A 115,343-nucleotide genomic window follows, 5' to 3' on the forward strand; every position below is an offset into this window, starting at 1 on the left:
CAGGCACATGAAGGTGCCTACGCTTTGACAGACAATCAATCGTTTTAGAGAGCTTAGTGTTTGATTGGATCGTTCTCCATCGCCATCGACGCCGCAATCTCGGTGATACCGGCAACCAGAAGAGCGATGCCGGAGATGATCGTCACCACGTGGATGAACGCGAATGGCGCGATTGCCATCAGCACGCCCAGGATCATGTCACAGACGCCGCAGAAGACGTCGCGGGTGCTCGACTTCTCTTTGCCCTCATCGAAGGCGGTGATGCCGATACCGAGGACAACGAGACCGAGGATAATGAAGACGATGTTGATGAAGGCATCCGGAGCAAGCATCAGGACCAAGCCGACAATGAGCGTGACGATACCGACACCGACTTGGGTCTTGTCGCGGTCGCTACCGACAATCGCATCGGTGATGCGGCAGATACCGAGGATGATCGCAATGATACCGGCAAGGCGAACCAGCCCCAAAACAGTCTCCTCACCGTAGGCGAAGGAGATGATGCCCAGAAGCGCCAGCAGCACGCCGCTTACCATCGTGCTTGTCTTCGTGTGTCTAAAAACACGTTCCAGAAAATTCATCGTATGTCCCTCCCTGTGAAAAGGGTTTTAGCTTCAAACTCTAAGAATTCTTTCTACCCAACACAAATGGGCGGTATAACCCGCAAAGGTTAAGTCCACCACACTCACATTTTTCATCATACTATCCCCCATGCCGTATCTGTCCGACGAAACCCTGCCCGAATGCCTTTTATCGCGCGTTTTATGGGATACCTTGGGTAAAGTGGGTAGGTAAAACGTTATATATGCAAGCGACCGTAAAGGAAGCGAGAAAACTACATGCCTGCCTTGATAGTTCATTACCTCTATGCAAAGGACGTGGAGTCTACCCTACCCCCGGATACCCTCTCAAGTGAGGAAGAGACTCTCGCCTTTCGCCTCGGTGCCCAAGGCCCTGATCCCTACTTTGTCCGCTACCGTGGCATCATCCAAAATGACCGCACCTGCCACAAGTTCGCGCACAACATGCATGCGGAATACATGACGAAAGCGCTGACCTGCCTGAGGGACAATATCAAAACGCTCCCCCAGGATGAACAGCGCATTGGGAGAGCCTTTGCGCTCGGGATGCTCGCCCACTACCTCACCGATTCCGCCACACATCCCTTCATCTATGCGGAGGAATACGCGCTGCAGCACGCGGATCCGTCACTTGTCGACACCGGCAGCGAAATCCATGCGGTGATCGAGGCAGATCTCGATTCCTGGCTGCTCTGGGAGAAGGAGCAGGAGGACGCCTCCTCAGGGGATGCATCGCTCAGGGCCCTCGAGCACACCCGCCGTATCACCGATGCCGCCGGAGCACTCCTTTCACAGGTTGCCATTGAGGTCTTCGACCTCAATGTGGAGCCTACACAGTATGCCTCTGCAATCAAGGACTACCACCACATCTACAACACGCTCGAGCCGAGCGGCAACATGGTCGAACAGGCCTATTCCGGCATTGAGGGCGTCTTCAGGGATCATTCAATGCTGCAGGCGCTGTGCCACCCGAGTATCAAGACTCAAGAGTGCACTTCTGCCAACACCGCGCACCATACCTGGAAGGACCCGAACACCGGCAAGGAGTCAACCGATAGCTTTGGTCAGGTCTATCAGACCGCGGTCGATATGTTCCCTGAGGCAGCTCAGGCCTTCCTGGCCGGCGAAGACCTCACAGAGGTTACGCACCATATCAACTACAACGGCATCCATCTCAATGACGAGGAGACCGAGCCTGCACGCCAATAGCCTGAGGACAGGCAGTAGACCTGCAGATATGGCTGCACCATATACAGAAACCGCAACTGCAAAGAGGAGCACACTCACCCCTCTCCGCATCTTTTAATCCATAGGTACAGTCAGCTACACACAGTTACACCTGAGTGGTCCCCTCGGGCATCCGTCCAGTTGCAATGATCGTCTCCAGATCCTGTTCATTCAAAATCGGAATGCCTAAATTCTGCGCTTTGGTGAGCTTGGAGCCTACCGCGACACCGGCGATCACGTAGCTCGTACGCTTCGACACCGATCCGGAAACCTTGGCGCCCAAAGCCCTGAGCTGTGCTCCAGCTTGGTCACGCGTGTAGTTCTGCAGGCTACCTGTCAGAACAAAAGTAAGTCCGGTCAGGGTCTGCGGCTTCTCAGATTCTTCACCGAAACCAGGCTGCGTGAGCATGACCCCCGCTTTACGCAGCCGCTCCAATACTGCGACATTCTCTGGGATGGTGAAGAACTCGTGAATGCTCTTCGCGATCTTCGGGCCGATGCCCTCGATCTGGGCGATATCCTCTTCGCCTGCAAGCATTACCTTCTCCAGTGAACCGAAGTGCTCTGCTATCAGCGTCGCGACGTTGACGCCGACGCGGCGGATACCGAGGCCGAAGAGCACACGGGCAAGGCCCCGTTTCTTTGAGTCCTCAATCTGTTCCATGATCTTGTGCGCTACGGTCTTGCCGACGACGATGTGATCACCTGCTGCATGGTGCTTGTCGGAGGTCTCATACACTCTGCCCGTATCGACGTTTGCGAGCGCCCCCTCGGTCAGGTGGTCGTAGTAGTCCGCGACATCCTTCACAATGTCTCGGTCAACGAGTTTTGAGACGATCTCTTCCCCGAGACCGTCAATATCCATCGCAGTGCGGCTTGCCCAGTGGATCAGGCGCTCCACTGCCTGCGCTCCACAGTCAATTGAGACGCAGCGGTAAGCGACCTCTCCTTCTTCCTGCACCACGGGGCTACCGCAGCTCGGGCAGACCTTCGGCATCTCCCAGACCGGGCGCGCTGCATGCTCGGCAGCCAGCTCCCCTTCCAGGACCGGTCCCACGACTTCTGGAATCACATCACCAGCCTTGTGGACCAGGATCGTATCCCCTTCACGCACGTCTCTTCTGTGTACCTCGTCGATATTGTGCAGGGTCGCACGCGCGATCGTGGAGCCTGCCACGCGTACCGGATCGAACTCCGCAACCGGGGTCAAGACACCGGTTCTGCCGACCTGGGCCCGGATCTTTCTTAAAACCGTGCGCTTCTGCTCCGGCGGGAACTTGAAGGCGATTGACCAGCGCGGAGCACGGGCGGTGAAGCCCAGTTGCTCCTGCTGTGCAAAGTCATCAACTTTTACGACCACCCCGTCGATATCGTAATCGAGTCTGTCGCGCTGGTCGAGCGCACGCTTGCAGTACTCGCGCACCGCGTGTGAATCCGTGACGCGCTTCGCGTTGGGGTTGACGGAGAATCCGCAATCAGAGAGCCAGCACAGGAACTCACGCTGCGTGGTGATAGTGAGCGGAGTTCTGTCCGCTACCGCATAGATAAAGGTCTCGAGATCGCGGGCGCCGGTCACCTTCGGATCCTTTTGGCGCAGGGAACCTGCCGCCGCATTACGGGGGTTCGCGAAGGTCTTACGGCCCGCTTCATCGTTCTCCTCATTGAGCCGACTGAAGCTGTGGCGGGGCATATAGACCTCACCGCGGATCTCGATTGACTGTCCGAATCCGCCGTTTCTGATCTTAGAGAGCCCCGGTTTCGCTAAGACCCGTGGAACATCGTGGATCGTAAGGACGTTTTGGGTCACGTCTTCACCGGTGGTACCGTCACCGCGGGTGGCAGCCCGGATCAGCTGTCCATCACGGTAGGTAAGCGCCACACCGAGGCCATCGATCTTGAGCTCGCAGGTGTAGGCGATCGGATGGCCTTTAGTCGCGCCTAACGCCTCATCGGTATGCTGTAACCACTCATCCAACTCCCCGAAGCCCATCGCATCGTCGATGGAGTACATGCGCCGGGCGTGGCGGACGGGCGCAAATTGGGAGGAGATAAAGCCACCGATCCGCTGGGTGTAGGAGTCAGGGGTCACGAGCCCCGGATGTGCCGCCTCAAGCGCCTGCAGTTCACGCAGGTAGGTATCGAACTGGGCGTCGGTCATCTCCGGCTCATCGAGCGCGTAGTAGGCATAGGCCGCATGGTTCAGGATCTGATTGAGCTCACGGGCACGCTGCGCAGGTGTCTCATGGCTCGTCGGCTGCGGTCCTCGGTCTCCAAAAAGAGAAGTCTGTTCACCCATGTAAGGAACTCCTTCGGATGATTCTTCAGAACATGCTTATCTTAGCGCAACGCAGGGAGCGTCTGGCATGGAGGAACCCGACAAAGTCCAAAGACACGCTACAACGAGGGAGGCCCCACCTCCCACAAGCGATGAAGCCTCCTCAAATCATGGGGTACCAAGGGTCCTATCTGATGCTGGTAACCTCGTAGCCTGCATCTTTCACAGCCTTCTTGAGCTTGTCGTCTGAAGCAAACATGCCTGCATCAAGCGTGGCAGAGTTGGTGTCAAGTGAGACGTGTACGTTCTTGACGCCGTGGACACCCTCGAGGGCCTGGGTCACATGCTGCACGCAGTGATCGCACATCATGCCTTTAATTGCCAATGTCTTGTGAGCCATAGTGGAATCCCCTTTCGTAGCAGACGGTTCTGTATTCTCTCCACTGAGTGTAACGGTTGTTGCTTTCTTGGCTCCAGTGGACTTTGCCTCACTCGGCTTCCAAGCGAACAGACGCAGCGCGTTAGAAACCACAAACACGGAGGAGAAGCCCATTGCAGCCGCACCGATCATGGGGTTCAGCGTGATCCCGAACGGACTCAACACGCCCATTGCGATCGGGATGCAGATCGCGTTGTAGAACAGCGCCCAGAACAGGTTCTGACGGATATCCCTCATTGTCGCCTTGGAGAGCTCGATGGCGGTTGCGACATCCTTCGGATCGGAGTGCATCAATACGATATCTGCAGAGCTGATTGCCACGTCAGTGCCGGCGCCGATTGCGATACCGACATCCGCTCGCGCCAAGGCAGGAGCATCGTTGATACCGTCACCGACCATTGCGACCTTACGGCCCCGGCTTTGGAGTTGTGCGATCTTCTCCTCCTTCTGATCGGGCAGCACGCCTGCGACAACCTCATCCACGCCGACCTGGTTCGCGATGACCTGTGCGGTCTTCGGCTGGTCGCCAGTGAGCATGATTGTCTGGATACCCATATCACGCAGGCGGTTGATCGCCTCAGGTGAGCTTTCCTTGATAACGTCGGCGATAGCTGCCAGCGCCACTGCTTCCCTATCAACGGCGACAAAGAGCGGGGTCTTTGCCTGTGCCGCGAGGCTATCAGATAGCTCAGCCAGCTTATCGATCGCGACGCCGTGCTCTTTCATCAAGCGGGCATTGCCGATCAACACTGAGCTGCCAGATACCGTAGCGGAGAGGCCGCCGCCCGGGATCTGCTCGAAGTCGTCAACCTCGTCGGTATAGTGCACGCCGTCCTTCTTTGCATAGGCCACGATTGCCTGTGCCAGCGGGTGCTCAGAGCGGCTCTCAACCGCAGCAGCGAGGCTTTCCACAGTGCGCTTCCGTGCCTCGCTTACCACTACAAAGTCAGTCACTTCAGGCTTGCCACGGGTGATGGTGCCAGTCTTGTCAAGGACAACCGTATTGAGGTCGCCAGCGGTCTCAAGGGACTCGGCAGACTTGATCAGAATACCGACCTTAGCGCCGCGCTCGGTGCCGACCATGATTGCGGTCGGAGTTGCAAGGCCGAGTGCGCAGGGGCAGGAGATAACGAGGACAGAGACTGCGAAGTTAAAGGCACGGGAGAACTGACCTGGCTCGAGGAAGATCACCCACACTGCGAAGGTTGCCAGCGCCGCAGCGATCACGACCGGGACAAAGACGCCCGCGATCTTATCAGCGATACGCTCAATCGGGGCCTTAGAGTTTGTGGCCTCATCGACCAGGTGAATGATGTGGGACAGGGTGGTGTCGTTGCCGACGGCGGTGGCCTTCATCTTGAACCAGCCGCTCTGGGTAACGGTAGCACCCGTCACCTTGTCGCCCCTCTTCTTCTCATTGGGGACCGGCTCACCGGTGATTGCGGACTCGTCGACCGAGGCTTGGCCTTCGGTCACGATGCCGTCAACCGGGACGGACTCACCGGAGCGAACTACCAGGATGTCGCCGGTGACAACCTGGTCAGCCGGAATCTGTATCTCTTGGCCGTCGCGCTCAACGGTTGCGTTTTTAGGAGCTAGGTCAATCAGTGCAGAGATGGCACTCGTAGTCTTACCTCTGGCGCGGGCCTCAAAGAATTTGCCCAGGGTGATCAGCACCAGGATGGTGCCCGCAGAGTCAAAGTAGAGGTTGTTCATCATGATTTGATGGGCAGCCTCGACGTCTGCTACACCGAGTGCCGATGCCATCTGGTAGACTCCGACCATACTGTAGGCAAAGGAGGCCGAAGAGCCCAGAGCGATCAACGAGTCCATATTCGGTGCGCCGTGGAAGAGCGACTTGAAGCCCATCGAGAAATAGGAGCGGTTGATAAAGATCAGGCACATCGCGAGCATCAGCTGCGTGATCGCCGATGCCATCATCCCCTGCATTCCGGCAAGGCCCGGGATCTCAGGCCAGCTGAACATCGGACCCATGGCAAGGTAGAACAGCGGCACGCCGAAGATGATCGACCCGATCAGCTGCCTGCGCTTGGCGTCCACGGCCTTCTGCGCAGCGATTGCGGGATCGACGAATGCCAAAGCCTTGGTGTTGACCTTTGCCTGGCGCATCTTCGCCCCGTAGCCCGCCTTATCGATCGCCTCTACGACCTTCTGTGCGGTCTTGGGCTTTCCGTCGTACACGAGCTCCATCGAATTCTTTAAGAGGTTCACGTTCGCTTCCTGCACACCCGCAACGGACTGCGCCGCCTTGTGGACATGCGCCTCGCAGGCCGCACAGGTCATGCCGGTGATATCGAACATGTCCTTGTGAAGTGTTTTGGTAGCCATACTTCCTTCTTTCAATATACCCTTATGGGGTATATACCGACCATACCAATCCCCTGCAGTCATTAAAACAGCAGGAATGGAGTGCTCTGATCCACTCAATAAAACTTCTTGAAGAGGTCCATGACCTCATCGACGATCTCAGTGTTGCCTTCCTGCACCTGTTCGACCACACAGGTCTCAAGGTGGTCGCGCATCACTTCGCGCGAGATCGCCTTCACGGCGCTCTCCACCGCTGCGAGCTGCGTCAGCACCTCGCCGCAGTAGCGGTCGCTGTCAACCATGTTCTTGATGCCATTCAGCTGGCCGATTACACGGTTGACGCGGCGCTCAACGTCCTTTTTCAGGGCATCCGAACGGGGCGTCTGTTTATAGTGCTCTATCGCATGCGGAGCAGGTTTTGTAGCGGTCTGAGGAGCGCTCGTCGTTTTTGTTGCCATACTCATATCTCCTCATCTCTCGTTTTATTCTCACGCTCAGTATATACCCCTTAGGGGTAGTATTAATCGAGAATCTGAGATTCTATGAGCATGTGCCAACTATGTGGCGGACACTACCGTATGGTCACTCTCTAACGCTATTCGATTGAATCCGGCTCAACCGGTTCGTCGTTCCCCTCAAGCTGCGGATGCGCAGAGGTGTCCTGCTTCTGTGCCTCGCGCGCTTCCTTAAACTTCTCTTTCATCGTCGGATTCTTGTCGGTGAGTTTGCGAATTGTCAGTTCGTCTGCCTTATCGTTGGCTAACCTCAGCTGGCGTTCAGAGGAAGTGAGGTTCTTCTTCACCTTGTTCAGATGGTCGATCGTCTTATCGATCTCATCAATCGCGGCTTCAAACTTATTGGCTGCAGTCTGATAGTTCTTCGAGAACCTGTTCTTAAAGTCATCGAGTGAATTTTCAAAGTTGGTGATATCGATGTTCTGCTGGCGTATTTCGGAAAGCTCCTTGCGATCAGCGAGGGAGTTCAGGGCTGCGTTGCGCAGCAGCGTGATCATCGGGATAAAGAACTGGGGACGGATCACGTACATCTTCGGATAGGCGTAGGACACATCTACAATCCCCTGGTTGTAGAGCTCACTGTCCGGCTCCAACATGCTGCACAACACCGCGTACTCACACTTCTTATTGCGGCGATCCCGATCGAGCTTGCTGAAGAAGTCCTCATTCCTATGTTTGTTTTTCCGAGCGGATCCCTCGTCCTCATTCTTCATCTCAAACATGATGGAGACGATCTCGATGCCGCTTTCAGGATCCTTCTCACGGTAGACGAAGTCCCCTTTGCTGCCGTCAACGACGTCGTTGTCCTTGTGGAACTCCGCGTTTCTGAAGGCGGTCGCACGCCACTTGTTGAATTCGTTGAGGCAATGCTGCTCCAAGGTCTCCCCAATCAGCTTCGTAGAGAGATGTGCGCGCTGGTTGCGCAACCGCTCGATCTCATCGTCCTTGTCGCGGATGATAACGTCCTTGCCCTGCATCTTCTCTGCGAGTTGCTGCTTGAGGGAGGCCTCCATCCGCTCCCGTTCGAGCTTGGCGGCCTTCACTTCTCCCTCGAGGGAGGTGTTCTTCTGTGCCAACTCAAAGGTAGCTCTGTTGACTGCCAGCTCCTTTTGGTTCTGATAGTCTTTGTCACGGGCTGCGGCCTCAGCTTGAAGCTTTGCGATCTGCTCTTTGTAGTCTGCCACCGACTTCGTCAAGCGCGTCTCGCTCTCAGCGTTAGCCCGGGCGGCATCCTGTTTCGTCGAAGCTAGATCATTCTTCAGCTGCACGATCTGCGCTTGGAGATTGGCTTCACGGTTCTGGCGCTCAGCTTCCGCCCGCTGCTTTTGGCTCTCGAGCTGCTGTTTCAGAAGCTGGATCTGCTGGTCGTACTGGGAAGTCAACTTTTCCAGCTGCACCTTCGACTCGGCCTCCAGGGTCTCCTGCGCGCTCTTCTGGTTTTTCTCCATGAGCTCCTCGCGTTCCTTGAGCTCACGCGAGAATTCCTCGTCACGCACCTGTTGCGCAATATGGGCGTAGTCGTCCTTATCGACCTGAAAGACGTGCCCGCAGTAGGGGCATCTGATCTCTGGCATAGTGGCCTCCTCAAATAAGATTCTTATACCTCTAGCCTACCGTAGGGAGGCTAGAGAAATACCAAAAAGGCGTGTCTTGCAGGATACCCTGCAAGACACGCCTTCAATCAGTTATATGGCTGTTAGTTCTGGTAGTCGTAGCTATTGAGGCTGCCAAAGCCGTCAAACGGGTTTGAGCTGCTGCTGCCGTTGTCGCCACCCTGGCCGAAGCCGAAGATATCGTTTCCGGAGTTATTCTGGTTCTTCTGATTCTGGGTTGTCATCTTCCCCTCATCGGATCCCAACGTGACGGAAACCGTCTGCTCCCGTCCATTTCTCACGAGCGTGATCTGTACCGTGTCGCCCACATTGTGCGAGCGGATCGCGAGGATCAGGCCGTCGGCAGAGGTGATCTGCTGATCGTCTACGGCGGTGATAATGTCACCTCGCTGGATGCCTGCGGAATCCGCCGGGCTGCCGGAAGTGACGTTCACCACGTACGCACCGCTCGTGGTGCCAAGATTATAGCGCTGGGCTGCCGCAGAGGTCACAGTCTGCATCGTAAGGCCGATGTAGGGGTGCACCACGGTCTGGCCAGAGAGGATCGTGTTTGCCACTTGAATCGCGTAGTTAGCCGGGATTGCAAAGCCGATGCCGGCGTTAGAGCCGCTCTCGGACTCAATCAGGGTGTTGATACCGACAAGCTGCCCCTGGTCGTTGACGAGCGCACCGCCGGAGTTGCCCGGATTGATAGCCGCATCGGTCTGGATCAGGTTCGTGTAGATCGTGTTGCCGGAAGTGGATTGCATCATCGTTGAACGGTACAGTGCGGAGACGATACCAGTGGAGACGGACTGCTCAAGGCCGTACGGGCTGCCGATTGCCATGACCCACTGGCCCATAACGAGCTGAGAGGAGTCGCTGACCTCGATCGGGGTGACCGAGGCTCCCTGCAGGTCCGCACGGATCACGGCCAGATCAGAGGACTCATCGGAGCCCACCACAGAGGCGGTATAGCTCGTGCCCTCGATCGTCACCGAGATGGAGCTTGCTCCCTCAATCACATGATAGTTAGTCAAAATGTTGCCGTCGGTGTCCAGCATGACGCCGGAGCCTAAACCGGAGGCATTGTCGCTGGTCGCATAGATCGAGACGACCGACGGGACCGCCTTGGCCGCTACGGCCTCAGCCGTTGAGGTGTCTTCGGAATTCGGCGTGATCGTGATCGTCTGGTTGGGGCCGGAGTTTCCGCTGTTCACGCGGATCGTGCGGCCGACGAATCCGCCCAAGCGCAGAACTAGGAAGAGTGCCAGGGCGCCGACTATGCCGCCACAGATCGCAATCAGGACCGGGTGGTTACGGTGTTTCTTTGGCTCCTTTCCCGGTTTCGGATCTGGATTCTGGTTTGTGTCCACCACCGGGGATGGAGGTGTCACCGGGCTTTGACGCGTCGCGGCGTCGTTCCCGTCCACACCTGGGACAGGAGGCCGATCCCCATTGTCAATTTCCATCTGGATTCCTTTCTCATAGCGCACGGAACTTCCATGCGCACATCGTCGTGGCCGCCTTGCTTTGGTTCATCATGTGAATATTGTTACCCAATGAAGCTGAAAGAAGCCGGAATCTAAAAGTAAATCCTGTTTTAACACGTCGGTGATACAACACGTTAAGCTTCCTGAGGTACCGTGTTCCCCTCCTGCTACCTGCACGTTCAGGGAGATTTCAGTTCAGGGTAGTGCGGGTAACCGCAGACACCGTGCACACCTATCTCTATAAAAAGAGCATCCCTGCCGCCAGAGATGCCCGAACTCGCCTACATCTTAAACAGATAGCCGACGCCACGCACCGTCACGATATGGTTTGCGATCTGCGGTCCCACCTTCGAGCGCACACGACGGATGTGGACATCGACGGTACGGGTACCGCCACAGTACTCAAAGCCCCACACCCGATGCAGCAAGGTCTCCCTTGAGTACGCACGCGAGGGGTGCGTCACCAGGAAGGAGAGCAGGGAGTATTCCATCAGTGTCAGATCAACCGGCTTATCGTCGATATAGACCTGATACGTTGCGAGGTTGATCGTCATATTGTCAACCGACACAATATCCGCCGGTCCACTTTCCTCGTTGGGCCACAGCAGGCGGGAACATCTGAGCTCATACTCCGCTTCGTTGGCGGTTGCGAGGGTGAAGTCACACTTCCCCTGTACCGGGAGATGGAGGGAGTTAATCTTATCCGCATCGGTGACAAAGAGCTCAGGTATGAACCCATTGTCCACGACATAGGTGTCAATAGCGTTGAAATCGTCCTGTTTCAGGCCGACGACATCGATGATCAGCAGGTCAAACTCGTGGCCTGACTTAATCGCCTCATCAAACGTTTCAGGCGTTGCAAGCAATATGGAGACATCGAGCTCACGCTGCAGGGCACGCATGCGCTCGTGGGTACGAGGGGTCTGCGCTATGAGGAGTATGTTCTTGTGGTGCATAGAACTCCCCAATCCAAAAGAGAAATGAACTTTTAAAAATACTCTAGTTCAGATTAGCACACATCTTTCAAAGAAAAGAGACAAGATCCCCATTTGATTGAAGGTTACGCAGATCGTACCACACCCCCAGAGATACCCTCTGGGGGGTGTGACAGAGATGCCGACCAATTCTCTCTGTGGCCTGCTTAGATGACCTGACCGAACCACTTGGCCTCAAGGTCATCGTGTGTTCCGTCGTCCTGAATCTGCTGCAAGGCGTCGTTGAGCGCATTGAGGAGCGCCTGGTTATCCTTGGAGACCGCGATACCGTACTGGTCCCCCGTGGGGATCTGCAGGCTCACATACAGATCGTCGTAGGAGTTCGAGCACAGGTAGCTCACGACCGGCAGATCCGCAATCGCCGCGGTATAGAGGCCTGAGGAGACGCCGGTCAGGGCCTGCACCGGGTCATCGAGCGCCACGATCGACGCTTGGTTGAGGTTCTCCTGCACCCACGCTTCCCCGGTGGTGCCCGCCTGGGCTGCGATCTTGTTGTCAGCGACATTGAGCTGTTCGCGGGTTACCTCACCGGCGCTCTTGGGAGTCACGATCCCCAGGTTTGCATCGATATAGGGATCTGAGAAATTGATCAGCTGCTTGCGCTCATCGGTGATCGTGATGTTTGCGACGCCTACATCCGCTTTGCCACCCGCCTGAATCGCAGGAATGATCGTGTCGAATTTGGTCGGCGGGAGCCAGGTGGATTCCAGTCCCATCCTGTCCGCAATCGCCGCCATCAGATCCACCTCAAACCCTACGGGTTCGTTGGTGTCCGTAGAAAGTGAGCTGAAGGGTGGGTTGGCCATATCGGAGACGCAGGTCAGCTTCCCCTCTTCGACCAGATGCAGATCGGAAGGGTCACAGGATTGATCGGCGCCTTGGGGCTGGTTATTGTCGCTAGAACAAGCCGCAAGGGTAGCCACTGCTAGCCCTCCTGTGCCCATAAGAAAGCTTTTTCGGGAGATGTTTGGTGAAGCCATAGTTGCGCTTCCATTCTTGCCTAAGTGTGCCAGACATATCTATTTGATATTGCCGAGGAACGAGGCAGTCCGCTCGTTTTGAGGATGGTCGAAAACATTCTCGGGAAGCCCCTGCTCGACGACGACGCCACCTTCCATAAAGGCCACGCGGTCAGCGACCTCACGGGCAAAGCCCATCTCATGCGTCACCACGACCATCGTCATCTTCGAATTCTCAGCGAGGTCACGGATAACGTCGAGGACGCCGCGGACCAGCTCAGGGTCAAGGGCGCTCGTCGGCTCATCGAACAGCAGGACTTCTGGGTGCATCGCCACGGCGCGCGCGATTGCGACACGCTGCTGCTGTCCGCCGGAAAGCTGCGCCGGCTTGAAGTCAGCGCGGTCTGCCAGCCCTACAGCATCCAACTGTTTCAATGCCTCCTTTTCAGCCTCTTTCTTCGATTTCTTCAGCACTTTGACTGGCGCGAGCATCACGTTCTCTTTCGCGGTCAGATGGGGGAAGAGGTTGAAGTTCTGAAAGACCATCCCCAAGTGTTGCCGTAGTTTCACCACATCGGTCTCATCGGTGCCGGTGATCTCGTTGTCATTGATCAAGATGTGGCCCGCGGTCGGTACCTCCAAGAGGTTGATGCAACGCAGCATCGTGGATTTGCCGGAGCCGGAGGGTCCCAAGACCACGACCACTTCGCCTGGCCACACATTGAGATTCACGTCGCGCAAGACCGGAACCACGCCGTCGAAGGTCTTGTTGAGGTGCTCGATGCGGATGATCGGATGCTCACCTTCAGTGAACTCATGCCGGGTCAGAGACTTATCGTGCTCATAGCCCTCCTTGGCTGCCACATCGGCGGAAAGCGCATCAGGTACCGCCGCGATCGTCGCAGTTGCTGCTCTATGTCTAGACATAGATGCCACCTTCTTCGTGGATCGGGTGCGAGCGGAACGGGCCCGTCAGCGTAGCGAGAACATCTGCGCCTGAGAGCTTGCCCTCTGCGTGGGAAGCGACAAACTCCGGCTTGCTGTCCTTCTCAGCGGTTGCGGTACTCGCCGTAGCACCCTTCTTACCCGCATTCGGACGGGGACCGTCACCGTTCTCGGCGCGCGCCAAGTTGCGCTCGATGATACCGACAACCTTGATCAGTGGCAGCGTCACGATCAGGTAGTAGATTGCAGCCGCCATGTACGGCGTCATGTTGCCGGTCACAGTCGTCAGGTTCTTGGAGTACATCATGAGCTCCATCACGCCGACAGAGGACAGAAGCGAGGTGTCCTTGTAGGCGGTGATGAAGTCGGAAGTGACGGTCGGCAGCACTCTGCGGATCGTCTGCGGCAGAATGACGCTCATCATGGTCTGTGAATGGCTCATGCCGAGGGAGGCTGATGCCTCATACTGCCCCTTCGGGATGGACTGGATGCCGGCGCGGAAGATCTCTGCCAGGTAGGCGGAGGAGTTCACAGCCATTGCGATCCCGCCGAGCAGGTAGTTGTTCACGTTGATGCTCAGCATCGGCAGACCGAAGAAGAGGATGTAGATCTGAAGGAACAGCGGCGTACCACGCAGGATATTGATGTAGATGACTGCGATCGCACGCACGACCTTGTACTTTGAGAGCTTCATAAACGCGAAAAGCATGCCTAGAAGCAGCGCGAACGGGTAGCACAACACCGTCAACAGCAGGCAGACGATCCACCCATTGAACAGGGAGGAGAACGATGTCAGCAAGAGCTGGGGGCGCAGGAACATGTTCAGGAACGGCACGGAGTTCCAGGCCTGCACCCAAGCCTGTCCGTTCAGGAAGGTCACTGCAGACTGCAGCGGTGTATTCGCGATTGTCGAGATCGCCGGAGACGCCTGCAGGTCCTGGGTACCTTGATCGGTCTCGTAGGTACCGGTGACCTGGACGTCGCCACCGTCGCTCGGAAACTTCATACCCTCGATCTCGAGGCGCAGGAGTGATCCCGAAGGGATTGGATTATCAAAGCTGATGTTGATAGAGCTGCCCGAAGGCGTCGCGGTTGCACTGACCGGGATACGGGTCAGCCCATCCAACACGGTCACGCGTGTGGTGGAGCCCTCAAAGGTGCCATCACTCGGCAGCGTCAGGGTCACCTCGCAGACCTCTTCCCCGTCCTCTACGGTGCCTTCCCAGGTCAGGCGAGTTGCGATGCCGCCGATTATGGATGAGCCGCCATCCTCATTCGGGCGTGCAGTTGCGTTTGAGACTGTGATCGCCTCCGCCTGCGTTGGTGTAATGACCACCCTCAGACCTAGGAGTGCCACGCACACCGCCAGCAGCGCCATAAAAAACACAGGTCTCCTATGCGCTGGTGTTATACTCTTCGACTTCATCGTTGTCTTAAGTACTCCTCAATCGAAGAAGGCTCCGCATTCGGTGCCTTCCAAACACTATCGTGCAGTCTTGGTTTCATGAGATCGTGGTACCGAACCACTTGATCTGCAGGTCATCCATCGTGCCATCGTCTTTGACCTCCTGGAGCGCCTGGTTGAGGGCCTTGGTCAGGTTCGGATTGTCCTTGCTGACGCCGATGCCCATCTGCTCACCCGTGGGGATCTGCTGTGCGATCACGAGGCCAGTGTAGGAATTTGAGACCATGTTCGAGGCGACCGGCAGATCGATCACCGCCGCATCGTACTGTCCCGTCTGTACACCGGTCAGGCACTGGATGTAGTCATCGAGCGGCACATACTGCGCATTTGACAGGTTCTCCTGTGCCCAGTCACCGCCGGTGGTACCGGACTGTGCGCAGACGCGTTTGCCATCCACATTCAGATCGTCGATCGTCGTGCTGGATGCTGTGCCTGGCACCACGATCGCCTGGTTGGAATCGAGGTAGGGGTCCGTAAAGTCGATCTCCTGCTCACGCTGATCGGTGATCGTCATGCCCGTGATACAGCAGTCGGCTTTGCCGCCTGCCTTGATGAGCGGCACGATCGTATCGAACTGCTGGGACGGGAGCCACTCGGACTCGAGGCCCATCTTGTCAACCAGGGCAGAAGCTAAGTCAGGGTCAAAGCCCTGGATCTCACCGGTGTTTTTGTCCATGGATTCAAAGGGTGGGAATGTGGCGTTGCAGACGCAGGTCAGCTTGCCGTCATTGACCAGGGTATAGGAGCCATAGTCCGCAGCCTGCTGCTGGTCTGAGTTGGACTGCCCGCAGCCGGCGAGCGCAGAGGCGCCGACAACGCCAACGCCGAGCATACCTGAGACTTTGAGGAAATTTCTACGGGAAATATTGTAGATAGGAACCATCGTCTGACCTTCCTTTTATAGCGACGTGTACGTGGGAGAAAGCCTATCCCGAGCATATCTTTTGCTCGTTGTTTAGAGTGTTGTAACGCTAAATAGATAAAACAAAATGTTTGAGGCCCGTTCTTTAACCGTTTTGTCATGTTTTGAACTCAATATTTAGTCAAGCCATACTCTACATTATTGCGTGAAATATGCCTCAATAGTCATTTTTGCGCATATTAATACAGAAAAACAATGAAACGTTCGGGTAGCGGTATACCCGTTTTCGCCTCAAAGTTGTCACTCATACATCACTGTAAAACCATTGTTTACACATACGGGGCAGTTCTGTGTCCGCCCCGTTTCTGTCTCTCTGCGCGGTTAATCCCCGCTAAAAACCGGCGTAGTAGTGCTTGCGCTCCCAGTCGGTTACCGTGGTGTTGTAGTCGTCCCACTCTTTGCGCTTGCTGGAGACCAGGTAGTCGCAGATGTGGTCGCCGAGCACCTCGTGGCAGAACTCTGACTGCTCAAAGAACTCGATCGCCTCACGCAGATCATGCGGCAGGCGTCTGACACCCTTCTTCGCGAGTTCAGCCTCTGAGGCGTAGATATCCTCGGTCGTGGCTTCGCTTTGGAGCTTCATCTCCCCCTCGATGCCTTTGACGCCCGCAGCAAAGGTGAGTGCCAATACAAGATAGGGGTTGCAGGTGGGATCAGGTCCCCTGAGCTCAACTCGTGTGGACTGATGCTTGCCCGGCTTGTGCATCGGCACCCGTACGAGCGCGGAGCGGTTCCGGTGTCCCCAGGTGGTGTAGCAGGGCACCTCAGAGTTGGGGTGCAACCGCTTGTAGGAGTTGACCGTCGGGTTCGTAATCAGCGTGCACTCCGGCGCATAGTGTAGGATACCCGCGATAAAGTGGTTGGCAAGCTCGGAGAGGTGATCCGGATACTTGGAGCTCGGACCCCAGAAGAGGTTGTTCCCGCCCTTGTCCATCAGGGACTCGTAGAAGAACATCGCGGAGCCTTCAGTATCGGAGAACGGTTTCGGCATGAACGACGCAAAGAAGCCGTTGGCAAAAGCTTCCTGCTTGATGACAAGGCGGGCAGTCATGATGTTGTCCGCACAGCTCAAGGCCTCCGAGTAACGCAGCTCAATGCCGTTCTGTGAGGGAGCCTGGGCATGGAAGGAGTACTCCACGGGGATGGACATCCGCTCGAGCATGAGGGTGGTGTCGCGTCTCAGGTCATGGGCAGAGTCCCACGGTGTCAGATCGAAGTAGCTCGCCTGATCGGAGAGCACCGGATCCTGCGAATCCTTGAAATAGAAGTACTCGATACGGGGCGCGGCGAAAGGCACATAGCCTTTAGCGTCAAGACTGTTGACCACACGGTTCAGTACCTCACGCGGATCGCCCTCGAAGGACTTTCTATCTGGGGTCCTGACGGAACAGAACATCCTGGCAGCGCCGTTTTCTGACTGCCTCCATGGCAGCACCTGGAAGGTATCCGGCTCCGGAAAAGCGAGCATATCGGATTCCTCGAGCGCCGCAAACCCGTCGACGGCAGAGCCGTCAAAACCGACACCCTCCCCAAAGGCCTCCTCGAGGTCTTCCGGTGAGATCGCAAAGGACTTGAGGTTTCCCGACACATCGCAGAACCATAGGCGAACAAAGCGAATATTGCGCTCTTCGACGGTGCGCAAAACAAAGTCGATATCTTTCTGGCTCGGCATTTGTTTCCCTCTCGACACTTAGGCAGCCGCACGTGATACACGCGCGGCTGCCTTCTATACTTTTTTATCTGGTTTCACTTTTGCATACCCGTGTTTCATGCGTGTTTCAAAACATCGACGTCTTCGCGACTGAGAAAAACCGCAGGATTGCACACCATTCACACGCCGTTCACCTACCGTTCGCGGGTACGCTTTTGACCCAGCTTGTTGCAACTCGGTCGCGGTATCACATACGGAAACCCACCGGTCACGCGGACTTGTGCTGCGTGGTCTCACCGGCCCCCTTAGCCTTCAGTGCATCCTCGACGTCTGAAACCATGGTTTTAGCGACCGGACACTCACCGCCCGTATACGCAGCGGTGCAGGTACCTGACGCAGCGCAACCGTCACAGCCCTTTTTTGCGTTTTTTACAGAGGAACGGATGGCGAAAATAAATGCCAAACCAACTGCGGCTATGATTACAATATCTAGTGCGTTCATAGAGGAGACCTCCTCTGGTTCGACCTTGAAGTGTTATTGTTAACCTATGGTTACTATACCCTTCTTGGCTATCATGTAAGAGACGCTCCATGCGTCTTTTACAAAATTATATAGGTTAGTCACGGCAAACGAAACGGAAGGGAAAGCTATGGCAGACGATCAGAACATGCACCTCGTTATTATTCGTCACGGTGAGTCTGAGTGGAACAAGCTCAACCTCTTCACCGGGTGGACTGATGTCGACCTGACAGAGACAGGCCGTCAAGAGGCAGCTGCCGGAGGCAAAGCACTGAAGGACCAAGGCTATGATTTCGACGTATGCTACACGTCCTTACTGAAGCGCGCGATTCACACGCTGAACATCGTCCTCGATGAGATGGACCGCAACTGGTTGCCTGTCTACAAGACCTGGCGCCTCAACGAGCGTCACTACGGCGCACTCCAGGGCCTCAACAAGGCCAAGGCCGCTGAGGAGCACGGTGAGAAGCAGGTTTTGATTTGGCGCCGTTCCTTCGACGTCCAGCCGCCTGCACTGGAGCCGGGCGATGAGCGCGACCCGCACATCCAGCCGATGTTCCGCGACGTCCCGAAAGAGGACCTGCCCTACACCGAGTGCTTGAAGGACACCATCGCCCGTGCATGGCCGTACTTCGAGCAGACCATCAAGCCGCAACTTGAGACCGGCAAGCGCGTTCTGATCGCCGCACACGGCAACAGCCTGCGCGCCCTCGTAATGCAGCTCGAACACCTCACCCCGGATCAGATCCTTAAGGTCAACATCCCGACCGGCGTTCCGTGCTCCTATACCTTTGATAAGGACTGGAACATCACCGACAAGCACTACATCGGCGATCCTGAGACCATTGAGAAGAAGATCCAGGCTGTCGCGAACCAGGGCAAGGCCAAGAAATAAGGCTTAGTACCTGATAGGCCGGGGGCTCGCGTCTCCGGCCGCTTTATTGCCGCTAGTCGCGATCCTTCGCAGGCAGAATCTCGATGCGTTGCCCATCCGGCTCCACGATGAAGTACAGTCTCATCTTCGAATTCTCTTTCTGAGTGCACCCCATCTTCATATAGCGTTCGTGGTAAGCGTCAATATCATCCACCTCAAGGCGGCGTGGGTGTCATTGCCGCCGTTGTCATACGGCTCAGCCCTCCACAGTTCCAGGTCAGCTCCAGCTCACATGGGGAGATGCCGTTTTCCATAAAAGTATTGGTCCAGGGTCCATCGGCCGGACCGGATTCCCACACCACATGAAATCCCAGCGCTTCCTGATAAAATGCAGCCTAACAGTCTAGATACCAGGTGATAGTGTACCTATGTCGAGCTGCGGAGGCTTGCGTCGGCCATCATCATATGGCGAACCACTCTTGCAGTTTCAGGCCACCGGCCACGGGCTTGATTGACCCAAAAGAGCTCGGCCTACCAGTTGAGGTAGCTTTTGTATGCTGGCCATCGACATATCTGTGAAGCGCCAGATTCACCCGTTGTCTAGACTGTTAGAAAATGCAATCGTCTTCGCTTTGCCCAACACATGCGTGCAGCGATACACAAACTTTGCCTGCATAGACCCTCCTTAAGTCATATTTCGACCTTTCACGATACCAAACCGCCCAAGCTCACCGAGGGTGTATCGCAGGATGCTGCGTTTCGTCCTGAAGAACAAAAAATCGCCAGTGGGAAGGGAAACCCACCGGCGATGATAATGGCCAATCCTGTCAGGGAGAGGATCCGACAGGTGACCTCTGGTAAAAACAAGGTTGGTCTGTGCCGCATTTGTCAACCATATATAACTTATCACAAGACCCTAGCAAGTTAACCCACAGTTACTTGTGTACACACACCCTACACAAATGCGGTCCCACGATCATTTTTCACTCAGGAAGGTGCGAGGTAATCATCGAGAGCTCGCCTGAAAACTCCATAGTCCCTGCATCGGAGAGCGCCAGGAAGTGGCTTCCCTTCTTCAAGGGATATTCTTTGCCCAGCACTTTCACCAAGCCCTCGCCGCCATACACGCTGACGCACATGAAGGGCCACTTCTGGTCTACGGACTTGGCCTCTTTCACACGGATGCGGTCGACGACGAACTTGTCGCAGCGCATGAGCTCAGTGACCCCATCCACCTCAGGAGCCGTGACCTCACCGGAGGTTGGCGGCACCTGGCTGAAGTCCACCACATCGCAGGCCTGTTCGATATGAAGCTCGCGCTTTGTCCCATCCGGCTGCACGCGGTCGTAGTCATATACACGGTAGGTGATATCGGAGGACTGCTGAGTTTCGATTGCGAGGCAACCGCCACACAGCGCATGGATCGTCCCAGGGTTGACTGCAAAGAAGTCACCGGTTTTGACCGGGATCTTATTCAGCAGACGGTCCCAGTCCCCGGCTTCCACCATCTTCCGGAACTCGTCAGCGTTCTTTGCATGCTGGCCGATAATGATCTGGGATCCGGGGTCTGCGTGGACGATATACCAGCACTCTTTCTTTCCCAGGGATCCATTCTCGTGCTCCGCAGCATAGACATCGCCCGGGTGGACCTGCACCGACAGGCTCTCATGGGTGTCCAGGATCTTGATCAGCAGCGGGAACTTACCCCGATCTCCCAGGCAGTTACCAAAGAGGTCGCGCCGGGCAGCCCAGAGCTCGTCCAAGTGCAGTCCCTCAAAGGGGCCGCCTTCGATCGCGCAGTCTCCTGCGGGGTGGGCAGAGATCGCCCAGCACTCCCCGACGTTCCCATCCGGAATGGTATAGCCAAATTCCGTGGCAAGCTTTCTGCCACCCCAGATCTTCTTCACAAAGACCGGCTTCATAAACACGAGGCCGACGTTTTCCGCATCCAATTGAGCCATAGCAAGCTCCTTTTTCTTTCACAGGTATACCGATACGAACAAATTCATTGTTGCATTCAGTATATAAAAAGAAAACTTGCGCCATAGCAACCACGGTACAAGCTTTCGCGGCCTTATTGTTTTGCAGCGTTCTGCTTTTGGTGTTTGCTGCCTTACTTATGCTTCGCCCGCCACACACGCGGCGTCTCCCCCATCGTATCGACAAAGGCCTTAGTGAACTTGGAGGGGTTGACATACCCCACTGAAGAGGCTACTTCGGCAATCGTGAGATCCGTGTCCAGGAGGGTCTGCGCCGCCTGCTTGATGCGGTAGGTGCGGTACCACTGGTAGATGGAGGTCCCGAACGTCTCGCGGAAGGCTTCCTTGAGGACGGTGCCTGAGGTGTCGCAGCGCATCGCGAGCGTGTTGATTGTGATCGGTGTTGCAACATTGTCCATCAGGATCTGCTGCGCGCGGTAAGCGAGCTCCACGTGGCTCAGGTGCGTTGAGCGGCGGTGCTTCTCCTCGTTGGGGTTTGCGGGCTTGGCATCGGATTTCCCCAAGTGCTGCAGGATTTCCAGGACCTTCAGGCGATAGGTATTCTTCGAGGCGCTGGTGTGGCCGAAGCACAGGGCTTCACACGCCTCCTCAAGCTCCTCAGATCGGTTCAAGACCTGCATCTTCTCCGTTGCGGAACAGAGTGAGAGGATCTGCGTCGGATCCACCCCGAAGCTCGTGAGCAGCCGCCTCGTCGCGGCCTTGAGGTTTTTCTTGATCGTCAATCCCACACCGGCGACGTATCCGACCGGACAGCGGATCACGATTTTCTTTTCCGCAAGCGCGCCGAGGCCGATCTCATTTTCCTGCAGGACTGCAGAGAGCTCGTCGACACGGTCAAGCTCGACAGAGCCCTGCTTGCAGTAGCAGATATTCATAGAATTCCTGAGATTGATCTGCGGCGGGATATCATAGAACGCTCCCAACACCCGTGATTTGATCTCAAACTGCACCATCGTGATCCCCGGGAAGAGCTCGATGACCGAGGCGCGCCCCTTTGCGTTCTCACGCGATGAAAAAGTGAAATGTACGGACGTAGAAGCTTGATGGTGTTCGTCAGTTACTAAAAAATTTGAATATTGCTGCGCACTGTTCCAGGCGCGGGGCAACTCGGCAGACCCCATAGGCTCCTACTCCTTACAGCAAGCCGAGCACTGTCGGCAACATTTCCCGACAGTGCTCGGCACAGGTATTCACCAGTCCGTATTTAATTCTACGCTACCCCAGCGTCCAGTGAATTCAAAATCTTACTGTCTTCCTTCCACTTAGGAGTCGGTTTTGCAACCTGGTAGACGATCAGCACCAGGAACACGAAAGCGGCCACCGTCCAGAAGCTGAAGTTGCCGAGGGCGAAGAGCTCCCAGAACTGGTTGACCATCAGGCCGACGACCCAAGCGAAGCCACACTCGTAGCCGATTGCGAACCAGAACCACTTCGGGTCAGCCATCTGTGTGCGGATCGTACCGATTGCTGCAAAGCACGGTGCATCAAGCAGGTTGAAGGCAACGAACGCGCACATCGCACCGACGTGCAGAATGCCTGTAGCGTCTGTGAACATCGTCGCAAAGCCGTTCCACATCGTGACGGAGGATTCCGTTGCCTCACCGAGGCCGTAGAGGGAACCGAAGGTACCAACCAGGTTCTCCTTAGCGATAAGAGCGGAGAGGGTCGTTGCGGTTGCCTGCCAGGTACCGCAGCCGAGCGGTGCGAGGATGAAGGAGAGCGCGCCGCCGATGCCAGCGAGCAGGGAGTAGTCCATGTAGTCGTCCCCTGCACCTTCCATATCCTCGAGGAAGCCAAAGGCGCCGGAGCCGCCTTCCCAGCCTGCTACGCCGAAGCGTGAGAGGACCCAGATGCCGACCGCAGCCGCGAAGATGATCGTAGCGGCCTTCTTGATGTAGGCGCTCACGCGCTCCCAGATGTGCAGCCACCAGGATCTCGGTGATGGCATATGGTAGCTCGGAAGCTCCATTACGAACGGAGCTGGCTCACCCGCGAAGGGTTTGGTCTTCTTCAGCATGATTGCGGAGAGGATGATTGCGCCAAAGCCCATGAAGTAAAAGAGTGGAGCGACCCACCACATGCTGGAGCCACCGGCGAGGACACCCATAACCAGGGCGATGATCGGGGTCTTAGCGGAGCACGGGATCATAGTCGTAAGCATTGCGGTCATACGGCGGTCTTTTTCATTCTCGATCGTCTTGGTAGCCAGGACACCCGGGACGCCACAGCCGGAGGAAACGATCATCGGGATGAAGGACTTGCCGGAGAGCCCAAAGCGACGGAACACACGGTCCATAACGAAGGCGACACGGGACATGTAGCCGCAGTCCTCCAGGAAAGTCAAAAGTACGAAGAGCATGAACATCTGTGGGATGAAGCCGAGTACTGATCCCACACCACCGATCACGCCTTCGACCACGAGTGATTTGACCACATCGGACACGCCGATAGCTGTGAGGCCGTCTTCAGCTGCATCGGGGATGGACTGTACGAATCCGGAGTAATCCTCAGGGGCCGGCTCGTCTTCCAGCGTGTCAACCGCGTTGGTGAAGTCCGCGTAGGTGACCGTCGATATCGTATCGAGGGTCTGTCCCTCTGCCAGCACCGGATTTCCGTCGCTGTCGAGCTTGGTGATAACCTCACCGTCGGTGTCGACGAAGTTGCCGTCTTCATCGGTAATCGGCACATCGTAGGCGACCACACCCTCTTCAGAAGCTGCCGTCTCAAAGGTCTGAACCGTCTGCTCGTCTTCTGGCGTCGGATCCTCGGCCTCGATTGCGTCCTGCACGCCGGCGGTGTCGATACCGTCGTCAGCAGCAGCGGCCAGGTAACCGGAGATTTGATCCGCAGAGTGCTGAGAGAACCACTCGTCGTGGTCGTTGTTGTACTGCTCCTCGCTCTGGCCGTTGACAAAGAAACCATCGCCGAACAGGTTGTCGTTGACCCAGTCAGTGGCTGCCTTGCCGACCGTCGCGATTGACAGCCAGTACACAAAGGAGATCACCACGATGAAGATCGGGATACCGAGCCAGCGGTTCGTGACCACCTTATCGATCTTCTCGGAGGTGGTGAGCTTCTTCGGAGCCTTCTTCACGCACGCCGCCATGACCGTCGCGATCCAGTCATAGCGGTCAGAGGTGATGATGGACTCCGCGTCGTCGTCGCGGTCTTCCTCGACCTTCTTGATGATCTTCTCACACTGTTCAAGTTCTACCTTGGTAAGGCCGAGCGGCTTAATCGCCTCGGCGTCGCGCTCGAAGACCTTGATGGAATACCAAGTCACGAGCTCTGGCCTTGTCTTGTCAGCGATGATGGAGCTGATCTTGTCGAGGGCGTCGGAGACTTCCTTTGAGAAACAGTCGACTCCACCCGTGACCGTCTGATTCTTCGCAGCGGCGCAGGCCTGCTGAACGAGTTCTTTCAGGTTCTTGTTGTGCAGTGCGGATACCTCGACGACCGGAACCCCGAGCATCTTGGAGAGCTTGCGGGCGTCGACGACGTCTCCGCGCTCTTTCAGAAGGTCGCACATGTTGAGGCCCACCACAACCGGACGGCCGGTCTCGAGTACTTGGGTCGTCAGGTACAGGTTGCGCTCCAGGTTGGTTACATCGATCAGGTCGATGATTGCATCGGGCTGATCCTTCACCAGGTAGTCACGCGAGACGACCTCTTCCGGTGAATACGGGGACAGGGAGTAGATACCCGGAAGGTCTACGAACTCCACGTCCTTATCCTCGAGCCACGGTGCCTGTTTCTTCTCAACTGTGACACCCGGCCAGTTTCCCACGTACCCGTTTGAGCCCGTCAGCTGATTGAAAAGCGTTGTTTTGCCGCAGTTAGGGTTGCCTGCAAGAGCAATGAAGCTACTTTCTCCCATCACAAACCTTTCTTCTCTTGTCGTGACGTGCACGGAAATAATTGAACCTCAGTATTGTTAGATGAAGCTTACTTGCCGACCAAAGAAAACGAGGCTCTTCGCCTCTGTGATTACTCGCCCTCGTGGACGTTTTCAACTTCCACGCAGCTCGCTTCATCTTTACGCACTGATAGCTCGTAGCCACGAACCGTCAGCTCGACCGGATCGCCTAACGGGGCAACTTTGCGCACGTAGATATCGGTCCCTTTGGTTAAACCCATATCCATGATGCGGCGTTTGATCGCTCCGGTTCCGGCCAGTTTCTTGACCGTGCAGGATTGACCGACTTTGACATCTCTGAGTGTTGGCATTGCTCATTCCTCTCTAGTTCACCAGAATGTGTGAGGTCATCTGCCGATTTAAGGCAAAGGTCGCACCTTTGACCTTCACGATGCAGTCCCCGTTAACGTGCGAGACTACCCTGACTTCGGCGCCTTCGACGAATCCCATTGCTGCCATATGTTGGCGCAGCTCTTTGGATCCGCAGATTCGGCTGACCACCACAGCATCCCCCTCAGATACCATCATGAGCGGCAAATTCGCCGCCGAATGTGAACTCATACTGTTCGGCCTCATCTGGCTGCTCATTGTCTCTTCCACTATGCCCTCCTCACAGTACGGCTAGAAGTTAACTCATGCTTACCAATAAAGTATACTTCTTGTAACTTTTCAATCAACAACAAAGTAGCCTATCACTAACTTTTTACACTGTTCCAATTGTGGGTGTTAGAGCACTTTCCCCGACCTACCCTTTCCCCGCTATGGAAAAAGTGCCCCGCCTCCCTCGGGAGACGGGGCACTGAGACACACCCGATGTACAAGAACCTCAGCCCGTGTTCTGGAGGCCCGCAGAGACCCCAGAGACGGTGCACAGAATCAGGAACAGGAACCGTTCGCGCTCCTCAGGCGTAAGCTTATCGTCGCCGCGGATTGCGTCGAGGGCCTTGACCTGCATGATGGAAAGCGCATTCACGAAGGGCAGGCGTGCATGCACGACCGGTCCTAAGACCTTGGAGTGCTGCAGCGGCTCGTCCTCGTTCAGGATGTTAAGCACCCACTTGCGGGTGAGCTTCAGCTCGTTCATTACCATCTCGGAGAGATCCGGACGGTCGCCTAAGCCCAGATACATCCAACCGATACGCTCGTCGGTCTTCGCGAGGGACATCTCGATGTTATCGATGAAGGTTTTAAAGAGCGGCCACTCCGCATAGGCACGGCGCAGCATGCCCAGATCGTTGAGCTCCTCGCAGGCAGAGCCCAAGCCGTACCAAGCAGCGAGGTTGATGCGCGCCTGGCTCCAGCTGAAGATCCAGGGGATCGTGCGCAGATCGTCGAGGGACTTGGCCCCCAAGCCACGCTTTGCAGGGCGTGAGCCGATCGGCAGAAGGCCGATCTCAGCTAGCGGGGTCACCGTGGAGAACCACTCGGCGAAGCCATCCTGGTTCAGGAGCCTCATGTACGCCTCACGGGAGGATCGCTCGAGCTTTGCGGCTATCCCCTCGTACTTCTCGGTGTACTTGGTGTTGATCTCGCCGATCGAGGGGGCGCTGTGCAAGAGGGTTGCAGCTGCCACGGATTCGACGTGCCGGCGGGCCAGGACTTCATTGCCGTAGCGGGCAAAGATGATCTCGCCCTGCTCAGTCAGCTTGAAGCAGCAGTTGACCGAGCCCTTTGGCTGCGCCAACACCGCACGGTTTGCCGGGCCGCCGCCACGGCCGACCGCGCCACCGCGCCCGTGCATCAGCACGAGGTCGATATCGTTCTTCTTGGCCCACTCGGCGATGTTCTTCTGCGCCTCATGCAGCACCAAGGTTGCAGAGGTCGGGCCGGCATCCTTTGAAGAGTCAGAGTAGCCGAGCATGACCTCAAGCCGACGGTTCGTCGCCGCCAGGCGGCGCTTTACATCCGGCAGCTTGATCATCTGGTCAAGCGTGTTGACCGCATTCTTCAGGTCATCTACCTGCTCAAAGAGCGGAATCACATCGAGAGTCGGGACATCCCTCGGATGGGCGAAGGAGAGCCTTGCCAGCTCGTAGACGTCCGCGATGTTCTGGGCGCTCTGCGTGAAGGAGATGATGTAGCGGCGGGCGGCGTTGACGCCGTTGCGGCGCTGGATCGATCCGATCGCGCGGAAGGTGTCGATGACCTCTCTCGTCATCGGCTGCAGATCCCCATCACGGCCGTGCTCCTTGATGTCCTTGAGGGCACGCGTGTGCACGAGTGAGTGCTGACGGAACTCCATCTGTACCATATTGAAGCCAAAAGTCTCCGCCTGCCAGATCAGGGTCTGCAAGGGGCCATACGCCTCACGCTTCGCCCCGGCCTGCTCGAGCGAATCCTGCACGACTTTGAGGTCTGCGATGTACTCCTCAACGTTGGGGTACATGAGATCTGCAGTACGGGTGATCGTCGCGCGCAGCCGTTCTGCCATCACCAGCATCACGGCACGGTGGAGCTCCTGGGCGGAGTGTTGCATCGCGCGGTGCGCGAGTTCCTCGTTCATCTCCACCTGATGGTTCCACAGGCTCTTCAGCTCCGCGGAAGGCTTCGTGGAGCCGCCCTCCATCGTAAGCGTCAAGCCCACTTTGGCGGTTACCTCTGCCAGGGTCCGCAGCATATGGATGCGGAACTTCTCCGCCACACGGCGAGAGACCTTTGCAGTCACGTTCGGGTTGCCGTCACGGTCTGAACCGATCCAGCTGCCCAGACGGAAGAAGGCGGGGCAGATCGGCTTCACAGTGCCGGCTTTGTCGCCAAGCTCCCAGTCATCGAAGCGGCGGTAGACTTTCGGAATCATATCGAAAAGGGTGTAATCGAACACGTCGATGATCGTGTCGGACTCCTCCACCGGCGTCGGCTTCTTCGCGGCAATCGGATTCGTCCGGTAGAGTGAATCGATCTCTTCAAGCAGCTGACGCTCGTTTTCCTCAGCATCGATGCCCTCAAGGTTGCGGCGCAAATCCAACAGCTTAGAGATCCGGCGGATCTTCGCAGTGACCGCATTACGGCGCGCCTCAGTCGGGTGTGCCGTAAAGACCGGATGGAACTCTAGGCGGTTCAAAAGCTTATTTGCCTTGGTCTTGCCGACTTCCTGAATCAGGCGGTAGTACGCCACCGTCATCTCGTTGACCGGATCCTCGTCGGAATCCACCGGGACGATCCCCTCGCGGCGTTTAAGGGAGCTTACACGATAGGCTTCCTCAGAGATATTCGCGAGATGGAAAAAGGTCGTAAAGGCACGGGCCAGATAGGACTCTTGCTCCAGGGTCAGCTTATCGATCAGGTTCACCGCATCGGTGTACGCCTGGTCGATCTCCTGCTCCGGCAGTTCCTTATCGTTGGCCTTCACCATATAGCTCAGGAGCTCATCAAAGGTCTTACAGAGCTTAGGATCGTATTCCTTCAGGACCTTGCGCGTGAGGCGCAAGAAGAATTCCATATTTTGACCGAGCTCTTGGGGCATATGCACTTCTGATAGCGCAGAGGCGGCCGCTGCACGCTCGCTTGAAGCGTCTGTCTTGGCCTGCGTATCCCAGTGTGCGTTACTATCGCTCATGTATCCTCCCCATATAGCTTGTATCAGGACGTAGTCTCTATATTACGCTACAGTTGACATTCCCGTAAACTAAAGTTACGGGATTTTGGCTGGACGTGAATTTGCTGAGGTGTTGCCAAAACACCTCTACACAGTTGCCGGTCTGCCGGCTTCTGCTTGTGTGCAATGTTTACGGCAGCGTTGATGTCCGCGCTCACCAAGATGCTATCTTTAGGTTGGCGGATCAGCATTCTGAGTGCAACAGGATAGTCCCGCTCCACAGAGACGTGGCGCACTTCTGAAGGCTACGATATTGGTTGTCTAGTCAACGTCGAAAGCTGGAAGGAATGTGCCACTACAAGTATCGTATGCCCACAGGAGAGGGACTGCATAGCCGAGCTGCGTGGCACAAGGGAAGGCCAATCGGCTATATCGCGGGAAAGATCGGCAAGGACAGCTCCAGCGTCTGCCACAAGCTCAAGAGGAATGGCCGCCACGGATGCTATGGAGCCTGTACTGCCCAAAAGGAGGGCGGATGAGCGCCGCAGGAGATGCAGGGCGAAAAGGCGGCTTTCAGACCCTGCGCTTACGCAGAAGGTGCGCTTACTCATCATGGACAGACACTGGTCCCCGGATGAGATAGACGACATCTCAGGCTCGAGGGTGGCGGCAGGTGCGTCGTTGAGCCTGCCGACTATTCTTACCGGCAGGTCCATAGCCGCCACCCTCGAGCTGCCGGAAGCCTGCCCCGAAGGCAAGATGCGGCGCCACCTGCGCAGGAAGGGGCCTAAGACCAAAGGCAAGATCGAGATCTTACACACCGTGGATGAGAGACCAAAGCAGGCCGATGCGAGGTCTTGCCTCATCGAGTGGGTAGACGACACGCTCGTGGCAGCGGGACCCGTGTGCCTGCTCGTGCTTGCCGACAGGGCAGTGAGGCTGCTTGCCGCGGAAAGAGCCACCACGACAGCAGGAGCGTCTCTAAGGCCGAGGTCGGGCTGCTACAGAGACGTCCCCTCGAGACGCTCACTTCCGGATAGGGGCAAGCAGTTCGCAGGGCATGCAGATGTCACAGATGCCCTTTGAGGCGTGCAGTTCTACTTTTGCGACCCCCACCATCTATGGCAGAAGCTAACAGTTAAGAACACCAATGGGCTCCTGCTAGAGTTCTTCCCCTAAGGGCAGCGACTTCAGCAAGGTCACAAACGAGGAGGTGCAGCATGCAGTGGAGCTGATCTGCGACAGGGCGAGGAAGGTCCTGAAATACAGGACAGCCAACGAGGTCTTTAGGGAGATGTTGCACTCAGCTTGACAATCCGCCTTCTGAAATACGGACCGGAGCGCTTACAGTAGACGCAGTGAGACTTCCTTCAGTTGCTGCATCGTGACCTCGGATGGAGCATCGCTCATCAGGTCGGAGCCGGAGCTCGTCTTCGGGAATGCCATAACCTCACGGATGGAGTCAGAGTGCGTAAGCAGCATACAGACACGGTCAAGGCCCAAGGCAAAGCCGCCCATCGGAGGCGCACCGTAGGTCAGGGCATCCATCAAAAAGCCGAACTGTGCCTGGGCACGCTCCGGGGTGAAGCCGAGCTTCTCCAGGATCTTCTCCTGCAGCTTAGCGTCATGGATACGCATACCGCCGCCACCAGCTTCGAAGCCATCCATAACGAAATCGTAAGTGTGGGAGCCGATCGCCAGAGGATCGGTGTCCAGAAGATCGATCTGAGACTCCTCAGGCTGTGTGAAAGGCTGATGCTCTGCAGCGTAGGCCTTGCGATCCTCATCCCAGTGGAAGAGCGGAAAGTTCATGACCCACAGGAAGTCGTGACCCTCGCGCTTGATACCAAGGGCATTTGCCATATGGTTACGCATACCGCCCAGGATCTGGTCTGCGTGGAGTCTGTCTGCCACTGCGAACATCACGAGATCACCCGGCTCGACGTCCATTTCCTTACGCAGGTTTACCATCTCCTCATCGGAGAAGAACTTGACGATCGGGCTCGTGATTGACCCATCCTCACGGAAGGCAATGTAGGCCAAACCCTTGGCGCCAAAGGTTGCCGCGACATCCGCCAGACGGTCAATCTTGGCGCGAGGCCAAGTACCGGCACCTTTCGCATTGAAGGACTTAACACACTGCCCCTTCTTCTTGGAGGAGCCTGCAAACAGCTTGAACCTGGAGTTCGCAAAGATCTTTGTGACATCGTGCAGGTGCATACCGTAGCGCGTATCCGGCTTATCGGTGCCGTAGGTATCCATTGCATCCCAATACTCGATGCGGCGCAGTGGAACTGGCATGTCAACACCGATCTTCGAGAAAGCGTCTGAGAGCACCTGCTCGATTTCACCCATCACATCATCCTGGGTCACAAAGCTCATCTCGACGTCCACCTGGGTAAACTCAGGCTGACGGTCCGCGCGCAGGTCCTCATCGCGGAAGCACTTCGCGATCTGGTAGTAGCGCTCGACACCGCCAACCATCAGGAGCTCCTTTAAGAGTTGCGGAGACTGGGGCAGCGCGTAGAAGTGGCCCGGCTGGGTTCTGCTCGGGACCAGGAAGTCTCGAGCGCCCTCAGGCGTGGACTTGAACAGGCACGGGGTCTCCACTTCGGTGAACTCACGCTTGTGGAAGGCCTCACGGATTGCAAAGGTAAAGTCAGAGCGCAGCTCTAAGTTCTTCACCATCTTCGGCCGTCTGATGTCGAGGTAGCGGTACCGCAGACGGACATCCTCGGAGGTGTCCACGTGATCCTCAATCTGGAACGGCGTGGTTTTTGAGGGGTTGAGTACCTGAATCTCAGAAGCCAAGACCTCAATCTCGCCGGTCTTGAGCTTCGGGTTCTCCATGCCCTCCGGGCGCTCACGCACGGTACCTTTGATCAAAATGACCCATTCAGTACGGATACCCTCTGCCATATGGAAGGCAGTACCACCCGAATGCTCAGGGTCAAATGACACCTGCGTCATACCCTCACGATCGCGCAGATCGACGAAGATAAGGCCACCATGGTCACGACGGTGCCAGACCCACCCAGTCAGCGTCACTTGGCTGCCGATATCCTTCCTGCGGAGTTCACCGCAGGTGCGGGTGTGCATACTGTACTGGTCCATAGTATTCCTTTCATCTGTGCCGTCCCGTGCCGTAACGGACGGCTCCCCACCAGATGCCTGCGGGGTACGTAGACAGCGCCCTCGCACGTGAATGTCGATTGTACTCTTAGTCTGAAAGAAACAAACCGTTCGTGATGAAGGTGTTGCCTTTTGATGAAGGTTGTATGGGCACACACGCGGTCTCCCCAGAAAGTCTTCGGCCATACCTGAAACCCTTACCATACCTTTATGCTGCGTTTTTGCATGGAAATCCCGAGCATGATACTCTAGATGCGCAAAATGTTTCTCAGATGGCCTGCCTGGCATATTTGAACACGCTGTGGCATGGGACCACCTGCAAGGGAGGCTCACGGTGTTATACAGAGCGGCACTATTCGATCTCGACGGAACGCTTCTGAACACGCTGGACGATCTCACCTGCGCCGTCAACCACGCACTCTCCGAATCCGGATGTCCGGTCAGGACCAAAGCCCAGGTCCGAGCATCCATCGGACAGGGGGTCAGACACCTGATTCAGACTTCGCTGCCTGCCGGTGCCCCCGCTGATCTTCAGGAGCATGTCTTCCTGAATTTCCGCAGCTACTACGCCCAGCACTACAAGGACGCAACCACCCCCTACGAGGGCATCCCAGCACTGTTACGCCATCTCCGTACGCGGGGCATCCGCTGCGCGGTCATCTCGAACAAATCGGATGTCGAAGTCCAGAAGCTGATCAACCACTTCTTCCCCGGTGAGTTCGACGCCGTCGTGGGAGAGCAGGTCGATGCGGGTATCCGGAAAAAGCCGGCGCCTGACTTGGTCAACTTAACACTTGAGCAGCTGGACATGAAGCCGAAAGACGCCCTCTATATCGGCGACAGCGATACCGACATCGAGACAGCAAAGAACGCCCAGTGTGACTGCGCGAGCGTCACGTGGGGCTACCGTTCACGGGAGTTCCTGCGCGCCCACGGGGCGACGACGTTGGTCGACAACCCCCAGGAGCTTGAGCACCTGATCACCGGCGAAGAGGTTCACTGAATGGACAAAACTGCCTACGCATATCCTCCGATTTCCTGTCACTGGCCTACTCAAAGGCTCTAAGATGCGAATTGTTCGATATAGTAAAAGGACATAGACGTTTGGTCTATTCCTTCGATGAAAGGACGCACTATGGGAAGAAGAGCCACAGAGGCACTGGGCATCACGTATGACCAGCTGGCCGATTACCTGCATAAGAACCATTCCGTATACATGAAGATCGGTAGCAAGGTCTACTATTTGACCGACGTCAACTACGAAGCATGGAGAGCGCAGGATACCAGCCAGCTGAATTCAAAAGGCCACTACATCGACTGTTCAGATCTCGTCGATACGGTGGATGAGTTCTTAGCACTTCCCTTCATTGATGGACAGACTATTAAAGACGTCTTCGACGGAGCTACGCTCTACGCCTCTATCAAAGGTCAAAAAAACTAGCACTATAAACGAAAAACATTGATTTGACCAAACAGCTCTATGCAAGCATCGCCCCAAGTTTCCCACTTGGGGTTTTTTCTAACCAAAAATCCCCTTACCTGCGCATTCACAAGCAAGGGAATCATCCACGCCTATTGAAGGAAGCTACTTGTTAGACGGCGTATCCTTTCCGTCTTCCTTCTGCCCCCCGTCCACGGGGTCGGCAACGTCCATCTTCGGGCTCTGGTAGTCGTCGGCGTACTCCATCTCGGGGATCCAGCTGCGGTACTTATTGTCCACAGCGTTCGGATGCGAAGACTGCTTGGCGTAGCGGTGAACCGCATTCGTGGAGCGGTTGATCGCCACCAACGTGCCGGCACCCGCGACGCAGCCGCCCGGACATGCCATACCCTCAAGCAGGAAGCCGTTGTACTGGCCGCGTGCCGCCTTCTTCATCATCTTTCGACACTCATCCAATCCCTGGGCACCGTCGGCTTTCACTTCGACGCCCAGGTGGTCACGCTTGATTACGTTGACGACCGCGGTGGCAACACCGCCGGCGACTGCGAAGTTTCTCCCGTCAGTTGAGGCTTCGGTGAAGTCACCACTGTCGTCACCTCGAAGCGAGTTCAGGTCGATATCGCAGGCTTCCATCATACCGATAACCTCCTCGAAGGTGAGGACGAAGTCCACCTGGGAGCGGACGGCAGTACGCATAGCCTCAAGCTTCTTTGCGGAGCAGGGTCCGATAAAGACGATCTTGGCATTGGGATGCTGCGCGTGGACCAACCGCGCGGTAAAGACCATCGGCGTCAGCGCCATGGAGATACAGTCGGCGTACTTCGGGAACTCCTTTTTTGCCATGGAGCTCCACGCCGGGCAGCACGAAGTGCCCATGAACGGCAGCTTATCCGGAACCTCACGCAGGAAGTCCTCCGCCTCTTCCACCGAGCACAGGTCTGCGCCGGAAGCGACCTCCTCCACACCGGAGAAACCCATCTTCTTGAAGGCAGCACGCAGCTTGCTTGCATCGTTCTTGGCGCCGAACTGTCCGACGAAGGCCGGCGCCAGGATTGCAATGACCTCCTGCTTTGAGAGGATTGCCATGATCACCTGCACGATCTGGCTCTTGTCAGCGATCGCGCCGAAGGGGCAGTTGATCATGCACTGACCACAGGCGACGCACTTGCTGTGGTCGATCTGTGCGTGCCCATCTTCATCTGAGCCAATCGCGTGCATGCCGCAGGCAGCGGCACAGGGACGCACGTGATGGTAGATCGCATGGTAGGGACAGGTGCGGGCGCACAGGCCGCAGTGGATGCACTGGGACTGATCGATGTGCGCGCGATGGTCCACAAAGGTGATCGCGTGCTTCGGGCACACCTCACGGCAGGGGTGCGCCAGACAGCCTTGGCACATGTTCGTGACCTCATACACATTGTCTTTGCAGCCGTTACAGGCGAATTTGATTACGTTGATGAGGGGCGGCTCGTAGTAGCGCTCCGGCGCTGCGACGTCCGCTAAGCCTTCCGAGATGTTGGTCGGCTTGTTGATATTCTGCAGCGGGAGGCCTGCGGCAAGGCGGATACGCTCGGAGATGATGGCACGTTCCAGGAACACGGAGGTACGGTAGGTCGCTTTCTCATGTGGCAAAATCTTGTACGGCAGCTCGTCGAACGCCCGATCAAAGTCCTTCAGGGTCCAATCCGGGTTCTGGGCATGTTTGTAGATGATCTGCGCGACTTCCCTAAATACCGTGCGGCGAATATCGGTGATATTGGTGTAAACACCACGCATTGTGTCTGACATGCGATAACCCTCTCCTCTGTGTTGGCGCTACAGCCTCTATTTTAGGCTCTTCGGTAGTTTCTGCGGGCGGAATCCACCCAAGCGCCCAGATGGGAGCGCGGTGACAAGGCAAATAAAGGAGAACGGCCCCGTCTGGGGCCGTTCCCGCGTCGGGCAGGGTAGGGCTACGTCTGCTACAACAACCTAGCGGAAAGGCCCTGACGCATGAACAGGATACTACGCTGCGCGCTTGCGCTGGCGCACACCGTGATCGAATACGTACGCATCGACGACGACCGAGTCGTCGTCGGGGTGAGGCCTGCGCTGCCCGATCTGCAACAGGAAATGCGATTGCTATGACAGATCGCCGAGCCCGCGATCGTGGAGGGCGATGGACCTGGCCCGCTCGACGTGCTTATCTGGAGTACGCGACGAGGCGGGTCGCCTGCCCGGAGCACAGCGTTCTGGTCGAGGCGGTGCCCTGGGCGAGGCCCAGGTCGTGCTTCACGCGCGACTTTAAGGACTGGGTGGTGTGGCCTGGCACGGCGCGGATCCGGCCAGCGCCGTCGCGGTGACACACCGTCGGCGAGGTGTGCGCCCGCGTCTGCGCCGACCTGCAGGCCACACGCAGCAGGGGCGCTTCGAGGGTGCAAGGCGCATCGGGATCGATAAGACCTCCTACAAGAAGGGGCACAAGTACCTGATTGTCGTCGTCGGCCACGACCGGGGATGTCTGATATGGGCCCACGAGGGGTACGGCAAAGACGTGCTGGGCCTTTTCCTGGACGAGCTCACCTGAGAGCAGAGGCGCGCCATCGAGGTCGTCACCGCCGACGGCGCGAAGTGGATAAAGACGCTACTCCGGCACCGCTGCCCACACCGCGCGCTGGGTGATGGACCCCTTCCACGTCGTGCAGTGGATGAACGACGCGCTCGACGAGGTGCGCCGCGACGAGTGGCGGGTCGCGAAGAGGGCCGCCCGCGAGGCGACGCCCCCGCGAGACCGGCCGGGGCGGCCGCGGAAGGGCGAGGAGACCCCGGCGGAGGCCAGGGCGCTCAAGGAGGCCGCCGACGCGATCAAGGGCAGCCGCTTCGCCCTCGTGAAGAACCCCGAAAACCTCACCGACGCGCAGCACGCCAAGCTCGACGCGCTGAAGAAGAAGGCAGCTTCGCGCCTGTTCAGGGCATGGGAGTTGAAGGAGGACCTGTAGGCGGTGTTCAGGGCCGGGTGAGCCAGCGAGGCCGCGGCGTTGCTCGACGCGTGGCTGCGCGCCGCCGCGTACTGCAGGATCAAGCCCATCGTCGCCGTCGAGAAGAAGGTGCGCAGGCGCAGGGCCGACGTGGTCGCGGCGGTTGAGCTCGGAACCGGCAACGGCCGCGTCGAGTCGATCAACAACAAGATCAAGGTGACAATCAAGATGGGCTATGGCTTTCGCAACGCGGACAACCTGATCGGGCTGCTCATGCTGAGGTGCTCGGACAGCAAGCCGCAGCTTCCGGAAAGGTCAGGGAAAAGCGCGAGAAGGAGGGCCGCCTAGACGGGACTGCCTCCCATAGAAACTACCGAAGGCTTCTATTTTATGTGAGTTAATTCAGTAAAAGTATATCTAACCATCAAGTACATGAGGGCTGATGCAAGCCGGCCGGACAGCCCAGGCGATACAACTTTCCATACCAAAGGGAGGTGTGCCTGGGAGCCCACCGGGCTCTGTGTCTGGTAACAACCTCTTAGGCTAGCCTTCAAAGAGAAAGTGGAACCGTCAGGATCCATGGTACGCAAAAGTCCCTTCCGCACCCTCAGTGCCAAGGCCGAAGATGCCAAGATCTGCCGGCCTAAGAAGGCCACAGTCGAGTGTTGCTGCTGTAAGCACATAGGCTTTGCTACCTTCGCTAAGCTAAGTGCCAAGATGGGAGTGCTTCGACTGCAGGCGCACGTACAGCTTGCTTACAGGGACAGTCTTTAAGCACACCAGGCACACACCCTGCCGAAGTAGGTATCACCCATCAGGCTCATGCGCTACAGTGTGCCCCTTAACTGCAATAGGCGAAGCGCTCAGATATCGCATCAAAGCGCCTGTGGATGGCGGCATTGGGTCTTTCGTCCTCAAAGCAGTGTCTCTGGATCGACAAGACCTACATCACTGATGCGCACCTCTCCTACGCCTTCGGGCAGACGAGCAAGTGTGCCCTGTCAGCAGGTTGGCACAGACGTCCTATGCCGTAGTCTGTGGCCACAAGCCGTCCACGGAAAGGATCAGGGGACTTTGTGGCCACTGAGCTGAAGGCACAAGCGCGCCCACAGTAGGGTTGATGAGGGATTCGGGGGCTGTCGCTAAATCCTACAAGGCCAGTTGTGCGCGATCCACACTATCTGGACAGCATGGCGCTTGTGGACAATCTCTGCTTTTGGCTCAAGAGATACCTGTGGCACCTCACAGGTGTGTCCAAGGCCAACATGCAAAAGCTACCTCAACTGGTAGGTCTAGCTGTTTTGTGCCAAACAGGCAAGGCACAGATGGGTTGAAACTGAAAGGGCGCCATATGCTTGTGGCCGATGTGGGTCTTCGCAGCTCGGCATGGGTCTAGCGGCCCTCATTTGCTTGACTGTTAGGCTACGCGGGTAGCTACCCCGCAGCCATGCGGCCGACCCACTCCTTACATACCGCGCTTTTCCTCGAGTTTCATTGCGTTTTGGAGCGCTTTACGCATCTCCTTTACCTCGAACAGGCGAAGAAACATTTCCGTGAGCGGTGCACGTACGGATACCTCCTCACCCGTAACCGGATGGATAAAGCACTCCTCCCAGCAGTGGAGCAGAAGCGTTGTTGCAACCATCTCCCCGTTCGGCAACTGTACCCGCTCGGGATGCGGAAGCGCAGGGCCACCGCCTGCACCGTAGAGCGGATCCCCCACGATCGGGAATCCCCGGAAGGCCAGGTGCACCCGGATCTGATGCTTTCTGCCGGTCTTGGGCGCTACAAGTACGAGTGAATACCCCTTCTCATACATCACCCGCCGCACGATGCTCAGGCAGGACTTGCCGCTTGAAGCGACGCGCATGCGGCGCGGATCGTGCCGGTCACGCCCGAGCGGAGCTGAAAGCTTTGTGACCCCTTCGGGGAAGGAGCCTTTGACCACGGCGAGGTAGTACTTGTGCATCGCATGGCCCGCCACCAGCGCATCGAAGGCTGCCTGAAAATCAGGGCAAAGCGAGAAGAGTACGCAGCCCGAGGTGTCCTTATCGAGCCGCTGCAGCACCTGCGCAGTAGAGATCAGGCCCTGCTCTTCCAACGCGGCGTTGACCTGCGCGGTCAGCGTGTCGGGCTCCCTGCCGGTCCCATCTGAGTGCACCAGGATGCCAGCAGGTTTGGAAGCGATCACGATAAAGGGATCCTGATAGAGCAGGTGCGCCGACTGTGAGGCATTTTCTGCAGGATCTTTTACCTCACGCTCTATCGCCTGCGGTGCCACCAGCTTGACGGAGCTTCCCTCCTCAAGCGTGTCGGTGAGCCTGACCGGCCCGGCATCGCTCATGAGGCGGCCTTCCTCCGTGATCTGCTCCTGCCGCTTCCGGGAGACCCCGGCAGCCTCAAGCAAGTCACTGACCGCAATCGAGCGGGTGGCCTGTAGGCGCAGCTCCCCCGGTACCACTGTTTCAATCAGATATGGTTTAGAACCAGGTACGATTTGCTTCATATTGCTCGCTATCCATCTGTTCCTCAAGCGTGTCGATAAAGGCCTCAGTGACACTCCACACGGTCTTATGCCAAAACTTCTCTTCCTTATCTGTATCGCCAGTCGCAATGCCCTGGGCCTACGAAGATCTATCAGTAGCTGATATATTAGAAACATCCTTTACCGGAGGTACGCGAGCGGCGTGATCATCCGTTTCTGCGCTGGTATTCTGCTTGTTCTCTTCTACCATGATTGTGTCCTTTCCCATCGATACGACGCAACCACATGCAGTTGCATCGCTTACCTAAAGAAATTGGTTCAATCCTAAAAGCTGTGGGCGAATGCCAGCGGCGTAGTGCCCTCAGAGACAGAAGAGCGGCCATCCTCTAGAATCTTACACCGCAACATGTAGACTCCGAAGAAGGATGGAGCGCGCTGACAAGTGTAGCATCGCCGGCAGCCCAGCTGTCCGCCGTTTCCCATGCCGACGATATTGCCGCTCCCGGCTTCCCCCGCATTCCCTCCCATCTGGACGGATTCATGCAGACAGGCGTGCCTAAGGAGAGCGTGCGCACCGAGGAGTTCGGCACCTCGGCCAGACGATGCAGCAGGCCGGTGCAGATCCTCACGGTCCCAGGCAGGCTGGCTGCCAGGGAAGCCCCCTCATGCCCCTGCTGCGGAAAGGCCATGGAGGGCAACGGGCAGGTCCCCATTGCGCTTCGGCACCTCCCTTTGGGCATGGAGAGGGCAAGGGTCGAGGTCTTGCGGCCAAGATGGGCATGCAGGGAATGCGGGAGCACCCTCATGGAAGAGGTGCCCTTCAGGGCGCCAGGGCAGCGCATCACGCTGCCGCTGCTCACGTTCGTGTGTGACCTGCTTGCCCTGGGCCAGACGCTCAAGGCGGTATCGCTCACGGCAGGCCTTAACAGGAACGTCGTGAAAAAGATCGAGCGCGCGAGGCTCTCTGCGCTCTACACGGAAGGCGAAGGCAGCAGGCTGAAGCTCAGGAAGCCCAAGCGCCAGGCCCGCTATCTGGGCGCAGACGAGTTCAAGCTGCACAATGCCCGCCGCTGGGCCACCGTGATCATAGACCTTAAGACCGGTCACGTGCTCTGGCTCGCCTATACGAAGAGGAAGCAGGTCGTGTATGACTTCTGCGACTTCGTGCTCGCCGAGTGGATGTTGTATGTGGAGGCAATCGCCTGCGACATGAACGCAGGCTTCGGGCGCGCCTTCCTTAAGCGCCATCCGCATCTGGACATCGTCTACGACTACTTCCACCTCATCAAGAACTTCAACGAGAAGGTCATCTGTAAGGTCAGGAAGGATAAGCAGGCAAGGCTTAAGGAGGAGAGCAACGCCGAGGCCGTGCGTGCCCTCAAGCACTCCACATACATCCTCATGTCTGGTGCGGACACAAGGAAGAGGAAGGAGCGCGATGCACACGCCGGCAAGGTGGTATCAAGGGGAAACGCCCTCTTCGGCAAGGAGGAGGCTCTGCAGAAGGGAGGGGCCAGGGAGCGCTACAAGGAGCTGATCTCGCAGAACGAGCTGCTTGCCGCCTGCGACATCGCGGGTGAGATGCTCAGCAGGGCCTACGGCTATCGGCAGGAGAAGCGCATGCGCGATGCCATGGAGAGGGTCGTCGAGGTCTGCCGCGGCACGAAAGACAGGCACTTCGGGTGGTTCGCCAGGCTCGTGGAGAGCCACATGGACGGCATCGTCGCGCATGCCAGGCACCATATCAGCAGCGGCAAGGTCGAAGGCACCAACCAGATGATCAAGACGCTCAGGGGGGGCAGGCTAGGGATACCCTAACGACGAGTACTTCTTCCTCAAGATATTCGATGCGAGCAGGCGCTATTCGAAGCCTTCCGGGGCTGCGGCATGATAGGCCCGCACACAGGTTTCAGGACTGAACCAAGAACTTAAATGCTAGCGTTATGATCTCAGATGGGTGCGACACTATTGCTGCCCTCAAAATGCAGGTCGATTCTCAGTTTTGGAGAGATCCATGCGCAACAAAAATGCCCTACCTTCCACTGAGGAAAAATGAGACATACAAGTTTTCAGCAACGATACGGTTAGTCTTTGATCTCACGGACGATCTGAGCAGCTTCTCTGGTGAGCTTGAAGATCTGATCGAAGTCTCCTGCGTGGACCATCTTCGGTTTCACCATCCACGTACCGCCTGCGGCGATGATAGCAGGATCGCTCAGGTACTCCTTCAGGTTGCTCGCATTGACACCACCGGTCGGCATAAATCTGTGGCCGACAAAGACAGATGCGAGCGCATCGATCGTTGCGAGGCCGCCAAATTGGCCCGCCGGGAAGAACTTGGTGACCTCGAGGCCCTTGTTCACAAGCACAGTGACCTCAGTCGGCGTCACACCTGCCGGGATCTGCGGGATCTCATGCTCAAGGCAGTAGTCAACAACCTCCATCGTGTGACCCGGAGAGACGATAAACTTTGCGCCAGCATCGACCGCACGCTTGCACTGATCGACGGTCAGAACGGTACCGGCGCCAACCATAATGTCAGGATCCTTCTCTGCCATCGTGTGAATCACGTCAGCCGCCTCAGGCGTGCGGAAGGTGACCTCTGCCATAGGGAGTCCGCCCTCTACCAGGGCATGCGCCAGGGGATCTGCACCCTTCACATCGTCGAGGACGACAACCGGTACGACGCCGACGCGCTCAACCTGCCCGTAGAACTGATCCATATAAGACATAGTGTGGTTCTCCTTCTTCAGTGGTGTATCAAGCGTATGTATGACTAGCGGTTAACCCGCAGGCCTGAATCTTTTTGAGCGACACTTTCAATCTCATCTGAAGTCACGAGATTGGAGTCACCGTGAATGGTCAGCTTCAGGATCGAGGCTGCGATTGCATAGGCAGCGGCATGGTCCAGATCGTAGTGATGCAGCAGCGCGTGGATCAGCCCTGCGGCAAACGCGTCACCTGAGGCGACACCTTCGAGCACGTGCTCTCTGTGGACCGGGGAGAAGTGTGCCTTCCCCTCGCTGTACACCATGCCCATCCAGGAGGAATCCTCCACGGAGTGGATATCACGGATCACTGAGGCAACCAGCTTGCAGCCATACTGTGAGGCGATATCCTGCGCGATATGGACGTATTCATCCTTCTCTTCGATGCCGGTCTCGAGCGAGCCTGAGCCATAGCTGATGTCCAAGCAGGCGGGAGCATCCTCGTCGTTTGCGATGCAGATATCGATCAGCGGCAGATATTCCTTCATCGTCTTCTGCGCCTTCTCAGGAGACCACAGCTTGCGGTAGTTGAGGTCGCAGATCGTGGTGATACCCTTCTTGTGACAAGCTTCCAATGCCTCTTTGACCGCGATGATCATCTCATCGGAGACCGCCGGCGTCACGCCGCTCACATAGAAAGCCTCGACGCCTTCGAGAATTGTGTCCCAATCAAAGACAGTGTGGGATGCCAGATTGAAGGCAGAGTACTTACGGTCGTAGACGCAGCTACTCGCACGCTCGGAGGCACCGACCTCAAAGTAATAGGTTCCGAGCCTGTCCCCCTCGCGCACAACGCGGGAGGTGTCGACCCCATACATAACGAGGCTTCTCAGTGCGCACGCGCCAATACGGTTGCACGGAACAACTGAGACATAGGCTGCATTGTCTCCCTGGTATGCTAGTGAGAGGGCGACATTGGCTTCTGCTCCCCCATAGTGCACGTCGAAACTTTGGGCCTGCTCCAGACGCAAATTGTTCGGCGGTGACAGTCTCATCATGATCTCACCAAAAGTCAGAACCTCGGTATTCTCGTCCAGCATAGCTCCCTCACTTTCCGTAGCGTCCGTGAAGCCACACGTTTGGTATTCCCCGTTGTCTCTAACACTAGCATGCTAGTTTTACTTAGTACAGGTATGCTAGAATCAATATGGAAAATATTTTGCGAACGGATTTGGGCTATGGGTACGACAGACACAGTGACAGCAACTACAGAGACCGAGCAACCAGAAAAACAACAAGAGCAAGCCTATGAAACGCTTCGTGACGGGATCGTAGAATTCACCTATCTGCCCGGGCAGCGCCTCTCCGCAAAGGAGATCCGCAAGCAGATGGGGTTAGGCCGCACGCCAGTCCGAGAAGCGATCGTGCGCCTGCAGCAGGACGGGCTCGTCACGACCAAGCCCAAGAGCGGAAGCTATGTCTCCCTGATCAATCTTAAAAATGCCGAATGCGCCCACTTCCTGCGTATCACGGTCGAGCGCGCCGTCGCAATAGATGCCGCTGCACAGATCACGGATTCTGAACTGGAAGAGATGGCAGGCTCTATCCAGGCACAGGAGCAGTCGCTTATCGCACACGATCAACGGAACTTCCTTGAGGCAGATAACGCGATGCACCAAGCGGTGTTTGCGGCAGCCGGCAGATTAACCGAATGGGACTGGCTTACCCGCACAAGCGTCGACCTCAACCGGTTCCGGTGGCTCCATGTGAAAGCCAGAAGCGTCGGCTGGACGAGCATCCTTAAGGAGCACCAGGACTACTATCAAGCACTCCGAGCGCACCAACCACTCAATGCGGCTTACATCATCGAACACCATCTCCATGTGATGCTCGACGAAAAGGAGGAGGTTCTCAAAGTCTTCCCCCAGTACTTTGCCTTAGAGGAATCCCAGGCTTAGCAATGAGCAAAAGAGTGAGGCCCCACAAGTCCTCATGTGGAGCTAGAACCATATCCATTGGTATCAGACATACTTTTCAACTTGAACACCTAAGGGGGAAAAGTCCAGCTGAACCTGTCTGATAGTATGCGAGTCACCACACGACAACGATCTATCTAAGGTAACAGATGGACTGCCCACATTCTACCATTGAGGCGCAGCAGAAACTCTACATTTGAAGAGCGTGCCACACTACAGAGCTGCCTGAGAAGGATGGCTTTGCTGAGAAGTATCTGCCTAAGAGCTCAGTTAGCCTGTATGCTCCATCAGCTACATGGCAGGGTCGAGCTCTGCCACGGCTAAAGCAGTGCGCCACAGAGCCAAACAAGGGCAGGGCATCTGTAAGGAAAGACGCAAGAGCTGTTGTCACAGAACAGATCTCCTGAAGAGGCCTTAGCTCACACACTGTGTAGAGGGCTACCTCTTCGAAGGTGGCTGGTCACCTGAGGCGTGCTGCAACCGCTCAGGAGCTGCAGGGGAGTTTGTGTAGAAGGACACTTTATACCTACACTGACCAAAGCTTGCTGGGTATCCACAACTATAGCCTGCCTGAAAAGCTTAAAAGTGCAGGTCACCTGTCCACCAGAACAAAGAAGAGCTCGCCACAAGCTTGAAAAGCGCCCCCAAAGACACGTTGTGCACGTCTGAGGTTAGGCATAAGGGGAGTGATTTGGTCTTAAGCCACAAGACCAAAGGCGATAAGGCACACCTAACCTTGTCTGAGTGTTTGAGCCGTGAGTGTCTCATCCATCCCTGTCCTGGATACAACAGCTGCCAAGCACCATACAGGCTTTCAGAAAGCTACAGGGCCACTGCAGCAAGCACCGCTACGCTATCTTTCAAAACCATCACGGCTGACAGGGGCTCCTGAGTTTGTAGACTCTTACAGCTAAAGGACATCTCAGAGATACTCATCTGCTGTGTCCACCCCCCTACACTTCCTGTAACAAGGGAACTACTGAGCGGCACAACTGCGTAGCCTGCAGACTCATCCCTTAAGGGGACCACAGTGTCACCTGCTCTTTTCAAGACATCATGCCGAAGCCTGGTGTAGCTCGTTGCCAAGAGAGATGTTGGACTACCACATACCGGGTGAACTATTCAAATCAGAGCTAGATTGCCTCTATCAGACAGCCTGATTAGGAGTGTTCAAGGTACTCCTGCAAGGTAGGAAGAACTTTTTCTATGTAGTCCTATATGTTGGCTGTTATGCCAGGCGCTTCTTAACTTCCTGAGCTAAATCATCAAAGGGGACCTGCACCTGCTCGTGGCTCTGCATGTCACGGATGGTCGCCCGATGGGCACTTACCTCATCTGGTCCCAGTACTACGCACAGACGGGCATTGAGCTTATCAGCCTGCTTGAACTGGCTCTTCAGGGAACGTCCCTGATAATCAGCCTCAGTACGGATGCCGGCCTGACGCAACGCGAGGGTTACGTCAAAGGCGGCACGACGCTCATCCTGAGAGGTTGCGGCAACATAGACGCAGCTCGGTGCCGGAGTCTCGAGGTCCTTGCCCTGTGCCTTCAGCGCCAGGTAGATGCGCTCGAAGCCCACCGCAAAGCCGATGCCCGGGGTCTGTTTGCCGCCTTCGAGCTGCATCAGTCCGTCGTAGCGGCCACCACCGCCGATAGCGCCAACCTCGGAGTCCTTCACTTCAATCTCGAAGACTGTACGGGTGTAATAGTCAAGGCCACGCACAAGCGTCGGATCCTCAACGTATTCGATCCCGGCAGCGCCGAGATAGGACTTTACCTGTGCATAGTGCTGCTTGCAGTCGTCGCATAAGTAGTCAGTAATGAGGGGTGCAGACTTCATAACGTGCTGACAGTGTTCATTCTTGCAGTCGAAGCTTCTTAAGGGGTTGATGTTGGCGCGCTCGAGGCAGTCGTCACACATCTCGTCTTTATGATCGAAGATAAACTGACGAACAGACTCTCGGTAGGCCGGACGGCATTTCTCGTCCCCCATCGAATTGATGCGCAACCGCAACGTCGAGGGATCAAAGCCGAGACACTTGAAGTATTCCATCAACATGATGATGCACTCGGCATCCGCTGCCGGATCCTCAGTGCCCAGCCATTCAACGCCGACTTGGTGAAACTGACGCAGGCGGCCCTTCTGCGGACGCTCGCCGCGGAACATCGCCTCGGCGTACCAGAGCTTGACCGGTGCGGCGCCCTGGGGCACAAAACTGTGCTCGACAGCGGCGCGTACGACGCCGGCGGTCCCCTCCGGCCTCATGGCCATCCGCTGCTTCGGTTTCAGGCTCTTCTCATCGCCGGATGCGAGCAAGCGATCCAAGAGCGCCCCGGAAAAGACACGGAACATCTCTTTGCGCACCACATCGGTCGACTCGCCGATCCCGTGGACAAAGGTAGCTACCTGCTCAAGAGCCGGGGTCTCAATTCTGTCAAAGCCATAGGAGCCGAAGAGATCCCGGGCTGTGTCGCACATATATTCCCAGGCACGCATGTAGCGGCCGTAAAGATCCTCAGTTCCCTGTATACGTTGTGCCAAAGTACTTCCTCCTCACGCGCACTTGAGCACTTGCGCGTCTCCCGTCGGGCCACAAACCTTTTCAGCAAGGCCTCCCTCGACATGCCTGGTTAAGTATACCTTCATGCAGTCCTCTTCAGAAAAACACGACACCTCCCATTTGTTGTGAAACAAATGGGAGGTGCGAAGGATGACCTCACTATTATAGAGAAGGACTAGGCAACGTTGATCTCCTGGACCCAGCCATACTTGTCCTGAATCTCGCCGGACTGGATGCCCGTCAGGGTCTCACGCAGCTTCTTCATGACCGGACCGACGTGATCCATACCGTAGACGATCTTTCTGTCGCCGGCATCGATCTCACCGACCGGGGAAATGACCGCCGCAGTGCCACACATACCGCACTCAGCGAACTGGTCGATCTCGTCGAAGCGGACCTCACGCTGCACGACGTCCATGTTCAGATAGCCCTTGGCCACATCGACGAGCGAGCGACGGGTGATGGAGGGCAGGATTGAGTCGGTTGCGCTCTTTGGGACAACGAGCGCTCCGTCCTTATCAACGAACAGGAAGTTGGCACCACCGGACTCCTCGACATAGGCCCTGGATTGGGAATCCAGATACATGTTGTCCGCATAGCCCTCTTTGTGGGCGATCGTGGACGGCAGCATGGACATTGCGTAGTTGAGGCCAGCTTTAATGTTACCGGTGCCATGCGGTGCCGCACGGTCATACTCGGAGACGCGGACCTTGACCGGCTTGACACCACCCTTGTAGTAGGCCCCGACCGGGGTGACCAGGATACGGAACTGATATTCATCCGCCGGCGCAACACCGATTACGATCCCGGTCGCGAACATTAACGGACGGATATACAGGGTTGCGCCGGTACCGTAGGGTGGAACCCAGGCAGCGTTAGCTTTCACGACCTGCTCGACCGCGTCGACAAAGCGCTCTTTTGGGAATGACGGCATCACCAGCCGCTTTGCGGAGTCATACATACGCGCGGCGTTCTGATCTGGGCGGAAGACCACGATGCGGCCGTCTTTGGTGGTGTAGGCCTTGAGACCCTCAAAGACTTCCTGGCAGTAGTGTAGAATACCGGAGCACTCGGAAATCGTGACAGAGTGATCTTTGGTCAGACCGCCTTCGTCCCATGCGCCGTCCTTGTAATTGGAGACGTAGCTGTAGTCAGTTGGCTGGTACGAGAATGTCAGGCTGCCCCAGTCGATATCTTTCTTTTGAACCATGACGTGCTCCTTCCTGCATATCACGCAGCCACTTCAACAACAGGTTAATTGCCTGTGATTGTACACCGCATGAACCAAATGAATGAAGATCGCTACAGGCTTGAAACATCCTTGCTACGCAGTCGTTACGTCGCTGAGAGCCCAATCTCTTCTCTAACTTCTGTAATTCTCCTGATGTCCAGGCTTACGCAGTAGGATTGATCGTGATAAAAAAGGAAGCATACAGCATGAGAATGTTTCAAAACGACTATTCAGAGGACGCTGCTTCGGAGATCCTGGTGGCACTGTGCGCGGCTAACTTCGAGCAGCGTATTGGCTACACCGAGGGCGACCCTCACTGTGAAGAGGTCCGTAAGTTGATCCGTGAGGCCTGCGAGGATCCCACCGCAGACGTGGAGTTCCGCATCGGCGGCACTTCCACCAATATCGTAGCTCTAAACGGCCTTCTCAAAGATTGGGAAGGCATCATCTGCACCCCGGATGTCCACATCGCTGTCCACGAAACCGGAGCACTCGTCGCGGTAGGCAGAACCGTCCTTCCCACCCACGACAAAGACGGATTCCTGAGCCCCGAGGAAGCAGAGCGGGTCTCTCACTTCCAAACTTCGACCGATCAGCGCATGGCCAAACCCGGCGCGGTCTATATCATCAACACCACCGAGCTCGGCGGCGTCTGGACCAAGCAGCGTTTTGACGCAATCTGTGACTGGGCCGACGAGCATCAGCTGCCAGTCTTCCTCGATGAGGCACGTTTGGCGAGCGCGTCGGCCGCACCTTCCAATGACCTCACTCTTCCCCATATCGCCAAGCGCTGCACCGCCTTCTACCTAGGTGGCACCAAAAACGGGATGCTCTGCGGTGAGGCTTTAGTAATTAACGACCCTAAGCTTAAAGAAGCCTTCCCCTACCTGATCAAGGAGCGGGACAAATTTCTGGCAAAGGGAAGACTACTCGGTGTGCAGTTTGAGCGCACGTTTATGCCCGAAGATACCGAGCCGCTCTGGTTCCCCTATACCTGCCAGGCAAATGACTGCGCCATAAAAATGCGTGAAAGCCTGATCGAAGAAGGTTACAAGCCCTACGGTGACTCCAACTTCAACCAGCAGTTCTTTGTCGTGACGTCGAAACAAGCCGAAGCGTCCGCAGAAGCCTGTGGCTGTGAGACCTTCTACACCCTGAAGGGCGGCAGACAGGTCATCCGGTTTGTGACCAGCTGGGCAACCACCGAATCGAATGTAGATGAGGTACTGACCTTTGCGAAGCAGGTGATTGCGTGACCTATGGCCACCATATCGTCTCAACGTAAACCCCTGACAAACACACTTGCCGTCGCGACACTTGCGACCCTGTGCTGTGCCCTGTGGGGCTCTGCGGTCCCCGGGGTCAGGCTGGGCTATCAGCTCTTCGCGATCAGCTCCTCCGATGTGGGCTCACAGCTCATCTTCGCGGGCAGCCGTTTCTTCTTTGCGGGTCTCGCAGTACTGATCGTCTTTCAAGCGCACACCCACGCCCCACGTCTAGGCTCCCACTTTATCCTCAATGCCTTAGAGCTCGGAGCCTTTCAGACCTATGGGCAGTACGTGCTCTACTACATCGGCCTCGCGCATGCGACTGGAGTCACCGGTTCCCTCATCCAGGGCGTCGGTGTCTTCGCGATGCCTTTGTTCTCTTGTTTTGTCTTTAGGTTGGAAAAAATGACTGCGCGCAAAGTCCTCGGCGGTGTGCTCGGTTTTCTTGGCTTGATCATCTCAATGGAGATCGGTGCCTCAACCCAGTTCGGCTGGGGTGAAGCCCTCATGTTGTCCGGCACCATCTGCTCGACGATGGCAACAGCGTTGATGCGGCAGAAGTCGCAGCACTTGAATCCTATTCAGCTCACCGGCTGGCAGTTTGTGCTGGGCGGGATCGGCCTAGTCCTCACCGGCTTGCTCCTCGGAGGAGCCTTCACGCTCAACTCCTGGGCTGCCGCGGGGATACTCGCCTGGCTCGTCTTTGTATCAGCGGCGGCCTTTTCAATCTGGAGTTTACTGCTGCGTGACAACGATATCTCCCGTATCGCGCCGTATCAATTCTTCATCCCGATCTTCGGAGTGCTCATCTCACTTCTCACGCTGGGAGCAGAAGGGGCTGAGGTCGGCGTCAATACCGTGATCGCGCTGATTCTCATCAGCCTCGGTATCATAATCGTCAACCGCAGCCCCAAACAGACAAGCTGATACTCAGTTAGCGCCGAATGTTCTGGCTGATGTTGTCAGCGATATCTTTGCCACGCTGGAACACTGAAGTCAGCGGTGTTGCAGCGTCGAGCTTCTGGCGCACGACGTCACAGGAAGCGTGGAACGCCTGAATCTCGCTGTTGTTCAGATCGTACTCGAGGACCTTTTCGACGCCCTGCTCGCTTAAGATTGCGGGCACGCCAATGGAGAGGTCCTTCTCGCCGTACTCCCCGTCCAGGTGCACGGAGAGCGGCAGGATCGTGCGTTCGTTGTGCAGGATTGAAGTGACAATCTCAACGACGACGGAGGCGATACCAAACTCGGTGACGTTCTTGCCCGCAATGATGCGGCTGCCGGCCTCGCGAACCTTCTTCTTCACCTCAGTGAAGTCGATACCCTCTCTACCTCTGCCGGCGAGCTTCATATACTCACGCAGCGGGATGCCGTTGATCGAGATATGGGAAGTCGGGATAAAGGAGGAGTCACCGTGCTCGCCCATCACGATTGCGTCGACCTGACGGGCGTCAACCTTGAGCTCCTTGCCCAAGACACGGCGCAGACGCGCGGAGTCCAGTGCAGTGCCAGTGCCAAACACGTGGCCACGCGGCAGATCGAGGCCGCGATAGAGGTACTCGGTCACGATATCGGAGGGGTTGGAGACGGAGATCAGGATACCATGGAACCCTGACTTCTTGATCTCAGGGACGATATCATCCAGAATTCTTAGGGTACCGCCCAGAAGATCGAGGCGGGACTGGCCCGGACGGCGCCCCTTACCTGCGGTCATGATAATAAAATGGGCGTCCTTGCAATCAGCATAGGAGCCCGCACGAATCTCAAAACCATCGCCTAAGCCGGATGCCAAATCGTTCAAATCCATTGCCTCTGCTTCGGCACGCTCACGATTGACATCGACCAATACAATCTGGTTGACCAGATGGCCAAACATCAGGCAGAGCGCACAGTGGGAGCCCACATGCCCTGCACCAATGATAACAACCTTCCTTGTCCTCATTGCCATTCCTTTCACTTCAGGTCCGCCGAGACCTGTAACACGCTGGAAATAATTACCATATATTGATTCTAGCATGCACAGTATACGCGTTTATACATCGATCCCCCAGCGGATTGAAAAGAGACGTCAAATTTGTAGTTCAGTCCTGAAACCTGTGTGCAGACCCATCACGAAGCAGCCCCAGCTGCCTTCGAGTAGCGCCTGCTGGCAATCGAATATCTTGAGGAAGAAGTATTCGTCGTTAGGGTATCCCTAGCCTGCCCTCCTGAGCGTCTTGATCATCTGGTTGGTGCCTTCCACCTTCCCCGAGGATATCTGGTGCCTGGCGTGCACGACGATCCCTCCCCTGTGCCCTTCTGCGAGACAGGAAACCCTGGCGAGATACCTGTCTTTCGTGCCACGGCACGTGTCCACGATCCTCTCTATGGCAGCGCGTATCGCATCCACATCGGTGCACGAATAGGCCTGCGTGAGCATCTCATCTACGATGTCGCAGGCGAAGGGCAGCTCGTTTTGGGATATGAGCTCCTCGTAGCGCTTTCTGGCGCCTCCCCTCTGCAGGGCCTCCTGCTTGCCGAAGAGGGCGCTGCCCCTTGAGACGACCTCGCCGGCGCATGCACCGCGCTCCTTCCTCTTCCTGGTGTCCGCACAGGATATGAGGATGTATGTGGAGTGCTTAAGGGGCACGCGCGGCCTCGCTGTCTCCATCGTCCCTGAGCCTTGCCTGCTTATCCTTCCTGACCTTACAGATCACCTTCTCGTTGAAGTTCTTCACGATATGGAAGCAGTCGTAGACGACCGAGAGATGCGGATGGCGCTTAAGGAATGCGCACTCGAAGTCGGCGTTCATGTCGCAGGCGATTGCCTCCACATGGGACATCCACTCAGCGAGCACAAAGTCACAGAATTCATGCACGACCTGCTTCTTCTTGGAATGAGCGAGCTACAGCACATGGCCCATCTTAAGGTCTATGACTACGGTGGCATATCTGTGCCTGTTGTGCAGCTTGAACGTATCTGCGCCCAGATAGCGTGCCTACCGCTTCGGCTTCCGGAGTCTGGTCTCGCCGTCCTCGCCCTTCTCCGTATAGAGCCCAGAGAGCCTCGCGCGGTCGATCTTTTTCACCACATTCCTGTTGAGCCCTATCATGAGGGACACTGCCTTAAGGGTCTAACCCAGGGCAAGCAGGTCACACACGAACGCGAGCAGCAACAGCGTGATGCGCTGGCCTGGGGCCCTGAAGGGCACCTCTTCCGTGAGGGTATTCCCGCACTCCCTGCATGCCCATCTTGGCCGCAAGATCCCTATCCTTGCCCCTTCCCATCCCCAGAGGAGGTGCCGAAGCGCAATGGGGGCCTTCCCATTTTTCTCTATTGCCCTTCCGCAGCAGGGGCAGCATGGTGCATCCGACACTGCCGGCCTGCCCGGGACCGTGAGGATCTGCACCGCCTTCCTGCATCTTTTGGTCGACGTGCCGAACTCCTTGGTGCGTGCGCTCTCTCTGGGCTCTCCCGTCTGCACGAAGCCCTCGAGATGGGAGGGGATCCAGAAGAAGACAGAGTCTTCTCCGGTATGGGAAATGGCGGACAGCTGGGCTGCCGTGGACGCTATACTTGTCAGCGCGCTCCATCCTTGTTCGGAGTCTACATGTTGCGATGCAAGATTCTAGAGGATGGCCGCATTTCTGTCTCTTTGAGCATCAAGTCACGGGCATCTGCCCACAGCTTTTAGGATTGAACCCTTTTCCTAACAGTCTAGATAACGGGTAGATCTGGCACCTCACAGGCATATCCACGGTCAACATGCAAAAGCTACCTCAACTGGTAGATCTACCTCTTCCAGGTCAACCAAGCCCGTGATAGGTGACCTGAAGCTGCAAGGGTGGTTCGCCATATGGTGATGGTCGATGCAAGCCTCCGCAGCTCGACGTAGGTATACTATCACCCGGTATCTAGACTGTTAGAAAATTTTAAAGAACAAGAACGGACGAACATGTTAACTTACTAAAGTTATGCGCTCTTCATTATGACGGAACGGACGATTCCAGCTACTTCATCCACCGCATCGAGGCACAGCTCCATACGGTCAAAGAGTCTCAGCCACGCCACCACATGCCCGGGGCGCCGGTGCGGGGAATCCTCCTCACGGAAGAGGTTGCGCAGCCCGGACTCGTACACTGAGTCCCCTTCGTCCTCAATCGAGTCGATCGAGGTCGCGAGTTCCATGCAGGTCGGGTCGTTCTTGTAGTTTGGGAGCGCATCGATCATGCGGTGCATCTGCTTGACCGCGATCACGGTCAGGTGTGCCATCTCTTTCGCCTCAGTGTGCATGCCTGAGACATTGAAGAGGTCGAACCGCATCGTTACCCCCTTGATATGGTCCGGGACATCGTCCATTTTGAGCGTCAAGTCCATCAGATCGTTACGGTCAATCGGGGTGATGAAGGAGGCGTAGAGCTCTTTCATAATGTTTTGGACCGTCTGATCGCACTGCGACTCGCGCAATTTGATTTCTGGGATCAGATACTTGGTGTCAGGGTAGCCGTCGACCAGTTTTTCGTAGAGCTGAGCGTCATCTTCGATCTGCGTCGCGAAATCTTTGAGCATCGTGTAGAACGGATCCTCTTTCTTAGTGCGAGGCATGCGTGCTCCTTCCTATGCGTGCCAAACAGGATATGACTAGAACCAAATCAAAAAGAGTTTTGCCAAAACAAATCCGATAATGCCGCAGCCGGGGAACGTGAAGATCCAGGTATAGACCATCTCTTTCGCGATGTTCCAATCGACTGAGTGCACATTCTTCGCGGCGCCCGCGCCCATGATTGCGGCGGTCTTCGTGTGGGTCGTGGAGACCGGAAGGCCAGTCAAGGTCGCGACCAGAAGCGAGACCGTAGCGGAGATTGAAGCGGCAAACCCCTGGTACTTCTCAAGGGGTACCATTTTCATACCGACCTTCTTAATGATGCGCTTGCCGCCCACAGCGGTGCCGAGCGCCATCGTACCGGCACAGAGGACCTCAAGCCACAGCGGGAAGCCGCTCATCGAGTCAAGCGAACGGCCCGCGGAAAGCGCGATCGCGAGCAGAGCAGTAGACATGAATTTCTGCCCGTCCTGCGCGCCGTGCATCAAAGCCACGCCTGCGGCGCCTAAGATCTGCATCTTGCCGAAGAAGTCATTGGCTTTCCGTCTGTCCGCGTGTCGGCAGCAGAGCGGAATGATCTTTGCGATTACCCAGCCTGCGAGATAGCCGAGCACCGTGGAGAGCACCAGGCCGTAGATTACTTTGGCCCACTCCCCCATATTGACGCCGGCGATGCCACCGGAGACCGCGATAGCGCCGCCGGTCAAACCTGCGATCAGCGCATGGCTCTCAGAGGTGGGGATACCGAAGATCCAAGCGCCCACGCCCCAGGCTACAATACCGACGGTGGCAGCAGCAAGCGCGATCAGTGCGGCATGGTTATCCCCGCCGAAATCCACCATGTTGCTCATCGTATCCGCGACGGCAGTCGAGATCATCGTCATCGTCACCAACCCGACGAAGTTGCAGACGACCGACACCGTGATGGCTGAGTTCACATCGATTGAGCGCGTGCCCACCGGTTCCGCGATCGCATTCGCGGCGTCCGTTGCCCCATTGACGAAGATGGTAGCGAGAATTAGGACGATAACAATAGCGAGAAATGGGTTGGTCGCTACCATGTCCAAAAACTGAGAGAAGCTTATCAAGGTTCCTCCTGAGGGAAGGTCCTACCCGCACGAATTATCCAACCACCCAACCATTGTACGGGATATATCCAGGATATCCACAGCCAAAAGCGCAGGAAAATCAAGGATTTCTGATGGAGGGCGGCGATACGCCGCCCTCACATGAAAAGGGACATCCCATTTGAGGTGCCCCTTAAATCAGATTTTAAAGTAACTCTTTATGCAATGAAGTTGCGGCGGTCATAGCACTCATGCTTCGGTGCGCCGAATTCTTTTGTTCCGAGCTCGATTGACTTCATCAGAAACGCCATGTTGTGTGCCAGATTGCACACGACACCGATGCCCTCGGTGTCCTGCTGCACCTCACCGGGTGCAGAACCGAAGAGATCGTTCCAGTAGGTGCTCGTCGCGATCGGCATGCTGCTGATCGAGAAGAACTTGTTCAGCTGACCAAAAGTGGAGACGGTGCCCGCACGGCGTGCCACCGCGACAGCTGCCCCGACCTTCATCGAGGGATCGAAGTGAATACTGTAGAACAGGCGCTGCAGCAAGGCTTCTAGGGTCGCATTCGCTGAGGCATAGTAGACCGGGCTTGCAACGACAAGGCCGGCTGACTCCTCAAACTTCGGGGCGATCTCGTTGACAATATCGTCGAAGATGCACTTGCCAAGCTCAGTGCAGCGATGGCAGGCGATGCAGCCGCGGACATCCTTGGTGCCGACGCGGACCTCTTCTGATTCGATGCCCTCCTCGGCAAAGACATCCTCCATCCGCTCGAGCGCCACACTCGTATTCCCATGAAGCCTCGGGCTTCCGTTCAACAGCAATACCTTCATGATGTTCCTCTCCCTTTTGCAGTAACCTAAATAAAACTTTACGCATTGTCCAATCTACCGGCAAGGACGTTCCCCAATTCTTTCTTGTCCTTCTCACCGGTGAACAGTGCCTGATAGCGCTCTGTGAGGTCGTCAATCATCTCCTGATCCTGCGCCTCCACCATCTCTCTCAGCGCTTGGATCAACGCACGCTTTGCCAAGTGTGCGGGTTCCACATGCTCCTTCGCCCGGCGGAGCTTACGGCGTGCCTCTTTTGACTCCATCGACGAGAATTGCCCCGGGCGGTTAAAGATGTGATCGAGCCCATAGAGGAGACGATCCCCACTCGAAGTTACCTCGTCGTCGACAAAGTCACGCTCTAAGACTAGGTGCGCTGCACCGAACGGCGTGTTGCCCTTGTGGATCAGGTAGGTGCCGCGGAAGAAGTGATAGTGGCCCAAGGCAGTGGGCGTTGTGAGGAAAGCATAGCTCTCCTCGAGCGCCTGGGCCCCCTCACGCTCACGGTCCATATCGATCAGCATGCCCGCGCGGGAAACCAAGGTATCCCCGTCATAGGGATCCCAGGTGATCGCTTCATCGATCGTCTTGAGGGCCTTGTCCATCTCATCTTTTTGCTGATATGCCTGCGACTGCAGGAACAGCGGGCCATAGCGAGGAGCAAAAGAGAACGAAGCAACCTTGAATTTAGGGTCAAGCAGCTGAGCGAACTGCTCATCAACCGGATCCGAGAAGTCGTAGACACGGCCACCCCGCTTGTTGACTTGCTTCTCGAGATCGTTGCCGCCGTCGTCTTTCATCATATCGAACATCGCCTGAACGGTTTTGATCGCCTGATCGTAGTTTTCATTGATGAACGCGGCGAGTGCCTGATCATACTGGTCATAGAGGTCGTGGCTGAGGTCCTCGAGCTCCTCGATGATCTTTTTGCTCCGTACATCGGAGGCATTGATCGCGGTGTCGAGCCGCTGGTCCTCCTTCTCACGCTCTTTCTCCCGCTGTTTCATCGCGTGCTGTATCTCAAGCGCCTGGGTTCTCAGTCGTATCTCAGCTGCACTGTGGGGGCGGATCCCGGACAGCGAACGCGTGTTGTTCTGTGCATCAGCCATACCTGCTACCTCATCTACTCTTTAAGAAGTTGTGGCTCTCTAGCCTAGTTTATTCCAACTACTTCCTTATCCAATCGGCATAGCGGGGTAGGATAGCGAAATGAGGAGAGAACATAGTTGATACACGAAGTCAGGAGAACCTCATGCATATGAAAAACGGACAACCGGTCGATAAAAGCCCGTCTTTAGCGTTTAGCACCACGATTCTTCAGGACCCGGGACATGGCCCGGAACCGCAAAAGCCAGCCCTGAGCTGGCTTTTTTATACTCCGATGCTTGATCTGTGGGGAATTTCCTGGCGTCATCTATATACGGTGCTATGGTGCTTTCGTCTGACAGGGAGTGGCAGATGGCCTACTTCCTCAAGCAGACGCGCAACAAAGAAAGGGCTCTATCTCCAGATCTACGAGAGCCACTGGGACCCCGAGCGAAGGCATACCACGAACAGGTCGGTGAAGGCCCTGGGCTACGAGGACGAGCTGATGGAGAAGGGCATAGAGGATCCCGTCTCCCATTACAAGCGCGAGGTGGCCCGCATGAATGCCGAGCGGAAGGCCGGCATGGAGAGGGAGAGGGTGCGGGAGATCTCCGATGCCCCCGACGCAAGGCACCTCGGCCACTTCGCCCTGAAGGCAGAGGACACGGCGCTTGTAGCTGCAGGCGACATGGCCCTGCTGCAGGCGCCCTCGGGCTTGCGCTTCTCGCTGCACGATCTCCTCTCCTCGCTCGTCTATGCGAGGGCCATGGCCCCCTGCTCGAAGCTCAGGACCTTCAAGGACGTACTGCCCCAGATGGAGGGCGTGGACGCATCCTTCACCCTGGACCAGCTCTGAGACGGGCTCGCCTATCTGGGCGATGAGTACGACAAGGTCGTCGAGATCTACAATGCGCACGTGGATGCCCTCTTCGGCCACGACATGTCCTTGGCCTACTTCGATTGCACGAACTTCTACTTCGAGATCGACCACAAGGACTCCTTCAGGAGGAAGGGCCCCTCGAAGGAGCACAGGCCGGAGCCGACAGTCGCAATGGGCCTTCTCCTCGACGCCAACTGCATCCCGGTGGCCATGAGCCTGTTTCCCGGAAACGAGAGCGACAGGCCGCAGCTCGGAAGGTGCATCGCCCAGATGAAGGAGAGGGGCTCCATATCCGGCAGGACCGTGAGGGTCGCCGACAAGGGGCTCAGCTGCGCAGCCAACATCGCGGAGGCCGTGCTTGCAGGGGACGGCTACATCTTCTCGAAGTCGGTGAAGGCGCTCCCTGCCAAGGAGCGCACGTGGGCGCTCTCGGGGGACGGCTGGACGGATGTCCCCGACGGGAAGGGCGAGACATCGTTTCGCTACAAGGTGGCCGACGGCGACTTCGAGTACACGGTAGAGGGAGAGGACGGAAGGAAGAGGAAGGTCAGCCTCCCCGAGAGGCACGTCGTCACGTACAGCCCCTCGCTTGCCAGGAAACAGACCTGCGAGATAAGCCAGCAGGTGGAGAAGGCAAGGGCGCTTAAGGCGGCAGCGGCGAAGAGGTCCGACTACGGCGACAGCGCCAAGTACGTCACATACTCCCCCGTCGACGCCGAGGGCGAGCTCAGGGAGGACATGAAGGTCGCGGCCATGCTCAACCACGAGGCGATCAGGAAGGCCAGGGCCCTTGCCGGCTACAACATGATCGTGACCTCGGAGACCAGGATGGACCCTCTGGCCATATACAGCACCTACCACAGGCTCTGGAGGATCGAGGAGAGCTTCAGGGTGATGAAGTCCAAGCTCGATGCGAGGCCCGTCTATCTTCAGAGGCAGAGCACAATCACGGGCCACTTCCTCGTCTGCTACATCGCCGTGCTGCTCATGAGGCTCCTGCAGATGAAGGTGCTGGGAGATAGGTTCTCCTCCAAGGACATCATGGGGCTCTGTCGCGGCCTCGATGTGTGCCGCACCTCGGAGAGGAGGTATGCCAACATATCCAGGAGAAGCCCCATCATCGAAGAGCTGGCGTCAAGGACAGGGCCTCCGCTGCTGCACTTCAACCTCACCGAAGGCGACGTGAAGGCGATCTCCTCCTGCACGCTCTCCATGCTGCGCGGTGAAGGGAAGGGCCCCTCTGCCGGCAGGAAGCGCGGCTGAGGGGCCTCATAGCACCATATCGGGGATCGAAAAACCAAAGTCCGGTATCCAATCGGCATAGCGGGGTAGGATAGCGAAATGAGGAGAGAACATAGTTGATACACGAAGTCAGGAGAACCTCATGCATATGAAAAACGGACAACCGGTCGATAAAAGCGGTCTGACAGAAGCAGAATTCTTAGCCTCCTACACCTCCAAGGATTATCCCGCCCCGTCGCTCACAGCGGATATCTGCGTCTTCCGCATCCATAGGCAGCACTTAGAGTTGTTACTCGTCCGCCGAGGCGGCCATCCCTGCATCGGCCAGTGGGCGACGCCGGGCGGTTTCGTCAATCCCAATGAGACCGCCGATGAGACTGCAGCACGTGAACTCGCAGAGGAGACCCATGTCAAAAGTCTGAAGCTCGAGCCAATCATGCTGCTCTCTACCCCCGGTCGTGACCCCAGAGGTTGGGTCGTCTCCAATGCCTTTGTCGCCCTCGACGACACGGGCGCAATCGCTGAGGCAGGCGACGACGCAGCACAGACTCAGTGGTTCCGTGTCACTGCCCATAAGGAAGGTGACCACACACAGCTGACGCTCCACGGTAAAGACGAAGAGCTGTCCTCTGACTTTGCTATCACGCATCTTCCGGTGTCCGGGCACCTCTGGGCCACCGATGCCAACGGCAAGGGCTTAGCCTTTGACCATGCAAGCTCAATCGCGCAGGCATGGCTCACCCTCCCCGAAAAGCTCCGTGAGCTCAGCTTGAAAGACTAAGCCGCGAATTGCCTGTCTCATCCTGCTCGATCTCCCAGCGCACGGTACACACTTCCTGAAGCAACGTCTGATCGTGTGAGATCAACACGACTGCCCCAGGAAAAGCCTGCAGTACATGGGAAAGCGCCTCGATTGAGTGGATATCTAGGTGATTCGTCGGCTCATCAAGTATCAGCAGTGCCGGATCCTGCAGCACTGCGAGCGCGAGGCAGAGCTTCCTCAGCTCCCCGGGGCTTAGAGCTTCCCCTTCCAGGAAAGTCTCCGGGCGTGCATTGAGCTGTGCCGCCACCGACAGCACCTGTCCGCACTCACGATCAGACAATTCATGCAACTGGTTCAGCACCGCAGAGCGCTGCGGTGCTTTCAGCTCCTGAGGCAAGACTAAGGTAGCGATATCGTCCGGTACAGCCTTAATCAGTACTCGTGCCAGTGTCGTCTTCCCTACCCCGTTGGCTCCCATCAGGGCAATCTTGTCGGAGGACCCCACATATAGCTCAGATATGGAGACACCCGTCTCAGCGTCCGGACCAAAGGGTATGGTCTGGCTCTCCAAGTGCACGAGCACCGAGCGAGCGGCACGGTGCCCGAACGTGGGGATTTCACCGTTGTACTTGCCCTGCGGCCGTGTGTGGGCATCACGCTCCAGCTTCCCGAGGCGGCTGTTCAATGCAGAAACCTGCCGGGTAAGGATACCGTCCTTGCTCGTAGCTTTGGCATGGTTCGCTTTTTCTCGGGCATCGGAATCTCGGGGAGAGGCCTTCGGAGACCGTCCTTTCTTCTGGGCAGCCTTTGCACGTGTCTGTTCCCGTACTGCTTTAATTCGGACAAGCTCGCGCCGTTCCTTAAGGTAGTCACGGTTACGGTTGAGCGCCGCCTTCCGGCGCTCTTCTACTCCTTGCTCGTAGGTGCCATGGATGAGCTCCATGGCACCTGCGTCGATAAAAAGGCAATTCTGAGTGATTACATTGAGCAAAGCCCGATCATGGGAGATCAAAAGGCCGATACCAGAAAAGCCCCGCAGTGCCTCAGCGACTGCCTGTCTCGAGGGAAGATCTAGGTGGTTGGTCGGCTCATCTACGATTAAGACATCCGGTTGCTGCCAGAGCGCCAATGCGATCTGTATGCGCTTCTTTTGCCCTGCAGAGAGCGTATCATAGCGCCAGAGCCATTCGTCCTCAATAGAGAGTATCTCCCGCACCTCCAGGGCTTCTTGTCCATAGTCACAGGCAAAATCGGAAAGCGCTCGAGGTACTTCTGAGGTATCTTGCTCTGCCAGTGCCACCACAAGCTTGGGGGCGATCGACCCTGCATCCGGCGTGAGCGTGCCGGCGATCAGATGTGCCAGCGTAGTCTTGCCGCATCCGTTATCCCCGATCAGGGCCGTCCACCCCTGTGAAAACGTGAGATTGACGTCGTTGAAAAGCGCCTCAGGGCTGTCAGGATAGGTATAGGAAAGGTGGGAAATAGTAAGTTGAGTCATGCAAACCTCGCAAACACATCTAACAATCAACAAAAAACAACAGATGATCGCCTTGAAAAGACGTGCTTACTTGCGCAAGTTTGCAGCCTCCTTATTCAGAGCCGTCGTGTAGTACGTCCCGTACTGGTCTTATGGCCGAAGCTATTGTATCGAAACCACAGAGCGCTGCAAATGCCTCTACAAGGTCCCCATATCGCGGCGCAATATGGTTGCCTCATAATATTTTCCGCTCTCACGTACTGATTGTGAGTACAATGTTCTATATTGCTAGCTCGAATATACGGGCGTTTTACTTGTCTACACACGAGAAAGGGCCATCGATGAAACCTCGACCTCACAGTCGATAACCCCTCGGTGCTCCTTGAGCGGGTGCCGCGGGGTACCCGAAACCAAACACCCATCAAGGAGCCCCAAGTATGATCTATCTCTCCCAACTCCTCGGCAACCCGGTCTACGACGTCGATGGTGAAAATATCGGTCGCGTCAACGATCTGGGCATCGCGACAGGCGAAGTATTCCCACGGGTTACCTCGCTCGCAATCGAGGGTCCCAGTCGTACTCCGTTCATGCTATCGTGGCGCAAATACGTCGACACATATAACGAACACGAAGTCCGACTGAACGTGATCAAGACCGATACCCGCTTCAGCTATCTACAACCCGACGAGATCCTGATGTCGCGCGACCTGCTCAACAAGCAGATCGTTGATACGCGGGGCGTCCGTGTCGTGCGCGTCAATGACCTCAAACTTTCAGATACCAATTCTTCCCAGCTGCGGCTGCTCGGTGCCGAGGTCGGTATCCGCGGCCTCCTGCGGGCTCTCTCCCCGAAGCTTGAGCGCTTTGTCTTGAAGATCGCCCATGCGCTCGGCAAGGACATCCCCGAGAAGATCATCGCCTGGAACTACATGGACCTGCTCGACCGTGACCTTTCCGATGTGAAGCTCTCCGTCACCCACAAGACACTCGACGATATGCATCCGGCTGACATCGCAGACATCATCGAACGACTCGATCCGAGGCTCCGTGGTCAGATCTTCGCCCAGCTCGATGCAGAGCAGAAGGCCGGCACCATCTCTGAGTTCGACGACGACACGATCGCCGCCGACATCATGTCTGGCATGAACGACTCCGATGCTTCCCAAATGCTCTCTGAGATGGGCCCGGACGATGCAGCTGAATTGGTCAGTGAGCTCGATTACGACAAGGCAGAGAAACTGCTGCGCCTGATGGGTGTCAAAGAGCAGCGCGCCGTGCGTCAGCTCTTGGGCTACAAAGAGGACACCGCAGGTAGAATCATGACATCCGAGGTGGTAGATCTCTACGAAGGGGACACCGTCGAGGACACCCTCCAAGTGATCCGAAACCTCGACGAGGACTTTGAGACGGTCACCTACATCTATATCAAAGACAGAGAGGACCGCCTGAGCGGTGTGATCCCCCTTAAGACTCTGCTGCTCGCTGATCACACGTCCTACCTCAAAGACATTGCCGAAACCGAAGACATCAAGACTGTGAGCCCCGACGACGACCAGGAGGAAGTCGCTGACGATATCGTCAAGTACAACCTGCTCGCAATGCCGGTCGTCGACGACAAGCACCACCTGCTTGGTATCGTCACAGTCGATGACGCCCTCGATGTCTTAAACGAAGAGCACGCCGAGGACCTGCAGATTGCAGGCGCCGGCCACAACGATACCTCCTCCGAAGGCCGCACCGGCGATCTCACCTGGCTGCTGCGCAATGGGGCTTGGTTCCTGGTATGGATGATCGGCGTCCTGATCCTTTCCGCAGTACTGCACGACCACATCCCTCAACTCGATGTGATCACGCTTGCCTTCTGCATGCCAATCGCAGTGATCGCGGGAAACGACGCTGCAGCCTACGTCACGAAGAACTACTTCGAATATGATTCGGACGAAGATGCGCCGTCTACCTTAGGCATGGTCTTTAAGGGTGTAGGCTTAGGCCTGCTCGTCGCTTTCTTTATCGTGCTTGTCGCCGGCAGCATTGTGACCGGCCTCATGGGGGCAACCCCCGAACTCACCGCACGCGGTGTCGGCGCCGCAGCAACAGCAGCCTTTATCTGTTTCGCGCTCTCCCCGGCAGTCTTAGCCTGGATCAGAAAACGCGACGAAGACAATAAGGACACCTCCGGTGCAACGATGGCGGTACTCTACATGATCCTGTCGCTTGCGATCTTCTTCGCCTACGTCTCTATCTCACTCTTCGCAGTGGGAGCGTGAGCGCGCTATGGCAGACAACAACCAGACGCAAACGACAGATACGAACACTACCACAACCGCACAACCGCTGAGCAGAAAGGCAAAGTTCCTCGCAATCCTGGGCGCCATGGGCCCTGGGATCCTGACCTCTTTTGCCGGCAACGACGCCGGCGGAATCGCCACTTACTCCACTACGGGCGCCAGCTACGGCTACGGGATGCTCTGGACCATCCCGCTCATGTGCCTGCTTCTGATCGTGGTACAGGAAACCGCCGCCCGCATGGGCTGCGCCACCGGCAAGGGCTTCGCCTCCCTGATCCGTGAACGCTTCGGCGTCAGGGTCTCCGCAATCGCGATGCTCTCGCTCATCGTTTCAAACTTTGCCGTGTCGCTCTCTGAGTTTGCCGGCATCGCCTCGGGCATGCAGCTTTTCGGCGTCCCTCTCCAGGTAAGCGTGCCGGTCACCGCCGCAGCCTGCTGGATGCTTACGATGGGCGGCTCCTACCACCGTATCGAGAAGATCCTGCTGAGCATCAGCGCGATCTTTCTGACCTACATCATCTCGGCATTCATGGCAAAACCGGACTGGGGTGCAGCTCTGCAGGCGACCTTTGTACCGACAATCTCCAATGACCTCAACTACGTCTCCCTGTTCGTGGCAAACATCGGTACCACGATCTCCCCGTACATGATCTTTATGGTCTCAAGCAACGTCGTCGAGAAGAACCTGGATGCGTCAGGCATCCCTGCCCAACGTGCGGACAATACCTCTGGTGCCATCGCGGCAGAGCTCGTGAGCTGGTTCATCATCCTGACCACCGGCACCGTCCTCTATCCGGAAGGGGTGCAGGTCAACACGGCTGCAGACGCCGCAAAGGCCCTCGTCCCCTTCGCCGGTGAGAACGCTTCCATCCTCTTTGCAATCGGCTTGGTCGGTGCCTCCTTCTTGGCAGCCTGCGTGTTGCCGGGCATCACCGCAAGCGCAGTGTGTGAGGCCTTTGGCTGGGAGCGTGGCCCTGACCGGACCTGGCAGGAAGCCCCAGCCTACCGTGGCATCATCACTGCGATGATCATCCTCTCCGCAGTCGTGGTGTTGGTTCCCGATATCGACCTCTTCGGGATCATGATGGTGGCGCAGGTGATCAACGGCGTGATCCTGCCGATCCTGCTTGTGTGCATGGTGATCATCGCCTCGAGCCATTTCATTATGGGCAAATACGCCAATGGCCGTGTCTGGAACTTCCTCACTTGGTTCATTATCATCCTCGTGACGGTCCTCACAGCGATCATGTTCGTCCTGCAGCTGATGGGTTACTGACACACAGGGGATAATCAAGAAACAAAAGGTTTACACAAAAAAGGGTTGTCAGGAACCTGATGCGTGCCCTATAGTTTGAGCCACGCAAGCAAACGATTCACGAGGGAGATAAACGAGGGTGACGATGTCACAGCTTACCAACAAGCAGTGGTGGTGGCGTTGCACTCGTATGCTCGGTCAATCATGAGTCTTGCACGCTGATGATAGATAACAGTGGAAAGAGGGCTCTGGAATTGACCAGAGCCCTCTTTTTTTCATGACTAATTACCAGGAAAGGATACCCATCATGGCACAAGCACAGGGAACCCATCAGCAGGCACGCACCGTCACCACTGAGGACCACGGCAAGCTCAACATCCGCTCGCTGGTCTTACTCGCGATCCTCTTAGCTGCGGGCTTCATCCTAAACTTCACGCTCGGGCGAGCGATCAGTTCCGTCACCGGTGGCATGATCAGCCCTGAGTTCATTATCTCCGCCTTCTGCCTCACGATCTTCGTCGTACGTCCGAAGGTCCCACAGGCCCTGATCATCGGCCTCATCTCCGCCGCAGTCATTCAGCTCACCACCACCTCCCCGGGTGTCGACTTTATCGCTGAGAGCATTGCCGCAATGCTCATGGCCATCATCGTCCGCGCCGGTATGAGGACCAGTGCCAGGAAGGCCATCCCGCTAGTTGGCTCCTTTGTCACCACCGTGGTCTCCGGCGTGATCTTCATGATCATCCGTATTGCAATGGTCGGCGCCGCACAGCAGCTCGCTGCCGCTATGCTCCCGGTCGTCTTTGCAACGGGTGCCTTCAACGCGATCCTGGTCGCTGCGCTCTATGTCCCGATCTGCAAGGCACTCAAGGTGCAGCCATTCCAAGCAGAGTGACTATGATCTTTGTACTCAAGACAATGTGAGGATATGGGTTGCCCCACGGTGGGGCAACCCATATCTTTGTGCATTACACTCACTTTGTCGCACAATAGATGAGCACGCGTTTTTAGTGAGTAAGAAAGGCAGCCATGGAGAGACCCATCATCGATATCAAGGATGTCTCATTCACCTATGCCGCAACGGACGAGAGCGAAGATGTAACTCCTGCCCTCTCCCATATCAATCTTAAAACCAATCCCGGGGAATTTGTGGGCATCTTAGGCCCTTCCGGCGCGGGCAAGTCGACACTTGCCGCGATCATGTCCGGAGCCATCCCCCACCACTTCAAAGGGACACTCTACGGCTCCACCCTGATTGAGGGAAAGGACACCTGCGATATCTCCCTCACCGATATCTCACAGACGGTAGGGTCAGTGCTGCAGGATATCGAAACGCAGATGGTTGCCTCTGTCGTCGAGGATGAGATGCTCTTCGGCCTGGAGAACTTCGGCGTCCCACACAACCAGATTGAGCAACGCATCACCGATACCCTGAATACCGTCGGTATCGCTGACTTAAGAGACCGCGAAATCGCCACGCTCTCCGGCGGCCAGAAGCAGAAGGTCGCTATCGCCGCCATCCTCGCGATGCAACCGAAGGTGCTCGTACTCGATGAGCCAACCGCGGCGCTCGATCCGGCCTCTTCAAAGCTCGTCTTTGATACCTTGCGCGACGTGCACGAACAGGGCGTCACCGTCGTCGTGATTGAACAGAAAGTGGCCCTACTCTCCCAGTACTGTGACCGCATCGTCGTAATCGACCACGGTAAGATCTTTCTGGACGGCACCCCCAAGCAGACCTTCGTCCACGCAGAGAAACTGCGTAAGCTCGGCGTCGACAGCCCGCGCGTCGCGCGCGTCTCAAATTCGCTGGCCCATGACGGATTCATTAAGCCGGGGCATCCCTGTCTCGACGTTCCGGAAGCTACTGCAATGGTCGAGCGGTTGATCCCCCATGACCTCCTTAATTCAGACATTGTCGAGGATGACGACCCAGTGTACAAAGGCTCCAAGCACGTCGTATCGCCCCGTCCCCACGCACAGGACGCAGAACCGATCCTCAGTATCAGGGACGTCAGCTTTCAGTACCCTGGAGGCGGCGGCCGCGTCGACGACCTCAATATGTCCGTCTATCCCGGTGAGATGGTCGGCGTGATCGGCCAGAACGGCGCCGGCAAGACGACCTTGATGAAGTTAATCTGTGGGCTGCTGAAGCCCAATAGAGGCAACGTGCTCTTAGCCGGACTCAACACCCGCGAGGTCCCCACGAGCCGCATCGCGGGCCATTGCTCCATCCTTTTCCAGAACCCTGACTACCAGCTCTGCAAGAACACCGTGACCGACGAGGTCGCCTTTGGTCTCGAACTGCAGGGTGTAGACAGTACCGAGGCACGCCGCCGCGCCAACAAGGTGATCGAACGCTTCGGCCTTCCTGCCGAAGAGTCCCCCTTCTCGCTCTCACGCGGACAACGCCAAGTAGTCGCCCTCGCCTCCGTCGTCGTGATGCAGCCCGATCTTGTGCTCCTCGATGAGCCAACAAGCGGCCTCGATTACCGCGAGTGTATGACCGTGATGGACACGGTGAGTGAGATGGCAAACAACGGCTGCGCTGTTGTTGTGGTTTGCCATGACATGGAGGTTGTCTCCGACTTTACAGAGCGCGTGATGGTGATGGCAAACGGAAAGATCCTTGGGCGTGGACCAACCCAACAGATGTTTGAGAACGCAGACCTGATGCACCAGGCCTACATCCAGGCCCCGCAGATCGTGCAGCTCTCGCAGGAGCTTACCCACACCATAAGCCCCGAATTCTCTGGCATCAGCCAGGTGTCCGGCATGGTGGATTTGATTGAGGAGATGGTGAGACATGGTTAATGTAATCGACTATGTGCCGGGTAATACCCTGCTGCACCGCCTCAATCCGGTGACGAAGTTAGCGATTGCCGCTGCGATCATTATCGCGACGTTCTTGGCGCAGACCTATTCGATGCTCATTGTCCTTCTGGCCCTAACCTTTGGTTTAGGCTTCTATGCGCACTCGGTCTCAAAACTCATATCGCTGTTGAAGCTCCTCATCCCCATCGCGATCATCATGCTCCTTTTGCAGACCGCTTTCGTCCGTGACGGCACCCTCGTGATTTGGTGGATGACGGACGTGGGGCTAATCACCGGCTCAAAGGCTTGCCTTAGATTGTTGGGTGTAGCGTTGCCGTTGATCCTGATGCTCTCAGTCACCAAGCTGAATGATCTGGCTAATGCCTGTGTCGAAGTGCTTCACATCCCCTATCCCTATGCGTTCACCTTTACGACTGCGCTGCGCTTTATCCCAGTCTTCAGCCAGGAGATGAACTCCATCATGGAAGCCCAGACCGCACGCGGTGTGGAATTTGACACCAAGAATCCGTTTAAGAAATTTCAATTGATGCTGCCACTGGCGATACCGCTGCTGGTAACTTCAGTGGGTAAAACCGACAGCACCGCACTCGCCGCAGAGGAGCGGGGCTTCTATCTCAGGACCTGCGAGAGCAGTTTCAAGCGCTACCCCATGAAGACCGCAGACTACATTGTACTTGCCCTTTGCGTCGGTCTCGTTGTACTCGGGGCTTTCTTCTAGTCGCTCTTGACATTCCTGTAAACTAAAGTTTACGGGATTTTGGTGTGGCCCATGTCTCAATCGACATGAATTTGTAGAGGTATTGCCACAACACCTCTACACAGTTGCCGCTCTGCCGGCTTTTGTTTGTGTGCAATGTTTGCGGCAGCGTTGATGTCTGCACTTCACCAAGATGCTACCTTTGGGTTCGCTATAGGCCGCCTCAGATGCGCTTGTCTAAGAGAAGGTGTGCTTACTTGTCAGCGGGCTTGTATTCGATCCCCACCCATACAGGATGCTTTGGACGTGTAGGTCTCTTTCTGCTGCATGTATCGGTATGTGAGCTAGCGTTCGAGTAGCCTATAGAGAATCTGTATGAGCGCTTGATCATTCTTTCTGCCGTGGCTGCTCCCTGCTTGCATCCCATGGTGGGTCCAACAATCAGTGTGTCTGTGTTCTTCTCTATGAACAGGTTGGTGAGGGTGCGTGGCGCTTTGAGCATGCAGTCTCGCACACGCCGACCCCCTTCGGCTACCTGTCGGAACTTGTCTGTGTCTAGTCGGCTTTTCAGATACGCCAAGTGCCTGTTGCAATAGTGGTTGGCTGACTTGAGCCATCTCCTGCCAACCAAGCGCCCATGGCCGGAGGTGAGCCGCGCGGCGAGATTGTCAGCTTCTATATCCACTCCCATAATACAGCACTCATTCAAGCTAAGGAGCTGTTGGGCTTTAAGCACATATTGGATTTTGAAAGCAGCTGCTGGCTGTTTAGAGAGGATGCCCTTGATACACTGCCCCATCCAAACGTTCGACATGGCTAGGATAGGTCTGTGTGAGCTGCCTGTGAGCGGGCAGCCTCTACAACCTGTTCGTGGGAAGTATCAGCAAAAACACGCCGCCTTTTGCCCTGTAGTGTGAGATCAACACTTGAGAGTAGCTGTAGTTGCCACTCTTGCATCTTCTCAATAGTGTAGGGGAAGCTTTCAAGCTATAGGCGACACCCTTTATCGTGTGTTGGGCCCCTTAGGCTTGCAGCATCTTGTAGGTATCGTTGGTTTTGCACAGATGATAGTTGGTCTTTCAGCTGAAAAGCCCGCCTGCAATGAAGAGATGCTGCCTTGTTTGATACAAAGCCTTGCTGTAGAGGTTGTTCGCATATAGGCAAAGGCATTTCAACTTGCGATAGTGGTTGGCACTGAGATGGCAGCTGTAGTTGGTTTGCACTCCATACTGCATGCTTGTCTTGCCTGCCTAAATATCGATAGCTTGCTGTATGCAATATATTCACTGACACCTAAGAGCAAGAAGTACCACCTTGAACAATCACTGTGAGCACAAAAACCCTTCGAGATACCTGCTTTGCTTCCACCTCATCCTTTCCACCAACTAGCGAAGGAAGACACTCATCACTTAGGTGATGATCACAAACATCACTTAGCTCTCAACTAAAAAATCGCTCTGCAGCACACCATCCAAATACTTCACATGCAAACCGACAAGGGGGGGTCCCTATAGTTCTGTCAAGTCGTAACAGGTGATTTTTCTACATTGTCCACTGGCGGCTCCACATATGGCACCCGGTCGCGCATCACTGCATAGATGACCCGGGACCTCTTGCGGACCACTGCCTTGAGCGCCTTGTTGTGCCTCATGCCCCTTGCGGTGCCAAGCATCGTGGTGCTTCCCGAAGCGCTTCTTCGTCCCCACGAGCGAGTTGCAGCTGAATATGAGGAGGTTCTTCAGCTCCTTGTTGCCTTTATGGGCATTCCTTCGCGCCTGATGGAGGATCTGCAGTCGTGGTCTGCGGGCCGCAGTATGCGGCAAGCTTGCTGTTCCTTAGGAAGAGCGAGGTGGCGAGCGCCGAGGTGCTCTTGGGCCCTATGCCCAAGATGGTGAGCAGCCAGCGGTAGGTCTTATCGTCCTGGAGCAGGCGCCCCAGCTCCGCGGAGAACTCCGCCCTCTCGGAGCTGGCTGCGAGGATCTCCCTGGCAAGGCTGCTTGCCAGCATGTCCTTTGCATCGGGATGGAAGGACGAGGAGGGGAAGAGCGTGGGACAGCTTCCAGAATGCATCCCTTGCCTGTACAGGTACGCCGTGTCTCGCGCACAGCGTGCAGTAGTACCTCCTGCCTGTAGCGGCAAGGCCCTTTGCCCCTCGTATTCGGCCATGGCCCCGAGCTGTCATGCGCTCGAGAGATCCCCTGCGGGCTCGGCGGCGGGGTCGGACTTAAGCAGCACCGCATGGAGCCTGTTGCGGGCCGGCGCGCCTCGTGGCATATGAGAGCTGTAAGGACAGCAGCGAGACGCAGGTGCTGAGGTCGTCGGTCTCGGCTATCGGCCTGATGGCCGTCCTGATCCCGATCCCCGCCTGCGCGATGGCTTCGGTATCTGTTCGGTCACTCTTGGCCGTTCCGGGAAACATCTCCCGGGCGTACTTCATGGCCTTCCCCGGGAAGGTATCTAACATCGATCCTTTTCGCGCACCACCTGTACACGATAAGCGAGCCTATGTTGTTCTTCTGGTCCACAATTGACCAGGGCGCCCTCTCCCGCCTCGTCGAGTAGAGCCTCGATACTCTCCTGGCACCTGTCCTGCCTGTAGCTGATCGCGATGGTGCCACCCAGTTTCAGGTTCACTGCCCAGTGAGATGGCCTTCCCACATCTATGCCGAGATAGATGCGCTGTGGCCCGAACCAGTCTTTCTGCTTGCACTCCATGATGGTACCCTCCTCTTAGGTCGGCAGGCCAGCGTGTCTGAGGGACGACATCCACACTACCCTGCTTATCGTGAGGCACATCCCTATCAGCCGTTCCCGGACAGACCACCATCCCTTAGCAGCAACACTCCCCGGGCCTTCGCAAGAGGCAGGGACATACGGCTATCCGGGGAAGGTTAGCCAGCAGCCCCTTTCAGGGCCATCTACAAGGTTAGGGAATCCGCAGACACTTCATTGTCGAAACCCCAAAGCTCGGAGAGGCCCCCAGGGGGCTGTCTCTCACTGTAATGGTACAGACAGAATCTTGGAAAATTCTGTCCGCACCCCCCATAAGGAAGCTCAACGATGCACGGATAACACAGCATAGGAGCACAAAAAAGAGCCCCGAAGGGCTCTCGAGACTGCAAGTGCCACCTACGCGGTGCCCCGGAAGGAGCTTTTTTGGCTAAAGCCGTATTTTGACTCGCAGTTACGTTCTGACTGGTAATCAGGACGAATTGATAGTAGCATACAACCCAATACAAGCCAATGAGATAAAATGAGAAATTTGGCAAATGGTCGGAGGAACGACTATGAGATTACGCGATGCTGAGAACTACCTTATAGGCTTGGATATGGGCACCGGCTCAGTTGGCTGGGCAGTTACCGATACAGAAGGCAATCTGATGCACTTTAACGGGCAGCCGACCTGGGGAAGCCGTATCTTTCCCACGGCAAGCACCGCTGCCGAAGCCCGCTCACATCGAGGACAGCGCCGCCGTTATGAACGCCGTCGTCAGCGTATAGTTCTGTTGCAAGGTTTCTTTAAGGACGAAATGGATAAAGTCGATCCAGACTTTTTCCTTAGGCTCAACCAGTCAATGTTGTTGTTAGAAGACCGCGATGATCGCATCTCATCGGATGTGTATGCCCTCTTCAACGACCCTGGCTTCACTGATAAAGAATACTACGATAGGTATCCGACCATATACCACTTGCGTAAACGCCTGATAGAAGACCCAAGCAAGGCTGATATCCGCCTTGTATATTTGGCGCTACATAACATCGTTAAGCACCGCGGCAATTTCTTACATCAGGACAACAAGAAGCTCTCCGCCAGCAACTCTGGTATGGTGGGCTCGGTCGAAGAGTTCTTGAACGCCTTTGTGGATTGGTGTGACAACAAGGATATCAGTACATCCCTGAGCGGGGACGCCGACGCTCTCGATGAGACCGCTCAAAAGATCACGGCAATTCTGGAAGATCCTCATATCAGCAGAGGCGACAAATACAAACAATTCTCTGATCTGCTCAATACGGAAAAGGCATACAAAAAGAGCATCGCTGATCAACTCGGCAAGGCAGCCATCGGTTATAAGGTGGACTTCAAGAAGTTTTTTAGCATTGAAGGAGAAACTGACTATAGCTTTATGCTTTCTGAGGATGAGAAAGTCGAAGAGTTCATGCCGGCGTGCCCTGATGACGGACAGTATCTGTTTGAAATGCTTCAAAAGGTATACTCCGCATATATCCTGAGCGGCATTTTGGAAGGTGCCAAAGAAGGAGAAACCATCTCCTTTATCAAAGCGCGTGACTTTGATACCTACGGCAAGCAACTTAAGACCCTGAAGCGTCTGGTAGGAACGCATGTGCCTGATGCGTATGACAGCTTCTTCCGTGGCAAGACAATCTCAGACGATAAAGGAAATAGCAACCATTCGTACCAAAAGAGAGGTTCCGCAGGGTATACACTATATGACCTAGACCATGGCTCAGGTTCGTATGACAGATTCAAAAAAGACGTCGTCGACCTCTTCGAGGGTGAAAACTCGAAGGCTGACCCTGCCGTTTTGTCTGACCCCGACTATCTGCAGATGAAAGAGGGCTTTGAGCACGAACGTTTTTTGCGTCGCCAAAAGACAAGCGATAATGGAGCAATCCCCTACCAGTTTCATCTCGAAGAGTTACGCAAGATCTGCGAGAATCAAGGGAAATACTATCCGTTCTTGCTCACAGAGGAAGATAAACTGACTTCGTTGGTAGAGTTCCGTATCCCCTACTACGTGGGGCCACTCACCACCAAGAACGCCGCCAAAGATGCGCAGGGGAAGAACCGCTTTGCCTGGTCTGCCCGTCAAGAAGGAAAAGAAAATCAAAAGATATATCCCTGGAACTGGCAAGAGGTTATTGATAAATCCAAGAGTGCAGAGAGGTTCATCGGACGTATGACCGGTGAATGCTCGTATCTGTTGGGAGAGCCTGTCTTGCCACGCAATTCTCTTCTGTATGAGGAATTTTGTGTGCGCAACGAGCTGAACGGCATTACCTATAGCGTTGATGGGGACGATTGGCGCCATCTAACGGTACGAGACTCACAGAAGATTTTTAACGAGCTCTTCTGCCATAGGCGCTCAGTTTCCTACAAGGCAATATCTGATTGGTTCAAGCGGAACGGTCTGCCTCACGTACATGTGCGCGGTGGACAGGGCGAGACAGGCTTAGAGTCAAAGCTCTCCGCCTATAGATTCTTTACAGAGAAGGTCTTTGGCACCTCCGATCTCCGTCCTGAGAATTATCCCATGCTAGAGGAAGTAATCCTGTGGAGCACGATCTTTGAAGATCGCGATATTCTGCGTGATAAACTCAAAGAGAAGTATGGGCAGGAGAACAGAGGCCCCTTCAATGCCAAACAGATAAAGACGATCTGCAAACACCGCTTCAGCGGTTGGGGCCGGCTTTCAAGAAAGTTGTTGACCGGGTTTAAAGCCGATACCGATCAGGGCAAAAAGTCCATTATGGATATTTTGCGCGATGGTAACCCCAACAGTGACGAGCGCTACCAGACCATGGTGTTCATGCAGATCCTCCACGATGATCGCTTGGGCTTCCAAAAGATGGTTGATAGCTACAACCTTGCAAAGATGCAGGGCATGCCCCACAACTCAATTGACAACCTTCAGGGATCCCCTGCAAATAGACGCGCTATCAATCAAGCGCTACGCATTATCGATGAGATCGTACGAATCGCAAAACATGAGCCTACCTGCATTTACCTGGAGAATACTAGAGACGATGGGCCCAAAAAGCGTACCATCAACCGCTATAGACAGCTAAAAGCCGCGCTTGAGGATCTCAGGGAACAAGGCAAAGAACAGGGCGTAGATGAGACACTCAATAAGCTTAAGCGATATGAAAAAGTAAACATGGATGAACGACTCATGCTCTATTTCTTGCAGAATGGCAAGTCACTGTATTCGGGAACAAAGCTTGAAATCAAACAGTTATCTGAATATCAAGTAGACCATATAATCCCTCAAACTGCTATAAAGGATGACAGCCTGGACAATAAGGCACTAGTCCTCGCTTCAGAGAACCAAAGCAAATCCGATAGCATGTTGCTTGACAAGAGCATTCGGTGCCGCATGTGCTCAACGTGGACAGCGCTGCATGATGCCAAGTTACTAAGCGATAAGAAATACAACAACCTTATGCGCAGCAGGTTCTCCGACAATCAGCTGGGTGGCTTTGTCGCGCGCCAACTGGTCGAGACCAGCCAAATTGTCAAAATGACAAGCATGCTCTTGGAGGAACGCTATCCTGACACAAAGATATATGGCATAAAGGCGCGTATATCCCATGAGCTGCGAAAGATTTATAACCTGCCCAAGCACCGCGAGGTTAACAACTACCACCATGCCCAGGATGCTCTCTTAGCGCTTACCGTAGGCCGTTTTATAAGCTCCCGGTATCCGGATATCTTTGAACATCCAGTTTACTATGCTCATGTCGTGCGCTTGGCACTCAAGCAAGAAGCCCAATCAGTAAATAGCAAAAGAAATGTTCCTGGGTCCGTTAGCTTTATCGTAAGCAGCTTCCAAAAACCTAGTATTGACGACGAGACCGGCGAAGTCTTACGTGATGGTGGGGTATGGCAGCCAAACGCCGAGATGAAGAAGGTATCTTGGGCTTTTGACCTTAAGCAGTGTCACATTACCCATATGCCCGAGATCACCTCTGGTGCCTTCTGGGATGCGACAATATATTCACCAAAAACAGCAAAGAAGAAGCCCACTCTGCCGATAAAACAAGGGTTGGACCCTACTAAGTACGGAGGCTTTTCTAGCGAGTATTATGCCTATTTCTTTACATTTAGCTGCGAAGACAACAAAGGACGATCAGTAATCCGCTTTGGGAATGTACCAGTGAGCATTGCGTCAGAGATAGACTCAGAAAATCATGATCTCTCATCGTTGATTACCTATGCAAGAGGATTAGCAGCTAAGGAAAACCTAAAATTTTTGCATATCATCCGACCACGCATATATAAATATCAACTGATAGAAGTAGCAGGTAACCGCTTTTATGTGACAGGGAAAAAGGAAGTTAGAAACGCTACCGAAGTAGCTCTTTCATTGAGAGACGCACGTCTCTACGATTCTATTCAACATGAGGATAACGAAAACGACGATTCAGAAGCCTATAGGACGTTGCTTCATTCAATAGAAAATAGCCTTCTGCAACGCTCTCCGAGATTAGCTGGATTGCTCGACCTGGGTAAATGGGATGGCAAGTTCAACGAGCTAGGCCCTTCTGAAAAGTTAAGCATTCTTTCCGGGATCATGAGCGAAGCGTCCGCGCAATCTAATTCTACAGATCTGAGGCCTGTGGGAAAGGGACCGTATACTGCTTGTATAAAATTCAATTTCTCGAAGGAAATGTCTGACTCCTCATTCCGCTTTGTAGACCAATCCGTAACAGGCATGTTTGAAACGAAGGCAAAAATTGAGCTTTAGAACAGTCTTCATAGAGAGCCCCTGTAAGCTTTCCTATAAAAGTGGCTATATGGTTGTACGCAAAGAAAATGATACTGCCAAAATTCATCTGTCAGAGGTATCCACAGTCATTCTTCAGACCGAACAGGTCTATGCCAGCGCGTACCTCTTTTCAGAGCTTGCAAAACGCAAGATCGCACTCGTGGTATCTGACGAGCAGCACAACCCTATCGGAGAGTACCTGCCGCTCTATGGCGCATACAACGTCAATGCAAAGATCCAGCTCCAGTTGGCGTGGGGTGAGCCTATAAAGAAACGCGTTTGGCAACGTGTGGTAAAGGAAAAGATCACTCATCAGGCTTCTGTACTTGAGAAGTATGAGCATGACGAAAAAGCCCATATCCTAAAGGCCATGGCAGCTGAAGTACGATCTGGGGATACCACTAATCGCGAGGCCGCAGCTGCCCGCATATATTTTGCAACTTTATTTGGCGATGACTTTTCTCGTGACGACGATTGTCTGATCAATGACGCCCTCAATTATGGATATGCCGTACTTCTATCAATGGTCAACCAAGAAATCGTTTCCCGTGGATTCCTTACCCAATGCGGTATCTGCCATCGAGGAGAGACAAACCAGTTTAACTTTGCCTGTGACTTGATGGAACCATTTAGACCGCTGATCGATGCCCTCGTTATAGAGAATCTCGCTGGAGACTTTGACAAGTATATACGGCGTACACTCGCGGATGTCGCCAACGTTATTGTCCAGTACCGTGACGGTAATTATAAGGTGGGATCCGTAGTCTCACTGTACGTTCAGGACTGTCTGAATGCGTTGAATAAGAAGATCCCTGTAGACAATATTGAGAAGTTTGAATTGCTGTGAATAGGAAGACAAGGGTTCGGTATATGAGACTCGTGCTGTTCTTTGATTTGCCGGTTGAAACCCCAAGTGAGCAAAAGACTTACCGACAGTTTAGAAAGAAGCTCATCGAAGAGGGATACCTGATGCTTCAAAAATCAGTCTATTCCAAGCTGGTGATCAATGAGAACGCCGCCTCAGCCGCAATCGACCGACTCCGTAAGATACGGCCCGAAAAAGGGCTCGTACAGGTCCTTAAAGTTACGGAAAAACAATATGTCTCTATGATTTATGTCACGGGCGATGAAGTAGAACATGATGAGATAGACACCACCGATGAGCTGTTGATCATATGAACATCGTCATCAACGGAATGGACCAGCCCGTAGAAATCAAAGCAGGAAAGCCAACAGCACTGCGTATCTATAACCAAGCGCTCTATGCCCGAATATGCCGCTCTTTCGAAAGTGGCTTAGGCACCGAAGCGCTTGAGCCATATTCTATTTGGGATGGAGAAACGGAAGTGTCTCCACGCGACGGAACAATTGTTATTGGAGATCCTCTTGATTTGCCTTGGGATCACCGGCTTCTGGCTCAGCATCTGGCTGAACGATTTATCGCATGTCTACAGGAAGACGAAGAGACAAGGCAAACAATTGATTCTCAAAGCCAGGAGATCATGAAAGCTATTGAGAGAATAGCTTTCAGTTTTAATAGCGAGTATTCATTTACCAAAGATTGGGACCTCACAAAATTTATAAAACTCTTTGGTCTGGAGCCTGAACAAGACCCCGGCGAACCTTACATTGATAGCTGTATCCGCTTTACGGAATATATCGCTGATATGGGGTTTAAAGGGGTTATTATTTTCATGAATCTCGGACTTTTTTTGACAAAATCCGAGCTCAAAACGTTCCTTGACACCATAATTTTTCTTAATTTGAATGTGCTGCTACTTGAAGGAGCTAGTTATATTCCACCAAAGGGATTTGGTGGAAATATAGCCATTGACGAGGACTTTGTTGAGGATATTAAGAATGAAACCAGTCAGAATGGCGTCCCTTTGCAGGAGGGAATTTGCACCAACGGTTTTGGTGCAGTGACGTTCTGACTGGTAATGACACAGTACTTGCCATCCGTAGAGCCGTTGTTGTGTTTTGGTGCAGTGACGTTCTGACTGGTAATGACACGAACAATTCGCTAAATTTGGGCGGGACATCGTTTTGGTGCAGTGACGTTCTGACTGGTAATGACACCGTAGCGCTGGCCACGATGCAAGCTTGTTAGTTTTGGTGCAGTGACGTTCTGACTGGTAATGACACTCATAGATTAAGGAAAAAAATGGATGTTAGGTTTTGGTGCAGTGACGTTCTGACTGGTAATGACACATGAGCGGGATTGGTCCACCTGTTAGCGTGTTTTGGTGCAGTGACGTTCTGACTGGTAATGACACCACGCGATACTGGCACCAGCTCATCGCATTGTTTTGGTGCAGTGACGTTCTGACTGGTAATGACACCGCTCAACTTTTGGAAACCATCAAGTGAGAGTTTTGGTGCAGTGACGTTCTGACTGGTAATGACACTGTTCTGACTGCTTGACCTCAGAATCTTTTGTTTTGGTGCAGTGACGTTCTGACTGGTAATGACACAACCGACTCCGCCTGTGGCGGCAAATAACGGTTTTGGTGCAGTGACGTTCTGACTGGTAATGACACACTAAGTCCGCACTCAAGCAGACGAACGAGTTTTGGTGCAGTGACGTTCTGACTGGTAATGACACGTAAATGCATACCACAGAGTTTTGTCGTATGTTTTGGTGCAGTGACGTTCTGACTGGTAATGACACGGATATCGTAGATTTACCACAGAGAAAATAGTTTTGGTGCAGTGACGTTCTGACTGGTAATGACACCAAAACTCGAAGAAGTCCAAAAATATTGTGTTTTGGTGCAGTGACGTTCTGACTGGTAATGACACAATGGTGAGACATTTGATGACGCGCGCAGAGTTTTGGTGCAGTGACGTTCTGACTGGTAATGACACCAAAACTCGAAGAAGTCCAAAAATATTGTGTTTTGGTGCAGTGACGTTCTGACTGGTAATGACACAATGGTGAGACATTTGATGACGCGCGCAGAGTTTTGGTGCAGTGACGTTCTGACTGGTAATGACACTATTAAGGTTACCTGCCTCTATAAGTTCCTGTTTTGGTGCAGTGACGTTCTGACTGGTAATGACACTACCGCGACGCAACAGATGCTTGAGTCGGTGTTTTGGTGCAGTGACGTTCTGACTGGTAATGACACAAGCACCATGTGTATAGGCCGTGCTGTCATGTTTTGGTGCAGTGACGTTCTGACTGGTAATGACACTCTCTTTCCTCTAAATATCTTTCACTACAGGTTTTGGTGCAGTGACGTTCTGACTGGTAATGACACCACTAAGTCCGCTCTCGATCAGACAAATAAGTTTTGGTGCAGTGACGTTCTGACTGGTAATGACACTTCCACCATCTGCAGCTAGCGTTTCGCCCTGTTTTGGTGCAGTGACGTTCTGACTGGTAATGACACCACGGCCTGGTCGTTACTAGCCTTGTAGCTGTTTTGGTGCAGTGACGTTCTGACTGGTAATGACACGCCTGATAATAGTCTAGGAAGTGCTGGGCGGTTTTGGTGCAGTGACGTTCTGACTGGTAATGACACAGCACTTACGCCTGGCAGCTTAAGCGTGAGTTTTGGTGCAGTGACGTTCTGACTGGTAATGACACTGTATAGACTAGATCTAAGTACTGTCTAAGTTTTGGTGCAGTGACGTTCTGACTGGTAATGACACAGAATTTACCTCTTTGGCACCAATTGTTAGGTTTTGGTGCAGTGACGTTCTGACTGGTAATGACACGACTTAAACAAGCACGACTTAACGCTATGAGTTTTGGTGCAGTGACGTTCTGACTGGTAATGACACCTATATTTTTTGTTTCTGCCGCAACTACCAGTTTTGGTGCAGTGACGTTCTGACTGGTAATGACACAACCATGTCGAATCATACTGCTCTAATTCGGTTTTGGTGCAGTGACGTTCTGACTGGTAATGACACAATGAGCGGAATTGGTCCACCTGCTAGTGTGTTTTGGTGCAGTGACGTTCTGACTGGTAATGACACTAAACAAACCCGCGAGATGCAAGCATAAAAGTTTTGGTGCAGTGACGTTCTGACTGGTAATGACACTAACCCGCTTGAGGACGAGGTCTCTTATGCGTTTTGGTGCAGTGACGTTCTGACTGGTAATGACACTGAAAATGGCAATGTGGCATCAAAGGATTAGTTTTGGTGCAGTGACGTTCTGACTGGTAATGACACACTTGCAGTCGGCGTCCCTGATGGTAAAGAGTTTTGGTGCAGTGACGTTCTGACTGGTAATGACACCTGTGAAAGGAAATGCAATATGGGGAGATGGTTTTGGTGCAGTGACGTTCTGACTGGTAATGACACAAAACTTGAGAACGAGGGCTATAACATGGTGTTTTGGTGCAGTGACGTTCTGACTGGTAATGACACAAGTCGTTGACAAAAATGGGAATCCATTTGTTTTGGTGCAGTGACGTTCTGACTGGTAATGACACACGAATATTTTGCAAATGTTACAGGTTATGTTTTGGTGCAGTGACGTTCTGACTGGTAATGACACACGAATATTTTGCAAATGTTACAGGTTATGTTTTGGTGCAGTGACGTTCTGACTGGTAATGACACACAAGTCGATTACTCCATCGGCAATCTGGTGTTTTGGTGCAGTGACGTTCTGACTGGTAATGACACTCAGACAGGAGCCCCTTGGCCTTCAGGCTAGTTTTGGTGCAGTGACGTTCTGACTGGTAATGACACACGAATATTTTGCAAATGTTACAGGTTATGTTTTGGTGCAGTGACGTTCTGACTGGTAATGACACTATGCGGTGCGTCAAAAAAACTGGTTCAGTCCTAATTCCTGTGGGCACCCCCATCACGACACAGCTCCGGAAGGCTCCGAGTAGCGCCTGCTGGTATCGAATATCTTGAGGAAGAAGTACTCGTCGTTAGGGTATCCCTAGCCTGCCCTCCTGAGCGTCTTGATCATCTGGTTCGTGCCTTCTTGCCTGAGGTGATCCGGTGCCTGGCGTGCGCCACGATGCCGTCCATGTGCGACTCCACGAGCCTGGCGAACCTTAGCGAAGTGCCTGTCTTTCGTTCCCCGGCAGACCTCCACTATCTGCTCCGTCGCATCGCGCATGCGCTTCTGCTGCCTGTAAGCCGTAGGCCCTGGAGAGCATCTCACCCGCGATGTCGCAGGCAGCCAGCAGCTCGTTTTGGGCTATGAGGTCCTTGTACCTCTGGCGGCTTCCGCCCTTCTGGGTAGCCTCCTGCTTTCCGAAGAGGGCGCTTCCCCTTAAGACGACCTTGCCGGCACGTACATCCCGCTCCTTCCTCTTGCTGGTGTCCGCACAGGACATGAGGATGTATGTGGAATGCTTGAGGGCACGCGCCGCATCGGCATCGCCTTCGTCCTTAAGCCTTGCCTGCTTATCCTTTATGACCTTACAGATCACCTTCTCGTTGAAGTTCTTCACGAGGTGGAAGTGGTCGTAGACGACATCCAGGCGCGGGTGCCTTTTCAGGAATGCCCGCTCGAAGTCGGCGTTCATGTCGCAGGCGATGGCCTCCACCTTCGACATCCATTCCTCCCCGACGAAGTCGCACAAGTCGTATACGACTTGCTTCTTCTTGAAGTATGCAAGCCACAGGACATGGCCCATCTTAAGGTCTATGATCACGGTGGCCCAGCGGCGGCAATTGTACAGCTTGAACTCGTCTGCGCCCAGGTAGCACGCCGGCTTGCGGAGCTTCCTCTCTTTGTCCCCATCCTCTTCCATGTAGAGCCCAGAGAGCCTCGCCTTGTCGATCTTTTTCACGACATTCCTGTTGAGCCCTGCCGTGAGCGATACCGCCTTGAGGGTCTGGCCCAAGGCGAGCAGGTCATACACGAATGTCAGGAGCGGCAGCGTGATGCGCTGGCCTGGCGCCCTGAACGGCACCTCTTCCGTGAGGGTGCCCCTGCACTCCCTGCATGCCCATCTTGGGCGGGATACCTCGATCCTTGCCCTCTCCATCCCGAGGGGCAGGTGCCGAAGCGCAATGGAGGCCTTCCCGTTTTTCTCCATCGTCCTTCCGCAGCAGGGGCAGCATGGAGCTTCCTTGGCAATCATCCTGCTTGGGACAGTGAGGATCTGCACTGCCCTTTGGCATCTCCTAGTGGATGTCCCGAACTCCTCTGTGCGTGCGCTCTCTTTCGGCGTGCCTGTCTGCATGAAGCCGTCCAGATGCGAGGAGATCTGGATGAAGCCGGGAGCGGCAGCCTCATCGGCATGGGAAACGGCGGGCAGCTGGGCTGCCGCGGATGCTACACTTGTCATCGCGCTCCATCCTTCTTCGGAGTCTACACGTCGCGATGCAAGATTCTAGAGGATGGCCGCTTTTCTGTCTCTGAGGGCGCTACGCCGCTGGCATCCGCCCACAGCTTTTAGGATTGAACCAGAAAAAGAGTTACATGTGATATTGAATCACTTGTAGCTTTCTTGTTCTACTTCGCTCCTTATTTCAGATCGTCTCCACAGTTTTGCAGTTTGAATAGCTAACGATTCCGTCGCGTGCCCAGGTAACTGGGCAATTTTTTATATCAAACTTCAAGTATTTTACTTGTTATGTACGGTAATTTACCCTACAATAAGGAAGCAATGTTGCCGCAGGCGGGAGGCGCTTTCACATGTTCCTCAAGAAGACGAAGAGGCCCAACGGCCGGATCACGCTGTCGGCCGTGCAGGGCTATCGCGACCCGAAGACCGGCAGGCCCAAGCAAAGGAGCGTCGAGACGTTCGGCTACGTCGACGAGCTCGAGAAGGAATTCAAGGACCCGCTCGCCCACTTCGCCGAGGTCGTGAAGGCCATGGACGAGGAGCGCCTCGCCGCCGAGGGGCCCCAGGCCATCACGATCCACCCGCTCCAGAAGGTGGACAAGCGCGCGGCCAACCGCAAGTGCGTCGGGGACGCGGTGCCTATGGCCTACTACGACGCCTTGGGCATAGAGGGCTCGATCCGCTCCAACATGCGCGGGCGCAAGGTGGCCTTCGACGTCAACTCCCTCCTGCGCCTTCTGGTCTCCGAGAGGCTGCTCTCGCCAGGGTCCAAGCATGCCGCCTGGCAACGCGCCGACAGGCACCTCCTCAAGGCCGACCTCGGCGAGGCGGACGTGTACCGGGGGCTGGGCGAGCTCTCCCGCATGAAGGGGGCGATCGTCTCCAAGATGAACGCCTCCATCGCCGCCGCGGGGATAAGGGACCTCTCCAACAGCTACTACGACTGCACGAACTACTTCTTCGAGAGCGACGGGGACGACTTGCGCCGCCGCGGCGCGGGCAAGGAGCACAGGCCGCTGCCGATCGTGCAGATGGGACTCATGCAGGACGGCAACGGGGTGCCGGTGGACTTCAACCTCTTCTTGGGGAACACCCACGACGACGCCACGCTGATCGACGCCCTCCCGGAGGCGAAGCGCGCCGCGGGCATGGGGCGCGTGGTCACGGTCGCCGACAAGGACATGAACTGCGCGCGCAACATAATAGCCACCGTGGCCCGAGGGGACGGGTTCGTGTTCTCGCAGTCGATACGCGGCGCCAAGTCGCGCCGCGAGCTCAGGGAGTGGGTCCTTTCCGACGGGGGCTACGACGTGCGGGGGGACGGCGAGTTCAAGATGAAGTCGCGCCAGGACGTGAAACTCGTCAAGGTCCCAAGGGAGGACTCGCACGACGGCAAGGCCCACGAGGTCGAGGTCCCGGTCCTCGTGGTGGCGTTTTGGTCGCGCAAGTACGCCGAGCGCGCCCGCCATGAGAGGGAAAAAGTGCTCCAGAAATCCGAGCAGCTTGTCAAATCCCCCGGCAAATACACCAAGGCCACCCACCTCGACGCCGCCAAGTACGTGCGCAACGTCGAGTTCGACGCCGACACGGGAGAGGTGATCGACAATCCCAAGAAGCCCGAGCTTGACCTGAAGGCGATAGACGAGGACGCGGCATGCGACGGCTACTACTGCATCGTCACCTCCGAGACCTCCTGGGAGCCCGCTCACGTCATCGACACCTACCGGGAGCTTTGGAGGATCGAGGAGTCGTTCAAGGTCACGAAGTCGCACCTGAGGGCGCGTCTTGTGTTCGTGTGGACGAGGGAGCACATCCACCCACTTCCTCACCTGCTACATAGCGCTTACCATCGAGCGCGTCATCGAGCACGCGCTCGGGCACAGGCACTCGGCGGGGGAAATCCTGGGCGCCCTCCGCGCGCAGGAATGCGTGCACGCGGAGGGCGAGTGGTGGCTCCTGAGCCACCGCACGGACCTCACCGACGAGCTCTTCTCCCTGATAGGGGAAGAGGCCCCGCGCAAGTGGATGACCATGTCCTCGCTCAAGGCCTTGTTCAGAAAGGGCAAGGAAGTTCGCTGGAAGCCCGCGTAACACTACAGAAAATATACAAGGAAAAAAAGGCTGTTTTACCAGTTCAGAATAGGTAAAACAGCCTTTTTAACTGCAAAAGTCAGGTTCTCTGTCTTTCTGGGCATCTGCCCACAGCTTTTAGGATTGAACCAGAAAAAGAGTTACATGTGATATTGAATCACTTGTAGCTTTCTTGTTCTACTTCGCTCCTTATTTCAGATCGTCTTTTGTGATTATCTCTTGTGGAATCAAAGCGCAATCTTCGAGGACCTCACGTACATAGTTGCTTTCCTTCTTGTTAAGTGCTGAGCACAACAAGGTGGGGTCAACCTCTTCAATGTTAATCTGTTTAGTCCGCTCGTTATCTTCCGGCTTAGGGAAACGCTCTATAGCCTTATCTACCATCAGTGTATAGGCCGACGCAAAGGGCTTCACCTTATACGAGTCGCCCAAGACGTCCTGGAGACGGGCCATAAGGTTGACGCCTGCTCGGTCAATATCGCCCCAATAAAGTAGATCAATCTTTTCGGCTCCAAGCGTATCAAGCAGCAACTGTAGTCGGTTGTGTTCCAATACCGGTGAGCCACCACCCAGAACAACTGCATGGATGTGTTCGCCCAAGATGGTCGTCTTACCTTCCTCGTACATCAGATCGCGCACGTCGAGGTAAGGATCCAGGTTTTCGGTCACGAGCACTCGCATGTGCTTGCGACGTCTCGGTGCATGATAGATTAGATCGGTCTTCGGAAGTGGCCTATGTTGGATTAGGTCTTCCATCCCTAATGCTCGAAGAAGGCGGAATCCGTCAGAATTGTATTCAAAGAATTTCTCGTCCCCATCAAGCTTATATGCTAACTGTCTGCGGCTGAGATGGCTTGGAATCTCCCCTGCTTTAAGAGTGGCATCAATCGCCATAATTTCCTTTTCAAATAAGGTGTAAGCCTTTGGATGGGCTAAGAGCCACCCATTCATCCAGAAGCGTTTATCGAGCTGGATAATCTTTTCGCGAATCTCATCTTCTGTCTCCCCACCACGACGAACGCGAGGAATTTTTCGCAAATCACGCGGTTCAGGCAGCGGCGGTAAATCCTGTTTTATTTCCGGTGATTTCTTCTCAGATACTTTAGGCGCCTTCTGAGCGTTTCTTGTCGTGATAATTCGTTGAGTAGCCCATTTGTGCTGCTGCGTATGAGAAGATTTAGTCTTAGTTTCATGCTCTTTTACAGATGCCTCTGATTTCTGGTGCTCAATCACGTGATGCACGCGTTTGGGGCCTTCATGCACCAGTGGAGTCTTCACCTTCTCTGCAGAAACTGCGAGAGTATTGTCTTTCATCTTTCCTTGCGCATTTTGAGGAGCATCAGACTTTTTATCTTTTTCCGATGCATCTGCAGCATTCTGTGTCGACTTCGAAGGATCTGCCTTGTCAGTTTTCTCAGTCTCAGGATGGGCTTCAATCTTCTTTTGAGGCTTCGCATCCTGAGAGATAGCTTTCTGTGGAATCTTTGGTTTGTCAGTCGTCTTCGACTTGCTATCCTTTGATTTCTTAGGATCTTTCTGAACATCCTCTGACATATCTTTCAGAGCATAAGAACTGTTTGATGTCTTTTTTAATGCGATGTTGATCACACATGATTTGAGCTCAGGTACATTGGCTTCATACTTATCAAGGATTTCTTCAAGCTCTTTCTTAGAGATCGTCTGTCCAGCGAGTCGAACTAGAGCGCTTGCAAGACCTGGTGCCGCACTGCGCTTCGCGGGTGGAAAATGCGATGTCAAGGCATCGCGTAGCCAAACGATGTGTTGTCGTTCCGCCTCGTTGAGCTTGTGTGCCATAGTATCCAATCCTTTCTGTTGCCTATACCAAAATAGGCTTTTACTGTTTCACCTGCATAAGTGCCTAAAGGTTCATTTGCGTTTCAGATAGTTTGTTATCTGTGTTTTCCGTCTCAGTGAAGTGGTCGAACCTGTGAGACAGGGAAAGCCTGATCCCTTCTGTGAATCCCTTCCTGTCCGAACAGCACCATTGTAGGGCTATGCAGCCTCGCAGACGATACTCCTGTACCATTTGTACCGGCGTGCCGCAGCTAAACCCATGGTGGATCCGCTCTTCGTTGTACCACGTAACAAGCTTCTCGATGGTTACCCTTAAGCTCTGCAGGTGTGCTGTACTCCTCCTGCCACAGGCATTTACCCTTGAGCGTCTTGAGCTATCTTTTCATGAGGGCGTTGTCCCTCCATTTGACCCTTTCTGTTCAGGCTCTGCTCTACAAGCGCTTCCCTTCCCAAAGTTCATGGTGGAAGAGCAACCCGTGCTTTGTGTGATGCCCTTCTAATTGTCAAGTCGGAATTTCGCCTTGAGGGTGGTAACGTAAATCCGTACCATTTCCATCGATAATCCTAAGCTGCCAGAGCCAAGCCCAAAGCCTTCCTGAACTCCATTGGGCTCACGCCTTTAAGCGAGCACTTGTGCCTTGTCGTGTTGTACCTGACGATATAGCAGATCGATGCACTCCTTTCAAACTCGTCTAAGGTAGTGCCGTCCCACTTGCGCTTGCAAAACATCTCTGTCTTGAACACTTCGAAGAAGGCCTTAACCCTTCTGGTTGTGGCAAGGGCAGCCCTTAGGTGGCATCGATGTGGTGATACCCGCCTCGGAAAAGATCTATATCCACTCTGCTCAGCAGCAGTGGTGCCTCCTGTCGCTGCTGGGTTGCGAGATGCTTTTCGCTTACCTTTGCTTATCGCGGCGATAGCAGCGCGCAGCACTAAGTTTGCTATCTGAGGCTAGGAGGCATTAAGACAGTTTAAAGATAAAGCTTAAAGTAGGGCTTGTCGGTGGGTATCTCAAACTGCAAGACGCTAGTGAGCCACACGGAAGTTGGACAGGCCCGCCCTGAAGTCTTGCTTCACAAAACTGTCAGGGTTGTCTGATATCTTGCCTGCACAGGAGGTGCAAGACTTGTTCTTCCTCGGCTTCTTACAGCTTAAGGCCACCTTGCCCTCCTCTTTTAAGGATGTGAGATATCCTGTGCTTGCCGACCACCATGTTGATCTTTAAGGTCGGCTACTATCTTATCGCGTATGTAGAGCCTGCTGTAGGGTCTTCTATTCGCATCGAATATACCTGCGACCAGCTTCCTGACATCTTTGTCCCTGTCGGCTACCAAGGTGCCAATCTGGCAAAAGTAGCTAGACTTCTTCAGACAGGCGGTGCGCCACAGGCTGGCAAAGGAGCCTCCTTCCTTTTCTGAGCGTGCCGATCCGCCAGGAGCTCGTCCAGCGCATCGAGCGAGGTGAGATAGGCGCGCTCTTCTTTCGTGAACTTCCCATCGATCATATACGAAACCCCGTTCTATCCATGACTCGCCGCCGAGCGGAATCGAACTATTTCACAATTCCGTTTTCGGTGTGTGGAATACGGGGTCCAGATCAGCAGGTGCAGGTAGCCTTCTCCACTCACGGCTTCAGGAAGGGCTCGCGCCAGATCACCGACAGCCTTGTTCCGAGCAGAAGGCCAGGATGAGGTGCAAGAAGGTGCAGAGCATCATGGGCAAGTTCAGCATCGTGTGGGGCAGGAAGTGCAGGAGGCCCTACCACCCGATCGGGCAGGACAGCAAGCCCCGGGTGGCGCCCAGTGCTGTGGACAGAAACTTCAGGAGCGAAGATCCCTTGAAGGTCGTCTCCACCGACAAACACCTACCTCCTATACAGGGACGAGAGCTCCCTTTACATGTCCGACATCCTTAACTGTAAGAGCGATCGTGCTTCTTGCCTACAAGTGCTTAACCTCGATGGAGGAGAAGCTGGTGTTCGATACATACCGATCAATTCAAAAGGTTCGAGCTTCCCGACGACATCTGGGCATACTCAAACCAGGGCATCCACTATACCGCAAGGGCCTACAGCGACAAGCTCAGGCAGCTTGGGGCCCGCCAGTCGATATCGAGGCGGACATGTTGCTGGGACAGTGCCTGCATCGAGAGCTTCTGGGAGCAGATGGGAGAAACAGCCCATCTCCTGACAGAGAAGATCATGGAAAGGGTCGACGAATACGTCAGCTACCACAACAATCTCGGGAGACAGGGACGCCTGGGCTGGCTGACCCCTTTAGAGTATGCAGGCAGACTTGCCGACTATCTGTGCGGAGTTCAGGGTCCACCTCACTGATACATAACAGAGTCATTGGAGTGATGGGCGTTATATGGATATGACACCACTCCAAGAAGTGTAAGAAACGCTCAATAATGCCTAACGGATAATGGATGGGCTATCTGAAAGTGCGCAAGACTATCAACAGCACTGGACCTCTCTCGATGCGCATGCCCTGAAGCGTACTGGTCTTGCCTACTGACAGGGCCTCGATTACGTGACCTACCCCGACTGGGAATACTTCGTGGACGCAAACCCTGTCATCCAGGCTGACCTTGCCGCCAATACGGAAGAGTGCACAGGGACTTCATCCGACCTGCATGTACATCTGCTCACGAAGGCAAGACAAAGAAGCATCGGCGAGGACGTCTACCATGGCGGCGACTATTTCATCTTCGGGAAAGAGAGCGCAGGCCTCTCGCGCGAACTCATCTCGACACATCCTTCCCTCGCCAAGCACATCCCCATGAAGACCGATGCAGCGCTTTCGAATGCCGACACGTGGGCACAAGAGCTTCAACGCACTCCATTCCGAGCTCGAGTGCGACGCATACGGCAACTTCGTCGATCCAAGGGCATCTGTCGTGACATCGCTGAACCTCTCGAACGCCTGCGCTATCGTACTCTTCAAAGCGCTGAGGGGCAGCGCGGCTATCCCGACCTCAGCTGACTGTGCGCCCCGGACAGCATTGGAGCGCACATCTTTTTCAGAGGAGCCTTCCGAAACGGGCGATATAGCGCCTGCGCTGAGCCAACACGCAGACGGCATAGCCTGCGACTATCCAGGGCAGGAGCGCCAGGAAGCTTCCCGGCAGTACGGCAAAGCCAAGCGCCTCGCCGACTACCCCTTCGGGAATCAGGAGAGCAAGGACCGCTGCGATGAGGCCCAGGACCGTGAGGCGGACATCTGCCCTCGACTCGATGAGCGGCTTTTTCTCCGTCCTCACGAGATGGACGAAGAGCACCTGTGTGAGCATGGACTCGGCAAACCACGCCGCCTGGAATGTCCCAGCAAAGAGTGCCTGGGCCGAGGCATTGCCAGAAAGCGCCTCCCAGCTCCCTCCTGCCGTGGCCGGGCAGATCCAGAAGTAGAGCGCCGCAAACGTCAGGATATCGAAGGCAGAGCTCACCGGGCCGAAGAGACGCATGAAGCCCGAGATCGAGCCTGGTTGCCACGCGATCGGACGCATGAGAGCATCGTCGTCCACCCGGTCCCACGGCACGGCTGTGCAGGCACAGTCATAGATGAAGTTCAGGAGCAGCAGCTGCACGGCTGTCATGGGCAGAAATGGCAGGCAGATGCTCGCCACGAGCACGGAGAAGATGTTGCCGAAGTTCGAGCTTGCTGTCATCTTCACGTACTTGTTCATGTTGACAGAAGTCCGCCGTCCGCTCACAATGCCCCCCTCGAGGACACCAAGGTCCTTCTTCGTGAGGATGATGTCCGCCGCTTCCTTCGACACATCGGCAGCCGTATCGACCGAGATGCCGCAGTCGCTGGCCCGCATGGCACCAGCATCGTTCACGCCGTCGCCCATGAAGCCGACGATATGGCCCCGGCGGCGGAGTGCCGAGACGACGCGCACCTTCTGATCGGGCGTGAGCTTCGCAAAGATCGTCGTACGTTCTGCCCTCTCTTCGAGCTCTTTGTCTGTCATCCCCGAGATCTCTGCCCCCTCAAGCACATGCTCGGCAGGGATACCGATCGTCTCGGCGACGGTCACGGCAACACCCGCCGCATCCCCCGTGAGCACCTTTGTCACTACGCCATGCTCGAAGAGCGCCTTCACAGCAGAGGCCGCACTCTTCTTGGGAGGATCCAGGAAGGCAAGATAGCCGACCAGCCTCATGCCAGCCTCGTCTTCCGGCGCAAATGCCCCCACATGTCCCGTGCAGTCCTTCACGGCGACAGCGAGCACGCGCATACCGCGCCGTTCGAGGTCGCTCACCTCACTTGCGATAAGGTCCCTGACATTATCCGTGAGGGGCCGCACCTCCCCTTCGAGCTCAGCCGCAGAGCAAGTTGCAAGCACCTCTTCGACAGCCCCTTTCGAGACCATGAGGAGTGTACCATCGCTCTTGCCGACAACGACGCTCACGCGCCTGCGCACGAAGTCGAAGGGGATCTCGTCTACATGCCGCCACTCGTTCGCGAGCCCGTCTGCATCAAAGGTACGCGGGGATCTCTTCGTCTCCTGAACGGCACGCTCGATGATGGCAGAGTCTATAAGGTTTCTGACGCCGGTCCCAAAGAAGCTGTTGAGGTAGGCATAGCCCAAAACTTTCGCATCCTCCTCGCCGGAAAGATCGAGATGGCGCTCGAGAATCACATGGTCCTCCGTGAGCGTTCCGGTCTTGTCCGTGCAGAGCACATCGAGAGCGCCCAAAGTCTGCACCGCATCGAGATGCTTCACGATCACTTCGTGCTCCGCAAGGTCGCGTGCCCCCTTCGCAAGGCAGGTCGTGACGATCATTGGCAGCATCTCGGGCGTTAGTCCCACTGCTACCGAAAGCGCAAACAGGAGCGCCTGGAGCCAGTTGCCCTTCGTGATGCCGGAGATTACGAAGACGAGAGGTGCCATCACGGCCATGAAGCGCAGAAGCAGGCTACTCGTCTGTGCGATGCCCTCGTCGTAGGCCGTCTTCCTACGTTCCCCATCGAGGTTTTCTGCCATGGAACCGATCAGCGTATGAGAGCCCGTCGCAAAGACGATGGCACGCCCTGTGCCGGAGACAACAGAGGAGCCCATAAAGACGATATCGGAAAGGTCAGTCACGGGAATATCGTCTGCCGCCTTGATGGGGCCAGCCATGCGCTCGACCGGCAGGCTCTCGCCCGTAAGCGAGGACATGCCGACAAAAAGATCTCTGGCAGAGATGAGGCAGGCATCTGCCGGTACGATATCTCCTGCCGTGAGGTGCACGATGTCTCCTGCGACGATCTCGGAAAGCGGGACCGAGACGGCACCCTCGTCTGCACGCTCGACTGTCGCCATCGTTTCTATGGAACTGGCAAGCGCCTCTGCCGCATCGCCGCTCTTGCCTTCCTGCACGAAACGCAGGATGCCGGAGACGAGTATCATAGCGATGATGATGAGAAGTGAGTACGGATTTCTATCTTCGGGCGCCGCAAACAGCACATCACTCATGAGGGTCACGACCGCAAGGATCGCAAGCACACCTGTGAACGGATCTGCGAATGACTTGATGAAACGCAGCCATGCCGGATCGCGGTGGCTCTTCCTGAGCTCGTTTGCGCCGTAGGCAGCACGGGCAAGCTCGACCTCCTCAGGCGTCAGGCCACCCGGATGCGTATTGAATTCCTTAAGAAGCTCCTCGGTACCAACAGACGCTATCGTTCTCGCGAAGCGCCCGTCATACCCCGACGCTCTCTTTGCCTGCTTCTGGAAGGGATGGAAGATCTTCTGTGCACAGAGCATGAATCCAGCCCCAATCCCGGGGACCCGCCGGAGGGGGCATGCCCCTCATGAGCCTCTCTCAGGCAAGATGCCTCAAAAAGGAGATGCCTCGCTCCCCGATACGCGAGCATCTGGCATGTATATCATTTCGTTTTCCGAAACATGTCGAAGAGCCATCGCTCATAAGGAAGCACCTCCCAAGGGTCAGGGCACACGGCCGGCCTGGAATGCACGCATCGGCTCACAGGACAGAAGGCATCTGTCCGATCCAAATGCATCCTCCTTATACCCTGAATCCAAATGCTAATTTCAAACTCGCCATGCAGATATCGTGCTTCATCCTGGCTCCCTACTATCTAAGTCTTTAAGTCGGGGGTGGCAACGGGAATCCGTACCTGTCTTCCCTAAGCCGCAAGCCCCAGGCTGCGCCTGTATTGTAGCGAGCTCATGCTCCCAAGCGACCTCTTCTGGCGCTTCTCGTTGTGCCAGACGATATGTCCGTCCATCTTTACCTCCAGCTCATTCAGCGTGGTATTCGTACAGTCCCTTCCATAGAATATCTCGTTCTTCATGGTCCCGAAGATGCCCTCCATGCGTAAGCTGTCCGGGCTGTAGCCCTTACGCGACTAGGAGCGTGTCATGCCCGCCTGTCTGCAGATGGCTCGCCACTTCTAGCCAGCGCTAGTGGCAGCTACAGTCCGAGTGGATCACCAGATGCCCGCGCTCTTGCTTGGTGGTGGTAAGCGCTGCTCTGGGCATGGAGTTGGCTATCTCGGCGCTCGGAGACCTTTAAGGGCCTCCAGCTCACGATCGCGCTGTCGAAGCAGTCGAGGATAGGGCTCAGGCAGAGCTTGCCGGCAGGTATCTCAAACTGCGTGACGCCCGAGAGCCACAAGGAAGTTGGGAAGGCCTGCCGTAAAGTCGCACCCCACGAGATTTCCGGGATGCGCCGATATCTCACCCTCCTACGAGCTGTAGCCGCACTTCTTCTTGGGCATCCTGCGGGGCACCAGGCCTTCCTCGCGCATGGTGCGCGCTACCGTGCGCTCCCTGATACGAGCTCGTCCTTCATGCGTCTTTTGCCATACACGCTATCATTGGTATCGAACACGGCACAGATGCTCTCACGCAGCTTGGCATCCGGATCTCCCATTGCAATGGCGCCGGCTTGGTAGTGGTAGCTCAGCCTTAGGCAGAAAGAGTACGAACAGAAGCTCAAAAGAGCTTCCACTTCGGACGCAGGCTATCGCTTAGCAGCGTCTTCTTCCTGTTCGTCAGCTCGTTCTTTCGAGACGGCGCCCTTCCCTTTTCCCAAAAGCTCGCCTGTGCCCTGCATGGTATCTGAGCCTGAGCTCCGGCGACTGTATCGGATTGGCTACACTTAGCTGGACGCTTTCATGAGGGACATAAGATACGAGAGAAAGGCATCCCCGATCCCCGCAATGGCAAACCCCCAAGCATCCAAGAAAGCTCAGCGAGAAGTTCAAGCGCCAGATGGTTAAGCTCTACGACAACGGCAAGTCGACGTCTTAAGATACTTGAGAGGTACGGGTTGCGTCGCTCGACTCTGCACCTCCGGGTGAAGGCGATCCATAAGAGCGGCTCTACCAGAGCCGCCGCAAGCAGGACCCCTGAAGAGCAAGGGCTCATCGAGCTTGCAAGGGGAAACAGACAGCGCTGATATACGCACTAAGGTAGCCGTGATAGAGGAAAGCTCCGATCACTACCTGATATCTGTGCAATGTTAAGATCCTAGGCGTGAAGAAGCTGCCCCACTGCTCGATTGCACTGCCGTAAGAAGGCCGCCCTCGAGTAGGATCTCTTGAACGGAAACGTAGTCGCTGCACAGACACGACAGCCACAGGCGCTGTGGCGCCAGGAAGGGCAAGCTCGCCTTCTGAGGGCGCAGACGCGATAACGTAGAGGGTACACGCCTATACGCCCCAACAAATCCAAGCTGACCTGCATCCTTAAGCGCGCCTTCGACGTTCACGTACCGCACACCCACCTTACAGGCGAGCTGACTTACGTGTACGTGCTTTGCATCTGGCACCTGAGTCTGTCTGCACCTTGAGCTGGACATCTGCCATATCGGCGATCACATGCCCGGCGCAAGGAAGCTTATGAAGTCAGCCTTTGTAAGCGTGACGTTTTTGCTCTTCGGCAAAGACAAGCTCCACATCAAGTGCGGCTTTAAGTTTGACAGTGCGGCGATAGGCGAGCTCTTCGAGATCATGCAATCGAGGTACAAGAAGGGCTCTCCCGTGACAGCGCTATCGTCGAGTCCACCAACACGATACAAAAAGCCGAGTTTGTCTACCACAAGAGCTTCGAGAGCCTCTATGAGCTGCAAGCTGAGCGCTTAGGTGTGGTGGTACAGCTACGAGCGGATGCACTTACAGCTAAGTTAGATGAGCCCGGTCAAGTTCAGGGAAGAGTCCCTCACGATTCCGTTCAAATAGATGTTGCCAATCCACTCGCCTGAGCTCCAGCAACCACATCTCGGCCTTTCGGACCTTAAGCTCCCCGATCGTGGCGCCCTCCATAGCGGCGCTCCTTCCACACTCCAGCTCCTGCTTCCATCTGTACAGCGAGGCACAACTCAATCCGACCGCTTCGGCTGCCTTCTTCCCGTACCTGACATAGAGCTCTTCAGCTCTCGTCCTCTCCCCGAGGGTATACATCTGTCCTTCAGACCAGTTGCTTGGTACGGATTTCCGTTATCACCCCCGTCTCTTATTGACAAAAATTTTCTTCTTTCTCATGTATAAAACTATTTGCGCCGGTTACATATATAAGAAATCGGAGGAGGTTCAGAGGGGCCTCCGGAACACTTGAAGGAGTGGTAACGATGGCAGGAATGGTTCCTTATAGTGACTATGAGAAGGTTCTCCGCAGGGCATGGCCGTTCGGCGCGATCGATGACTTCTTCGCACCTGTTCTCTCCGTGGATGCGTCTGACGCATTCCCGATGGACGTCGAAGATGCAGGCGATCACTACGCGGTAACGGCACATCTCCCGGGCGTCAAGAAAGACGAGGTCGATGTCGAGCTCAATGAGGGTAGGCTCTCCATCTCCGTGGATCACAAGGAGTCCGACGAGAACAGGGGTAAGAACTACTTGCAGAAGGAAACCTCGGAGTGGCAGGCAAGCCGCGGTGTGTATCTGAAGGATGCTACCAACGAGGGTATCACTGCGAAGCTCGTGGACGGCGTGCTCACCGTCACGGTCCCTAAGATTGCCGAGCAGAAGAACAACGCGACCAAGGTCGAGATCCAGTAATCTCGCGCATGATGATGCAAAGAGGGACAGCGTTCGTGCACGTTGTCCCTCTTTTTGTACTCTTCGACGTTTCTAGTGGGTAGTGCAGGCCAGCTGTCTCTGGGCCGAGAATTTGAGTTTCCCAGTCTGAGCAAGATCATCGTCTTGAAGTAGGCGATGCTCCTGAAGCCCCTAGGAGCACTTTCTGCTGACTGGACGAGGGAGTTAAGCCCTTCGAGAAGCGACTCGGTCGAGCCCCTCTTCCACTAGTTCAAGATCTCTTCCCACTCCTTCCTAAGGGTATCTGCTACCCTCTTCATCTTAGCCATGGCAAGTGCATCATCTACAAGCAGAGGCGGTCTGGGGCTGCAGCAGCCGATTCCCTGTCGGTGCACGAGTACACGTCGCACATCGCCTCTGCCATCTGGCAGGCACGCGCCTCCCTGAGATGTGTCTTCGCAGGATCGAGCTCCTCTCTTTGCAAGCCGGTACTCTGTGAGGCTCTCCCTCATATATTCTTTCTGCCACTTCTCGCACAGTGGCCGCGCTCTTTTCCTGTAGACGCGAATATGGGATAAAGTGCGTGCATGAGGCATCGCTGCGGTGACTCCCAGGAAGTTATGTCTTTGCCATGTCGCGTATGACCTCTAAGCCCTTCGTCTGGTCCCTGTGTGCTCCTTAAGCGCATCTCAAAGCCTTCACACCGCTCCCTTGTCCTTTGCCTTTCGTGATGGCGCGCTGGCGGTTGAGGTCAGCCATGATGCTGATACAGCTTTGGTCGCACCTTTTGGCGGTGTCGCCTGTACCCACACGCACGACTCTGGAATAGTCTGCTGCATCCCTCGCCTTCGATGTCGCCTTCCCAAGCAGTCTCCATATGCACGCGGGCTGTCTCGTGCAGAGGCTTATGGCCGCAACGCCCATACCGAAGAGGGCCATCCCTTATCAGCTGGGCCTCAAAGAGCGCCGTGATGCGTCTTCGGCCGGACCTTTCAGGGTATCCTTGCAGCATGCACGCTGTCCTTGGGGCCCTCAATACTGCGCCGTGCACGATGGTCTCGTATTGCCAGATGTTGAGATGCCACAAGGTCCTCTCGTGTCTGCCACAGGTGCTACAGCGCCTGTGGAAGGCAGGGCTCACCACTTGCCTGGCCCTGACGCGTGCCACCCTCACAGGGAGCACGTCCTGCGCTCATCTGCGCTTTTCGAACCAGACGTCTGTGACCTCCATTCGCCCCTAAGCCCACTGGGATCTCTTAAAGAGCCTTGCCAGCATACCTGCTCTAAGCATCCATATCGCGCCTTAGAGCCGAAGCCTCCCGTCGCCAAAAGCTTGGCTGTCCGGGCATCCCGCGCTCAAGGGATGCAGAAGTGCTGCCCACCATAAGTAGAGAAGAGCCTGTAAAAGTAGTACCAAGCGCCATCGATATATCTCCAGTCTGTTGCTATGGTATCCGAGCCTCCCAGGTAATACCAAATGGCATCCGTCTGCTGCCAGTCCGTCAGCATGGTGCCGCCATCCGCAAAGAGATACCAAGAGCCACCGATGAAGCGCCAGCCCGTTGTCATAGCGCCAGAACCATTTAGCCAATACTAGGTGCCGCCTTCCTGGAGTTACCCCCTCTGCATGACGCCAGGACCAGAAAGATAATACCAGGTTCCATCGACCTTGACCCAGCCAGTTTACATAGCTCCCGATTAGAAAAGATAAGGCCAAGCGCCACCATAAATCCAGCCGGTCTGTATGCGACCTTCGTTGTCAAAGAAATACCAGGAGTCTGAAATCTCCTGCCAGCCCGTAAGGGAATATCCTTCATTATCGAATAGATACGCATCATCGCCGATCTGCACAAGCTCATTCTTCAGCGGCTTGCTATCTGCCAAGACATAGGCACGCTTAGCTCCAGAACCGTTCCAGTGACCTTGGGGAATGTCTGCGGATGTGAGAGTCATTTGCAGTATTCGTCTCATCGGCTACCGCCGCTGCAGCACCGGATGCCGTAGCGGCCTTCTCTGCCGAAGAGACATCTGAGGGCACAGACGCACTTGCAGAAGGCATTTCTTCTTGGATCCCCTGCGTTACCTCTACTGCAGGGATAGCGTCTGTCCTTTCATTCTCTGCAGCCATACAGGTACGGGCAAGACAAGACTGACAACAAGCAATGCCGTTATTTCTGTTTCTTGAAACTATAAAAGAACGATACAAGAAACATGATGCAGAGGAGCGCCATCGAGAGATCGTATGTCATGACAGCACCCATGAGCTGGTATGAGGGGATGAGCCATCCCGATACGGCATGGGCAAAGACATCAGCTCCAAGATAACAGATGACAACGAGTATCTGTGCACGCATCGTAACCAACGAATAGTAGAGAATGACGCTCAATGCATTGAACGCACCACCGAGGATGATGACGAGGAGCGCCGAGAGATATGCATCGAGATTCACACCATAGAGCAAGGACAGTATCGGAATGTCTATCAGATAAGCTGTCAGCTCTCCCGCGATAGACACGCCGGCAATAATTGCGACACACTTCAGAAGAAGACGAATAAACTCATTCAACTTGCGAAGCTCGAGCATCTCAGCAAGCGATGTCAGGAGCGGCTTGAAGACAAATCCGACCAGGAGGTTTATGACAAGTGCCGGCATATAGATGATGGCATAGACGGTCTGGTCGGTATTGCTGAGCATCTCCGCTATTCCATAGCGGGGCACATTGATGAGGTCGCTCTGTAGGAAGGATCCGAGGAAGAGCGGAAGGCACGCTGCGAAGAGGAGTCCCAGCGGCTTGAGGGCGAAAGATGGCCGGATACTACCAAAACTCCGTGCCGCTGGGATATTGAGCCAGACAAGAGCGATAAGTGAGAAAAGAGCAGTGATAGTGCAGGTAGCCAGAAGATTTCTCGTGACGATAAGTACCACCGTGAATGTCACAGTCGAAGTTAGAGAACGAAGAAACAGGGCTCTTCCTGCAATATCGAGTCTCCCCTTCTGCTGAAACATGCCGTGGAATACATCCTCCGCCGCATCAAAGAACCTAAGACCTGCAATGGAGAATGCCAGACCAGCTTCGTAAGAGATGCCGTAGGTCCAGAGTGCATAGCAGCAGATTGCAAGAAGCATGGCTAGACATGTGATGTAGCGTGAGCCAAGGTAAGTTCCGAACCTGAACCGTCCCTTGATATCGGTCGCCTGATAGGGCCTCATCTCGAAGGCGCCAAGAATCTGATACTGCTGCCCTACCGCAAAAGCCAGAGAGAAGATGCCGCCAAGCTCGGCGCCAAGCGTGCGCGTCACAACTATGAGAAGCAAGACGCTCGAGAGGGAAGTCATGAGGCTTCCCAGTGTATTCCAGAAATAGTTCTTCTTGAGCTGCTGTGCTTCCGCGCTATTCACCTGCACACCTCTCTCGGACTATTCGGCGCATATCTCTACACCATATAGAGGATGACCTCTTCGGCTTGTGAAACTATAGCAGCTGAAGGCATTCTACAATCGACATTCATACGACCGGAATCTCTAGAATTTTGGTCTCATCGAGAAAAGGTTGTCGTCGTCGGGCGAAAATGTCACCCCCTCGTTGCGCGAAAATGTCACCACCTTCGCCTTGGAATAAGCTCGGTCCATCACGGAACGGAAGGAGCCGGCGATGGACAGGGCGACGAAAGAGAAGGCGCTTTGGCTGCTCGGGCAGAAGGCCGATGGCGCAGGGATCACATATTCGGAGATAGCGCTCGAGACGGGATACAGCAAGCAACAGCTCATCCGGCTCTCGCACAGCCTGGAGGAGTCCGGCGAGGCTGCGGCCCTCGCGCACGGCAATTCCGTATCGAGGCCCCACAATGCGGCGAGGCCGGAGGAGATCGCCTATCTCCGGAAGCTCAAGGAGCCATATCCGAATGTGACGATCGCCCATTTTAAGGACATCTACATCGAGGATGTCCTGGAGAACCCCGAGAAGGCAAACGACGTGGAGCGCTACGGGCTCTGCATGCGGGGGCCCACATGGTTCAGGGAGCTCTTCGCGAAGGAGGGCTGGAGGTCCCCTGCCTTCACAGGGAAGAGGGGAGATGCGGACGGCAGGCAGCATCCCATGAGGGAGCCCCTGCCCCGGATGGGCATGATGGCTCAGGTGGACGCCACACCCTACGACTGGCTCAGCACCGGCGAGAGCTGGTGCCGAGCATCTCGGAGTGGACGATGCGACGACGTCCGTCCTCGGCGGATGGTTCATGGAGACCGAATGCATGCGAGGATGATGATCGAGACCGTGAGCAGGCACGGCATCCTAAGATCTATGTATTCGGACAAGGACTCCGTCTTCAGGGCGCTGAAGGACGGATCCCCGACCCAGTTCGCCTTCATGATGCGCGACCTGGGCATCCGCATGATCTTCGCGAGATCGCCCCAGGCCAAGGAGAGGGTGGAGAGATACAATTCGACAGCCCAGATGCGCCTGCCCACCGACGCCGTGAGGTTCGGGATAGACAGCTACGACAAGCTCAATTCTCGTATCCTCCGCGCGACCCCGTGAGCGACTTCATCCCGCTGCCCGAAGGGACCGACCTGAGCCGCATCTTCCGTACGAGGGAGACGAGGGTGTCCCATGGATGCACGGTCTCGTACGGAGGCGCCCGGTACATGATGGCAGATGCCGACGGAGTGGTGCTCGAGGTGCCGGACGGCACTGTGTTGGATGTCCATGTGGATGCGGTGACGGAAGAGATGTATGTCGAGCGCTCTGGCAGGAGATGGGGATGCAGGCCCATCTCCCCGAGAGAGCCCGCAGACATATCTGAGCTGTAATCTTTTGGTGGACAGGGGGATTCAGGGACTGGCAACAGATATGCTCTGTCCAGATACCCACCTACCAACACCAGCAGATTGAAGAGATGAGATGTCGCTAAGCGCAAGCGAGATAGAGAAGGCAAAGTCCCGCACGAAGCCGGAAACACCCAAACACTACACTGAAGAAGTATTGCCTTGAGGCTGTCGAGTACTACAGGAAGGCACGTGAGGCCAACCCGAAGAAGAGCATCAGAGGATGCGCCGCGAAGCTTGAGGCCAGTGACAAGACCTTAAACGACTGGATCATCAAGCACTCAAAGACCAAAAGGGTGACCCAGGTAAGGACCGACGAGCACAAGCAGCTCGACAGGGCCAACAGGCGCATGCATGAGCTCGAGAGCGAGAATAAGTTCCTAAAAAGAGGCAGCCTTCTTTGCCGGAAGCCTCTGTTGAAGGACAGGTTTTAGCTCATGCTGGCAAAGAGGGCAACCTACAGCGTCTCGATGATGGAGCGCGTACTTGAGGTGAGCAGGGCTCACTTCTACAGATGGCTCAAGGCCAAAGGCGGTGAGGACCCGTGGGGTCCTATCAAGGAAGCCATCCTCTAGATATGGGAGGAAAGCGACAGGCGCTTTAGCTTTTGCAAGGTCTGATCCAAGCTCACAGGAGATCCAAAGTTACGCATAATTTACAGGCACGACCCGCTACCGCGTGCGCAGGTGCATGGCTGAACTGGGCTAGGCGGCATCTGATCCAATGCCTCCAAGAGAACGACGCTGCCCGCACCTGATACCCCCGAGCGCCCCGCCCTCACCCGGTGCGGCTTTTCGTGTCTTGTCCCGACAGCCAAGCTCGTGGGCGATATAACCTATCGCAGGACCACGGCAGGCTTTATATATCTCGCCGTCGCACACGATCTGTGCACACACATGGTGGTGGGCTGAAGCATACAGGACAACATGAGGGCAGGGCTTGTCGTCTTTGCCCTGAAGATGGCATATTCGCGCGGATACGTGGCCGGAGGGGCCATATTCTAAGCAGCCCAGGCAGCCAGTACATAAGCTCAAAGCTGGCCGCCTGCTCAGCCGTACACGACGTGAGGCTCTCCGTGGGGAGAACCGGAAGCTGCCACGACAATGCGCTCGCCGAATCGCTTTTCGCCACGCTCAAGAACGAGTGGTACTACCACAAGCGCCTCTTAGACGCATCCACGACCAAGCACAAGGCACACGAGTTTATCGAGTCATACTACAACCGCTTCCGCCCGCATAAGTCCATAGGAGATCGCGTGCCGGCAGAGGTGATGCAGGAGTTCTTCGAGCGCCTCGAGAGGCCTTGCGTACGATCCAAAGGCGATGCAGACCGCATAGAATCTGAGATTCCTCTGTCCATTATATTGACAGGGCTCAATCGTCGGCACCGGACCGCAGGGGGCTGCAGCATCTCCTGTCGCAGATGTCAGGAGAGAATGCAGCTAGGAGAGGGTGACATTTTCGCCCGACGACGACACTCATCGAGAAAAGGTTTCAATCCCATCTTCAGAATTACAAGAGCATGTACAATAAGCATAAAGTTTTTTTGAAAGATCTAACAGTCTAGATAACAGGTGATAGTGTACCTGCGTTGGGCTGTGAAAACTTGTATCGACCATCATCATATGGCGAACCACTCTTGCAGTTTCAGGCCACCGACCACGGGCTTGGTTGACCTGGAAGAGGTAGACCTACCAGTTGAGGTAGCTTTTGCATGTTGGCTATGGATATGCCTGTGAAGCACCAGATTCACCCGTTATCTAGGCTGTTAGATTGAAAGATTTAGCAGCCAGCCACACCAGACCCAACCCGTCAGAAAGCGTGAATACGGCCGTGAAGTTCGTAGATTATTCCGATCCAGAAGAGCTCAAGCATGTGCAGAGCCTTCTCCTCAAGCTCATCAAGGAGCTCAGGCGGGTATGCGATGAGCTTGGCATACAGTTTTTCGCATATGGCGGAACGGCAATAGGTGCCATCCGCCATTATGGATTCATTCCTTGGGACGACGATGCCGATGTAGGGCTCTTGCGTAGTGACTACGAACTCCTGCTCAGAGAGGGCCCGAAGCTTCTCGGTGACGAATTTGAGCTTGTAAACTACAAGACGAACCCGGACTATCCGGCCAACATCTCCATTTTGGCCCTCAAGGATACACTTATGATTCCAGATACCTTCAAGCACTGCCGTTATCATTATCCCATTCGCATCGATATCTTTGCATTCGACAATCGCGTGATGGACGATGCTCTTTTCCGCAAGCAGTGCCGGAGCTCCTGGGTTTGGGGTAGGCTCACCTTCCTTCGCGGCACTGCTCGCCCATACATCAGCTTCAATGGTCCGAAAGAGAAAGTGGTGCTCGCCTTGTGTGGTCTGGCACATGGATTGCTTGTCCTTTTCCATGTACCACAGAAGTGGATCTGTCAGAAATGGGAAGAGAATGCGACAAAGTACGATGACCAGCCATCAGATATCTTCATAGATTTCACTGATCGCTTCCCAGAGAAATGGGAGATGAGCAGAGATGAACTGCTGCCACTTCATGAAGTTTCATTCGAAGATACGACCATATTCGTACCCGGCAAATATGATGCCGTTTTGACCCGAGGCTATGGCAACTACATGGAGCTGCCGCCCAAAGAGGAGCGGAAAAACCATCACCCTGCTGTTCTTGATTTCGGACGTTACTGAAGAACATATTCTCCGATTTCAAGGCAAGCTAACACATAATCTCAGATGAGGAGGAGCTTCTTATGGGAGCCCCTCTCCGTCTTACGCCAACGCTGCATAGCTCACAGAAGATCGACTACAGGAAGCGGCATAGACATCCTGAATCTACTGGCCATATTTTATATAGGCATCCTGCAGCTTTCCGGCTCACGCTCCATACGTACTGTGAGAGTCTCCCACCACGAAATGATGTTTTGCCATTTCGCCTATGCCATCGTTGTAAATCTTCGCCAACTTGCCAACCTCTCCATTGCAGAGTTTTGCCCTGCCCTCGATCGTAGAATAAACCGAATACTCGGCATTGTATTCAGCAATGAGCCCCGGCGTGGCTGTAGCAATACCAGCGGAATAATCCGCAAGAATCGATTCATGGCTGCTGTCACTACCAGCTGGAATCCACCTGCCATCGCTGCCTACATAGTATCCGTCCGACATCCAGGCATTCGTCAACATCGCTGAGGCTGCATCGAGATAGTAGTCTTCGCACCAGCAGTTTGCATACATCGCCCCGCCACCATCGAAGTAGTACTAGGATCCACCGATATACTGCCATCTTGTCACCATAGCTCCAGGACCGGCGAGGTAGTACCAGGTGCCTTTGAGATTGAGTCAGCCGGTCTGCATGGCACCAAAAGAGGAGAAGAAGTGCCAAGATCCACCCAACAGCTGCCGTCCGGTCTGCACATCGCTCCAGAACCAGCGAGGTAGTACCACGTCCCATCATCATTTAGCCAGCCGGTCTGCATCCATCCCTCGGTATCGAAGCGATACCAGAGGCCAGCAATTTTCTGCCAGCAGCTTGTGGGATATGAGCCGTCCGCATTGCGGTACCACCATCCGCCATTCGAAGCGACCCATCCAACGCTCTGCTGCTGGCCGCTGTTGCCGACAGACCTCTCGCACCTCGCTTCGCAGATATTGCAGACATCCCTGCTTCCATGATTTCCAAATGCAATGCTCGTGACAACGTGGCCGCTCAATGTCGGACAGTCTCTGTAGATGTGATAGGCATACCCGTAGCGGGTGACATATACCGCAGCACTGGCATCGAGCGTGAATGCCCGTGCTTGCGCCGGCATCATGCTGAATGCGAGCGTGACAGCAGCGATTGCTGCGAACATCATCGACAATGATGTGTTCTTCTACATAGCATCTTCCTTTGCACGCAGCTGAACATATGTTTGAAACGCCTCAATCCTATGTTCGTTCTTGCTCCTACATATTGATTCTACAGGCGCTAAGAAAACAGGGCAGGCATCCCCTCTGGATGGATGCCTGCCCTGCAGCATAGATAGACAGATATCTTCGATGCCAATGCATCAACGCGAGGGGGAAAGGATTGCTTTCCAGTCAGGCGTGGCGGAAAGAACCGTACCGCAGATGATCACGATGCAGCAGACAATCTCGAGAGGCCCCGGAATGGCTCCTGTCAAAGCTCCGAATACCACGGCCCAAGCCGAATATGAGATGTTCAGCGCCATGGCCTTTGCAGGACCGATAGCGTCGATCCCCTTGTAATAGAAGAGATAGGAGGTAGTGCCAGCGAGCGCAGAGACAATCAACACCAGGTTGGAGGCTGTGGGAAGCGCCCGGAATACCAGGCCATAGCTACCCGCAAGAGGCACGATGGCAATTGCATACATCAGAGCAGACGAGGTTTCACGTATCTGGAGCGCTGTCTCGTTATCGACAGAGTCATCCTTCATGCCCCATGCCAGTATGACTGCTTCTGAGCCCCAGCCGATGACACAGACAAGGGCTCCCAGGATGCCAAGAAGCGGGTCCCCTGGGACATCGGCAGAAGCAGAGCTCCAGCCCATCACCATGATGCCCAGAAGCGCAACGAACAGGGTAGCAATCTGCTTGGGCGTCATACGCTCCTTCAGAAAGATATAGGAGAGAAATGCTCCGAAAGCCGGATAGAAGGCAGATATCGCTGCGGTATAGCCCGCACCGATATTACCGATGGCCAGAAGATAGCCGCTCATGCCAAGGAGTCCGCCCATAAGTGCACCGAGGACGACAACTTTGCCGCTTCTGGTCTTGAGTGCTGCTGCCGTGTCCCTCAACCTGCCGCGGACACCCATGAAGATGAAAAGCAGAATCGCGCAGGTCGCGTCATGCATGAAGGCACTCGCAACCGTTGCCTCTACTGCGCCGACAAAGGGCACCATGCCCAGAGCAATACCGAGGATGACCGTATCGATGCCCCAGAGAATGCCACTCATAAGTCCATACTTCATGGCTATTCCTCCGATCTGCTTTCTTCCTTCACGCCATACCAGGAAAGGACCTCGTCGATATAGTCGGCAGCATAGCTGTAATAGATGTAGAACCACTCGCCCACATTCTCACCGTCGGCTTCCTTCACGAGCGACCAGACATACCAGCACCAGCCAGCAAGGACCATCTGTCCCCAGAAATGGCGGCGCTCTTCCAGCGCCGGCTTGTGGCCGAGGTAGTAGGAAAGCGCTAGGTCTACCCTCTTGCGGTCGAGCTGGCAGCAGACGCAGAACGTGCCGAAGTCATTTGCCACATCTGACATGCCTGCATACTCCCAATCAATCAGGCTGTAGTGCCCTTCCTGGTCGATCAGGAAGTTGAGGGAGAAGAAATCGTTATGGTTCACGCACTTCGGATAGCCATCCTTCTCCAGAAGATCGTGGAGCCTTTCAGCCTTGCGCCCAAGCTCATCATAGCCAGGAACATCTATTGGCCCACGCTCTTTGAGCTGCGACTCATAGCGCTTGCCTTCTTCGAAGAAGTCGAACTTCCTGTCCAGATGCGCTCCGCTCTCGTGGAGCTTGCGGCACATCTCCATGGCCGTCTTCAGCTGCTCGTCGTCCATAGGGTCGAGACTCTTCGCATTCGGGATGAAGCGGGAGATCTTCCAGCCGACATCGGGATCCTCGTAGATGAAAGTCTCGTCGAGGCCCAGCTTCTGCGCAAGCCTGAGCCCTGCTTCCTCGGAATGCCTGTCCACCAGCTTCTCAGTGCCGACACCGGGATGGCGATAGACGTATTCGCCTTCATCGGTGCTGAAGTGGCAAGAAAGGTTCGTGAGGCCCTGCTTCAGAGGATAGAAATCGCGAATCTCGTTCTTGCTGCAATGTAGGACCGACACGATGTTGTCCAGGATGTTCGAGTCCACGTTCTCCATGAAGGCAGGATCGAAATCCCTGAGCTCGTCTATCGAATCGAATTCGTTGATGACGCCGGCAGGATACTTCCTGATGCGCATGTCGAGCTCTTTGACATGATCGAGGTAGATACTCTCCCAGAGCTTTCCGGCAGTCTCCGGCTTGCTGTATTCCGCCTCGAGGATGGAGACAAATCTCTTCGAGAACTCCCGGTCGAAGTAGACTTGGCCGAGCATGATCCAGGAATCATGTCCGCCGACCGTAACACCTGTGATCCTGCCGCTTGCAGCGGTCTCGATACACCATTCGTCGGTCTCACCCGCCGCATAGATGACGGAATATTCAGCCTTGTAGACATGGTCCCGAAAGACATTCTCAGTGAAGTAGTCATCAGAGGAACAGATATAGGTATTGCCAAGGATAGTGCGCACACGCCAGAGCGTAGCGTTGTTGTTGCGCGTGGCATATTCGGGGTTCACGACAATGCGTACGCCGAACTTCTCCTTGAGATAGAAGAAATATTCCTTCTTGTAGCCAACCACTACCGTGATATCGTCGATGCCTGCTTCCTTGAGCTGGCGTATCTGGCGCTCTATGAGGATCTCTCCCCTGACCTTCAGAAGGCCCTTTGGCTTTTCGTAGGAGATGGGCGCAAAGCGCGAAGAAAGTCCCGCTGCCATGATGACAGCATTGTCCACGCGGTATGGATCGAGCGCAATAAGGCCTCTCGAAGAGATGCTCCCCTCTTCCACGAGCTGCTTCTCGGAGAGCTCGTTGAGTGTCTTGTTGACAGTGCCCAAAGACAGTCCGGTCTTTTCTGCTATCCGCCTCTGGCTCGGCCTGGATGCATCCCTGCTCAACTCATAGAGTACTTCGAATTCCTTTTGCTTTAGCGCCATGGCAGCCCCTCTGTCTGCGTTCGTTTTTAACTGTTTCATCATACTATTGAACGTTCATTTTTTCTTGCTATTTTGAAAATTTGTACAATAAGGGTTGCAGAGCACACCTGCCCAGCAATCCCGGCTCCGTACAATGTTTCTCTTCCCTATGTCTCTACCAGATAAGCGATCCGTTCGAGGAGAAGTAATGGGTCGTACCGTCTATGGTCTGGTACCCCGTGACCATCGCAGCGCCTGCGCTCAGATAGTAGGCCGTGTCATTCATTTCTATCCAGCCGGTGCCATACGCCCTGACGGCGTGAACCAGTACCAGGCGCCATTAATATAACCCCAGCCTGTTGCCATTGCTCCCGAACCGTAGAAGTAATACCGAATATCGCCGATCTCCTGCCAGCCGACCTTCATGATGCCATTGGTTCCGGAGTAACATCTGATTCCACCCACATCGGACCAGCCGGTTGCCATGTGCCCATCGTCTGCAAAGTAATAGTGCGATCCATCGAGCACCTGCCAGCCTGTCTCGAGCTCGCCGTCCGACGAGAAGTAATACTTCTGTCCATCTGCACAGCTCAGCCAGCCGGTATGCTTCACATCCTTTGCATCATAATAGTGAAGCACCCCATCTTCGAGCTTCCAGCCGGTATCCGTGTTCTACTGCGCCGCATACTTCATCCATGCTTCTTTTGTGCCGTAGAACTTATCGACATCCAGCGCTCCATCCCAGCCGGAAAGATAGGTCGTATTCGAGTACTGGAAGAGGGCAGGACCGCTCTTCCAGGAACCATAATCGCTGCTACTCACCCATGGATCTTCCTGATATCCGTCGTGGCGGGACATATCGGCATACTGCGCAACCCAGAGCCCATAGTCGGATGCGATGTTCGAGAAGTCATGCGTCAGCACAGAATTCTTGCTCATGTAGATGATCGGACGCACACCCGTCATCTCATAGACTGCATCGAGCCACTGCTTGCACCAACCTGTGCCTTCTGCCTCGATGTCGCTGGAGGACGTATTCTCCCAGTCCAGGAAGAGCACAGCCTTGCCGAGATAGTCCTTGATGTACTTGACGAAATACTCCGCCTGTTCGAGAGCCGTGCTTCCAGTACGTGCAAAGTGATAGATGCCGAGAAGCTTCCCGGAGGAGAGCACAGCATCTGCCTGTGTCTTGAACTGGGGCGAGAGATACGTCGTACCTTCCGTGGCCTTCACGATAACGAAATCGGCAGAGATATTCGCGACATCGATGCCGCGCTGGTAATTAGAGATGTCTATGCCGTCGAGGACGGTCTTCTCTTCCGTTTCAGTCGAGGCAAGGAGTGCTGCATGGCGAACGGCCGTGGCTGAGTTGGAAGATGCAGCAATTTCAGAAGAACTCTGCGCAGAAACATCCATCGCTTCCTCTTCAGTAGCAGCAGAGTGAGAAGATTCAGCGATCCTGTCCTTCTTCTCCATCTCTTCTGCTGCCTGCTGGTCTGAGCCGAACGTGGCCGTGGAAGCAGCAGAAGACTTGGATGTGGAGATTGCAGAAGCGGGAGCTTTGTCGCCGCCCATCTCATTCTCGGAAGAGGCTGTTGAATCCTTGGTCGTTTCAGCTGTGGTAGAGGCAGTGCTCTTCGTCTCTTCCTGCACCGTCCCGCTGGCAGAGGTGGATTCTACGCCGACACTATCGGATTCTGCCGATGCCGCTTCTGTGGTGGTCTGACTGCTAGAGACGGCAGGTTCGGCAGCCAGAGCCGGGCACACAAAGGCAAGGGTCGAGGCCACGACAGCAGCAACGCTTATGCGGAGCATGAGCTCACGTTTGGGCGAGTAGGTCATATGCTCGGGAATGTAGTGCATCACAATGTCCAATCAGATATTGACAATCATAGGCAATGCCTCCATGCTAGCAGGCAGATATGCCCATTCAGTCCCATACCATGGGATATACAGCAAGGCTCACTGCCTAGCTGTGCGGAGTTCAGGGTCCACCTCACTCTTCTGCCGGCTGGAAGACAAGGCAGACGGGACACTCGATAGCAGCATTCTGCTCGATCAGGCGGGCAGCGGCGGCAAGCGCTGCCGTATGCCCGTCATGACTGCATTTGTGCGCGACACCAGGCACCACGGAGCCATAGGGAAGCTCAATCGTCTCGTCTATCGGCAAGGCATCCATATCGGCATGGAATGCGATAGGCGCTGCAACTTCCGCCCCTTCAGGACAGAAGCGCGCCGAGAGCCAGCTGCCGTAGTCAGCGAGTGCTGCAGAGGTATGGAAAGAGAGGGAGGACCTGATCCGCTCCTTCGTCGTCATCTCTCTGCCCGAGAGCTCGGTATGGGCATGAAGCACGTGGCAGAGAGAGACGATCTCGTCCCAGAATGCGCTGTCCATGGCTGCCCCTTCCCTCCTGCTGTCTCTGAATCTGGAGCGCTCCAGGCATGCCGAACCATGTTGTCGCTATCCCGAAATGGAGGGCTCTGTCCTATGGTGGGGTGACCGAAGATCTGGAGGAGGAAGGGGCAGCCATGGCAGAGATCAGGTGCGCCACGGCAGGAGAAGGCCGCTTTGCGCTCGAGGCATTCGCTGCCCCCATACCCCGCGGCATCGCAGCCGTAACCTGGGTCAATATTTCGGGTGGCAGATTGTCAAGCTGAGTGCACCATCTCCCTAAAGACCTCGTTGGCTGTCCTGTAGCCTGATACCTTCCTTGGCCTGTCGCAGATCAGCTCTACCGCATGCTGCACCTCCTCGTCCGTGACCTTGCCGAAGTCTGTCCCCTTCGGCAAGAACTCGCAGATGAGACCGTCAGTGTTCTTAACCGTCGGTTTCTGCCATAGGTGGTGCAGCTCGCAGAAGTAGAACTGCACGCCTCAAAGGGCCTTTGTGAGCTTAGCCATGCCTTGCGAACTGCTTGCCCCGCTCGGGGGTGATTGTCTTAAGGGAGCGGTCCAGAAAAAGCTCAAGCTTCAAGACATCGGCGCTGTCGTGGTGGCATCTTCTCGCAACGAGGAGCCTGGACGCTCTGTTGGCAAGCACAAACAGGCATACAGGCCCTACTTCTATAAGCGTGTCGTCTGCCCAGTCACCGAGGAGCGAGCCTACATCTGCCTGCTTGGGCCTATCCTTTACGCTGTGTGAGATCTCGACCTTGCCTTGGGTCTTAGGCCTCTTGCTGCAGACCCTCTTTTCCTTCCTGCGCAGATGGTGGCACACCTGGCAACTCGAGAGTGGCGGTATGGGCCTGACTGCAGAATAGTCGAGAAGCTCAACGACGCACCTGCCGCCACCCTCGAGCCTGAGATGTCGCCTATCTGCTTGGGGGGCCAGCTCTCGTCTTACGATGAGCGAGCGCAGGGTCTGAGTGCCTCCTTTTCGGCCTTTCCCTGCCGTGGGCGGGCAGCTGCCCTCCTTTTGGGCCACGCAGCCGCTAAAGCGTTTGTGCCGCTCGTTTTTCGCGATCTTGTGGCAGACGCTGGATCTGTCCCTGCCGATCTTGCGCGCGATGAATCCGATGAAGCTTCCCTTCTGCCACACAGCTCGGCTATGCAGTTCCTCTCCTGTGGGCTTGAGATGCTTGTAGTGGTGTATTCCTTCTAGCTTTCGACGTTGATCGAGACAACCAATATCGTAGCCTTCCGAAGTGCGCCACGTCTCTGTGGAGCGGGGCTATCCTGTTGCACTCAGAATGCTAATCCGCCGACACAAACTTCTTAACCTACGTTATCATGAATGACAGAGATAGAAGAATGGAGGTATGTGCAATGGACACAGACAGCAAGGATCTGCTCGATATGCTCACGCTCACCTATCTGGCTCTGACATCGAAGACAGAGGGCAAAGGTAGCAAGGCAAAGCAGGTTACGACAGATAGGCTTGCCGACGAGGCACTCGCCGATCTTGCCCACAACGGCTATATCCATGTGTCCAAGGGTCCTGGCGAGCGCATGGAGCTCACGCCGGCAGGAGCAACCACAGGAGCGTTCATGAAGGAGCTCTTCAGCGCTTTCCAGCAGGACATCTATGCGACAGTAGCTGCAGACTCGGAAAAGCAGCAGAAACCCCAGAACTCTGCCTTCAAGTTCCACATCGAGCTCGACCTCGGGCATGACCTGACGTGCTGGCGCGACATCGCCGTGCCGCAACACATCACGTTCGGCCAGTTCCATGAAATCATACAGTCTGCTTTCCTCTGGGAGGACTCCCATCTCTTCGAATTTCGGCTCACGACCCACGGCAAGAAGATCGTGATCGAGGAAGATGCCGACGAGCCAGGAGAGGCCTTCACGACCTTAAAGAACGATACGGTCGATGCAGAAGCTATAATGATAGACGAAATATTCCCACGGACGAAGAATGCTGTCTACGAATACGACTTCGGCGACTCCTGGATGCACTCTATCCATCTGGAAGAGACGATCCGTTCCTATCCCGGCACGCTTCCCCGCTGCACGGCAGGGGAAGGAGCAGCTCCTCCCGAGGATGTCGGCGGCGTCTTCGGCTTCAGGGAATTCCTGTCAGCGCTCTCCGATGCCACGAACCCCGACCACGATGATGCCGTGGAATGGGCCGACACCGAAAACTATGGTCCCTTCGACCTCGACGAAGTCAACGACCGCATGCAGCGCTGGTTCAACACCGGAGGAAGAGACGACGCAGATGGAGAGGATAGCTTGGAAGCAGACAATACAGGAGAAACCGATGTCCTGACCTTCCCACAGAAGTAGAGACCCGTTTCCTCTCTGCAGATATGCATGCATATGGGCGGTCTGCATCGACCATAATCGATGCAGACCGCTCTTTCAATCGACTATGGTCGATTGCCTGTCAGCAGCCTCTCAATGCCAGGCGACCGAAGAAGGCTCTCTGATTAGACTCTCTTTCTGAAGAGCCTCTCAAGCCCTTCCTTATTGAGCATGAGATGCACGACAGCACAGATGGGAAAAAGGACTTCCAAGCACATATGCACGATGCCTGCTACCGTGCCTGTCACCTCATCGAAACTCATGCCTTGCGCCATGCGCATCTTCATGAGGAAGGCGCCGCTCACAAGTGCTGTGATCAGAAAGACTGCCATCGCAAACCCCGTGCAACAGTCGAGCCTCGTATACAAATCCACGCATCTGTTTGCAAGGTTTTGTGTCATGCCGGCAATCTTCTTATGAGCTCGCATCGCATGCACCATGACCGCAACAATCAGCAGCATGCCCAGGAGTGCATGTACATAAGGGTCTGCGTGTCCCATCAGGTAGGTGCAGAGAAGGAACATGGCATAGATGATATCGGTTGTAAGTCGTACCTTAGGCGTGAGCTTCTTCATGGCTTCCTTCTTCCTCTCTATTAGACAGAAGAATGTTAGCCTATTGATACTTCTTGCAATAGGTCATATTCGGCCGCTTGTAGACTCAACCAGTCCGATTGGATAGAGCGGCGATTCTTCGAACTTCAGGACAAGGACAGCCAGTACCGTACGTTCAATGCCCGTGTCGTCGCGATGGCAAACCCTGCAACGATGCTCGGCGTCCGCGTGTCACACCTCCGCCGTCTTGTGAAGGAGATCTTGCGCTCGGGCGGCAAAGGCGATTTCCTTTCGGAGCTTCCCCACTGCTATTAAGAGGAATACCTCCTCCATACCTTCGTACTGAACGAGGAGAAAGATCCCAATCGCACGATAGACAAGCTCGAACGTCTCCTTCCCTTCGTCGACAGCTGGGCCGTCTCAGACTCCCCTGCGCCGAAGTCGTTCAGAAAGCTTTCCCCTGAGCGCCTCAAGGAGCTGAGCAGGAAGTACATGGCATCATGGCATGAATACACGAAACGCTTCGGCATCTTCCTTCTCATGCACTATCCCCTGCCTGACCATTTCAGGCCCGGGCATCTCGTGTGGACAAAGGATGCAGACGACGGACGCTACTATGTCGAGATGATGGTCGGCTGGTATGTGGCAGAGGCTCTTGTCACGCAGGAGCAGACTGCCCTGCCCTTCACCGAAAAGAAAGAGCTTCCCCAGAAGACGAAGCGCATAGCAATACAGAAGGCACTCGACAGCAGGCGGATCTCTGCCGCCATGAAGAAGCATCTGCGACACATCCGCACCGAGCTCTGATTTTCGACAAGAAAATGCTCCGGTGTGCAAGGAAACAAAAGCACCGGAGTATATAGGATTCCCAAGATGTGATGTGGATCTAAGAGTCCTTTGGGGGACTTGTTGGGGGAGCATCTCACGCCGACATCAGTTATACCCAATACCACATTATCCCTGTTCAAAGGCTACATCAGGCAGTGTCTTCTCCACAGCTCGAACACGTTACTTCCGTCACACATGTGCGCGGGGTGTGGAGATATTCAGTCCCTTAACCAGGACCGCTCTCAAAATGTGCGCGTGAAGGCCAGTCGTTCGTCTCCCGAATGCGCAAGATGGATGATGCCACAATAGACAAAGCCGCAGCTCTTGATGAGACGTCACATCGGCATATTGTCCCTGTGGGTGTCGACCCGAATGGCTACATCCTCGCTCTGTGCCCTCTCGAGTGCCCAGCGCATCATGGCAGAGCTGAGGCCTCTTCCCTGCTCGGCTGTCGTGAAGCGGTGCACGACGTCGTATCTTCCATCGTCGTGCCATACGCCCTCGCGGATCTTTGCATAGTCAGGCTCGGAGCCAGCGAGGAAGGCGAAGGCACCCTGCGACACATCTAGCTCATCAGTCCAGACCATAAGGTGCTGTCCTGCGATATCGCGCGCTATCTACTCTTCAGGCGGAAAGCCCGGCTCCCACTGATACGGGTTTCCTGCCTTCACCATGAACTGCTGCGCCACACGGTAGATCTCCATCGCACGCGGCAGATCTGCCATCGTGGCTGGACGCACAGAACCCATAGGTCATCCCCTGAAACAAAAGCTTTCTCGTCTTTAGCGCGCCATAGCGTCCGCGAAGGCCTTGACTTCCTTCAGGCGTTCAGACGTCGGCTTGTTCTTCGCATAGAACGTCTTCTCTGCAACCACGACGCCGCGTGCCTCGAGCTCCTTCTTCATAAGGTCGAAGGAGTGCTTCGAGAGCCAGGTCGTGGAGAAGAGAACTGCACGTCCCACCGTATCGCCGTCAAGCGTTTGGATGAAGGAGACAAGCTTCTTGTCAAGGCCATAGACGTAGAGGGCACCTCCTATGAAGAGGACATCGGTGCGTCCTGTGAGCTTCGCATCAGGGCTGTCAACAGACACTGCCGGCACACCGAGCTCGTCTGCGATGGCTTCTGCGAGAAGACGGGTATTGCCGGAACGGGAATAGTAGCGGACTGCGCACTTCATGAGATCCTCCTTGCACTGTGACTGCTATATGTTGTGTACATATATTAACTCTCTGTTAGACCACGATTGATCTGAGAAGGGCCCAATGTTGTCCGGGCCTTTGCCTACAATGCATGTCGCCAAACAAAGACATCGAGAAACGGAAGGGCCGGACTCAATGATACTGCAGCGGATCGAGAAGATAGGCATCGCTAAGAAGATAGCAGGATCCGCGCTTGCAGGTGAGCCCAAAAGATATCCGAGGTATAGATCTGCAGACCTCTTCTGTAAGGGGCACTCTGCACAAGGCCATTACAGATGGAAGTGTTGCTCCTGCGACAGGACCTTCTCGGCGAAGATGGGATCGGTCACAGCGATATCGAAGCTTTTCACCACCGCAGGGGCAAAGTATGCAAAAGACACGCTTGCAGGCATGTCGCTTAAACCAGCTTACGAAGAGCTGCCATGCGAGCCTTAAGGACCTTATGGGTTCCATGCGCATGAGGCTCTTTGAGGTAGTGGGATCTGCCCTGAAGTCTCCCAGGCACAGTCTGCTGTCAGGCAGACGGGCTTGCCCTCGACGAGTTGCTTGCGGGCAGCAGGGCAAGGTTGGCTGTACAGATGCGCGATGGCACACAGACCACGGTTATACTGTGCACTCAAGCGATATATCAAGTCTCAAGGTCTGCGCAGAGTGCAAAGCGAGCCGGGGGAGCGAATATGCAACACTTCGCGGGAGGCCTACCGAGTCGAAGCTAAAGGTTGCCCTTTCAGGCATCGCCGACAGCTCTTGGGTCGTAGCCGACAACCATGCAGGGTATGCGCGCATCCTTTCCTTACTCGGCGTTGTTGAGTACACACCAAGCGTGGTAAAGAAGTCCAAGGACAGCGAGAAGCGGCCTTGTCAATGCGATGCAGTAAAGGCTCAGGGAAGTTCTTGCTTTTCTTCTACAGGGTGGCGACAAAGTGGCTCGGCCACTGTCGCTCGTGCTTCCTGTGGACAAAGCAGGCGAGGCATTCGAAGCAGGACAGCAAGGCGATGCTCTCAGGACAGCTGGCAGAAGGCAGCTATGTGCACACGAGGCGCACTTGTCGACATGCCTCAGCCTCTCAGGGACTGCTGGAAGGCAAGGACCGAGGCCAATGGTGGTCTATATTAACCCGGCCAACTGCCAGGGCGAATCCGGACATGAGCCACACGTCCATGGACGAAGCATGAAAATGCTCCTCTGTGTATACCAATTCCTGATTCCGGGAACAAGAAGACCAATAACAGCGAACGAAAGGTGGATTTCATGTCTTCGAATCTCGAGCTTTACATCAAGAATGGCTGCCCCTGGTGCCACAAGGTTCTCTCCTTCATGGAGGCAAACGACATCGAGCTGCCGCTCCACAACATCGACGAGTCCGAAGCTGACCGCGAGCACCTGATCGAGGTCGGCGGCAAGCGCCAGGTGCCCTGCCTCTTCATCGACGGCAAGGCCCTCTACGAGTCTTCTGACATCATCGACTACCTCAAGGAGCACGTCGTGGAAGGCGAGGTTGCAGAGCCAACCCCTGCCGCAGATCCTGCTCCTGCAGCCGGCGCGCACTGCACGCTCGATGGCCACTGCAGTTTCTAATCGATTGCTGAAGCCCTTCCTCATATCGTCCGGAACTCTTCGCGAGGTCCGGACGGTATTCTTTTCCATTCGTTCTGCCGGAAGACGGAAGACGAGCAGCAGCATCTGCTTTCACCCCTCCCGAGGAATGCAGAACTGACCTGTGACAGTACATCCTGCCTCATGCCTGACCGAGAAAGGGTACAGTCCGAGTCCCGAGAGGTAGAACTAGGGAAACGATGATTAATTCCCAATGATGTGCCAGAAAGGACCATCCACGTGGCCTTTCGCGGCCGGCATAGGCATTAATCATCGTTTCCCTGGGAGGAGGTGCTGCCGCATCTTCTGATGTGATCCGCAGGAGTCTAACCAGAAATCGGAGACGCAGCGCAACCACAAGCAGCTGAAGGAAGATATTCCCCAAGGGGCATGTGGACAGGGACGTGGCACTCGCCTGCAGCCGTGTCAACTCGTACCCACTCGCCTCGATAGGTAGCTGCCCGTTCGGCGAGCTGGGATTGCCCCTACCGGAAGGACACTCACGAGACTCGGAATCGTGCGCATTCCCGCATACAGCGTGGTGCTCAAGCCCACACTCGTTCCGCATGCATATCTGAGGTAGCATAGGCCGCATGCACTGCCTGCGGCATGCAGCCGCCGGCAGCAGCAGATCCGTCCGGCCCCCTCCGTTGCGCACAGTTGTGCAGTTGTGCAATCCTGGAGAGGGGGCCGATTCCCACCATGGTCGGAAAGCGCATGATCCGACGTCCTGGATGCTCCGGAGGGCCGAATTGCATGCCTTGTCGCAACGTTTCCGGCGCACTTTGCAGAACTTGGTGCAACCATCGCGCTTCGGCTTAAAGTGTTGCACTTACAAATTCAATCCACCCTTAAGCATCCATCCTGCGCCTTAGGGCCGAAGCCTTCCGTCGGTAAAATCCTGCTGTCCGGGCACCACGTGCTCAAGAGGATGCAAGAGCGTTATCCACCATAAGTAGCGAGAGCCCGGAAAGGGTGAGCTTACTCCATTCTCCTCATGTACCTCAGTAGCATTAGGACTGTAGCGGCACCCATCGCGATGGCGGCACCCGCAAGCACATACCCATGCGTTCCGATACCGCCCGTATCAGGCAGGACATACGATTTCGGCATCGAGTTCGTCACTGTGATGGAGCCAGACTGAATGCCAGCATTATTGAAGTAG

Annotated in this window: 105 protein-coding genes, 5 pseudogenes and 1 CRISPR repeat array (1 of these 111 only partly in view); of the genes and pseudogenes, 41 read left to right on the top strand and 69 right to left on the bottom strand. The window is 55.4% G+C overall.

From position 1 onward, the window contains the following. Positions 1–53: 53 nt before the first annotated feature. On the bottom strand, positions 54–581 hold the full coding sequence (locus J4859_RS12000) for a DUF308 domain-containing protein (RefSeq protein ID WP_212330070.1): 528 nt from the start codon (positions 579–581) through the stop codon (positions 54–56). Positions 582–848: 267 nt separating this feature from the next. Here J4859_RS12000 and J4859_RS12005 point away from each other — a divergent pair, with 267 nt between their 5' ends. Then, a complete protein-coding gene (locus tag J4859_RS12005) occupies positions 849–1,790 on the top strand; it encodes a zinc dependent phospholipase C family protein (protein ID WP_212330072.1) in 942 nt (313 codons plus the stop codon). 124 nt (positions 1,791–1,914) lie between these two features. On the opposite strand, the gene ligA is transcribed toward J4859_RS12005, so the two are convergent. From ligA to J4859_RS12065, 12 genes are all read right to left on the bottom strand, one after another. Further along, a complete protein-coding gene (gene ligA, locus J4859_RS12010; RefSeq protein WP_212330074.1) occupies positions 1,915–4,104 on the bottom strand; it encodes an NAD-dependent DNA ligase LigA in 2,190 nt (729 codons plus the stop codon). A gap of 166 nt (positions 4,105–4,270) precedes the next feature. After that, complete coding sequence (locus J4859_RS12015; protein ID WP_212330076.1) at positions 4,271–6,871, bottom strand: heavy metal translocating P-type ATPase; 2,601 nt, start codon at positions 6,869–6,871, stop codon at positions 4,271–4,273. Positions 6,872–6,966: 95 nt separating this feature from the next. Further along, the gene (locus J4859_RS12020; RefSeq protein WP_212330078.1) at positions 6,967–7,308 is read right to left on the bottom strand and encodes a metal-sensing transcriptional repressor; all 342 of its coding nucleotides are present in this window, start codon (positions 7,306–7,308) and stop codon (positions 6,967–6,969) included. A gap of 137 nt (positions 7,309–7,445) precedes the next feature. Then, positions 7,446–8,939 carry a DUF2130 domain-containing protein gene (locus J4859_RS12025; protein WP_212330080.1) on the bottom strand — a complete coding sequence of 498 codons (1,494 nt, stop codon included), beginning with the start codon at positions 8,937–8,939 and terminating at the stop codon, positions 7,446–7,448. 122 nt (positions 8,940–9,061) lie between these two features. Further along, complete coding sequence (locus J4859_RS12030; RefSeq protein WP_212330082.1) at positions 9,062–10,429, bottom strand: S1C family serine protease; 1,368 nt, start codon at positions 10,427–10,429, stop codon at positions 9,062–9,064. Positions 10,430–10,731: 302 nt separating this feature from the next. After that, a complete protein-coding gene (locus J4859_RS12035) occupies positions 10,732–11,406 on the bottom strand; it encodes a winged-helix domain-containing protein (RefSeq protein WP_212330084.1) in 675 nt (224 codons plus the stop codon). Between the two features lie 185 nt (positions 11,407–11,591). Then, positions 11,592–12,368 (bottom strand): ABC transporter substrate-binding protein, encoded by a 777-nt coding sequence (locus J4859_RS12040; RefSeq protein WP_249113637.1) that lies wholly within the window; start codon positions 12,366–12,368, stop codon positions 11,592–11,594. Positions 12,369–12,464: 96 nt separating this feature from the next. Further along, positions 12,465–13,331, bottom strand: coding sequence for an amino acid ABC transporter ATP-binding protein (locus J4859_RS12045; RefSeq protein ID WP_305852665.1), 867 nt, complete (start codon positions 13,329–13,331; stop codon positions 12,465–12,467). Further along, complete coding sequence (locus tag J4859_RS12050; protein ID WP_249113638.1) at positions 13,324–14,727, bottom strand: ABC transporter permease subunit; 1,404 nt, start codon at positions 14,725–14,727, stop codon at positions 13,324–13,326. The genes J4859_RS12045 and J4859_RS12050 overlap by 8 nt, the downstream gene beginning before the upstream one ends. Positions 14,728–14,851: 124 nt before the next feature. Beyond that, positions 14,852–15,697 carry an amino acid ABC transporter substrate-binding protein gene (locus tag J4859_RS12055; protein WP_212330090.1) on the bottom strand — a complete coding sequence of 282 codons (846 nt, stop codon included), beginning with the start codon at positions 15,695–15,697 and terminating at the stop codon, positions 14,852–14,854. 370 nt (positions 15,698–16,067) lie between these two features. Then, positions 16,068–17,408 (bottom strand): glutamine synthetase family protein, encoded by a 1,341-nt coding sequence (locus tag J4859_RS12060; RefSeq protein WP_212330092.1) that lies wholly within the window; start codon positions 17,406–17,408, stop codon positions 16,068–16,070. Positions 17,409–17,655: 247 nt separating this feature from the next. Continuing rightward, positions 17,656–17,889, bottom strand: a complete 234-nt coding sequence (locus J4859_RS12065) for a FeoB-associated Cys-rich membrane protein (RefSeq protein WP_212330094.1) — start codon at positions 17,887–17,889, stop codon at positions 17,656–17,658. A 148-nt stretch (positions 17,890–18,037) separates the two neighbouring features. Between J4859_RS12065 and gpmA the strand changes: the two genes are divergently transcribed. Continuing rightward, the gene (gene gpmA / locus J4859_RS12070; protein WP_212330096.1) at positions 18,038–18,802 is read left to right on the top strand and encodes a 2,3-diphosphoglycerate-dependent phosphoglycerate mutase; all 765 of its coding nucleotides are present in this window, start codon (positions 18,038–18,040) and stop codon (positions 18,800–18,802) included. A 52-nt stretch (positions 18,803–18,854) separates the two neighbouring features. Here gpmA and J4859_RS16415 read toward each other — a convergent pair whose 3' ends face one another. The 7 genes from J4859_RS16415 to J4859_RS12105 form a co-directional block, all read right to left on the bottom strand. Beyond that, on the bottom strand, positions 18,855–18,995 hold the full coding sequence (locus J4859_RS16415) for a hypothetical protein (RefSeq protein WP_249113639.1): 141 nt from the start codon (positions 18,993–18,995) through the stop codon (positions 18,855–18,857). Positions 18,996–19,764: 769 nt separating this feature from the next. Further along, positions 19,765–20,742, bottom strand: a complete 978-nt coding sequence (locus J4859_RS12080; protein WP_212330098.1) for a type I phosphomannose isomerase catalytic subunit — start codon at positions 20,740–20,742, stop codon at positions 19,765–19,767. Positions 20,743–20,894: 152 nt separating this feature from the next. Continuing rightward, entirely contained in the window at positions 20,895–21,902 is a 1,008-nt protein-coding gene (locus J4859_RS12085; RefSeq protein ID WP_212330100.1) for an AraC family transcriptional regulator, read from the bottom strand. Positions 21,903–21,991: 89 nt separating this feature from the next. Next, positions 21,992–24,658, bottom strand: coding sequence for a ferrous iron transporter B (locus J4859_RS12090; protein ID WP_212330102.1), 2,667 nt, complete (start codon positions 24,656–24,658; stop codon positions 21,992–21,994). 110 nt (positions 24,659–24,768) lie between these two features. After that, on the bottom strand, positions 24,769–25,008 hold the full coding sequence (locus tag J4859_RS12095) for a FeoA family protein (protein WP_212330103.1): 240 nt from the start codon (positions 25,006–25,008) through the stop codon (positions 24,769–24,771). A 13-nt stretch (positions 25,009–25,021) separates the two neighbouring features. Continuing rightward, positions 25,022–25,258, bottom strand: a complete 237-nt coding sequence (locus tag J4859_RS12100) for a FeoA family protein (protein ID WP_249113640.1) — start codon at positions 25,256–25,258, stop codon at positions 25,022–25,024. A gap of 265 nt (positions 25,259–25,523) precedes the next feature. Next, on the bottom strand, positions 25,524–28,253 hold the full coding sequence (locus J4859_RS12105; protein WP_212330104.1) for a phosphoenolpyruvate carboxylase: 2,730 nt from the start codon (positions 28,251–28,253) through the stop codon (positions 25,524–25,526). A 326-nt stretch (positions 28,254–28,579) separates the two neighbouring features. On the opposite strand from J4859_RS12105, the gene J4859_RS12110 reads away from it, so the two are divergent. Beyond that, positions 28,580–28,771, top strand: coding sequence for a hypothetical protein (locus tag J4859_RS12110; RefSeq protein ID WP_212330105.1), 192 nt, complete (start codon positions 28,580–28,582; stop codon positions 28,769–28,771). Positions 28,772–28,844: 73 nt separating this feature from the next. After that, positions 28,845–29,318: a hypothetical protein gene (locus J4859_RS12115; protein WP_212330106.1), complete on the top strand. Its 474-nt coding sequence runs from the start codon at positions 28,845–28,847 to the stop codon at positions 29,316–29,318. Between the two features lie 258 nt (positions 29,319–29,576). Here J4859_RS12115 and aspS read toward each other — a convergent pair whose 3' ends face one another. Then, complete coding sequence (gene aspS / locus J4859_RS12120) at positions 29,577–31,346, bottom strand: aspartate--tRNA ligase (RefSeq protein ID WP_212330107.1); 1,770 nt, start codon at positions 31,344–31,346, stop codon at positions 29,577–29,579. A 352-nt stretch (positions 31,347–31,698) separates the two neighbouring features. On the opposite strand from aspS, the gene J4859_RS12125 reads away from it, so the two are divergent. Together J4859_RS12125 and J4859_RS12130 are read left to right on the top strand one after the other, a co-directional pair. Then, positions 31,699–32,367 (top strand): HAD family hydrolase, encoded by a 669-nt coding sequence (locus J4859_RS12125; protein ID WP_212330108.1) that lies wholly within the window; start codon positions 31,699–31,701, stop codon positions 32,365–32,367. A 132-nt stretch (positions 32,368–32,499) separates the two neighbouring features. After that, positions 32,500–32,805 (top strand): CDP-alcohol phosphatidyltransferase, encoded by a 306-nt coding sequence (locus J4859_RS12130; protein ID WP_212335317.1) that lies wholly within the window; start codon positions 32,500–32,502, stop codon positions 32,803–32,805. A 144-nt stretch (positions 32,806–32,949) separates the two neighbouring features. Here J4859_RS12130 and J4859_RS12135 read toward each other — a convergent pair whose 3' ends face one another. After that, positions 32,950–34,593, bottom strand: a complete 1,644-nt coding sequence (locus J4859_RS12135) for a 4Fe-4S dicluster domain-containing protein (protein WP_212330110.1) — start codon at positions 34,591–34,593, stop codon at positions 32,950–32,952. Between the two features lie 204 nt (positions 34,594–34,797). On the opposite strand from J4859_RS12135, the gene J4859_RS17095 reads away from it, so the two are divergent. The 5 genes and pseudogenes from J4859_RS17095 (at position 34,798) to J4859_RS12155 (ending at position 36,796) form a co-directional block, all read left to right on the top strand. Continuing rightward, the gene (locus J4859_RS17095; RefSeq protein ID WP_256436742.1) at positions 34,798–34,932 is read left to right on the top strand and encodes a hypothetical protein; all 135 of its coding nucleotides are present in this window, start codon (positions 34,798–34,800) and stop codon (positions 34,930–34,932) included. 172 nt (positions 34,933–35,104) lie between these two features. Further along, a complete protein-coding gene (locus tag J4859_RS12140; protein ID WP_212330112.1) occupies positions 35,105–35,371 on the top strand; it encodes a hypothetical protein in 267 nt (88 codons plus the stop codon). 88 nt (positions 35,372–35,459) lie between these two features. Then, positions 35,460–35,783, top strand: a pseudogene (locus J4859_RS12145) (transposase); the annotation flags it as partial. A 39-nt stretch (positions 35,784–35,822) separates the two neighbouring features. Further along, entirely contained in the window at positions 35,823–36,110 is a 288-nt protein-coding gene (locus J4859_RS12150; protein WP_212330117.1) for a transposase, read from the top strand. Between the two features lie 542 nt (positions 36,111–36,652). After that, positions 36,653–36,796 (top strand): hypothetical protein, encoded by a 144-nt coding sequence (locus tag J4859_RS12155; protein WP_212330119.1) that lies wholly within the window; start codon positions 36,653–36,655, stop codon positions 36,794–36,796. Positions 36,797–37,227: 431 nt separating this feature from the next. Here J4859_RS12155 and J4859_RS12160 read toward each other — a convergent pair whose 3' ends face one another. Next, positions 37,228–38,268 (bottom strand): RluA family pseudouridine synthase, encoded by a 1,041-nt coding sequence (locus tag J4859_RS12160; protein ID WP_249113642.1) that lies wholly within the window; start codon positions 38,266–38,268, stop codon positions 37,228–37,230. Between the two features lie 519 nt (positions 38,269–38,787). Between J4859_RS12160 and J4859_RS12165 the strand changes: the two genes are divergently transcribed. After that, positions 38,788–40,065 carry an ISL3 family transposase gene (locus tag J4859_RS12165; RefSeq protein ID WP_212330121.1) on the top strand — a complete coding sequence of 426 codons (1,278 nt, stop codon included), beginning with the start codon at positions 38,788–38,790 and terminating at the stop codon, positions 40,063–40,065. Between the two features lie 266 nt (positions 40,066–40,331). On the opposite strand, the gene J4859_RS12170 is transcribed toward J4859_RS12165, so the two are convergent. Then, positions 40,332–40,979, bottom strand: a complete 648-nt coding sequence (locus J4859_RS12170) for a bifunctional 4-hydroxy-2-oxoglutarate aldolase/2-dehydro-3-deoxy-phosphogluconate aldolase (protein WP_249113643.1) — start codon at positions 40,977–40,979, stop codon at positions 40,332–40,334. 44 nt (positions 40,980–41,023) lie between these two features. Then, positions 41,024–42,055 (bottom strand): sugar kinase, encoded by a 1,032-nt coding sequence (locus tag J4859_RS12175; protein ID WP_212330124.1) that lies wholly within the window; start codon positions 42,053–42,055, stop codon positions 41,024–41,026. 138 nt (positions 42,056–42,193) lie between these two features. Between J4859_RS12175 and J4859_RS12180 the strand changes: the two genes are divergently transcribed. Further along, complete coding sequence (locus tag J4859_RS12180; protein ID WP_212330126.1) at positions 42,194–42,913, top strand: GntR family transcriptional regulator; 720 nt, start codon at positions 42,194–42,196, stop codon at positions 42,911–42,913. Positions 42,914–44,159: 1,246 nt separating this feature from the next. On the opposite strand, the gene hisS is transcribed toward J4859_RS12180, so the two are convergent. Continuing rightward, positions 44,160–45,473, bottom strand: coding sequence for a histidine--tRNA ligase (gene hisS, locus J4859_RS12185; RefSeq protein ID WP_212330128.1), 1,314 nt, complete (start codon positions 45,471–45,473; stop codon positions 44,160–44,162). Between the two features lie 194 nt (positions 45,474–45,667). After that, the gene (locus J4859_RS12190; protein WP_212330130.1) at positions 45,668–46,702 is read right to left on the bottom strand and encodes a branched-chain amino acid aminotransferase; all 1,035 of its coding nucleotides are present in this window, start codon (positions 46,700–46,702) and stop codon (positions 45,668–45,670) included. 227 nt (positions 46,703–46,929) lie between these two features. Between J4859_RS12190 and J4859_RS12195 the strand changes: the two genes are divergently transcribed. Next, a complete protein-coding gene (locus J4859_RS12195) occupies positions 46,930–47,979 on the top strand; it encodes a low specificity L-threonine aldolase (protein WP_212330132.1) in 1,050 nt (349 codons plus the stop codon). Positions 47,980–47,982: 3 nt separating this feature from the next. Next, positions 47,983–48,918: a DMT family transporter gene (locus J4859_RS12200; RefSeq protein ID WP_212330134.1), complete on the top strand. Its 936-nt coding sequence runs from the start codon at positions 47,983–47,985 to the stop codon at positions 48,916–48,918. A gap of 7 nt (positions 48,919–48,925) precedes the next feature. On the opposite strand, the gene J4859_RS12205 is transcribed toward J4859_RS12200, so the two are convergent. From J4859_RS12205 to J4859_RS12240, 8 genes are all read right to left on the bottom strand, one after another. Further along, a complete protein-coding gene (locus tag J4859_RS12205; RefSeq protein ID WP_212330136.1) occupies positions 48,926–49,933 on the bottom strand; it encodes an L-lactate dehydrogenase in 1,008 nt (335 codons plus the stop codon). A gap of 252 nt (positions 49,934–50,185) precedes the next feature. Beyond that, positions 50,186–50,641, bottom strand: a complete 456-nt coding sequence (locus tag J4859_RS12210; protein WP_212330138.1) for a transposase — start codon at positions 50,639–50,641, stop codon at positions 50,186–50,188. Next, positions 50,610–50,849 carry a transposase gene (locus tag J4859_RS12215; protein WP_212330141.1) on the bottom strand — a complete coding sequence of 80 codons (240 nt, stop codon included), beginning with the start codon at positions 50,847–50,849 and terminating at the stop codon, positions 50,610–50,612. Before J4859_RS12215 ends, J4859_RS12210 begins: the two co-directional genes overlap by 32 nt. A gap of 255 nt (positions 50,850–51,104) precedes the next feature. Further along, a complete protein-coding gene (locus tag J4859_RS12220; protein WP_212330143.1) occupies positions 51,105–51,455 on the bottom strand; it encodes a transposase family protein in 351 nt (116 codons plus the stop codon). A 488-nt stretch (positions 51,456–51,943) separates the two neighbouring features. Next, positions 51,944–52,576 (bottom strand): DUF47 domain-containing protein, encoded by a 633-nt coding sequence (locus J4859_RS12225; RefSeq protein WP_212330145.1) that lies wholly within the window; start codon positions 52,574–52,576, stop codon positions 51,944–51,946. 36 nt (positions 52,577–52,612) lie between these two features. Beyond that, the gene (locus tag J4859_RS12230) at positions 52,613–53,662 is read right to left on the bottom strand and encodes an inorganic phosphate transporter (RefSeq protein ID WP_212330147.1); all 1,050 of its coding nucleotides are present in this window, start codon (positions 53,660–53,662) and stop codon (positions 52,613–52,615) included. A 197-nt stretch (positions 53,663–53,859) separates the two neighbouring features. After that, positions 53,860–54,477: a flavodoxin family protein gene (locus tag J4859_RS12235; RefSeq protein WP_212330149.1), complete on the bottom strand. Its 618-nt coding sequence runs from the start codon at positions 54,475–54,477 to the stop codon at positions 53,860–53,862. A gap of 38 nt (positions 54,478–54,515) precedes the next feature. Then, the gene (locus J4859_RS12240) at positions 54,516–55,583 is read right to left on the bottom strand and encodes a hypothetical protein (protein WP_212330151.1); all 1,068 of its coding nucleotides are present in this window, start codon (positions 55,581–55,583) and stop codon (positions 54,516–54,518) included. Between the two features lie 452 nt (positions 55,584–56,035). On the opposite strand from J4859_RS12240, the gene J4859_RS12245 reads away from it, so the two are divergent. From J4859_RS12245 to J4859_RS12255, 3 genes are all read left to right on the top strand, one after another. After that, a complete protein-coding gene (locus J4859_RS12245; protein WP_212330153.1) occupies positions 56,036–56,416 on the top strand; it encodes a hypothetical protein in 381 nt (126 codons plus the stop codon). A 60-nt stretch (positions 56,417–56,476) separates the two neighbouring features. After that, complete coding sequence (locus tag J4859_RS12250) at positions 56,477–57,703, top strand: IS1634 family transposase (RefSeq protein WP_212330154.1); 1,227 nt, start codon at positions 56,477–56,479, stop codon at positions 57,701–57,703. Positions 57,704–57,830: 127 nt separating this feature from the next. Then, a complete protein-coding gene (locus J4859_RS12255; RefSeq protein ID WP_212330155.1) occupies positions 57,831–58,463 on the top strand; it encodes an NUDIX hydrolase in 633 nt (210 codons plus the stop codon). On the opposite strand, the gene J4859_RS12260 is transcribed toward J4859_RS12255, so the two are convergent. After that, on the bottom strand, positions 58,447–59,943 hold the full coding sequence (locus tag J4859_RS12260; RefSeq protein WP_212330156.1) for an ATP-binding cassette domain-containing protein: 1,497 nt from the start codon (positions 59,941–59,943) through the stop codon (positions 58,447–58,449). The genes J4859_RS12255 and J4859_RS12260 overlap by 17 nt on opposite strands. Positions 59,944–60,359: 416 nt before the next feature. On the opposite strand from J4859_RS12260, the gene J4859_RS12265 reads away from it, so the two are divergent. The 5 genes from J4859_RS12265 to J4859_RS12285 all read left to right on the top strand — a co-directional run bounded on the left by J4859_RS12265 (position 60,360) and on the right by J4859_RS12285 (position 67,018). After that, positions 60,360–62,189, top strand: a complete 1,830-nt coding sequence (locus J4859_RS12265) for a magnesium transporter MgtE N-terminal domain-containing protein (RefSeq protein ID WP_212330157.1) — start codon at positions 60,360–60,362, stop codon at positions 62,187–62,189. Positions 62,190–62,196: 7 nt separating this feature from the next. Continuing rightward, positions 62,197–63,486 (top strand): Nramp family divalent metal transporter, encoded by a 1,290-nt coding sequence (locus J4859_RS12270; RefSeq protein WP_212330158.1) that lies wholly within the window; start codon positions 62,197–62,199, stop codon positions 63,484–63,486. A gap of 286 nt (positions 63,487–63,772) precedes the next feature. Further along, positions 63,773–64,360, top strand: a complete 588-nt coding sequence (locus tag J4859_RS12275) for a hypothetical protein (RefSeq protein ID WP_212330159.1) — start codon at positions 63,773–63,775, stop codon at positions 64,358–64,360. 134 nt (positions 64,361–64,494) lie between these two features. After that, positions 64,495–66,279, top strand: coding sequence for an ABC transporter ATP-binding protein (locus tag J4859_RS12280; protein WP_212330160.1), 1,785 nt, complete (start codon positions 64,495–64,497; stop codon positions 66,277–66,279). Continuing rightward, complete coding sequence (locus J4859_RS12285; protein ID WP_212330161.1) at positions 66,272–67,018, top strand: energy-coupling factor transporter transmembrane protein EcfT; 747 nt, start codon at positions 66,272–66,274, stop codon at positions 67,016–67,018. Before J4859_RS12280 ends, J4859_RS12285 begins: the two co-directional genes overlap by 8 nt. Positions 67,019–68,516: 1,498 nt before the next feature. On the opposite strand, the gene J4859_RS17100 is transcribed toward J4859_RS12285, so the two are convergent. From J4859_RS17100 to J4859_RS12300, 4 genes are all read right to left on the bottom strand, one after another. Beyond that, positions 68,517–68,648, bottom strand: coding sequence for a hypothetical protein (locus tag J4859_RS17100; RefSeq protein WP_256436743.1), 132 nt, complete (start codon positions 68,646–68,648; stop codon positions 68,517–68,519). A 104-nt stretch (positions 68,649–68,752) separates the two neighbouring features. After that, positions 68,753–69,004, bottom strand: a complete 252-nt coding sequence (locus J4859_RS12290) for a hypothetical protein (RefSeq protein WP_212330162.1) — start codon at positions 69,002–69,004, stop codon at positions 68,753–68,755. Positions 69,005–69,221: 217 nt separating this feature from the next. Continuing rightward, positions 69,222–69,461, bottom strand: a complete 240-nt coding sequence (locus tag J4859_RS12295; RefSeq protein ID WP_212330163.1) for a hypothetical protein — start codon at positions 69,459–69,461, stop codon at positions 69,222–69,224. Beyond that, positions 69,455–69,712 (bottom strand): hypothetical protein, encoded by a 258-nt coding sequence (locus J4859_RS12300; RefSeq protein WP_212330164.1) that lies wholly within the window; start codon positions 69,710–69,712, stop codon positions 69,455–69,457. Before J4859_RS12300 ends, J4859_RS12295 begins: the two co-directional genes overlap by 7 nt. Positions 69,713–70,284: 572 nt before the next feature. On the opposite strand from J4859_RS12300, the gene cas9 reads away from it, so the two are divergent. The 4 genes and pseudogenes from cas9 to csn2 form a co-directional block, all read left to right on the top strand. Then, the gene (gene cas9 / locus J4859_RS12305) at positions 70,285–74,484 is read left to right on the top strand and encodes a type II CRISPR RNA-guided endonuclease Cas9 (RefSeq protein WP_212330165.1); all 4,200 of its coding nucleotides are present in this window, start codon (positions 70,285–70,287) and stop codon (positions 74,482–74,484) included. Beyond that, positions 74,474–75,352 carry a type II CRISPR-associated endonuclease Cas1 gene (cas1, locus tag J4859_RS12310; RefSeq protein WP_212335323.1) on the top strand — a complete coding sequence of 293 codons (879 nt, stop codon included), beginning with the start codon at positions 74,474–74,476 and terminating at the stop codon, positions 75,350–75,352. The genes cas9 and cas1 overlap by 11 nt, the downstream gene beginning before the upstream one ends. Positions 75,353–75,375: 23 nt before the next feature. Then, complete coding sequence (gene cas2, locus J4859_RS12315; protein WP_249113645.1) at positions 75,376–75,684, top strand: CRISPR-associated endonuclease Cas2; 309 nt, start codon at positions 75,376–75,378, stop codon at positions 75,682–75,684. Then, positions 75,681–76,343 (top strand): annotated as a pseudogene (gene csn2, locus J4859_RS17890) (type II-A CRISPR-associated protein Csn2); the annotation flags it as partial. The gene cas2 and the pseudogene csn2, both read left to right, overlap by 4 nt. Before the next feature lie 73 nt (positions 76,344–76,416). Further along, a CRISPR array of direct repeats spans positions 76,417–79,280; the repeat unit is 36 nt; unit sequence GTTTTGGTGCAGTGACGTTCTGACTGGTAATGACAC. Between the two features lie 255 nt (positions 79,281–79,535). Here csn2 and J4859_RS12325 read toward each other — a convergent pair. Beyond that, entirely contained in the window at positions 79,536–80,780 is a 1,245-nt protein-coding gene (locus J4859_RS12325; protein WP_212330168.1) for a transposase, read from the bottom strand. 350 nt (positions 80,781–81,130) lie between these two features. Here J4859_RS12325 and J4859_RS12330 point away from each other — a divergent pair, with 350 nt between their 5' ends. Next, on the top strand, positions 81,131–82,927 hold the full coding sequence (locus J4859_RS12330; protein ID WP_212330170.1) for an IS1634 family transposase: 1,797 nt from the start codon (positions 81,131–81,133) through the stop codon (positions 82,925–82,927). A gap of 133 nt (positions 82,928–83,060) precedes the next feature. On the opposite strand, the gene J4859_RS12335 is transcribed toward J4859_RS12330, so the two are convergent. Next, the gene (locus J4859_RS12335) at positions 83,061–84,686 is read right to left on the bottom strand and encodes a Wadjet anti-phage system protein JetD domain-containing protein (protein WP_212330172.1); all 1,626 of its coding nucleotides are present in this window, start codon (positions 84,684–84,686) and stop codon (positions 83,061–83,063) included. Between the two features lie 564 nt (positions 84,687–85,250). Then, complete coding sequence (locus J4859_RS12340) at positions 85,251–85,430, bottom strand: IS3 family transposase (protein ID WP_212330174.1); 180 nt, start codon at positions 85,428–85,430, stop codon at positions 85,251–85,253. A gap of 942 nt (positions 85,431–86,372) precedes the next feature. On the opposite strand from J4859_RS12340, the gene J4859_RS12345 reads away from it, so the two are divergent. Together J4859_RS12345 and J4859_RS12350 are read left to right on the top strand one after the other, a co-directional pair. Then, positions 86,373–86,600, top strand: a complete 228-nt coding sequence (locus J4859_RS12345) for a hypothetical protein (RefSeq protein ID WP_212330176.1) — start codon at positions 86,373–86,375, stop codon at positions 86,598–86,600. A 619-nt stretch (positions 86,601–87,219) separates the two neighbouring features. Then, entirely contained in the window at positions 87,220–87,672 is a 453-nt protein-coding gene (locus tag J4859_RS12350; protein WP_212330178.1) for a hypothetical protein, read from the top strand. Positions 87,673–87,709: 37 nt separating this feature from the next. Here the strand turns inward: J4859_RS12350 and mgtA are convergent, their stop codons facing one another. The 3 genes from mgtA to J4859_RS12365 form a co-directional block, all read right to left on the bottom strand. Further along, entirely contained in the window at positions 87,710–90,442 is a 2,733-nt protein-coding gene (gene mgtA / locus J4859_RS12355; RefSeq protein ID WP_212330180.1) for a magnesium-translocating P-type ATPase, read from the bottom strand. 383 nt (positions 90,443–90,825) lie between these two features. Continuing rightward, positions 90,826–91,014, bottom strand: coding sequence for an IS3 family transposase (locus tag J4859_RS12360; protein WP_256436744.1), 189 nt, complete (start codon positions 91,012–91,014; stop codon positions 90,826–90,828). 98 nt (positions 91,015–91,112) lie between these two features. Beyond that, positions 91,113–91,382, bottom strand: a complete 270-nt coding sequence (locus J4859_RS12365; protein WP_212328965.1) for a hypothetical protein — start codon at positions 91,380–91,382, stop codon at positions 91,113–91,115. A gap of 1,141 nt (positions 91,383–92,523) precedes the next feature. Between J4859_RS12365 and J4859_RS12370 the strand changes: the two genes are divergently transcribed. Beyond that, the gene (locus J4859_RS12370; protein ID WP_212330184.1) at positions 92,524–92,787 is read left to right on the top strand and encodes a hypothetical protein; all 264 of its coding nucleotides are present in this window, start codon (positions 92,524–92,526) and stop codon (positions 92,785–92,787) included. Positions 92,788–92,823: 36 nt separating this feature from the next. On the opposite strand, the gene J4859_RS12375 is transcribed toward J4859_RS12370, so the two are convergent. After that, entirely contained in the window at positions 92,824–93,105 is a 282-nt protein-coding gene (locus J4859_RS12375; protein ID WP_212330187.1) for a hypothetical protein, read from the bottom strand. Positions 93,106–93,272: 167 nt separating this feature from the next. On the opposite strand from J4859_RS12375, the gene J4859_RS12380 reads away from it, so the two are divergent. Beyond that, a complete protein-coding gene (locus J4859_RS12380) occupies positions 93,273–93,704 on the top strand; it encodes an Hsp20/alpha crystallin family protein (protein WP_212330189.1) in 432 nt (143 codons plus the stop codon). A 657-nt stretch (positions 93,705–94,361) separates the two neighbouring features. On the opposite strand, the gene J4859_RS12385 is transcribed toward J4859_RS12380, so the two are convergent. From J4859_RS12385 to J4859_RS12405, 5 genes and pseudogenes are all read right to left on the bottom strand, one after another. Beyond that, positions 94,362–94,499: a hypothetical protein gene (locus tag J4859_RS12385; RefSeq protein WP_212330191.1), complete on the bottom strand. Its 138-nt coding sequence runs from the start codon at positions 94,497–94,499 to the stop codon at positions 94,362–94,364. A 540-nt stretch (positions 94,500–95,039) separates the two neighbouring features. Further along, positions 95,040–95,252, bottom strand: a complete 213-nt coding sequence (locus J4859_RS12390; RefSeq protein WP_212335325.1) for a hypothetical protein — start codon at positions 95,250–95,252, stop codon at positions 95,040–95,042. A gap of 45 nt (positions 95,253–95,297) precedes the next feature. After that, positions 95,298–95,366, bottom strand: a pseudogene (locus J4859_RS17895) (hypothetical protein); the annotation flags it as partial. A 15-nt stretch (positions 95,367–95,381) separates the two neighbouring features. Continuing rightward, a complete protein-coding gene (locus J4859_RS12400; RefSeq protein WP_212330193.1) occupies positions 95,382–95,636 on the bottom strand; it encodes a hypothetical protein in 255 nt (84 codons plus the stop codon). A gap of 215 nt (positions 95,637–95,851) precedes the next feature. Then, positions 95,852–97,084, bottom strand: a complete 1,233-nt coding sequence (locus tag J4859_RS12405) for a lipopolysaccharide biosynthesis protein (protein WP_212330194.1) — start codon at positions 97,082–97,084, stop codon at positions 95,852–95,854. A gap of 253 nt (positions 97,085–97,337) precedes the next feature. On the opposite strand from J4859_RS12405, the gene J4859_RS12410 reads away from it, so the two are divergent. The 5 genes from J4859_RS12410 (at position 97,338) to J4859_RS12430 (ending at position 101,196) form a co-directional block, all read left to right on the top strand. Then, on the top strand, positions 97,338–98,222 hold the full coding sequence (locus J4859_RS12410) for a hypothetical protein (RefSeq protein WP_212330195.1): 885 nt from the start codon (positions 97,338–97,340) through the stop codon (positions 98,220–98,222). Then, complete coding sequence (locus tag J4859_RS12415) at positions 98,219–98,494, top strand: hypothetical protein (RefSeq protein ID WP_212330196.1); 276 nt, start codon at positions 98,219–98,221, stop codon at positions 98,492–98,494. The genes J4859_RS12410 and J4859_RS12415 overlap by 4 nt, the downstream gene beginning before the upstream one ends. Positions 98,495–98,946: 452 nt before the next feature. Then, positions 98,947–99,084, top strand: coding sequence for a hypothetical protein (locus J4859_RS12420; protein WP_212330197.1), 138 nt, complete (start codon positions 98,947–98,949; stop codon positions 99,082–99,084). Positions 99,085–99,572: 488 nt separating this feature from the next. Next, entirely contained in the window at positions 99,573–100,058 is a 486-nt protein-coding gene (locus J4859_RS12425; RefSeq protein WP_212330198.1) for an integrase core domain-containing protein, read from the top strand. Positions 100,059–100,281: 223 nt separating this feature from the next. Continuing rightward, complete coding sequence (locus J4859_RS12430; RefSeq protein ID WP_212330199.1) at positions 100,282–101,196, top strand: phosphorylcholine transferase LicD; 915 nt, start codon at positions 100,282–100,284, stop codon at positions 101,194–101,196. Positions 101,197–101,382: 186 nt separating this feature from the next. On the opposite strand, the gene J4859_RS12435 is transcribed toward J4859_RS12430, so the two are convergent. The 9 genes and pseudogenes from J4859_RS12435 to J4859_RS12470 all read right to left on the bottom strand — a co-directional run bounded on the left by J4859_RS12435 (position 101,383) and on the right by J4859_RS12470 (position 107,648). Further along, a complete protein-coding gene (locus tag J4859_RS12435; RefSeq protein ID WP_212330201.1) occupies positions 101,383–101,739 on the bottom strand; it encodes a hypothetical protein in 357 nt (118 codons plus the stop codon). Positions 101,740–101,763: 24 nt separating this feature from the next. Beyond that, positions 101,764–101,820 (bottom strand): annotated as a pseudogene (locus J4859_RS17900) (hypothetical protein); the annotation flags it as partial. A 98-nt stretch (positions 101,821–101,918) separates the two neighbouring features. Continuing rightward, positions 101,919–102,359: pseudogene (locus J4859_RS12440) on the bottom strand (hypothetical protein); the annotation flags it as partial. 195 nt (positions 102,360–102,554) lie between these two features. Beyond that, positions 102,555–103,478: a DMT family transporter gene (locus J4859_RS12445; protein ID WP_212330205.1), complete on the bottom strand. Its 924-nt coding sequence runs from the start codon at positions 103,476–103,478 to the stop codon at positions 102,555–102,557. Between the two features lie 2 nt (positions 103,479–103,480). After that, positions 103,481–105,274, bottom strand: a complete 1,794-nt coding sequence (locus J4859_RS12450) for a phosphotransferase (protein WP_212330207.1) — start codon at positions 105,272–105,274, stop codon at positions 103,481–103,483. A gap of 154 nt (positions 105,275–105,428) precedes the next feature. Continuing rightward, positions 105,429–105,539 (bottom strand): hypothetical protein, encoded by a 111-nt coding sequence (locus tag J4859_RS17905; RefSeq protein WP_212330209.1) that lies wholly within the window; start codon positions 105,537–105,539, stop codon positions 105,429–105,431. 2 nt (positions 105,540–105,541) lie between these two features. Beyond that, positions 105,542–105,892, bottom strand: a complete 351-nt coding sequence (locus J4859_RS12460) for a hypothetical protein (protein ID WP_212330211.1) — start codon at positions 105,890–105,892, stop codon at positions 105,542–105,544. 33 nt (positions 105,893–105,925) lie between these two features. Beyond that, positions 105,926–107,119 carry a GH25 family lysozyme gene (locus J4859_RS12465; protein WP_249113826.1) on the bottom strand — a complete coding sequence of 398 codons (1,194 nt, stop codon included), beginning with the start codon at positions 107,117–107,119 and terminating at the stop codon, positions 105,926–105,928. Positions 107,120–107,249: 130 nt separating this feature from the next. Then, the gene (locus J4859_RS12470) at positions 107,250–107,648 is read right to left on the bottom strand and encodes a M20/M25/M40 family metallo-hydrolase (protein ID WP_212330215.1); all 399 of its coding nucleotides are present in this window, start codon (positions 107,646–107,648) and stop codon (positions 107,250–107,252) included. 47 nt (positions 107,649–107,695) lie between these two features. Between J4859_RS12470 and J4859_RS12475 the strand changes: the two genes are divergently transcribed. Further along, complete coding sequence (locus J4859_RS12475; RefSeq protein ID WP_212330217.1) at positions 107,696–107,911, top strand: hypothetical protein; 216 nt, start codon at positions 107,696–107,698, stop codon at positions 107,909–107,911. On the opposite strand, the gene J4859_RS12480 is transcribed toward J4859_RS12475, so the two are convergent. Continuing rightward, positions 107,903–108,124, bottom strand: a complete 222-nt coding sequence (locus J4859_RS12480) for an IS30 family transposase (RefSeq protein WP_212330219.1) — start codon at positions 108,122–108,124, stop codon at positions 107,903–107,905. The genes J4859_RS12475 and J4859_RS12480 overlap by 9 nt on opposite strands. 22 nt (positions 108,125–108,146) lie before the next feature. After that, a complete protein-coding gene (locus J4859_RS12485) occupies positions 108,147–108,791 on the bottom strand; it encodes a hypothetical protein (RefSeq protein ID WP_212330220.1) in 645 nt (214 codons plus the stop codon). A gap of 227 nt (positions 108,792–109,018) precedes the next feature. On the opposite strand from J4859_RS12485, the gene J4859_RS12490 reads away from it, so the two are divergent. Continuing rightward, positions 109,019–109,981, top strand: coding sequence for a plasmid pRiA4b ORF-3 family protein (locus J4859_RS12490; protein WP_212330221.1), 963 nt, complete (start codon positions 109,019–109,021; stop codon positions 109,979–109,981). Between the two features lie 143 nt (positions 109,982–110,124). On the opposite strand, the gene J4859_RS12495 is transcribed toward J4859_RS12490, so the two are convergent. Next, on the bottom strand, positions 110,125–110,574 hold the full coding sequence (locus J4859_RS12495; protein ID WP_212330222.1) for a hypothetical protein: 450 nt from the start codon (positions 110,572–110,574) through the stop codon (positions 110,125–110,127). Between the two features lie 321 nt (positions 110,575–110,895). On the opposite strand from J4859_RS12495, the gene J4859_RS12500 reads away from it, so the two are divergent. Beyond that, the gene (locus J4859_RS12500) at positions 110,896–111,360 is read left to right on the top strand and encodes a DNA alkylation repair protein (protein WP_212335327.1); all 465 of its coding nucleotides are present in this window, start codon (positions 110,896–110,898) and stop codon (positions 111,358–111,360) included. 356 nt (positions 111,361–111,716) lie between these two features. On the opposite strand, the gene J4859_RS12505 is transcribed toward J4859_RS12500, so the two are convergent. The 4 genes from J4859_RS12505 to J4859_RS17110 all read right to left on the bottom strand — a co-directional run bounded on the left by J4859_RS12505 (position 111,717) and on the right by J4859_RS17110 (position 112,973). Then, positions 111,717–111,968, bottom strand: coding sequence for a hypothetical protein (locus J4859_RS12505; protein ID WP_212330223.1), 252 nt, complete (start codon positions 111,966–111,968; stop codon positions 111,717–111,719). 30 nt (positions 111,969–111,998) lie between these two features. Continuing rightward, positions 111,999–112,130 carry a hypothetical protein gene (locus J4859_RS17105; RefSeq protein WP_256436745.1) on the bottom strand — a complete coding sequence of 44 codons (132 nt, stop codon included), beginning with the start codon at positions 112,128–112,130 and terminating at the stop codon, positions 111,999–112,001. Between the two features lie 33 nt (positions 112,131–112,163). Further along, positions 112,164–112,559 (bottom strand): flavodoxin domain-containing protein, encoded by a 396-nt coding sequence (locus tag J4859_RS12510; protein WP_212330224.1) that lies wholly within the window; start codon positions 112,557–112,559, stop codon positions 112,164–112,166. 291 nt (positions 112,560–112,850) lie between these two features. Next, positions 112,851–112,973, bottom strand: coding sequence for a hypothetical protein (locus J4859_RS17110; protein ID WP_256436746.1), 123 nt, complete (start codon positions 112,971–112,973; stop codon positions 112,851–112,853). An 860-nt stretch (positions 112,974–113,833) separates the two neighbouring features. On the opposite strand from J4859_RS17110, the gene J4859_RS12515 reads away from it, so the two are divergent. Continuing rightward, positions 113,834–114,160: a glutaredoxin gene (locus J4859_RS12515; RefSeq protein ID WP_212330225.1), complete on the top strand. Its 327-nt coding sequence runs from the start codon at positions 113,834–113,836 to the stop codon at positions 114,158–114,160. 999 nt (positions 114,161–115,159) lie between these two features. On the opposite strand, the gene J4859_RS12520 is transcribed toward J4859_RS12515, so the two are convergent. Then, positions 115,160–115,343 carry the end of a Cna B-type domain-containing protein gene (locus tag J4859_RS12520; protein ID WP_212330227.1) on the bottom strand. Its footprint extends 4,793 nt past the window's final position, so 184 of the gene's 4,977 nt are visible here — the last part of the coding sequence; its start codon lies off the right edge, out of view — the gene reads right to left on this strand; the stop codon is at positions 115,160–115,162.

The organism is Atopobium sp. oral taxon 416 (assembly GCF_018128285.1).
Classification (GTDB): Bacteria; Actinomycetota; Coriobacteriia; order Coriobacteriales; family Atopobiaceae; genus Olsenella_L.

Coding starts and splice junctions, on each gene's coding strand:
- J4859_RS12330 (WP_212330170.1), top strand. CDS start 81,131: ATGTTCCTCAAGAAGACGAAGAGGCCCAACGGCCGGATCACGCTGTCG.
- J4859_RS12265 (WP_212330157.1), top strand. CDS start 60,360: ATGATCTATCTCTCCCAACTCCTCGGCAACCCGGTCTACGACGTCGAT.
- J4859_RS12190 (WP_212330130.1), bottom strand. CDS start 46,702: ATGGTTCAAAAGAAAGATATCGACTGGGGCAGCCTGACATTCTCGTAC.
- J4859_RS12240 (WP_212330151.1), bottom strand. CDS start 55,583: ATGGCTGATGCACAGAACAACACGCGTTCGCTGTCCGGGATCCGCCCC.
- J4859_RS12130 (WP_212335317.1), top strand. CDS start 32,500: ATGGGAAGAAGAGCCACAGAGGCACTGGGCATCACGTATGACCAGCTG.
- J4859_RS12400 (WP_212330193.1), bottom strand. CDS start 95,636: ATGACTCTCACATCCGCAGACATTCCCCAAGGTCACTGGAACGGTTCT.
- J4859_RS12435 (WP_212330201.1), bottom strand. CDS start 101,739: ATGTATGCAAACTGCTGGTGCGAAGACTACTATCTCGATGCAGCCTCA.
- J4859_RS12410 (WP_212330195.1), top strand. CDS start 97,338: ATGGACAGGGCGACGAAAGAGAAGGCGCTTTGGCTGCTCGGGCAGAAG.
- J4859_RS12105 (WP_212330104.1), bottom strand. CDS start 28,253: ATGAGCGATAGTAACGCACACTGGGATACGCAGGCCAAGACAGACGCT.
- J4859_RS17905 (WP_212330209.1), bottom strand. CDS start 105,539: ATGAATGACACGGCCTACTATCTGAGCGCAGGCGCTGCGATGGTCACG.
- J4859_RS12450 (WP_212330207.1), bottom strand. CDS start 105,274: ATGGCGCTAAAGCAAAAGGAATTCGAAGTACTCTATGAGTTGAGCAGG.
- J4859_RS12270 (WP_212330158.1), top strand. CDS start 62,197: ATGGCAGACAACAACCAGACGCAAACGACAGATACGAACACTACCACA.
- J4859_RS12000 (WP_212330070.1), bottom strand. CDS start 581: ATGAATTTTCTGGAACGTGTTTTTAGACACACGAAGACAAGCACGATG.
- J4859_RS12050 (WP_249113638.1), bottom strand. CDS start 14,727: ATGGCGCTGCTGGCGGTGTGCGTGGCACTCCTAGGTCTGAGGGTGGTC.
- J4859_RS12260 (WP_212330156.1), bottom strand. CDS start 59,943: ATGACTCAACTTACTATTTCCCACCTTTCCTATACCTATCCTGACAGC.
- J4859_RS12335 (WP_212330172.1), bottom strand. CDS start 84,686: ATGGCACACAAGCTCAACGAGGCGGAACGACAACACATCGTTTGGCTA.
- J4859_RS12225 (WP_212330145.1), bottom strand. CDS start 52,576: ATGCCTCGCACTAAGAAAGAGGATCCGTTCTACACGATGCTCAAAGAT.
- cas2 (WP_249113645.1), top strand. CDS start 75,376: ATGAGACTCGTGCTGTTCTTTGATTTGCCGGTTGAAACCCCAAGTGAG.
- J4859_RS17100 (WP_256436743.1), bottom strand. CDS start 68,648: ATGAGGCACAACAAGGCGCTCAAGGCAGTGGTCCGCAAGAGGTCCCGG.
- J4859_RS12160 (WP_249113642.1), bottom strand. CDS start 38,268: ATGAAGCAAATCGTACCTGGTTCTAAACCATATCTGATTGAAACAGTG.
- J4859_RS12055 (WP_212330090.1), bottom strand. CDS start 15,697: ATGGTTCCTATCTACAATATTTCCCGTAGAAATTTCCTCAAAGTCTCA.
- ligA (WP_212330074.1), bottom strand. CDS start 4,104: ATGGGTGAACAGACTTCTCTTTTTGGAGACCGAGGACCGCAGCCGACG.
- J4859_RS12290 (WP_212330162.1), bottom strand. CDS start 69,004: ATGCTGGCAAGCAGCCTTGCCAGGGAGATCCTCGCAGCCAGCTCCGAG.
- J4859_RS12285 (WP_212330161.1), top strand. CDS start 66,272: ATGGTTAATGTAATCGACTATGTGCCGGGTAATACCCTGCTGCACCGC.
- J4859_RS12025 (WP_212330080.1), bottom strand. CDS start 8,939: ATGCCAGAGATCAGATGCCCCTACTGCGGGCACGTCTTTCAGGTCGAT.
- J4859_RS12375 (WP_212330187.1), bottom strand. CDS start 93,105: ATGTATACCCTCGGGGAGAGGACGAGAGCTGAAGAGCTCTATGTCAGG.
- J4859_RS12100 (WP_249113640.1), bottom strand. CDS start 25,258: ATGAGTTCACATTCGGCGGCGAATTTGCCGCTCATGATGGTATCTGAG.
- J4859_RS17105 (WP_256436745.1), bottom strand. CDS start 112,130: ATGGGTTCTGTGCGTCCAGCCACGATGGCAGATCTGCCGCGTGCGATG.
- J4859_RS12325 (WP_212330168.1), bottom strand. CDS start 80,780: ATGACAAGTGTAGCATCCGCGGCAGCCCAGCTGCCCGCCGTTTCCCAT.
- J4859_RS17110 (WP_256436746.1), bottom strand. CDS start 112,973: ATGCCTGCAAGCGTGTCTTTTGCATACTTTGCCCCTGCGGTGGTGAAA.
- mgtA (WP_212330180.1), bottom strand. CDS start 90,442: ATGCTCTGTGCACAGAAGATCTTCCATCCCTTCCAGAAGCAGGCAAAG.
- J4859_RS12155 (WP_212330119.1), top strand. CDS start 36,653: ATGGCGGCATTGGGTCTTTCGTCCTCAAAGCAGTGTCTCTGGATCGAC.
- J4859_RS12045 (WP_305852665.1), bottom strand. CDS start 13,331: ATGTCTAGACATAGAGCAGCAACTGCGACGATCGCGGCGGTACCTGAT.
- J4859_RS12015 (WP_212330076.1), bottom strand. CDS start 6,871: ATGGCTACCAAAACACTTCACAAGGACATGTTCGATATCACCGGCATG.
- J4859_RS12345 (WP_212330176.1), top strand. CDS start 86,373: ATGAGGTGCAAGAAGGTGCAGAGCATCATGGGCAAGTTCAGCATCGTG.
- J4859_RS12095 (WP_212330103.1), bottom strand. CDS start 25,008: ATGCCAACACTCAGAGATGTCAAAGTCGGTCAATCCTGCACGGTCAAG.
- J4859_RS12445 (WP_212330205.1), bottom strand. CDS start 103,478: ATGAAGTATGGACTTATGAGTGGCATTCTCTGGGGCATCGATACGGTC.
- J4859_RS12210 (WP_212330138.1), bottom strand. CDS start 50,641: ATGGAGACAGCGAGGCCGCGCGTGCCCCTTAAGCACTCCACATACATC.
- cas9 (WP_212330165.1), top strand. CDS start 70,285: ATGAGATTACGCGATGCTGAGAACTACCTTATAGGCTTGGATATGGGC.
- J4859_RS12200 (WP_212330134.1), top strand. CDS start 47,983: ATGGCCACCATATCGTCTCAACGTAAACCCCTGACAAACACACTTGCC.
- J4859_RS12390 (WP_212335325.1), bottom strand. CDS start 95,252: ATGACAACGGGCTGGCGCTTCATCGGTGGCTCTTGGTATCTCTTTGCG.
- J4859_RS12295 (WP_212330163.1), bottom strand. CDS start 69,461: ATGTTAGATACCTTCCCGGGGAAGGCCATGAAGTACGCCCGGGAGATG.
- J4859_RS12135 (WP_212330110.1), bottom strand. CDS start 34,593: ATGTCAGACACAATGCGTGGTGTTTACACCAATATCACCGATATTCGC.
- J4859_RS12115 (WP_212330106.1), top strand. CDS start 28,845: ATGGACAGACACTGGTCCCCGGATGAGATAGACGACATCTCAGGCTCG.
- J4859_RS12085 (WP_212330100.1), bottom strand. CDS start 21,902: ATGGGGTCTGCCGAGTTGCCCCGCGCCTGGAACAGTGCGCAGCAATAT.
- J4859_RS12495 (WP_212330222.1), bottom strand. CDS start 110,574: ATGAAGAAGCTCACGCCTAAGGTACGACTTACAACCGATATCATCTAT.
- J4859_RS12170 (WP_249113643.1), bottom strand. CDS start 40,979: ATGTCTTATATGGATCAGTTCTACGGGCAGGTTGAGCGCGTCGGCGTC.
- J4859_RS12370 (WP_212330184.1), top strand. CDS start 92,524: ATGCCCGGCGCAAGGAAGCTTATGAAGTCAGCCTTTGTAAGCGTGACG.
- J4859_RS12505 (WP_212330223.1), bottom strand. CDS start 111,968: ATGGTCTGGACTGATGAGCTAGATGTGTCGCAGGGTGCCTTCGCCTTC.
- J4859_RS12255 (WP_212330155.1), top strand. CDS start 57,831: ATGAAAAACGGACAACCGGTCGATAAAAGCGGTCTGACAGAAGCAGAA.
- gpmA (WP_212330096.1), top strand. CDS start 18,038: ATGGCAGACGATCAGAACATGCACCTCGTTATTATTCGTCACGGTGAG.
- J4859_RS12475 (WP_212330217.1), top strand. CDS start 107,696: ATGCCGAACCATGTTGTCGCTATCCCGAAATGGAGGGCTCTGTCCTAT.
- J4859_RS12060 (WP_212330092.1), bottom strand. CDS start 17,408: ATGCCGAGCCAGAAAGATATCGACTTTGTTTTGCGCACCGTCGAAGAG.
- J4859_RS12300 (WP_212330164.1), bottom strand. CDS start 69,712: ATGGAGTGCAAGCAGAAAGACTGGTTCGGGCCACAGCGCATCTATCTC.
- J4859_RS12035 (WP_212330084.1), bottom strand. CDS start 11,406: ATGCACCACAAGAACATACTCCTCATAGCGCAGACCCCTCGTACCCAC.
- J4859_RS12065 (WP_212330094.1), bottom strand. CDS start 17,889: ATGAACGCACTAGATATTGTAATCATAGCCGCAGTTGGTTTGGCATTT.
- J4859_RS12020 (WP_212330078.1), bottom strand. CDS start 7,308: ATGGCAACAAAAACGACGAGCGCTCCTCAGACCGCTACAAAACCTGCT.
- J4859_RS12275 (WP_212330159.1), top strand. CDS start 63,773: ATGGCACAAGCACAGGGAACCCATCAGCAGGCACGCACCGTCACCACT.
- J4859_RS12490 (WP_212330221.1), top strand. CDS start 109,019: ATGGACACAGACAGCAAGGATCTGCTCGATATGCTCACGCTCACCTAT.
- J4859_RS12515 (WP_212330225.1), top strand. CDS start 113,834: ATGTCTTCGAATCTCGAGCTTTACATCAAGAATGGCTGCCCCTGGTGC.
- J4859_RS12165 (WP_212330121.1), top strand. CDS start 38,788: ATGCAGACAGGCGTGCCTAAGGAGAGCGTGCGCACCGAGGAGTTCGGC.
- J4859_RS17095 (WP_256436742.1), top strand. CDS start 34,798: ATGAACAGGATACTACGCTGCGCGCTTGCGCTGGCGCACACCGTGATC.
- J4859_RS12090 (WP_212330102.1), bottom strand. CDS start 24,658: ATGGGAGAAAGTAGCTTCATTGCTCTTGCAGGCAACCCTAACTGCGGC.
- J4859_RS12110 (WP_212330105.1), top strand. CDS start 28,580: ATGTGCCACTACAAGTATCGTATGCCCACAGGAGAGGGACTGCATAGC.
- J4859_RS12080 (WP_212330098.1), bottom strand. CDS start 20,742: ATGGCTCAATTGGATGCGGAAAACGTCGGCCTCGTGTTTATGAAGCCG.
- J4859_RS12420 (WP_212330197.1), top strand. CDS start 98,947: ATGCTGGCAAAGAGGGCAACCTACAGCGTCTCGATGATGGAGCGCGTA.
- J4859_RS12205 (WP_212330136.1), bottom strand. CDS start 49,933: ATGAGGACAAGGAAGGTTGTTATCATTGGTGCAGGGCATGTGGGCTCC.
- J4859_RS12470 (WP_212330215.1), bottom strand. CDS start 107,648: ATGGACAGCGCATTCTGGGACGAGATCGTCTCTCTCTGCCACGTGCTT.
- J4859_RS12195 (WP_212330132.1), top strand. CDS start 46,930: ATGAGAATGTTTCAAAACGACTATTCAGAGGACGCTGCTTCGGAGATC.
- aspS (WP_212330107.1), bottom strand. CDS start 31,346: ATGGACCAGTACAGTATGCACACCCGCACCTGCGGTGAACTCCGCAGG.
- J4859_RS12030 (WP_212330082.1), bottom strand. CDS start 10,429: ATGGAAATTGACAATGGGGATCGGCCTCCTGTCCCAGGTGTGGACGGG.
- J4859_RS12380 (WP_212330189.1), top strand. CDS start 93,273: ATGGCAGGAATGGTTCCTTATAGTGACTATGAGAAGGTTCTCCGCAGG.
- J4859_RS12235 (WP_212330149.1), bottom strand. CDS start 54,477: ATGAAGGTATTGCTGTTGAACGGAAGCCCGAGGCTTCATGGGAATACG.
- J4859_RS12180 (WP_212330126.1), top strand. CDS start 42,194: ATGGGTACGACAGACACAGTGACAGCAACTACAGAGACCGAGCAACCA.
- J4859_RS12280 (WP_212330160.1), top strand. CDS start 64,495: ATGGAGAGACCCATCATCGATATCAAGGATGTCTCATTCACCTATGCC.
- J4859_RS12175 (WP_212330124.1), bottom strand. CDS start 42,055: ATGCTGGACGAGAATACCGAGGTTCTGACTTTTGGTGAGATCATGATG.
- J4859_RS12510 (WP_212330224.1), bottom strand. CDS start 112,559: ATGAAGTGCGCAGTCCGCTACTATTCCCGTTCCGGCAATACCCGTCTT.
- J4859_RS12360 (WP_256436744.1), bottom strand. CDS start 91,014: ATGGAGGGCATCTTCGGGACCATGAAGAACGAGATATTCTATGGAAGG.